Genomic DNA, 113217 nt, shown 5'->3' with positions numbered 1-113217 from the left:
CGCGGCTCGCCGCGCCGCCGGTCGACGGGGCGGCCAACGCCGCGCTGGTCGCGATGATCGCGAAGACTCTTCGGCTCAGGAAGGCGGACGTCGCGATTGCGAGCGGAGAGACGAGCCGCATGAAGGTTCTGGAGCTGAGCGGCGACGTCGCCGCGATCAAGACCCGCCTTGAGGAGCTCGCCGCGACCTGAGCGGGCTCCGCTCAGCCGTAGCGGTGCAGCGTCGCCCCGTGCGCCTTCAGCCAGGTTTCGGCGCGTTCGAAATCCGGCACGAGCCGGGCGACGTTCGCCCAGTAGCGCGGTCCGTGGTTCATCTCGCGGCGATGGGCGACCTCGTGGGCTGCGAGATAGTCGAGCACATGCGGCGGCGCGAGGATGAGGCGCCAGGAGAAGGCGAGGTCGCCGGAGGCCGAGCAGGATCCCCAGCGGCTCGTCGTGTCCTTCATCGTGATTCGGCCGATCGCTACGCCGAGCGTGGCGGCGTGCCGGGCTGCGGCCGCGACGAACTCCTTGCGCGCTTCGCGCTTCAAATAGTCGGCGACGCGCCGCGCCGCGTGCGCCGGTCCGCCATGGACGACGAGCAACGGACCGTCGCCGCGGAGGCCCGGCTCGATGCGAACGGCGCCGCGAAGACCGTCCTGCAGCACGATCCTGTGCCCGACGCCGCGGATCGGAATGGTCTCGCCGGGTGCGAAGGGGATCTGTTCCGGCAGCCGCGCGAGCCGCTGCTCGATCCATCCGACGTGCCGTTCGATGAAATCGCGCGCGCCGGAGATCGATGCGCCGTCGGGCAGCGTCAGCGTCACGTCGCGGGTGGCGGCGCGGACCCGCAGCGTCATCCGGCGGGCCTGGCCGCTGCGGCGCACCGCGATCGGAACCCGGCCGAAGCGCGTCGCCACGAACAGCGCTTCCTGGCGCAGGCGCGCGTCGTGGCGTGTCTGGAAGGTCGGGGCGCGCAGGGCGCGGAACAACGACATCCGGCGGTCATGCTCGTGTGACGGAAGCCCGAATCGGGTCGGTCGACTTTAGCCACGGCGATTCCGACCGGGCTAGCCCCTCATGCCCGGGGCGCGACGCCATCCACGGCTTCCAGCAGACGCAGGATATCTTCTTCGCGTGACAGTCTGTGGTCGCCGTCCTTGATCAGGGTGACGACCACGTCGTCCTCCGCCAGCCGCTCGACCAGCCGCAGCGTGTGAGACCATGGCGCGTCGACGTCCTGCATGCCCTGCAGGATGTGCACCGGCGCGCCGGTGCGGATCGAACCGCCGAGCAGAAGATGGTTGCGGCCCTCCTCGATCAGCCGGCGGGTCACGGGGTAGGGCTCCGGCGCGTAAGCGGTCGGTCGCATCCAGCGCCCGGTCGCCATGATCTCGGCGCGGACGTCGTCGGGGAAACCGGCCCACATCAGCTCCTCGGTGAAGTCGACGGCCGGCGCGATCAGCACCAGGCCCGCCGGCGGCTGCGGCATGGAGCGAGCGGCGAGCAGAGCGATCCAGCCGCCCATCGACGAGCCGACCAGAACCGGCGCTGGGCCCCCGAAGCGCGCGATCGCGGCCAGCGCGTCCTTCAGCCATTCGCCGATCACGCCGTCCTCGAAGCGGCCGCCCGATGCGCCGTGGCCGGAATAGTCGAAGCGCAGGCAGGGCCGGCCCTGGCGCGCGCACCATTCGTCGAGCGCGGTCGCCTTGGTCGCGGTCATCTCCGAGCGGAAGCCCCCCAGCCAGACGACGCAAGGGCCGTCGCCTTCGCGTCGGAGGATCGCGATATCGCGGGCGCCGACCGTGATGGTTTCGGCGATGGGATCTGTCATGCGCGAATTCCGTGGTTTGTCGTGCGGGTCTGCTTGGCACACGCGCTGTCGGGCGTCACTTACAGCCGTTAAGGCGAATGCGCGCTTTGGCGCGCATATCAGCCATCGCGTTCCGAGCTTGAAGCCGCGCGCCGTACGGGTATTGCCTTCTTGCCGCCCGGCGCCGGGGGAGGAGAGTGTCCGATGCGTATTCTGATCCTTGGAGCCGGAGCGATCGGCGGCTATTTCGGAGCGCGTCTCGCCGCGGGCGGCGCGGACGTGACCTTTCTGGTGCGCCCGGCCCGCGCGGAGCGTCTCGCGAAAGACGGACTGCGCGTCGTGAGCCCGGTCGGCGATCTCGCTTTGCCGGTCGCGACCGTCACGAAAGCGACTGACCCGTTCGACGCGGTCCTGCTGTCGTGCAAGGCCTATGATCTGGAGAGCGCGATTGACGCGGTCGCCCCCGCGGTCGGGCCTGCGACTCTCGTAATTCCCCTGCTTAACGGGCTGCGCCATTATGGCGAGCTCGACGCCCGGTTCGGGGCGGAGCGCGTCGCAGGAGGGCTTGTCCAGATGCCCGGCGCGCTGCGGCCAGACGGCTCCATCCTTCACTTCAGCACGCTGCAACGCTTCATCTTCGGTCCGCGCTCGACCTCCCAGACGGCCGCCTGTCAGGCGCTGCTCCCGACGCTCCAGCGAGGCGGGTTCGATCCGATCCTGAGCGAGGACATCACTCAGGCGATGTGGGCCAAGTTCACGTTCATCGCCGCCTTCGCGGGCCTCACCTGTCTCATGCGCGCCCCTGTCGGCGCCATCATGACGGCGGACGACGGACAGGCGATCGCGGAAGGCTTCGTTACGGAATGCGCCGCGGTCGCCTCGGCGGCCGGATACGCTCCGAGCGAAGCGTCGCTGTCGGAGACCCGGGCGACGCTGACGGCGAAGGGGTCGACCGGAACCGCCTCGATGCTGCGCGACCTCGAGAGCGGCGCGCGCACCGAGCACGAGCATATCCTGGGGGACATGCTGGCCCGGGCCAAGGCGGCTGGCGTCCCCGCGCCGCTGCTGACGGTCGCATTGGCGCACATGCAGGCCTCTGAGGCGCGGCGGCTCGCCGGCTGATCGAGCTCAGGCCGTGTTCGGGAGCTAGCCCTTCGGCTCCGGCAGGGGGGCCTGATAGAGATCGTGGCGCATCAGATAGCTTGTGCCGTGCGCCCAGGACTCCGTGGTGTTGCCGCGGATGTCGGCGCTGCCCTTGCGGACGAGCTCGCCGGTTTTCGCGTTCCGGATCTCGCCGTTGATGTTGAGGATCAGGTTCGACACCTTCTGCACGTATCCCATCAGCGAATAGTCCGCGCCGAGCGACTTCGCCATCCGCGCCGGGCAATCGCCACAGGTCCGGAGCGTCTGGGCGTCGATGTCCTTCTGGGCGGGCGTGACGTCGACGAGCTCGATGTCTTTGGCTTTCAGGAACTCACGGACCTGATCGGTGATCTCGACCGTCCGCTTCGCCTCGTCGGGGCGAGCCCCGTTCATCTCGCCTTCCGCGCTGGTGTCGTAGAGTTCGAACGGAAACACCGCGACCTTGATCGGAGCGGCGAGGGCCGCTCCCTGAGCTGTGAGCAAAGCCGCCGCTGCAGCAGCCATCTGTATACGCATCGTTTCCCGCCTATCCGACATCTTGAACGGTCGTTGGAACGACAGTTAGCGCCCTGAGCGCGTTATTAAAGGTCTTCTAAGCCTATTCGGCCGCACGCAGATGTGGCGCATGGACGGCGGGTTGGGGCTCCTCCGCATCGTCGCGAGGTCCGACGAAGCGGCCGAACGCCCAGCCGAAGAAGCGGTGAAGGTCGTCCATGATCGTGAAGACGGCGGGCACGAAGACGAGGCTCAGCACCGTCGAGGCGATCAGGCCGCCGATCACCGCGATCGCCATCGGCGCGCGGAACGATCCGCCCTCGCCGAGCGCGAGCGCGGACGGGACCATGCCGGCGACCATGGCGACGGTCGTCATCACGATCGGACGCGCGCGCTTGCGGCCGGCGTCGATCAGCGCCGTCGTCCTTGGCGCGCCCTTCGCGATCTCCTCGATCGCGAAATCGACCAGCAGGATCGCGTTCTTCGTCACGATGCCCATCAGCATCAGGAAGCCGATGACCACCGGCAGGCTGATCGAGTTGTGCGTGAGCAGCAGGGCGATCAGCGCGCCGCCGATCGACAGCGGCAGCGACACGAGAATCGTGACGGGCTGAACCACGTCGGCGAACAGCAGCACAAGCACCGCGAACACCAGGAGGACGCCCGCGCCCATCGCTGTGGCGAAGCCGGTGAACACCTCCTGCATGATCTCCGCGTCGCCGAACTCCTTCAGGGTGACGCCGGGCGGCAGGTCCTTCGCGGCCGGCAGCGCCCTGACCGCCGCCAGCGCGTCGCCGAGCGCGGCGCCAGAGGCGAGATCGCCCTCAATCGCCACGCGGCGGTCGCGGTCGTAGCGGTCGAGGCTGGTCGGCCCCTGTCCGAAGCTGACGTCTGCGACCGCCGTCAGCGGGACGCTGCCGCCGGCGTCGCGCCGAACGCGCAGGTTCTCGAAGGTCGAGATGTCGGTCCGGGCGCTTTCGTCGAGCTGCACGCGGATCGGCACCTGCCGGTCGCCGGCCGAGAACTTGGCGAGGTTCTGGCTGATGTCGCCGATGGTCGCGATACGCACCGTCTCCGCGATCTGCGCGACGGAGACGCCGAGCTCCGACGCCTCGTCGAGCTTCGGCACGATACGGATCTCGGGCCGGTCGATAGCAGCCGTCGAGACGACGTTGAACAGCTGGCGCACGCCGGCGCGCGCCTCCTTCTCCAGCGCGACCGCCGCGCGCTCCACCGCCTCGCCGTCGGAGCCCGAGACGATCAGCGAGAATTCGCGCTGCCCGTTGTCGTTGGCGAAGTTGAAGCGGATATCCGGAATCTCGGCGAATTCGCGCCGAATCTCTCCTTCGAACGCCTTCTGCGTCAGAGCGCGCTCGGCACGTGGCTTCAGATTGATGACGATGACGCCCTTGCGGACCTCGCCGGCGGCGAAGTTCAAGCCGCCCTGCGCGCCCGAGCCGACGGTCGTATAGACCGAGGCGACTTCCGGCCGGTCCTTCAGCAGCGCGGTGACGCGGCTCGCGACCCCCTCGGATTGCGCGAGCGTCGCTCCCGGCGGCAGCTCGATCTTGAGGATCGAGCGCGAGGTGTCGTTTTCCGGCAGGAATCCGGAAGGCAGCAGGCCGGCGAGCATGATCGAGCCGACGAAGAGCCCGATTCCGGCCGCGACCGTGACGAAGCGCCAGCGCACCGACGCGGCCAGCAGTCGCGTGTAGCCCCTCATGATCCAGCCGTCCTCCTCCTCGCGCGCGCCATGGTCGCGCAGGAAGAAGGCCGCAAGCAGCGGCGTGATAAGGCGGGCGACCAGCAGCGAGAAGCCGACCGCGACCGCGACAGTGATGCCGAACTGCTTGAAATACTGCCCCGCGACGCCGCCCATGAAGCTGACCGGCAGGAACACCGCGATGATCGTGGCGGTGGTCGCGACCACGGCGAGGCCGATTTCATCGGCCGCCTCGATCGCCGCGCGGTAGGGCGATTTCCCCATCCGCATATGACGGACGATGTTCTCGATCTCGACGATGGCGTCGTCGACGAGAATGCCGGTGACGAGCGTGATCGCGAGCAGGCTGACCGCGTTCAGCGAGAAGCCCATCATCTCCATCGCCCAGAAGGTGGGCAGGATCGAGAGCGGGATCGCGAGCGTCGAGATCACCGTCGCGCGGAAGTCGCGCAGGAAGATGAACACCACGACGACCGCGAGGATCGCTCCTTCGATCAGCGTGTGCATCGCCGAGCGGTAGTCCGCCTCGGTGTAGCGGACGGTCGTGTCGATCGGCGTGATCGTGACCTCCGGGTGGTCGGCGGCGAGCTGGGCGATCTTCGCCTTCGCCGCCTCCGCCACCACCACGTCCGAAAAACCCTTCGCGCGGTAGACGCCGAAGGCGACGATCGGCTTGTCGTCGAGCCGGGCCGCGATGCGCGGCTCCGCCGAGCCGTCGCTCACCGAGCCCAGCTCCGCCAGACGGACGTCACGTCCGCCGGGCAGGATGATCCTAGCGTTTGCGAGCTGCTTGACGGTCAGGGCGCCGGCGAGGGTTCGCACAGACTGCTCCTGGGAGCCGACCTCGCCGCGCCCGCCGGCCAGATCGACATTGGTCGCGCGCAGCTGGGCGTTGACGTCGGCCGCGGTGACGCCGAGCGCCTGCAGCCGCGACGGGTCGAGCGCGATCCGGATCTCGCGGTCGACGCCGCCCTCGCGCTTGACCTGGGCGACCCCGCGCACCGCCTGGAGCGCGCGCACGATGCGGTCGTCAACGAACCAGGACAGCTCCTCCGGCGTCATCGACGGCGCCGAGGCCGCATAGGTCGTGATCGCCATGCCCTCGACGTCGATCCGCTGGATCAGCGGCTCCTCGATCGACTGCGGCAGCTCGGTGCGGATCTTCGTCACCGCGTCGCGCACGTCGTTCACGGCGCGGTCGACCTGGGTCTCCAGCTGGAATTCGATCATCGTCACCGACACGCCGTCGCTGATCGAGGACGTGATGTGCTTCACCCCCGCAATGCCGGCGACGGAGTTCTCGACGCGTTTGGTCACCTGCAGCTCGAGTTCGCTCGGCGCCGCGCCCGACTGGTTGATCGTGACCGAGACCAGCGGCAGGTCGATGTTCGGCATCCGCGTGATCGGCAACGACGCGAACGAGAACAGGCCGAGCGCGAGCAGCACGGCGAACAGCACCAGCGACGGAATCGGCTTGCGGATGGCCCAGGCGGAGACGTTGAGCCTCATCGCGTCAGCTCCCGGCCGTCCGCGGCGTCGGCGCTGCGGTCGGGAGCGGCGACCGCCGTTATCTTGTCTCCCTCCCGCAGGAAGCCGCCGGCCCGCGCGACGACGGCGTCGCCCGCTTTCAGCCCGCTCGTGATCTCGACGCCGTCGGCGTCCTGAAGCCCGGTCGTGACCGCGCGCTCCGACACCGTGCCGTCGGTCGCCACCTGCACATGCGGGCCGCCGGCGCCGAACAGCACTGCGGACTGCGGAACCACCACGCCCTCGCGCCGCGCGGTCTCTATCAGCCCCCGGGCGAACAGGCCCGGCCTCAGCCCGCGATCTGCGGGCAGGGCGATCTTCACCTTTCCGAGCCGGGTCGCCGGGTCCACGATCGGCGCCACCAGCCGAACGCGGCCTTCGACGGCTTGGTCGAGTCCTGCCACTTCGACGCGCGCTGTCTGGCCGACCTCGACCGAGTGCAGCCGCGTCTCCGTCGCTTCCGCCTCGAGTTCGACCTCGCCGTCCCGCACCAGCCGGAACAGCGGCTCGCCCGCCATGCCGACGATCTGGCCGACGCGGGCCGTCCGGCTCGCGACGATCCCCGCCGCAGGCGCCCTGACCTCGGCGCGGGCGAGCCGAAGCTCGATCTCGCGCCGCTGCGCCTGCGCCAGCGTCTTGTCGGACTGGGCGACCTTCAGGTTCTGGTTCTGGGCTCGCACCCGCGCCTCAGCGACCCGGACCGCCGTCTGGCGCGTCTGCAGCACCTCGCCGGTGACGTTGCCGGTCTTGACCAGCGTCTCGGCGCGCTTGAGCGCGGCGTCGGCGTCGACCTGGCTCGCCTCGGCTTCCGCGATCGCGGCGCCGACCTGGGCGATGGCGGCCTCGGATCGCGCGATCGAGGAGTCGTTCTGGACGAGCTGGGTGTCGAGCATGTCGCGGTCGAGCCGCGCCAGCACCTGGCCCTTCTCGACGCGGTCGCCGATGTCGACGAGGTACTCGTCCAGCCTCAGTCCGTCGATCTGCGCGCCGACGAGGATCTCGTCGCGCGCCACCAGCGTGCCGGTGACCACCAGGGTCTGTGCGATCTCGCGGCGCTTCGCGGTCGCCACCGTGATCGAGGGCGGCTTCGGCGCCGGCGGGGCGGCGGAGGTCTCCGCGCGCGCGGCGTCATAGGCCCCGAGCCGGAGCGCGATCTCATCGCGAAAGGCGTAGCCGCCCACGGCCGCGAGCAGCGCGACGGCGGACGCCCACCGCAGGGCGGTCTTCAAGACGAGGCTCCCGGCGCAAGGAAGCGACGGACGGAGCGCTCATACATCGGCATGAGCCCTTCGATCTCGGCCGCGGGCTCGAGCAGGATCCGCATCAGCACGCCGTCGGTCAGCGCCATCAGGAAGCGCACCGCCTCGCGCGCGTCGAGCGAGGCGTCGATCTGGCCGAGCGCCATGCCGCGCTCGATGACCCGCACGACGATCTCTCCGACCTCGTCGTCGCAACGGCCGAAGATCTCGGCCACCGCCGGGTTGCGCACCGCCTCGGCGTAGAGCTCGGGAAACAGCGGCAGGCTGTCGGGCCTGAGGTTGCCGACGAGGAACGCGCGGGCGGATTCGATCAGCGCGCCGACCACGTCGTCCGCCTCGAGCAGGGGGCTGAGCAATTGCGGGATATCCGCGCGGTCACGCTCGACGATCGCCTCGATGATGGCGTCCTTGGACGGAAAGTAGCGGTAGAGCGCGCCCGGGCTCATGCCGGCCTCGGCGCACACCGCCTGCATCCCGGTGGCGTGAAAGCCGCCGCGGGCGAAGCAGACGATCGCAGCGTCGAGGATGCGCCGGCGCTGCTCCTCATGGCGCTGCGCCCGCGGGTCGCGGAGAGGACTGAGGTCGTTCATGAGCCGCGGACCCGCCTGAAAAAGAGAGCGAACGTTCGTTCGCAAACTAGTTCCGCTTTCGTCGCGGCGCAAGCGTCTCCCGGAAAGCCGCAGGACCGACGGTCACTCTTGCCCGATCGTGGCGCGGGCGCGCTTGCGCCCGCGGGGGGCTTATGGCAGAGGTTCCGCGCGCCTGACCGGCTCCGCTTCGCGGCCGGCTCGAAGCCCCCGGCGCTGCGGTAGCTCAGTGGTAGAGCACTCCATTGGTAATGGAGAGGTCGACAGTTCAATCCTGTCTCGCAGCACCAGTTCCTGGCCTGGCCATTTAAACGCAGCCTGTAGCGCCGCCCGCCCGATCTCGCGACCGGGCGCGCCGCGCCTGTTTCAGACCCGTCCCGTCGCCGCGTTCGTGGACAGCGGTCTGCGGACCCGCGCAGCCCGGCGCGCTATGGCGACGAAGGCGACGCCGGTCAGCAAGGCGATCGCCGACAGGTAATAGCCGACCGAGGCCAACCCGTAGGTCTTGGCGAGATAGGTCGCGACGTATGGCGCGGGCGAGGCGCCAAGGATGCCCGCGAGCGTGAAGGCGAGCGAGGAGCCGGTGTAGCGCACGGCAGTCGGGAACAGCTCGGCCATCGCTGCGCTCAACGGGCCATAGGTGAAGCCCATCAGCGCAAGCCCGATCGAGAGGAACAGCGTGACGTCGCCGACCCCGCCCGAGCCGAACAGCGGCTCGAACAGGAAGCCGAACAGGAAGATCGCGACGGTGGCCGCGATCAGCGTGCGCTCGCGCCCCCAGGCGTCGGCGAGACGTGCGGCGACCGGGATCGTCAGGCCGAAGAACAGCACCCCGATCATCTGCAGCGGCAGGAATTCGCTGCGGGTGTAGCCGAGCGCAGCCGTCCCCCAGCTCAGCGCGAACACCGTCATCAGGTAGAAGATCACGAATGTCGCGGTCGCCGCGATGGTGGCGAGCATCAGCGTCGCGAGGTGTTCGGAAAACACCGAGATCATCGGCACGCGCACCCGCTCGTGGCGCTCGAGCGCTTGTCGGAACGCCGGCGTCTCGGTGATCTTCAGCCGGACATAGAGCCCCATGATGACGAGCACGGCGCTCGCGACGAAGGGGATGCGCCAGCCGAACGAGAAGAACTGCTCGTCGGTCAGCAACCAGTCGAGAGCCAGGAAGCTGCCGGTCGAGCACAGGAAGCCGATCGGCGCCCCGAGCTGCGGGAACATGCCGTACCAGGCCTCCTTGCCCTTTGGCGCGTTCTCGGTCGCGAGCAGAACCGCGCCGCCCCATTCGCCGCCGAGGCCGAGCCCCTGGCCCAGACGAAACAGCGCGAGGAGCAGCGGAGCCGCGACCCCGATCGATGCGTATGAGGGCAGCAGCCCGATCGCGACCGTCGAGAGCCCCATCGTCATCAGCGCCGCGACCAGCGTCGCCTTGCGGCCCACGCGGTCTCCGAAATGCCCGAAGATCGCCGCGCCCACGGGCCGTGCGAAGAACGCGATCGCGAAGGTGGCGAAGGACTGCAGCGTGGCGGCCGCGGGGTCGCTGCCGGGGAAGAACAGTTTTGGAAACACCAGCACGGCGGCGGTCGCGTAGATGTAGAAGTCGAAGAACTCGATCGTGGTGCCGATCAGGCTCGCGAACAGCACGCGGGCGGGAGAGTTCGCAGGCGGGTGGGACGGGGACAAGGCGATGACTTCCGGGGCGGCGGATTGGGAGACCGCCCATAGCGCCGCTGCGTCCGCGGCACAATCGCGGGGAGCGCTAGACGTTCGGCGGTCGTGGGGTTCCGGCGCCGGCTCACCCCTCGCTTGCGGTGAGAGGCCGACATCGCGAGGCGATGGCGGATGAGGGGCCCTTCGCCAATCCTTCCCCTTCGCCTTCAGAAAATCCGGGCGAGCTTCAGGACCACGAAGGTGCCGGCGCCGATGACGGCCATCAACGCCATCGTCCAGAGGAAGCCTCCGTCGTGACCCACCCCCGGCAGCCCCCCGACATTCATGCCGAACACGCCCGTGACCAGGGTCATCGGCAGGAAGATCGCGGTGAAGATCGACAGCACGTATAGGTTGCGGTTGGTGATCTCGGCGAGCGCGGCGGCGCGCTCGTCCTGCAGCTGACGGGCGCGCTCCTGGGCGAGATCGAGATCGTGCCCGACGCCGTCGAGCCGGGAGACCGCGTCGCGCAACGCCGCGCTGTCCTCGGCGCCGGCCCATCCCGGAGGCCGGGCCGCGAGCGCGCCGAGCGCAAGCCGCTGGGGCCCGAGATGACGGCGTAGCCGCGCGAGCCTGCGCCTGACGCGGCCGAGGTCGGCGGCGCCTTCCGCCGCATCGTCGAGGATCGCGGCCTCCACGGCGTCGAGATCCACCGTCGCTTCGTGAATCAGTCCCACGAAGGCGTCGGAGAGGTGATGCAGCAGCGTGGCGATCAACGGCAACGGCCGGCGCTCGCAGCCCTCGCGCTCGAAACTCCGACGGAGCCGGTCGACCGCCTGCAGCGGATGCCGGCGCGCGGTCACGACGCGGCGCTCGTCGAAATACAGCCGCAGCGCGCCCACGGTGGACGGATCGTCCTCAAAATCGTGATGGAGGTCGGAGACGACTCCGAGAACGGCGTCCCCGACGATCCGCAGCGTCAGGTGGGTCTCGGTCCCGAGCAGCAGCTTGCGCGCCTCGGAGGGCAGGTCGGGCTGTCCTGCGAGCCAGCGCTGCACGCGCACGTCGGAGACGTCGAGGTGAAGCCAGACCAGCCCGCCCGCGGTCGTCGGCGCCAAGGCTTGGTCGACGTCCTCCCAGCGCAGACGCCTCGTGTCGCCGGACGCGTCGCAACGGAAGCCGCAGATCAGCCGCGGCTCCTCCAGGGTGTCCACACGTCTTCCGACGGAGGGCGCGTGTTCAGAACGCGTGGCGCAGGATCCAGAACAGGGCGCCCGCCAGCGCGATCGACGCGGGGAGGGTGAGGATCCACGCCATCGCGAGGTTGCGGATCGTCGCGATCTGGAGCCCGGACCGGTTGGCGGCCATCGTGCCGGCGACGCCGGACGACAGCACATGCGTGGTGCTCACCGGCAGGCCGTAGATGTCCGCGGCCCCGATCGTCGCCATCGCGACGAGCTCGGCGGAGGCGCCCTGCGCATAGGTTAGGTGGGTCTTGCCGATCTTTTCGCCGACCGTGACGACGATGCGCTTCCAGCCGACCATGGTGCCGAGGCCGAGCGCGATCGCCACCGCCACCTTCACCCAGGTCGGGATGAACTTGGTGGCGTCGTCGAGCGAGCGCCTGAAGGCGGCGAGATCCCTGGCCTCGTCCGCCGTCAAGGCCGGCTGTCCGCTTTTCTGCATGATCCGGAGCGCCTCGGAGGCGAGGTACATGTCGTTGCGGACGTTGCCGACCTTCTCGGGCGGCACGTCGGCGATCTTGCCGTAGCCCGCGACGTCCCGCGCGGTGAGGTCGATCAGGCTCTGAAGCGCGGGCACGGTTTCGGCGGTCATGGTCCGGGCGCCGACGAAGGTGGTGACGGCCTGGCGCGGGTCGCCGGCATAGGCGGGCGCGCCGGCGGCGTGGGCTGCGAGCACGGCCTCGGCCCTGTCGGCGTTGATCTGATAGGCCTGCATCTGGGCGGGCTCGACCGCGCGGTTCAGCGCGTAGGCGGTCGGCACCGTGCCGATCAGGATCAGCATGATCAGGCCCATGCCCTTCTGGCCGTCGTTCGAGCCGTGCGCGAAGCTCACGCCTGTGCAGGTCAGGATGAGCAGGCCGCGGATCCAGAGCGGCGGAGGGTTGGCGCCCTTGGGCTCGGCGTAGAGGTCCGGGCGCTTGACCAGGACCTTCATCGCGATGAGCAGGAGCGCGGCCGCGCCGAAGCCGATCAGCGGCGAGAACAGCAGCGCCTTGCCGATGCCGAGCGCCTGGCTCCAATCGACGCCGGACACGCCGCTCGGATCTGTGGCCATCAGCTGGTTCATCAGGCCGACGCCGATGATCGAGCCGATCAGCGTGTGGGAGGACGAGGACGGCAGCCCGAAATACCAGGTGCCGAGGTTCCAGATGATCGCGGCGATCAGCAGCGCGAACACCATTGCGAAGCCGGCGTCGGTGCCGACCTTCAGGATCAGCTCCACCGGCAGCAGCGACACGATGCCGAATGCGACGGCGCCGGACGAGGTGAGAACGCCGAGGAAGTTCCAGAGGCCCGACCAGACCACGGCCTGGTTCGGCTTCAGCGAGTGCGTGTAGATCACGGTCGCGACGGCGTTCGCGGTGTCGTGAAAGCCGTTGACGAACTCGAAGCCGAGCGCGATCAGCAGCGCGAGGCCGAGCAGGGCGTAGGCGAGATAGCCGGAGGGCGGCACGGACTCGAGGTCGCGTAAAAGGCTGATCCCGGCGTAGCCGACGCCGATGAGCAGGATCGCCGTGAAGAGGCCGCCCGCGAACAGCCGGGCCCCGCCTCGTGGTTTGTCTGAATCCGCGAGGGCGGGATGCGGAGCGACTTGCAACATGTGAGTTCCCCGAACGCGTCCGGGCCGAGCTGCGCCGGACGCTGAGCGCGCCCGAACTTCGGGCCGCTCGATCCCCTGGGCCGCGGGGAAGCTAGCGGGGCCGCACGACAGTTGAGTGACTGTTGACGTCCGCGTGATCGGGACGTCAGCGCACGGTCACGTCGATCTGTCCCACTCCCTCGATGCGCCCGCGCAGGACGTCGCCGCGGACGACGGAGCCGACGCCCGACGGTGTGCCCGAGAAGATCAGGTCGCCCGGCGCGAGCTCGAACAGACGGGAGAGGCACGAGATCATCTCCGGGACGGTCCAGATCAACTGGTCGAGGTCGCCGGTCTGGCGGCGCGTCCCGTTGACGTCGAGGGTGACTGCGCCCTTCGCCGGGTGGCCGATCTCGGCGGCGGGGGCGATCGGACCGCAGGGGGCGGCGTGGTCGAACGCCTTGCCGATCTCCCAGGGCCGGGCGAGCCTCTTCGCCTCCGCCTGCAGGTCGCGACGTGTGAAGTCGATTCCGACGGCGTAGCCGAACACCAGATCGAGCGCGTCCGCCTCCGCGACGTCGCGACCGCCGCCGCCGAGAGCCACCACCATCTCGATCTCGTGGTGCACGTCCGAGGTCGCCGGCGGATAGGGAAATACGCCGCCGTCCGCCAGCAGCGCGTCCGGCGTCTTCATGAAAAAGAACGGCGGCTCCCGGTCAGGATCGTGACCCATCTCGACGGCGTGGGCGGCGTAGTTGCGTCCGACGCAATAGACCCTGCGCGCCGGAAACAGCGCCGACGTCCCGCGCACGGCGACGGCGGGCTGCGGGGCGGGGTCAAAGACGAAGGCGGGCATCAGCGGTCTTCTCCGATTTGTGGCGCGGCGAAGAATGCAGCGCGGGACGGCCGAGGCAAGCGAAGCCGCACGTGGCGCTGGACCGGGGGCGGGGCCGCGCCCTAGAACAAGTGCTCCCGCGTCGCCAGCGTATTGACGGTGTCATGGAATTTTCCGGCTCTCACCGCATTTCCGCGCCGCGCGCAGCCGTTTGGGCGGCGCTCGACGATCCCGAACTGATGAAGGCGTGCATTCCCGGATGCACCCGTCTGGAGCGCGCGGGCGACGGCGCCTTCGACGGCTCGGCCGACGCCAAGATCGGGCCTGTCCGCGCAGCCTTCACCGGTTCCGTCACCCGCACCGAAGCCGCCGCGCCCGAGCGCTTCACGCTGCTCGCCGATGGCGACGCCGGGCCTTCCGGCTCGGGTCAGGGCCGCGCGGACGTCACCCTCGCCGAGGACGGCGACGGCACGGTGGTCTCCTACGACGCGCAGGTCGAGGTCGCCGGCAAGATCGGCCAGCTTGGTTCGCGCCTGGTGACGGGCTTCGCGCGCAAGAACGCCGAGAGTTTTTTCGAGGCGCTCGCGACGCGGCTTTCAGCCGGCTACGCCGCCGCGCCGGTGATAGAGGCGCCCGCCGCCGAGACTCCGGAGCCGGCGCCGTTGGCCCAGCCGCCGCTCGCTGAGGCGCCGCCGCTGGTGCATGAGGAGCCGGCCGATGGTCAGACCGCGACGGTCGACGCGCCGCCGCTCGCTTTCGGTTCGGCCCCGATCGCGCCGACCGCCGTCCCCGCCGTGCCGGACCCCGTGGCGATCGCGGCTGAAGAGACGGCGTCCCCCGGCTCGTCGAGCGCGAGCGCCGTGACGCGCATCATGCTGGTCGCGGCGATCGTCGTCGTGGTCGGCTGCCTTGTTTACTACATCCTCTGGCAGCAGACGCCGGTCTGACCTTCAGCCGCGGATGAAGGCCAGCAGGTCGGCGTTGAACGCGTCGGTCTGGACTTGGGCCAACCCGTGCGAGCCGCCCGGATAGACCTTGAGCGTTGCCCCCGGAACGAGCTTCGCCGACTTCAGGCCCGACGCGCCGATCGGAACGATCTGATCGTCGTCGCCGTGCGCGATCAGCGTCGGCACGTCGAACTTCTTCAGATCCTCCGTGAAGTCGGTCTCCGAGAACTGCGCTATGCAGTCATAGGCCGGCTTGACGCCCGCCATCATGCCCTGCAGCCAGAACGACTGCCGCAGGCCTTCGGAGACCTTCGCGCCCTCGCGGTTGAAGCCGTAGAACGGCATGGTGAGGTCAAGGAAGAACTGCGAGCGGTCGGCCAGCGTCGAGGCGCGGATGCCGTCGAACACCTCCTTGGGAAGTCCGTCCGGATTGGCTTCCGTCTTCAGCATCTGCGGCGGCACGGCGCCGAGCAGCACCGCCTTCGCGACGCGGCTCGTTCCGTGCCGGCCGATGTAGCGGGCGACCTCGCCGCCGCCCGTCGAGTGGCCGACCATCACGATGTCCCTGAGATCGAGCGTCTCGAACAGCTCGGCGAGATCGTCGGCGTACTGGTCCATCGTGTTGCCGGACCATGTCTGGCCGGAGCGGCCGTGGCCGCGCCGGTCATGAGCGATGACGCGGTAGCCGTTGGCGCCGAGGAACATCATCTGCTGGTCCCAGGCGTCGGCCGAAAGCGGCCACCCATGAGAGAACGCCACCGGCTGCCCCGAACCCCAGTCCTTGTAGAAGATGCTTGTGCCGTCCTTCGTCGTGATCGTGCTCATCGCGTCGCATCCCGTTTCCGCCGCGCGGCCCTTCCGCATCGGTGCAATCCGAGCGTCCTACACGCCGGACCTCGACGCCACCTGAAAGATAGGGGATCGACCTTGCGTCAGCGCAAGCTACGCGGAGAGTTTTGATCCCACATAGGCGCGCCAGCCGCCAAAGCCTGTGATGTCCTCGGTTCCGCGCACGCCTTCCGGCTCCGCCAGGAAGCCTTTCGGCGTCGTGCCGTCGGCGAGCAGCAAGGTCCCGAATCCGAGCGGCGCGCCGACGCCGAGCGCGAAGTCGCCGAACGCCGCCCTAGGCAGCGCCCAGACCTCGGTCGCGATCGCCGCGCCGTCGCCGTCGGGGACGCGGATCAGGCCCGGCCGCTCGATCTTTCCCGGCACGGCGTAGAGCCGGTAGCAGGGCTTCGTGTCGACCGCGCGAAGGAAGCGGCCGCCGCGCGACGTGACCTCGTGGTTGAGCGCCATGCCCGAGAGATGGGCGCCCACCACGACGAGCTCCATGTCGTCCGGTCCGATCGCGGCGGCGCGTTTCGGACGCTTCGGCGGGAGGCGGCCGATCGAGCCGACGGGCACGCCGCCGGCCTCATGCAGCGCCTCGCCGATCGCCGCGACCAGCGCGTCGGCTCCGGCGCGCCCGATCAGCGTCACGCCGGCGGGCTTGGCGTCGGCGCGGGGCCGGCCGGGCGTCGCGATGGCGCAGAAGTCGAGCAGGTTCACGAAGTTGGTGTAGGCGCCGAGCTCGCTGTTGAGCGCGATCGGATCGGCGAGGACGTCCGCGACAGTGTGCGGCCGGGGATAGGTCGGCACGATCATGGCGTCGAAGCGGGTCCAGAGCCCACCGAGCTCCCGGCGGAGTTCGGTCAGCCGGTAAAGGACGTGGAAGGCGTTCGCCGCGTCGAAGCGCTTGCCGCTTTCGGTGATCGCTCGGGTGACGGGGTGCAGCGCCTTCGGAGAGGCGTCGAAGAACGCGCGGATCGCATCGTAACGCGAGGCGACGATCGCATCCTCGTACAGCATGCGGGCGACGGCGAAGTAGGGCTCGAGATCGAACGGCGTCAGTTCGGCGCCAAGCGCCTTCAGGTCCTCGAGCGTGGCGTCGAAGGCCGCAGCCGCTTCGGCCGAGCCGCCGAACCGCCGGCTCGCCGCGTCGGGAACCGCGATCCGTAGCTTCGGCGGCAGCGCGCCGAGCGGCGGAATGGCGACGTCCCGCGAGAATGCATCGACCGCGTCGTAGCCGCCGATCGCGGAATAGGCGGTGTAGGCGTCGTCGACGGTCTGCGCGAAGACCGTCACGACGTCGGCCATGCGCACCGCGGGAACGACCCCGCGCGAGGGCGTCGCTCCGACTGTGGGCTTGAGGCCGACGATGTTGTTGAGGCCCGCCGGCACGCGGCCGGAGCCCGCCGTGTCGGTGCCGAGCGCGAAGCTGACCAGCCCTCGCGCCACCGCGACCGCCGATCCCGAGCTCGATCCGCCGGGCACGAGTTCGGGATCGACTGCGTTCTTCGGGGCCGGATATGGGGTGCGCACGCCGACGAGGCCGGTGGCGAACTGATCGAGATTGGTCTTTCCCACCACGATCGCGCCCGCGGCCTTCGCACGCTCCACCGTCACGGCGTCGGCGCGGGCCGTGTAGGCGAAGTCCGGGCAGGCGCAGGTCGTCGGCAATCCCGCGACGTCGATGTTGTCCTTCACTGCGAAGGGGACGCCCCAAAGCGCGCGGCCGTCGGGCCTGGCGCCGAGCGCCCGGGCCGCGGCGCGCGCCTGCTCGCGGTCAGCGAGCGTGATGAAGACGCCGGGATCGTCGAGCGCCGCGATGCGGTCGAAGACCTCGTCCACCACCGCGACGGGGTCGAGGCCGTCTGCATAGGCGGCGCGGAGCGCGGCGAGGTCGAGCGGAAGATCGGCGAGTTTCGTCGGCATGCGGGCTCCTGTCGCGAGTTCGGCGGCCGGGAACGCGTCTACGCCTGTTCATCCCCCGCGACCGCCGCGGCGACAGATTGCATGGCGAGCGGCAGGTCCGCATGCGCAAATCGTCATCATCGAGCGCGGGCGACGGCCGATGCGTCCGATCAAACGCCGAGGTGTGCGAGCGCGCGGCTTCTGGCGGTTTCGTCGACGCCGCCCTCGTCGTCGATCTCTCCGAGCTTCAACACCGCCCAGCGGTCGGCGACGCGCAGGGCGAAGTCGAGATTCTGTTCGACGATCAGCATGCTGGCCCCGCTGGCGGCCCGCTCGTGGGCGAGCGCCGTCGCGATCCGGTCCACCACGGAGGGCTGAAGGCCCTCGGAAATCTCGTCGATCAGCAGCAGCCGCGGCTTCAGCATCAGGGCGCGCGCCAGGATCAGCATTTTCTGCTCGCCGCCCGAGAGTGTTCCGGCGTGCTGCGAGAGCCGGTCGGCGAGGAAGGGGAAATGTCCGAAGACGCGCTCCAGCGCCTCCGGCAATCGCTTGTCGCTCGAAAGCGCGAGCCGCAGGTTGTCGCGGATCGAGAGGTCCTGGAAAAGCGCCAGCTCCTGCGGCGCATAGCCGACGCCGAGCGCGACCAGCTTCGCCGGCGACAGGCCCGCGACCGAGGCGCCGTCGACCGCGATGGCGCCGCCGCTCAGAGGCGTCATGCCCAGGATCGTCTTCAGCAGGGTCGTCTTGCCCATGCCGTTCTTGCCGAGCAGCGCGACGATCTCGCCGGGCGCGACACGAAGCGACACGCCCTTCACGACCGACACGGCGCCGTAGCCGCTGGTGACGCCCTCGAGAACGAGGTCGCCGCCGGCCGGCGCCTCGACCTTTCGCGCCGCGTCAGCCATGAGCGCCCCCCGAATAGATGGTCCGGACCAGTTCGGAGTTGACGACCTCGTCCACGGTGCCGTCGAGCGCCAGGCGTCCCTGGTGCAGCACCACGATGCGCGAGGAGATCTGCCGCACGAAGTCGAGGTCGTGCTCCACCAGCACCGCCGCGACCCCATCGCCGGTCAGCGTTCTGAGGACCGCGCCGATCGTGGTGCGCTCCGCCTTGGTCAGGCCTGCGGTCGGCTCGTCGAGCAGGATGAGGCGCGGTTCGAGCGCGACCACCATGGCGAGTTCAAGCGCCTGCTTCTGGCCGTGCGAGAGCAGGCGGGTCGGCTCGGCCAGCAGGCGGTCGAGGCCCGTCATGCGCAGCACGTCGAGGGCGGCCTGCGGCAGGCTCAGCGTTTCGGCGCGGCCGATGGGGCTGAGCCGGTCGTGCGGGGCGCGGGCGAGGAGCAGGCAGTCCGCGACGGTGAGGCTCTCGAACACGCTTGCGACTTGGAACTTGCGGCCGACGCCGAGCGCCACGATGCGGTTCGGCGTCAGCCCCGCCGTCGAGGCGCCGCCGATCGAGACGGCGCCGCTGAACGGCTCCGTCCCGTCGCTCAGGCAGCGCATCAGCGTGGTCTTGCCGGCGCCGTTGGGGCCGACGAGGCTGACCAGTTCGCCGGCCCGGATCTCGATGTCGATGTTCTCGAGCACGGTCAGGCTGCCATACGACTTCGCGAGGTTCTCGATTTTCAGCAGCGGGGCGCCGGAGACAGCCGCGTTCGGCCGCGGCGAGCTCGCGACGAGCCGCGGCGCGACGGCCTGGCGGCGCCCGAACGGCAGCCTCGCCCACACGCGGCGCACGAGCTCGGCGAGCCCGCCGGGCAGCAGGATGATGACCGCGACGAAGGCCGTCCCCAGCAGGAGCTGCCACAGGAACGGCAGGTCGCCCGAGAGGTTGGCGGCGAGGTAGTCGATCGCGATCGTCCCGAGGACGGGCCCGAGCAGCGTGCCGCGGCCGCCGAGCGCCACCCAGATCACGAGCTCGGTGCCGAACAGGAAGCCGGCGTTCTCCGGCGCGACCACCGAGGACGCGTTGGCGAAGACGAAGCCGGCGAGGCCCGCGACGCCGGCGAGGACTGTGGTCAGCGCGATCTGAAGCCGCTTGGGGCTCAGGCCGAGATAGGCGCAGCGCGCATCGTTGTCGCGCACGGCGACCAGCGCCCGCTCGGCGTCGGAGCGTACGAACACCCAGGCGGCGAGCGTCACGGCGACGAGAACGAGCGCCGCGAGCCGAAAGAAGCCTTCGAGCTCCAGCGGCAGCACGTCGAAGCCGACGAGGCCGCTGCTGGAGCCTGTCCACTCGCCGCCGGAGTAGATCAGCTGCGTCACCACGATCGGGGTGACCAGCGAGATCACCGAGGCGTAGAGCGCCGTCGAGCGGTGGTAGAACGAGAGCCACCCGACCGCGAGGCCGAGCGCCATCGGCGCCGCGACGGAGAGCGCGAGAGCGACCGCCATCCACTCCGGGGTCGCCCCGAGATAGGTCAGCGCCATCGCGGTCGCATAGGCGCCGACGCCGAAGAAGGCGGCTTGTCCGAAGGTGAGGACGCCGGCGAAACCCCACAACAGGTCCACCGTCACGGCCAGAACCGCATAGATCATCGAGCGGGTCAGCACATTGACGGCGAAGGTGTCGAGCACGGCCGGCGCGACCCACAGCGCGACCGCGGCGAGGCCTGCGACCACGAAGGGCGCGGATCGCGACAAGCGCGCGCGGCTGCGCGCGGGCCGCGCGGCGAGCCCGAGGGCGGGAGCGTCGTCAGGCACGGGAGAAGCCTTTCGGGCTGACGCGCAGCACCAGCGCCGCAAGTACGGCGATCGCGATGCTGCCCAGGATCGGGCTGACGAACGTGCTCACCAACACCTGCGCCGCGCCGAAGACGAGGCAGGCGACGCCGAGCGCCAGGAAGGAGGCGTCGGCCACCATCACCAGCATGAAGGCGCCAATCAGCCAGCCGACGCCCATGTTCGGATCGACGCTGGTGAGCGGCGTGAGCAGGACGCCCGCCAGCGCCGCGAGCCCCGCGCCCATCATGAAGGTGAAGAGCCGCACGCGCGCTGTGTCGATGCCGAGGCCGCGCGCCAGCGTCTCGTTCATGATCACGGCGCGCGCCGACAGGCCGAGGCGCGTTCCCCCGATGGTGAGCGCGAAGGCGACGCCGATCACGATGGCCGCTCCCAGCGTCGCCAGCCGGTAGGCGGAGTAATCCGCGCCGAAGATCTCGACGGTGCCGGAGACGAGGTTCGGGGTCATCTGCACGTCACGGCCGAAGCCGAGCGTGATGAGCTGACCGATCACGATGCCCAGCCCCCAGGTGGCGAGGATCGCGTCCAGCGGCCGGCGGTAGAGCGGGCGGATGATGAAAAGCTCCGTCAGTCCTCCGAGCGCGCCGCCGACCACGAAGGCGAGCGGCAGAGCGGCCCAGGGGTTGAGGCCGAGCTTGGCGGCGACCACGGCGCAATAGGCCCCGATCGTGAGCCATGCGCCGTGGGCGAAATTGATGATCTTCAGAACGCCGAAGACCGCCAGCAGCCCGATCGAGACCACGAACAGGATCGCGGCGGTGGTCAGTATGTCGAGGACGAGCAGCATCGTCGGCCTTTTCGTAAGGCTCCTCCGTCGCTTCCGGGCGACGGAGGAGCGATCAGCGGCGCCGCGAGGTCAGTTCAGCTTCGGGCACTGCTCGCCCGGATCGACGTTCTTGAACGAGCTCACGACCTTCACCGAGCCGTCGCCCTGCACCTGCCCCAGATACATGGTCAGGGGCGCATGGTGTTGCTTCGACATGCTGATCGTGCCGCGGGGGCCGGTGAAGCTCACCGTCGGCAGCGCCTCCAGCACCTTCGCCGTCTCCGTGCCTCCCGCCTTCTCGACGGCCGCCTTGTAGAGATACACCGCCTCGTACTGCGGCACCGAAAGGTCGTTCGGCGTCTTCAGTCCGGAACCGAACTTCTTCTCCATGGCGGCGAGGAAGGTCTTGTTCTCGGGGCTGTCGATGCCGGTGACGTAGGACGCCGAGATGTAGATCCCCTCCGCGTCCGTCCCCATGCTCTTGGCGGTGCCTTCGTCGACGGCGAGGTTGGCGTAGGGCAGCGAAACGCCCGCTCCGCGCAGTTGCTTGGTCAGCGTCACGTTCGGCGCGCCGCCGGCCGTGGAGGTGATCAGCGCGTCGGGCTTGGCGTCCTTCAGCTTGGAGATGATCGCGGTCCAGTCGCTGCCGTCCATGGGAAGGTACTCCTCGCCCACGACCTTGCCGCCGATCTTCTCGATGTAGCTCTTGGTGAAGGCCAGCATGCCGCGGCCGAAGGCGTAGTCGCTGCCGATCAGGAAGTAGGTTTTGGCGCCCTTCTCCTTGGCGAAGGCGTCGACGATCGGCGGCACCTGCTGTTCGGGCACCCAGGCGTTGACGAACATGTTCTTGTTGCAGGATTTGCCCTCGTAGAACGAGGTGTAGATGTAGGGGACCTTCCCCTTCGTGACGGCGGGCAGGCCGGCGTTGCGGGCGGCGCTGGTCTCCATCGAGATCAGCACGTCGACCTTCTTCTGGTAGATCAGCGAGTCGAAAGCCTTCTGCGCGCCGGCTGCGCCGGAGGCGTCGTCGGCGACTTCGAGCGCCAGCTTGCGGCCGAGCACGCCGCCGGCGGCGTTGATCTCCTCGACCGCGAGTTCCGCCGACTGCACGACGGAGGGCGCGACGACGCTGTTCGCGCCGGAGAGGCCGACCGGCACGCCGATGACGATCGGTTTGTCGGCGGCGAAGGCGGGCGTCGCCGCGAGCGCGAGGACGGCTGCGACGCCGGCGAAGTGACGCTTGAGCATGGGATTTCGGCTCCTCGGAGAAGACGTTGTGCGGGGAACGGGCGGCGTCAGCCGTAGACGTCGGTGCGCCGGTCGCGCAGGACGGAGTTGAACTCGTTGAGATCCTTGGCGGAGGCGTCGTCGAGATTGACGGTCGCGGTAAGCGTCTCCGGCTGGTCGCGGCTCGCGGGGCCGGCGATCGTCCAGCCCTTGGGGCCGATGATCAGGCTCTGGCCCTCGAAGGGCTGGCCGCGCTCGACGCCGACGCGGTCGGCGCAGGCGATGAAGATCCCGTTGGAGTGCGCCGCCGCGCGGTGCAGCGTGTTGGCCATCGCCGCCTCGCCCTCGGGCTGGTTCGGCATCGGCACCCAGTTCGTCGGGATGCAGACGATCTCGGCGCCGGCGAGCGCGAGCTGGCGAAACGTCTCCGGGAACCAGCCGTCGTAGCAGATGGCGACGCCGATCCTGCCGATCGCGGTCTCAAACACCGGAAAGCCGAGATCGCCCTTCTGGAAGAACACGTTCTCCCGGTGCCAGAGGTGCGACTTGCGGTAGACGCCGATGAACCCGTCCGGGCCGACGATCATCGCGGAGTTGTAGAGGGCGTCCCCGTCGCGCTCGGCGAAGCCCGCCACGATATGCACGTCGAGCTCCTGGGCAAGCGCGCCCCAGGCGAGCGCCGTCGGTCCGCTCTTGGCGGGCTCGGCCAGCGCCGTCGCCTCCTCCATGCTTTCGAAGACGTAGCCGGTGTTGGCGAGCTCGGGCAGGACGATCAGCCGGCTGCCCGACGCCGCCGCGGCGCGGATGAGCGCGGACGACCGCGCGACGTTGTCCGCGACCGCGCCCATCTGCGGCTCGAACTGGATGCAGGACACCTGTAACGGCGGACGAGCGGGACCGTTCGTCTGGATCATGGACGCTCCAAAACGCAAAAAGCCCCTGGACGCGGAAGTTATCCGCAGACCAGAGGCTCCAAAGCCGAGATGTGATGCAGCAATCCTGCTGCGGGGCAAACCTGCCCGACGCCGCTACGATAGCCCCGAACATTCAGGCGGCAAGTCGATAAATGCAGCACCGCCTGCCGCGATTTTAGGACCTCTCGGCCAACGAGATGTGCAGGCCGAGCCCGCTGATGGCTTCGTGCGCGGCCACCACGCTCTCGGCCACGCTCGTCATCGGCACGCGCGCCGCGGTGGCGCGGTCGCGCAAGAGCTTGTAGGCGGCGTCCTCGTCGATCCGATCGAGTTCGGTCAGCAACCGGACCGCCTTCTCGACTGTGCGGCGGCCCTTCATGGTCTCTTCGAGCTTGGTGATCTTGGCCGTCAGCCGCCCCTCATAGCCGCGCCGGTAGCGGGCGAGCGCGAACTGGGTCAGCACGCCCCGCGGCCTGAGCGGCTTGCTCAGCACGCCGTGGGCGTTGAAGTCGACGATGGCCTTCAGCGAGGTCGGGCTCTCATAGGCCACGATCGCGATCACCGCCGGCTCGGTCTCCTCGATCGACGGCAGCAGATGGATCACCTCGGCGTCGTCGAGCTGGATGAACAGCGTGTCGATGTCCGGCGGCAGCGCAGCAGGGGGCGGCCAGGCGACCGAGACCTCGCAGCCGAGGCGGCGCAACTGGTCGACGAGCGAGGCGCCTTCCTCGTCGCGCGGGTGGACGACGAGCGCGCGGGCGCGCCGCAGTTCGTCCAGGATCCGGCGGGCTGGCGCCGTCATGGGGCGACGCCCTCTTCGAGCCAGTTGGTCTCGAATCGCGACGACGCGAGATAGGGGTCCGGCCTCACCGGCCGGCGGGAGCGCCAGGCGACGTCGAACTGCCCGTCCGCACGCGCGACGCCGATCCCGGGGGTCAGCCAGACATGCCTGGTGTCGCCGTCGAAGGCGATCTCGCCCTCCGGCGCCAGGAAGCGCTGGCGCATCGCGGCGGCGCTCAGCCGCTCCGCGTCGAGCGTGCCGGCCGCCGCGAGCGCGCGGGCGAAGAGATGGACCTGCGCGTAGGCCGTCTCGGACCACATGCTCGTCGGCCGCTCGGCGCCGAAGCGGGCCTTGAAGGCCGAGACGAAACGCCGGTTCTCGTCGCCGTCGAGCCGCTCGAAATAATGGGCGGCGAGAAGGTGGCCGGAACAGCGCTCGGGCCCGATCGCCCGGATCTGGCCCTCCGACATGGTGAGGCTCGCGATCGGCCGGCGGGCGCGGTCGATCCCGGCGTCCGCATAGGCGCGGTAGAGCCGCTCCGCTCCGCGGCCGACGACGGTCGAGAACACCGCGTCCGGCTCCGCGCGCTGGATCGCTGCGACCATCTCGTTGTGGGCGTCCTCGTTCGCGTCGAGCGGGGCGTAGAGCTCTCCGACGATGACGCCGCCTTTGGCCTCGATCAGGTCCCGCATCACGCGGTTCGACTCGCGCGGGTAGATGTAGTCCGAGCCGACGATGAAAATCCGCCGCCCGTATTCTCCCAGCAGGAAGTCGGCGAGCGCGAAGACGTTCTGGTTGAGGGTGGACGCCGTGTAGAGGACGTTCTCGGAATACTCGAAGCCCTCGTAGATCGAGGGGTACCAGAGCAGGCCGTTGTGGCGCTCGATGGTCGACAGCACCGACTTGCGGCTGGCCGACAGCGAGCAGCCGAAGATCACCTCGACGCCGTCCTCGGCGAGCAGCCTTCTGGCGAAGGCGCGGTAGCCCTCGTTATCGCCCGCAGGATCGTAGCAGACGGGCTCGATCTGGCGCCCGAGCACGCCGCCCGCGGCGTTGACCTCCTCGATGGCGAGCGCCGTCCCGAGAAAATGCTCGGTCTCGGTGACGCCGCTGACGCCGCTGCGCGAGAACAGCACGCCAATGCGCCAGGTCGCGCCGTCCTTGGCCGCCATCCGTCACCTCACCGATCGATCCGGCGGACCTTAGAGGGGGCGGCCGTCCACTTCCACGGCCAGATGAGCGCACGCCGCCGAACGCCGGTCACGCCTGGAGCCTAAGGACGCGTCGGTCGGCAGGATCCGATCAGTCGGACGGTCGCAAAACGGCCGACGCTCAGTCCGCGGCCTTCCCTGAGCCTGACGTCGCCGCCTGCCGGTCGCCGCGCCTCAGGCGCGAGGACCGCGACGTCCGCACGACGCGGCGACTGTTCGGCGAGACGTTTCTTCAATTCGGCGTTTTCGCGGCGGAGCGCCTTGAGCTGCCTGACGCCCGCCGGAGTGAGGCCGTCGAATTTCCGTCGCCATCGGTAGAAGGTGCGGACGGAGACGTGCGCGCCGGCGCAGACCGCCTCCATGGAAGCCCCTTGCGACACCTCGTGCAGCAGTCCGGCGATCTCTTCGTCGGTCAAGCGGGACGCGGCCATCGAGCGATCCTCGCGTCATTTGGCCCACCATGTGGGCGTGCACATTCTTGGGGCAGAATGATCTCCCGCTCGCGGCCATGCAAGCTGTCGATGGCGGCGCCGCCGCCTAGCCTGCGCCGAAAGACGCCGATGGCGCGGTGCGGCCCCGCGCTGTCAATTTTGACAATGGCCGGATCAGTCCGCCCGAATGCCTAATCGGAGCGCGCGGGGCGCTCTTATTTGATCTTGCCCCACCTGCGTTCGGACCGTCTGCTCGAGCTGGCGAAATCTTCCGAAAGCGCTTGGCGATGAGCCCCTTCGACCGCAGAACATTCATCAAGACGACCGGCGCGCTCGCGGCGGGCGCGATCCTGCCGCTGGCGGCGCCGCCGCTGATCCAGTCCGCGCGGGCGGCCGGAACGGTCAAGCTCGGCTGCCTGTTCTCGTCCTCCGGCACGATGGCCAATCTCGAGGGCCGGCTGAACTACGTCGCCAAGATGGCGGCCGACGAGATCAACGCCGCCGGCGGCGTCAACGGCTCGACGATCGAGGTCGTCACCTCCGATCCAGCCTCCGACTGGCCGCTCTACGCGCAGGTCGGCCGCCAGATGCTCGCCGAGACCAAGGTCGCCGCGCTGTTCGGCTGCTGGACCTCGGTCTCGCGCAAATCCGTGCTGCCGGTCGTCGAGCAGAACGACGGGCTGCTGTTTTACCCGCTCCATTTCGAGGGCGACGAGAACTCCAAGAACGTCGTCTACGTGAACTCGCCACCGGCGAGCTCGGTGCTGCCCGCGGTCGACTACCTGATGAGCCCGGACGGCGTCGAGGCCAAGCGCTTCTTCATGATCGGCTCGGACTACGTCTGGCCGCGCACCATCAACAAGCAGCTCAAGGGCTACTGGAAGTCCAAGGGCATCGAGGAGAGCGCCTGGAAGGAGGAGTATGTGCCGTTCTCCTTCTCGAACTTCCAGACGCTGGTGAACCAGGTCCGCTCCTTCGCCGACGCGCCCGGCGGCAAGCTCGTCGTGGTGCTGACGGTGGTCGGCTCGTCGATCCCGGACTTCATGCGGGAGTTTGCGAACCAGGGCATCTCGTCCTCGGACGTGCCGGTGCTCGGCCTCGACATGGTGGAGGCCGACCTCGAGGGCCTCGACACCCAGAAGCTCGTCGGCCACCTGAACTGCTGGGCCTATCTCCAGCAGGCCAAGGGCGAGGCCAACCAGACGTTCCTGAAATCCTGGGCCGACTATGTCGGCAAGGCCAAAGCCCCGTTCCGACCAGATGTCGCGATCGACCCGATGGTCTCCACCTATGACGCCGTGCACCTCTGGGCCATGGCGGCGAAGAAGGCCGGCTCGTTCGCGACGCCGGAGGTGCGCAAGGCGTTCGACGGCCTGAGCTTCGACTGCCCGTCGGGCTACAAGATCGCGATGACGGCCGAGAACAACTACGTCTCGCGCGGCGTGTTCATCGGCTCGGTCAACGAGAAGCAGGGCTTCGACGTGCTCTGGCAGTCCAAGGACGCCCCGAAGCCGGTTCCGATGAGCCAGTACGGCTGAGACCGCCTCTCGTGCAGTGGCGTGGGGCTGTCGCGGGCCTGTTCGCGCTTCTCGCGGCCTGCGGTCCGGCGGCGGCGTTCGACCGCGCCGCGATCGCAGGGTGGTCCTGCGCGGGCGCCTCGGGCATGACGGAGGCCGCCAACGCGCTGATCTTCGGCGTGGCGTCCGCGTCGAAGGAGGACGCGGCGTGGGCTGCGGCGCTCGCGGGCGCCGCGCTCGACAGGACGCTGAAATGCGGCGGCGCCGCTCCGGCGATCGAGACGCCGCAAGGCCCCGTCGACGCCGTCACGCTGCAGCCTGGCGCGGCCGGCGACGGATCCGCGCCGCTGCTCAGCCTGAAGAACCGGCCGCTGTTCGAGACGGCGCGCGCGGCGGCCACTCTGTTCGTCGGCGCGACGCCGGGCGAGCGCAGCGCCGCGCTCGGCGCGCTCGAACGGCGCGCCGCGTCGCTGCCGACCGACATCTTCGAGCGCGCCGCGGACGCGGAGACCGACGCCGGGCTGAAGGAGCGCATCCTCGGCGCAGGTCAGGCGGCGCTGCTCAACTCTCCGGATATGACGAAGCGCGTCGCCGCGATCGAGCGCATCGCCGCGACGCCAGACCGCCGCGCGCTCACGCGGATCGCAGCGCTCAAGGCCGACCCCGCTTACGGCAAGGACCCGGCCTTCAAGGCCGCGGTCGACGCCGGCGTCGGTTCGATCGAGCGCTGGCTTGCGGTCTCCAACGCCTTGAACGCGCTCTACAACGGGCTGTCCTTCGCCTCGATTCTGTTCATGGCCTCGGCGGGGCTCGCGATCATCTTCGGCCTGATGGGCGTCATCAATCTCGCCCAGGGCGAGTTCATCATGCTCGGCGCCTACGTCACCTATGCGGTGCAGGAGGCGATGCGGGCGATCGCGCCGGGCGCGCTCGACTGGTACCTGATCGTCGCGATCCCGGTGGTGTTCGCCGTCACGGCCGGGATCGGCGTCGCGCTCGAGGCGACGCTGGTGCGGCGGCTCTACACCCGCCCGCTGATGACGCTGCTCGCGACATGGGCGGTCAGCCTGCTGATCGTCAACCTGGTCCGCGTCGCGGTCGGCACGCAGAACCTCCAGTTCGTCACGCCGTCCTACATCACCGGCGGCCGGCTCGTGATGGGGGACTTCATCGTCACCTGGAACCGGCTGTTCGCGATCGTCTTCGCGGCCGTCACGCTCGGTCTCACCTGGTTCGTGCTGAAACGCACGCCGCTCGGCCTCAACATCCGCGCCGTCACGCAGAACCGCGCGATGGCGGGTTGCGTCGGCATAGCGACGCGCCGGGTCGACATGATGGCCTTCGGCCTCGGGTCGGGGCTCGCCGGCCTCGCGGGGCTGGCGCTCTGCCCGATCTACAGCGTGAACCCCCAGATGGGATCTAACTTCATCGTCGACAGCTTCATGGTGGTCGTGCTGGGCGGCGTCGGCACGCTCGCAGGCGCCGTGATCGCCTCGCTCGGCGTCGGCCAGATCAACGTGCTGATTGAGCCGCTCTACGGCGCGGTCGCCGCCAAGGTGATCGTCCTGCTGATGATCATCGTCTTCCTGCAGTTTCGACCCGAAGGGCTCTACGCCGTGAAGGGCCGACGCAAATGACGGCGGCGATCGGCCCCAAGCGCAGCCTGATCGCCCGCGCGACGGACGACCGGATCGTGGCGGGCGTCGCGCTCGCGCTCGCGGCGACGGCCGCCGCGCTGCTCGCCGGCGGCCTCTCCGGCTACCGGGTCAACACCATCGGCCAGTTCGCCTGCTTCGCCTTGCTCGCGCTCGCGCTCGACCTGATCTGGGGCTACGCCGGCATTCTCAGCCTCGGGCACGGCCTGTTCTTCGCCATCGGCGGCTACGTCGTCGGCATGCATCTGCTGGAGCAGTCCGTGGCCGTGACCGGGATCACCCCGGACATCGTGCAGTTCATGGGCTGGACGGCGCTGCCGGGCTGGTGGGCCCCGCTCGAGAGCTTCCCCGTCGCGCTGGCGGCGGCGCTGGCGTCAAGCTTCGCGGTCGCCTTCGCGTTCGGCTGGGCCTCGTTCCGTTCGCGGGTCTCGGGCGTCTATTTCGCGATCATCACGCAGGCGCTCGTCTATGTCGCCATGCTGCTGATGTTCCGCAACGACACCGGCTTCGGCGGCAACAACGGCATGACGGGCTTCCAGGTCGTGTTCGGCCTCCCGATCCAGGATCCGGCGGTCACGAAGGGCCTCGCGCTCGCCTCGGTGCTCGCGCTGCTGGCGGCGCTGGTCGGCTGCCGGCTGCTGATGATCGGCCGGTTCGGACGCCTGCTGGTCGCGACCCGGGACGACGAGGTGCGGCTCCGCTCGCTCGGCTACGAGACCCTGCGGCTGAAGCTCGCGGTGTGGTGCCTCTCGGCCGTGCTCGCGGCGCTCGCCGGGCTGCTCTACGTGCCGCAGGTCGGCATCATCAATCCGCGGCTGCTGTCGCCGGAGCTGTCGATCGAGATCGCGGTGTGGTGCGCGATCGGCGGCCGCGGGCGGCTCGCGGGGGCGATCATCGGCGCCGTGCTGGTCAACGCGATCAAGTTCGCCCTGTCGGCGAGCCTGCCGGAGCTCTGGCCCTTCGTGCTGTCCGGCCTCGTCATCGTCGTCGCCCTGATCTTTCCGAACGGCCTGCTCGACCTCGGCCGATGGCGGCCGACCCTCTGGTCGCGCGCCGACGCGCTGCAGCCGACGGACGCCACGCCATGACGGTCGCGGTGCTGGTCGAAGGGCTGACCGTCGAATTCGGAAGTTTCCGCGCGATCGACGACCTGTCGCTCGCCGTCGACTACGGCGAGGTCCGCGCGGTGATCGGCCCGAACGGCGCCGGCAAGACCACGCTGCTCGACGTGATCTCGGGCGTCAGCCGCGCGAAGTCCGGACGCGTCCTGTTCGACGAGAAAATCGATCTGACCCGCGCCAGCGAGGCTGCGATCGCGCGCTCGGGCGTGCGTCGCAAGTTCCAGAAGCCGAGCGTCTTCGAGGCGCTTTCGGTGCGCGACAACGTCGAGATCGGGCTCGGCGGCGCCAGGGGGGCGGACGCCGGCGACCGCGTCGCCGCCATGCTGGAGACGGTCGGCCTCGCGGACGACGCGGACCGGCTCGCGGGCGACCTCGCCCACGGCCAGAAGCAGTGGCTCGAGATCGCCATGGTGGTCGTTTCCGAGCCGAAGGTGCTGATGCTCGACGAGCCGGTCGCCGGCCTCACCGACGAGGAGACCGAGCGGACCTCGGCGCTCGTCCGGCGGCTGCGCACGCCCGGGCGCGCGATCGTGGTCGTCGAGCACGACATGAACTTCGTCGAGACCATCGCCGACCGCGTCACGGTGCTGCACGAGGGCCGCACGCTGTTCGAGGGCTCGATGGCGCGCGCCCGCGCCGACGCCCGTGTCGTCGACGTCTATCTCGGGCGCTGACGCGAATGAGGCTCACGGTCCGCGACCTCGACCAGCACTACGGCGGCTCGCAGGCGCTGCGGAAGGTCTCGTTCGAGGTCGCGCAAGGCGAGTGCCTCGCCGTGCTCGGCCGCAACGGCGCGGGGAAATCGACGCTGCTGAAGTGCCTGGCCGGCGTGCTCCCCGTCACGCGCGGCGCGATCGAGTTCGATGGCGTGGACATGGCCCGGGCGCCGAGCCACCGCCGCTCGCGCGCCGGCTTCGCATATGTGCCGCAAGGGCGGGAGATCTTCGCAGAGCTGACGGTGCGGGAGAACCTGCTCGCCGCCGCCCGCCCGCACGGCGAGGCGAGCGACGAGACCTTCGCCGAGGTCTACGGCCTCTTCCCCGTGCTGCGGGAGATGGCCGGGCGGCGCGGCGGCTCGCTTTCCGGCGGCCAGCAGCAGCAGCTCGCGCTCGCCCGCGCGCTGGTGACGAAACCCTCGCTGCTCGTGCTCGACGAGCCGACGGAGGGCGTCCAGCCCTCGATCGTCCAACTGATCGAGACCGTGCTGCAAAGCCTGAAGGGCAGGCTCTCGATCGTCCTGGTCGAGCAGTACCTCGACTTCGCGACCGCGGTCGCCGACCGCTTCGTCGTGCTGTCGCGCGGCCAGGTCGTCGACCGCGGCGAGCGCGCCGAGATGAGCCGCGAGCGGCTCTCCAAATTCATGTCGATCTGATCAACCCAAGGAAGCGAGGCGCCGCTATGGCCCGTCACCACACGATTTCGTCCGCCCCGGAGAACATGGTCTGGGGCTATCTCGACTCGGCGCTGGATCCGGTCGTCCGGATCGCTTCGGGCGACACCGTCACGCTCACCTCCTTCCCCGCGGGCGGCAAGGAGTGCCTGCCGCCCGACGCCTCGAAGGCGCCGGCCGACTACATGGCGGCGCTCGACACGCTGCAGCAGGGCGGCGGGCCGCACTTCATCACCGGCCCGGTCTACGTCGAGGGGGCCGAGCCCGGCGACACGCTGCAGGTCGACATCCTGGAAGCCAAGCCCACCATGGACTGGGGCTTCGTGGCGATCCTGCCGCTGCTCGGGACGCTGCCGGACGAGTTCACCGACTACGAGACCATCCACCCCGCGATCGACGCCGCGAGGAACGTCTGCACGCTGCCCTGGGGCGTCGAGATCGAGCTCGACCCGTTCTTCGGCATCATGGGCGTCGCGCCCCCGCCCGCCTGGGGCCGCTGCGCCTCGCCGGTGCCGCGCGCCTTCGGCGGCAACATGGACAATAAGGAGCTCAAGCCCGGCGCGACGCTCTACCTGCCGGTCTTCAACAAGGGCGCGCTGTTCTTCGCCGGCGACGGCCACGGCGTCCAGGGCGACGGCGAGGTCTGCATCACCGCGCTCGAGATGGGCATCGAGGGCACGTTCCGGCTGACCGTCCGCAAGGACATGGCGATCGAGTTCCCGTTCGCCGAGAGCGAGACGCATCTGATGTCGATCGGGCTCGACGAGGATCTCGACGACGCCGCCAAGCAGGCGGTGCGCGAGATGGTGCGGCACGTCTGCCTGCGCTCGAACCTGACGCGCAACGAGGCCTACATGCTCTGCTCGCTCGCCGGAAACCTGCGCGTGACGCAGCTCGTCGACGGCAACAAGGGCATCCACATGATGCTGCCGAAATCGGCTATTTGATCAGCGCTCCCGAACCGCCTCCGATCGCGCCGCTCGCCGCAAACCGGACGCTCACGGTGTTGAACCGTGCGCTGGACCACTTATGGCGAGCGGCAAAGGTGGGTCGGACACTGCGTGGCGGCGGCCTGAAGGGAGACCGCCTATGTCGAAGATCGACAACCTCCGCCGTCGCGCCGGTATCCGCATCGTTCCGACTGCGGCGCCGGACACGTCCTATTTGCGCTCCGTAGATTTGAATTCATATAAACTACTGATGTTGCGAGGTTTTCTTAGGTTGGATATGTAGCCCTCAACTGAGGGCGGGGTTCATGAACGTTTCGTTTCGGGGCGGGACGCACGGCTCCGCCGACATCGATGCGCTGTTTCGCGTCTACAGCGACGACCTCAGGCGTTACGCTTATCGACGACTGCGCGACCGGGAGGCTGCGGCCGATCTGACGCAGGAGGCGTTCCTGCGGTACGTCGCGAGCCGTCAGGCCGAGCGCTCCGACGCGCACGCGTCGCAGTTCTTCCTGTGGCGGATCGCGGGCAATCTGATCGTCGATCTGGTGCGCCGGGAGCGTCGGCAGGGGCGGAGCGTGCCGCTGGAGCAGGCGGCGCTGCTCGCGGACGCCGCGCCGCTCGCCGATCGCAGCCTCATCGCCCGGCAGGATTTCGCGACGTTCAAGGCCGCGCTCGACGAACTCCCGCCCAAGACGCGCGCTGCGCTGCTGCTGAACCGCATCGAGGGCCTCACCCACGCGGAAATCGCAGCGCGCCTGGCAATCTCGCCCAGCATGGTCAGCAAGCACATCATGAAGGCGCTCAGGGTCTGCCTGCGGAAGCTTGAAGCCGCGGACGCCTGACCTCCTGTCGGGTTTCGTTTTCCGGACGTCTTTGAGATGGGAAGGACGCGCCGGGAGAGCGTGCACGCGATGACGGACAACCGCGAAGATGAACTGGACCCGCTGACTGAAGCGGCGCTGGAGCGCATCGTCCATTTGCATTCCGGGTCCGCCGTCGCGGAGGACTGGGAGGCCTATCAGGACTGGAGGGCGTCTTCGGTCGAACACCGGACGGCCGCCGAGCGGGCCGAAAGATTGTGGGCGCGTCTCGGCCCTGCCTTGAAGCCGCCGGGGCGCGGCGGCGGAACTGTCGCGATCCTCGCTGCGCTGACGATCGGCCTCGCCGGAGCGTTCGGTGCGGGAGCCTTCGGGCCGCCAAGATCCTATTTTGCGGACCAGCGCACCTCCGTCGGTGAACGGCGGACCGTCGCGCTCGCCGATGGGTCCATCGTGGAGGCGGACGCGTCGACGAGCTTCGACGTCGACTTCGCGCCCGGCGAGCGCAGGCTGAAACTCTACGCCGGGCGGATCCACGTCGCCGTGACGCCGGACGTCGCCCGCCCCTTCATAGTGGAGGCAGGAGACCTCGAGGCGCAGGCGCTCGGCACCGCTTTCGAGGTCGACCAGGCGAAGGACGCGACCGACGTGGTGGTGACGGAGCGCCGCGTTCGAGCGCGCGACGTCCGGACCGGCGCGCAGGTGGAGCTCGGCGCGGGCGAGGAGACGACGCTCCGGAACGGCAGTCTGCAGGCGCCGCGCGCCGTCGATGTCCGCGCCGCCACCGCGTGGCGGCGCGGCATGCTCGTGTTCGACGACCGGCGGCTGGACGAGGTGGCGGAGGAAATCAGCCGCTATGTCGGCGGCCGGATCATCTTTCTCGGGGACGCGGGTTCGCTGAGGCTGACCGGCGCCTTCCCTTCGGGCGACGCCGCCACGGTGCTGGACGCTGTCACGGCCGCGTTGCCCGTTCGCGTGACCCGGCTTCCCTTCCTCACCGTGGTGCGCACGGCCTCGCGATGAGCGGCGACAATTTTTCCGCCGACCAGTGTCGAAGCGGCGACCGCCGTCGTCTTCCCCCATAAGGCCGCCGCATGCGGTCTCGACGAGGACGAGCGGGGGCTTGAGATGACGGGACGGACCGGGGCATGGCGACGGCGGGCGGCGGCCGTCGCGCTGGCGGGAGCGTGCGTGTTTGCGCCCTGCGGCCAAGGGCGGGCGGAGGAGCCGGTTCGCTTCGCCATTGCAGCGGGGCCGCTCGGGGCGGCGCTGACGCAGTGGGCGGAGGCTTCGGGCCGGAAGCTTCTGTCGTCCGGTTCGGCGCTGAGCGGCGTCAACACCCGCGGCGTCGAAGGCGAACTCCCTCCGAGCGAAGCGTTGCGCCGGCTGCTCGAGGAGACGGGCCTGTCGTATGAGCAGATCGACCCCCACGCGGTGACGCTGGTGCAACTGCGCCGGGAGAGCGCGGTTCCAGCTCAAGACGCGACCCAACTCGCTGAGATCTCGGTCGAGGGATCTGGCTCAGGCGGCCAGGCCGCTGGCGGCTACGCCGCGAGCTACAGCCCTGGCGCAACCAAATCCGCCTCGCCGCTGGTTGAGACGCCGCGCATCGTCAACGTCGTCACCCGCAAGCAGATGGAGGATCAGGGCGCGCAGAGCGTCACTCAGGCGTTGCGCTACACGCCGGGCGTCGTCACCCAGTATGGCGACACGGACTCGCGCTATGACTGGCTGACGGTCCGGGGCTTCACGCCGAGGCGGTATCTCGACGGCCTGCGGCTGCCTTTCGGCGCCCGCGGATATTCGCAGGCGCGCATCGAGCCTTACATGCTGGAGAGCGTGGAGGTGCTGAAAGGACCGGCCTCCGGCCTCTACGGCCAGAGCAACCCGGGCGGCCTTCTTGCGATGACCAGCAAGACGCCGACCGAGACGGCGCGCGGCGAGATCGAGATGATGGGCGGCAGCCATGACCGCAAGCAGGCCGCCTTCGACGTCTCGGGCCCGCTCGACGAGGAGGGGCGCTTCCTCTACCGGCTGATCGGCCTCGCGCGCGACGCCAACACCCAGGTCGACCATGTCGAGGACGACAAGCTCTTCATCGCGCCGAGCTTCACCTGGAAGCCGACGGACAGCACCACGCTGACGCTGCTCGGGCACTACCAGAAAATCGACGACAAGGGCGGCGGCGCTCCGCCCGCCCTGCCGGCGATCGGCACGCTTTATTCCTATCCGGGCTACGGCAAGCTTCCGACGAGCACCTTCACCGGGGAGCCCTCCTACGACCGCTTCGTCAACGAGCAGTGGTTCATGGGCTACAAGCTCTCCCACGAACTCAACGAAGCCTGGACGCTGCGTCAGAACCTTCGCTACGGCGAGGTCGACGCCCATACCCGGCGCGTCCAGAGCTACTGCTTCACCGCCGCGAGCTGCGTGCCGACGAACCTGTACCGCTACGCCTGGGCGTTTCCCGAAAAGTCGCAGATGTTCACCGTCGACAACCAGGCGGAGGGCCGCTTCACGACAGGTGAGCTGGAGCACACGCTGCTCGTCGGCGCCGACTTCACCCGCGAGAAGGCCGGCTACCGCGAGTCCGACCTGGCCTATCTGAATATCGGAGACTACGACGCTTTCAATCCCGGTCCCGGCCTTTCGGTGACGGAGCCGCCCGTCAAGATCCGCATCGACGCGGTCCAGCGCCAGCTGGGTCTCTACCTGCAGGACACTATCAAGTGGGGCGGCTGGACGCTCCAGGCCGGCGGCCGGTACGACTGGGCGAAGAACAAGACGTCCAACGAGACGGTTGCGACCCGCGCGACGACGCGCGTCACCAGCGATGACGAGGCCTTCACCGGCAACCTCGGGCTGAGCTACCGCTTCGAAAGCGGCTTCGCGCCCTTCGTCGACTACTCGACGTCGTTCCTGCCGGTGACCGGCGTCAAGGCGAACGGCGATCCGTTCAAACCGTCCGAAGGCGAGCAGATCGAGGCCGGCGTGAAGTATCAGCCGGACGGTTTCGACGGGCTGATCAGCCTCTCGGCGTTCAATCTCAAGCAGAAGAATGCGGTCACCGCCGATCCGACCGGCGCCAGCACCCAGACCGGAGAGATCGAGGTCAAGGGCGTCGAATTCGAGGGCAAGGCCAATCTCGGCCGGGGCTTCGAGGGGATCATCTCCTACGCCTATAACGACGCCGAGATCACCCGCACGACCACCAAGGACCAGTCTGGCAAAAGTCAGGTCGGGCACCGCCCCGCCTTCGTGCCGAAGCATCAGGCGGCCGCCTGGCTGAACTACTCGTTCGGCGCGGGATCCGCGGACGGTCTCAGCCTCGGCGGCGGGGCGCGCTATCTCGGGGCCTCGTTCGGAAACGAGGCCAACGAGTTCAAGACGCCCGGCGTGACGCTGTTCGACGCGTCGATGCGCTACGACTTCGGCAAGAAGGTCGCGCGCCTGCAGGGCGTGTCGCTGCAGGTGAATGCGACCAACCTGCTCGACAAGAAATACGTGTCGACCTGCCTCGCCGCCTACGGCTGCAATTACGGCGACCGCCGCACCGTCTACGCGACGATGAAATATCAGTGGTGAATGACTGGACGCGGCGGTCGCTGCTAAGCGCCGCGCTGGCCTTGGCCGGGACGGCGCGGGCCCAAACCGCGGGACCGCGCGTCGTCGTGCTGGACTGGGCGCTGACGGAACTCGCGCTCCTCGTCGGCGTGACGCCGGCAGCGGTCGCAGAGGCGCCCTACTATCGGACGCGGGTCGCGACGCCCGACCTGCCCGCGGCGGTTGTGGACGTCGGCCTCCGGGCGCAGCCGAACCTCGCGCTCGTCGCCAGCCTCAAGCCGGACCTCATCGTGCGTCTGCGCCATTACGGGCCGCCGCAGTCCCGGCTGGCCGCCATCGCCCCCACTCTCGAGCTCTCGATCTACGAGGCCGACCAACGCCCTTACGAGCGGTCGTGCGAGGCGCTGGCGACGCTGGGCGAGGCCTGCGGCGCGGCGGGCCAGACCGCTTTTGCGCTGGCGCGGATCGACGCCGCGCTCGCCCGCGCCCGCGAGAGGCTTGGCGCGCATGACGGTCGCCCCGTGCTGATCGCCAACTTCGCCGACGACCGGCGGGCGGACGTGTTCGGCCACGGCTCGCTGTTCCAGAACGCGCTCGAACGGATCGGGCTTGCGAACGCCTATGCCGGACCGACCAACATGTGGGGTTTCGCCACGCTCGGGCTGGACCGGCTGGCCCGGTTCGAAGGCGCCCGCCTCGTGGCGCTGTCGCCCGGCCCACCGGCTTCGCTCGCGCGGAGCGCGCTGTGGCGCGCCTTGCCGGCGTTCGAGGACGTCGTCGTCCTGCCGCCCGTCTGGGTCTATGGCGGCCTCGCCAGCATGACGCGTTTCGCGACGCTGCTGTCGGACGCCCTCGCCGGGAGCCACGCGCTGTGACGCTTCGCCCGGTCGCCGCCGCGGCCCTTTTCGCCCTCGCCGCGGCGCTGTTTCTAGCCGGCCTCGCGCGCGCCCTGCCGCCCGGCGAATGGCTCGCGGCGCTGCTGTCGCCTCAGCCGGACGACGTGTCGGCGCTGCTTGTCCACTACACGGTGTTTCCCCGCGCGGCGACGGCGCTCGCCGCAGGCGCGTCGCTCGCGCTGTCCGGCCTCGTCCTTCAGATCGCGCTCGACAACCCGCTCGCGGAGCCTTCGACCACAGGCGTCTCCGCCGGCGCGGTGCTCGCGCTCGCTGTGTTCGGATCGGCGGGGCTGGGCGGGGCGTCGCAGTCGCTCGTCGCTCTCGGCGGCGGCCTGGCGGCGGCCGCCGTGACGCTCGGGCTCGCGCTGCGCGGGGGGCTGAGACCGGCGACGGTCGTGATCGCAGGCCTCGTCCTCGGCTTCGCGGCGAGCGCGGCGACGACGCTGATCGCCCTCTTCAATCACGAGTGGATGCGGGCTCTCTTCCTGTGGAGCTCCGGCTCGCTCCGGCAGAACGACTGGTCCGCGGCCGCGCGCCTCACCCCGCTTCTGGCGCTGGCGTGGATCGCCGCCGGCTGCCTCGCCCGCGCCTTCACGCTCTCCTCGCTCCGCGACGAAGGGGCCGCGGCGTTGGGAGGAAATCCCAGGATCATTCGCCTGACGGCTCTGGCGCTGGCGGCGGGGCTCGCGGCGCTCACCACGGCGGAGGTCGGAGCGATCGCCTTCATCGGCCTCGCCGCGCCGCATTTTGCGCGCGCGACCGGCGCCCGCACCATGGCGGATCGGCTGCTCTGGACTCCGATCTTCGGCGCCGGGCTGCTGTGGCTGACCGACGAGGCCGTGAAGCTGATCCCGCTCGACCTGCCGACAGGCGCCGCGACCGGCCTGCTCGGCGCGCCGCTGCTGATGGCGCTCGCGGCCCGCCTGCGTCTTCCCTCGCTTGCGCCTGTTCCGATCTCCGCGCCGTCGCAACGCTTGCGGCCGGCCTGGGGCCTGTTGCTCTTCGGCTGCATCGTCGCGCTCGCCGCCGCGCTCTTTCTCGATCGCGCCGCGGATGGCTGGAGCCTGGCGGCGCCGGCGCAGGCGCTCGACTGGCGCGTCCCGCGGACAATCGCCGCCTTCGGCGCGGGAGCGGCGATCGCGGTCGCGGGCGCGCTGCTCCAGCGCATGACGGGAAACGTGATGGCGAGCCCCGACATGATCGGGGTGAGCGCCGGCGCCGCTCTTGGGTTCCTCGTTCTGCTTTATGCCGCGCCCGCCGCCGGCCCCGCGGCTCAGCTCGCGGCGGGCGCCCTCGGCGCCGGCCTCGCGGCTCTTTGGGCTCTGAAGGGCCTGAAGCGGGGCGGCGCGCCCGAACAGCCGCTGCTGCTTGGCGTCGGCCTCGCCGCAGCCTTCACGGGCGTGGTCTCGTTCCTGCTGGCCAGCGGAGATCCGCGCATGGCCCTCGCCGTCGTCTGGCTCAGCGGCTCCACCTATCTGGTGGACGGCCAACGGGCGCTCGTCATCCTGGCCGTCGCGGCCGGCGGGCTTTCGGCTGCGCTGACGCTCGCGCGGCCACTCGCGCTTCTGCCGCTTGGGCCTGCGGCGCGCTCATCGGGCTTGCGCATCCGTCAGGCGCAGGCGCTGACGATCGCGCTCGCCAGCGTCCTGACCGCGGCCGCGACGCTTGTCATCGGACCGTTGAGCTTCGTAGGCCTTGTCGCGCCCCACGCTGCGCGAGGCCTGGGATGCCGCTCGCCTTTGAGCCTGCTCGCCGGATCGGCGCTCGTCGGCGGCGCGCTTCTCGCCGTCGCGGACTGGATCGGACGCGTTGCGCTGTTCCCTTATGAAATTCCCGCGGGAATCGTCGCCATGCTTCTCGGCGGCGCGGCGGCGCTCGTCGCTCTGATGAAGTCGCCATAGCCCTCGCCGGGGCGGCGCGTGACCGCATCAACACCCGCGATGACGGCCTCGCTGAAACCCTCGGCGCGCAACTGCTCCAGCGTCCACGGCTGCCCTCCACGACATCGTGCAGGACGCGCACGATGCATGCCTCGCCTTCAGAGAATTGCGACTGGTTGTCCGCGCCAGCCAAGCCGCATCTGCTCACAGATGCGAAGGCCTGCGCGCCGAGCTGTCGCCGCTGGGGGGAAAGCCGGCGCCGCGCGCCGCGAACGCGACGGCGAGGCAAGCCAGCAGGAGCGCGCACAGGCTCCATGGCAGAGACCGCGGTCCGGTCTGGTCGAGCAGATAGCCGCCTACGATCCCGCCGCCCGCAATGGCGAAGTTCCATACGGTCACGATCATGGATTGGGCGACGTCGGCGGCGGGGCCGGCGGCCCTGGCCGAAGCGGACTGGAACAGCGTCGCCGCCCCGCCGAAGGCGAGGCCCCAGGCCGTCACGCCGATGTAGAGGGCCGGCGCGGTCGTCGCGGCCCCGAGCAGAACCGCCGATGCGAGGAATAGCGCTATGCTCCCCAGCACCAGCTGCCGCAGCCGGCGGTCGATCAGCACGCCGGTCGCCCAGATGCCGATCAGGGCGGCCGCGCCGAAGGCCAGCAGCATCCGGTCCACCTGACCGCCGAGGCCGCTCGCCTGGAGATAGGGCGCGATATAGGTGTAGAGGATGTTGTGCGCGAGCACGAAGGTGAGCGTCGCGAACAGGATCGGCCGGACGCCGGGCGTCGTGAACACGCGCGCGAGCGACGGCTGCCTGCCTCCGGTTTCGCCTGCGAAGTCGGGCACCTTCCATAGGGTCCAGCCGATCAGGACGACCGACAGCCCTGTCATGATTCCGAAGCTGATCCGCCATCCCACCGCCGCGCCCAGGAACGCGCCGGCGGGCACGCCGATGGACAGCGCGAGCGGCGTGCCGACCATCGCGACGGCGATGGCGCGGCCGGCGAGATGCGCGGGCGCCATGCGCGTCGCATAGCCGGCGAGCAGCGCCCACAGCAGGCCGGCCGAGACGCCGGCGAGGAAGCGAGCGGCCATGATGACCGCGTAGCTGTCGGACATGGCCGTGATCGTGTTCACGACGGCGAAGCCGCCGATCGCGCTCAGCAGGAGCGGGCGCCGGCGCATCGATCGCGTGGCCGCCGTGAGCGGGATCGCCGCGACCAGAGATCCGATCGCATAGATCGTCACGAGCTGGCCCGCCATGGCCTCGGACACGTGCAGATCGCCGCTGATTTCCCGCAGCAGCCCGGCGGGAAGCGCTTCGGTCAGGATGGTGATGAAGCCGCCCATCGCCAGCGCGAGCAGGCCGGCGAGCGGCAATCGCTCGCGCCTTCCCCTCGCAGCAGGGGTCCGCGGGTCGGCGGAGATCGGGACAGTATGGGGCATGAGCATCCTCGGAACGGCTTCGCCCCGGTCTATCGCGCCCCCGATCATTGATAATCAGGCGCATATTCCCGATAGTCCGGAACAATCTTCCGCAATCGAGGCGATGATGGACAAGCTCGTGGCGTTGCGGGCGTTCGTTCAGGCGGGCGAGACGCGCAGTTTCGTCGCGGCGGGACGCCAGCTTGGCCTTTCGCCCTCGGCCGTCGGCAAGGCCATCGCCCGGCTCGAGGACGAACTCGGCGTCCGGCTGTTCCACCGCAGCACCCGCAGCATGACGCTGACCGAGGAAGGGGCCGCCTATTTCGATCGTTGCCGCCAGGTGCTGGGCGATCTGAAAGACGCGGAGACGGCGCTGCGCGCCGAGCAGGCGCGCCCGGCCGGCGTGCTCAAGGTGAGCCTGCCGCTGGTCGGCATGCTGCTGATCCCCGTGATCGCCAAGTTTATGGCGGCGTATCCCGAGGTGCTTCCCGATCTCGATTTCACCGACCGGATGGTGGACGTGATCGAAGAGGGGTTCGACGTCGTGATCCGCACCGGGGAGCCCGCCGACAGCCGCCTGATGAGCCGGCGCCTAGGCGGCTTCAGCCACAGCATCGTCGCGGCGCCGGCTTATCTGGAGCAGCATGGGCGACCGCGCGCGCCTGCCGATCTCATGCGGCACGCCTGTCTTCACCATCGTTACCCGAGCACGGGCCGGCTCGAGGCATGGCCGCTTCGGCAGGACGGCGAGCGGCTCGACCCTTTGCCCGTTCGCGCGACCGCGAGCACGATCGAGCCGCTTGTGGACCTCGCGGCGCAGGGTTTCGGGATCGCGTGCCTTCCCCGCTTTGCGGTGGAACGGCATCTCGCGGAAGGCGCATTGGAAGAGGTCATGAGCGACGTCATGGTCGCCAGCGGCCAGATGCGCGCGCTGTGGCCGTCGACCAAGCATCTGTCACCCAAGGTGCGCGTGTTCGTGGAGCACATGGCGGCGCATCTTTTCACCGCGGCTAAGGTCTGATCGCCTTGCATAAACGAGGCGGGCCTATCTCGACCGAGGGAACCGTGGCGACGGCGAGCACGAGGAGCCCGGCGAAAACCACCGACATCCACACTCATGTATTGGGCATCTGTGAAACTTCCCGCCAAAGCCCCAAGCTAACGCTTTAAAAAAGCGTGGCGCTCCCAAGGGGACTCGAACCCCTGTTTTCGCCGTGAGAGGGCGACGTCCTAGACCGCTAGACGATGGGAGCCGGCAGCGGAAGGCCGCATGCTATAGCGGCGTTGTCGGCGGGCTTCAAGCCGCCTCGCGACGAAGTTTCGACGGACCGGCCATCGGGCGCGCCGTCTCAGCGCAGCGGCGGGGCGGACGGGCCGCCGGGGGCGACGTCGATGCGCCCGGTCTCGACCAGGCTCGAGGCGTCGATCACGTGGATCGCGGTGCGGCCGTCGGTCTCGACCGTCACCACGATGCGGCCGCCGTCGACGGCGGTCGAGACGACGCGTGCGCCGGGGGCCAGCGACAGCGTGCGCACCGTCGGGCCCATGGCCGAGGGGCTCGACTTGACGAGACGGTAGGCGATCACCGACATCACCGACAGGAAGCCGACGCCCATGGTGAGCGCGCCGATCAGCGTGAGCATCCTGAGGCGCCGGTAGACGCGCTGAATGCGCGGATCGTCGTCGTCCTCGATCTGGTCGAGCGACGGCGTTGTGGAGCCGATCTGCGCCGTCATGTCCCTGCCATCCTCTGAACCCGCGGCCGATACCGGCCGGCTCCGCGTCGTCGCCGCCGGCGCCGACGACGTCGGCGAGCGGCTCGACCGGTTTCTCGCGTCCCGCCTGCCGGAGCTGTCCCGCGCCCGCATCCAGGCGCTGATGCGCCAGGGGGCGGTCCGTTCGGGCGGCCGGACGCTAGAAGACCCCTCCGCCAAGGTCAACGCGGGCGAGATCGTGCTGGAGCTTCCGGAGCCGACGCCGGCCGAGCCGAAGGGCGAGGACATCCCGCTCGTCGTGGTCTACGAGGACGACGACCTCATCGTGGTCGACAAGCCGGCTGGCCTTGTCGTGCACCCGGCGGCCGGCCACGCCGACGGCACGCTCGTGAATGCGTTGATCGCGCATTGCGGGGCGAGCCTGTCGGGCGTCGGCGGCGTCGCTCGGCCCGGCATCGTCCACCGGCTCGACAAGGACACGTCCGGCCTGCTGGTGGTCGCGAAGAACGACGCGGCGCATCGGAGCCTGAGCGCCCAGTTCGCCGACCACGGCCGCACCGGGCCGCTCGTGCGCGCCTATCTCGCCTTCGTCTGGGGCGCGCCCGACCGGCCGCGCGGCACGGTCGACGCCCCGCTCGCGCGCAGCGTCAAGAACCGCGAGAAGATCGCGGTCACCGCGTCCGGACGCGAGGCGATCACCCATTGGGAGACGCTGGAGAGGTTCGACAGCGCGCACGCTTCGTTGCTCGAATGCCGGCTGGAGACCGGGCGCACCCATCAAATCCGCGTGCATCTCGCCCATATCGGCCACCCGCTGATCGGCGACGAGGTCTATGGCGCGAGCCATCGCACCAAGGCGTCACGGCTGGGGGAGGGGGCCGCCGGCGCGCTCGCGGCGCTCGGTCGGCAGGCGCTGCATGCCGCTGAACTCGGCTTCGCCCATCCCCGGACCGCGGAGACGCTGTTGTTCGAAAGCCCGCTGCCGCCCGAGATGGACGATCTGCTGACCGCGTTCCGGGCCAACCCCTGAGAGTGGACGGAACGGGTTCGCCCTCGCGGTAGTTTGATCGCATGAGCGCAAGGCGGGGCTGGGACCGCTCGTGTCAGTCATGCGATAATGCACGGCAGCATGACGTGTAACGAACGGCATGCCTTGTACGAAATGCGTTATAAGTCTGCCCAGGCGATCGGCGGCTCAAACGCGGTCGCAGCCGGGTCCGCCGCGGAAGGCGGGGGCCCTAACACTCTAGGAGGCGCATGTGGCTTCAGCTGCTCTCCCCATCATCGTCAGCGACGGCGGCCTGAGCCGCTACCTCGATGAAATCCGCAAATTTCCGATGCTGGAACCGCAGCAGGAATACATGCTCGCCAAACGCTGGCGCGAGCATGGCGACCGCGACGCGGCGCATCAGCTCGTCACCAGCCATCTCCGCCTCGTCGCGAAGATCGCGATGGGCTACCGCGGCTACGGCCTGCCGATCGGCGAGGTCGTCTCGGAAGGCAATGTCGGCCTGATGCAGGCGGTCAAGCGCTTCGAGCCCGAGAAGGGCTTCCGACTCGCGACCTACGCCATGTGGTGGATCCGGGCCTCGATCCAGGAGTACATCCTGCGGTCCTGGTCGCTCGTGAAGATGGGCACCACCGCGAACCAGAAGAAGCTGTTCTTCAACCTGCGCAAGGCGAAGAGCCAGATCTCCGCGCTGGAGGAGGGCGACCTTCGTCCGGATCAGGTCAAGCAGATCGCGACGCGGCTCGGCGTGACCGAGACCGACGTGGTCGACATGAACCGGCGGCTCGGCGGCGACGCCTCGCTCAACGCGCAGCTGCGTGAAGACGAAGGTTCGTCGGAGTGGCAGGACTGGCTGGTCGACGACAGCGACAGCCAGGAGACCCGGCTCGCCGACACCGAAGAGCTCGACAACCGCCGCTCGGCGCTGTCGGGCGCTCTCACCGTGCTCAACGACCGCGAGCGCCGCATCTTCGAGGCGCGGCGCCTGTCGGACGAGCCGCTCACGCTCGAAGAGCTCTCCGGCGAGTTCGGCGTCAGCCGCGAGCGCGTGCGCCAGATCGAGGTGCGCGCCTTCGAAAAGGTCCAGGCCGCGGTTCGCAAGAACGTCGCCGCGATCGAGGCGCACGCCTGAGCTTCATCTGACAGAGGCCGCGCGGGAAACCGCGCGGCCATTTTCTTTTGCGAGCGGACGATCGGCCGGACCGGCTGACGTTATCAGCAAACGTCTATCGCAACTTGTGGTAGAGCTTTATCTTCCTCTTCGGAGGCTTGTTGGGTATCATGGCACCAGTCGATACGTCGGCCGCGCCTTAATTCTGTTTGGCCAGCGTCGTCGTCGCGCTCTCCCGCAAATTTTCGTCGGCGCCGTATTTGATTGGTTTGCGGTCTTTGCTGTTTCGGTCGCGGGCGTAGGCGCTCACCGCCCTCTTTGGTGGACGGAGTATTCGGCGCTCTCGACTGGGTCGCCGGACGGCGGGCGTGCTGCCGGGCGAGGCTCCCTTTTCGGAAGCCACCGGTCTAGCCAAGGAAACGGCCAATGGCGGCCCCCGGACTTGCGCATGGCGAGGCGACAAACCTCGCTCTAGCGGTCATTTCTTCTTCCAATGTGCCCCTTCTGCTGCTTGACGGCGATCTGAGCGTGGTGGCGGCGAGCGCTTCCTTTTGCGAGACGTTCGACCTGATCGCCGCAGACGTGCCGAACCGTCCGGTCTTTCTGCTCGGAGACGGCGAGTGGGACACGCCCCAGCTGCGGGCGGCGCTCGGCGCCACGGCGGCGGGATTCTCAGAGCTCGAAGGATACGAGATCGCCTTGGTGCGCGCGGGGCGCGAGACCCGTCAGGTCCTGGTGAACGCCCGAAAGCTCGATTACGCCGACGCCGCAAACATCCGGCTGGTGCTTTCGGCGGCCGACGTCACCGACACGCGCGTCGCGGAAAAGATCAAGGACGACCTTTTCCGGGACAAGGACATCCTGCTGCGCGAGCTTCAGCACCGGGTCGCCAACAGCCTGCAGATCATCTCGAGCGTCCTGCTGCAGAGCGCGCGCCGGGTGCAGTCCTCCGAGACGCGGGAACACCTTCACGACGCGCACAACAGGGTGATGTCGATCGCGGCGGTCCAGCACCAGCTTGCGACCTCGCATCTCGGAGCGGTCGAGCTGAGGTCCTATCTCGCCCAGCTCTGCCAAAGCCTCGGGGCGTCGATGATACGGGATCACACGCAGCTCAAGCTGGAGGTGAGCGCCGACGACAGCGCCGTCGACGCGGACATCTCGGTCAGCCTGGGCCTGATCGTCACGGAGCTGGTGATCAACGCGCTGAAACACGCCTTCCCTGGGGGCCGCGTCGGCAGGATTGTCATTGGCTATCAGGCTGAGGCGCCCAACTGGACCTTGTGGGTCAGCGACGACGGCGTCGGGATGCCGGCCCATCCGGAACACGCCAAAGCGGGGCTCGGAACCAGCATCGTCGAAGCGCTCGCGCGCCAGCTGAACGCGCACGTCCACATGACGAGCGGCGGGCCCGGCACGCGCGTCTCGATCGTCTACATGCACAGCGGCGCGCGGTCCCTGTCCGCCCAGCGCGCCGTCTAGCGAAGCGCCCGCCTCGCTTTCGGCCGGTTAGGCCGCGCGCAAGACGATCGTGGAGCCCCAGGGATCGGAGACGCGGAGCGCCCCATCCCGCCGCTCGGCCCGCCGGCCCGCGGCCCGCAGGCGCCGTTCGACCGCGTCGACGTCCATACCCTCCGGCAGAATCGCCTCGAACGAGCGCAGGCCCGCCGAGCCTTCCGGAGCGGGCCCGTGTCCGCGCGACGACCAGATGTTCGCCGCGACGTGATGGTGGTAGCCGCCGGCGCTCATGAACAGCGCGCCGGGATAGGTCGTCGTCAGCTCGAAGCCGAGCGCGTCGATCCAGAAGGCGCGAGCTTGATCGAGATCGCCGGCCTGCAAATGGACGTGACCGATCTTGACGCCGGCCGACGTCGGGGCGTCGAGGTCTTCGTCGGGCGCCAGCAGGGACAGCACGCCTTGCGCGTCGAGTGGCTCGGTCGCCATCTTCAGCCGTCCGGCGTCGTACGGCCACTCGCTGCGGGGCCGGTCGCGGTAGATCTCCAGCCCGTTGCCGTCGGGGTCGTCGAGATAGAGCGCCTCGCTGACGAGATGGTCGGAAGCGCCGATCCGCACGCGGTCGCGCGCGAGCCTCCCGAGCACGACCGCGAGGTCGCGCCGCTCCGGCACCAGGATCGCGACGTGGAACAGGCCCGCCGCATCGCGGGGCTTGGGTCTTGCGCCGGGGACCTCCACCAGCCGGACGATGGGAACGCCGCCGGCCCCGAGCTCGGCCTCGCCTGTTCGTCGGTCCACAGTGCGAAGACCGACGACGTCCTCGTAAAACGCTGCCGACCGCTCGAGGTCGGCGACGGAGAGTTCCGCGACGCCAAGGCGCAGCCCGGCGGGTAATACAGCGCCGGGATCGGACGGGGCGGTCAGGGCGTCTGTCATAGGTGATCGTCGGGTCCGGGTGGGGAGCGTCAGCTGGAATATCGGCGCGGACGCCTTCCGGCGCCATGCCCGCAGCCATGCGCCGGAGCACGCGGGACATGCGCCGCCGCGCCCGACGCCTTGCCTCCGGACGCCCGATCCTTTAGCAAGCCGCGGGAGAACCCTGGCTCTCCCGAGCCGGGGTCTTTTTTTGCTCCGGCCCGTCGCGGAGAGGATTTCGGAATGGCGAACGTCGTCGTTGTCGGCGCCCAGTGGGGCGACGAAGGCAAGGGCAAGATCGTCGACTGGCTGTCCGACAGGGCGGACGTCGTCGTGCGTTTCCAGGGCGGCCACAACGCCGGCCACACGCTGGTCGTCGACGGCGTGACCTACAAGCTCAGCCTGCTGCCGTCCGGCGTCGTCCGGGGCAAGCTCTCGATCATCGGCAATGGCGTCGTGGTCGACCCGCATGCTCTCATCAGCGAGATCGAGCGGTTGAAGGGCCAGGGCGTCGACATCACGCCCGACACGCTGAAGGTCGCCGACAACGCCACGCTCATCCTGTCGCTTCATGGCGAGCTCGACGCGCTGCGCGAGGGGTCGAACGAGGGCACGCGCATCGGCACGACCAAGCGCGGCATCGGCCCGGCCTATGAGGACAAGGTCGGGCGCCGCGCGATCCGCCTGCGCGACCTCGCCAATCTCTCGACGCTGCGTCCGAAGATCGAACGCCTGCTCAGCCACCACAACGCGCTCCGCCGGGGCTTCGGCCTGCCGGAATTCACGGTCGACGCGATCTACGACGAGCTCGCCTCCGCAGCCCCCAAGGTGCTGCCCTATCTCGACGCCACCTGGGAGATTCTCGACGAGCGCCGGCGCGCCGGCGACCGCATCCTGTTCGAGGGCGCGCAAGGCGCGCTGCTCGACGTCGATCACGGCACCTATCCGTTCGTCACCTCGTCCAACACCGTGGCGGGGCAGGCCGCGACCGGCTCGGGGCTCGGCCCCAAGGCCGTCGGCTATGTGCTCGGCATCGCCAAGGCCTACACCACGCGGGTGGGCGAGGGGCCGTTCCCGACCGAATTGACCGACGAGGTCGGCCGCCGGCTCGGCGAGCGCGGCCACGAATTCGGCACCGTCACCGGCCGCCCGCGGCGCTGCGGCTGGCTCGACGCCGTCGCGCTTCGGCAGACCGCGCGCACGTCGGGCATCGACGGCATCGCGCTCACCAAGCTCGACGTGCTCGACGGGCTCCCCGAGATCAGGGTCTGCGTCGGCTACGAGCTCGACGGCAAGCGCATCAGCCGGCTGCCGGCGAGCCAGGGCGCGCAGGCGCGGATCGAGCCGATCTACGAGACGGTCGAGGGGTGGTCGGGAACCACCGCGGGCGCGCGCTCGTGGGCGCAGCTTCCGGCGCAGGCGATCAAGTTCGTCCGGCGCATCGAAGAACTGATCGAATGCCCAATTGCTCTGGTCTCGACCTCGCCGGAACGGGCCGACACGATCCTCGTCGCAGACCCGTTCGAAGACTGAAAAAAGCTTTCGCCCGCGTGTCTTTGGCGCCCTCGACGCGGAAGGGCCCCTGACGTATGTCGACAACATGGCCGATTACTTCCCAGTCCTGTCGCGCGCGGTAGCGGGTCTCGAGAGCAACACCGGCGAGGCGCGCCGCGCAGTCTACGAACGGGCGCGCGCCGCCATCGTGCGGCAGCTGCGCGCGATCGACCCGCCGCTGTCGGAAGAGGACATCTCGCGCGAGCGCCTTCAGCTCGAGGAGGCGATCCGCAAGGTCGAGGCCGGGGCGGGAGTCCCTGCCCAGGCCGCCGCTGCTGCGCCCGGCCCGGCGCCCGCAATGCCGAAGGCGGAGGCCCCGCCGCCGCCGGCCCGCAAGAAGGAGGCCGCCCCGCCTCCGCCCAATCCGGCCGCGCAGCAGCCGGCCCCCAAGGCTCCGCCTCCGCCCGCGCCGAAGACCGCCGCGCCTCAGCCAAGACCCTCGAAGCGCCCCGACGGCCGTCCGATCATCCCGGCCTCAGGCGGAGCGTCGCGCGCAGCGCCACGCAAGCGCTCCAGCCCGCTCGTCGCGGTCGGCGCGCTCGCGCTGATCGCCTTGGTCGTGGGCGGCGTCTTCGCCTACCGCTATTCCGCCTCGACCTCATCGAGGGACGTCGCGGAAGTCTCGCCGTCCACGACGCCACCCGGGACTGCGCCTTCGGCGAGCGGCAAGAGCGAGGACAGGCCGCCGCAATATTCGCCGCCGGCCGCCGAACAGCCGCAGCAGTCCGCTTCGCCCGAGCAGCAGGCATCGCGGGAGCAACCCCCGGCGGCAGAGCCTGCGCCCGCCCCCACGGCCGAGCCCGCCGCGCCGCCCGCGGCTGTCACGGAGACGGCGCCGGCGTCGCCGCCTCCGTCGCAGACCGGGCCGCTCGTCGCACAGCGAGCGACGCTTTATGAAGAGGGGCCGAACCAGCAGTCCGGCGAGGCCCTGACCGGCACGGTGGTCTGGCGCACGGAATCCGTCAGCGTCGGCCAGAGCCAGCCGCTCGAGACCGCGATCCGTGGCGACATCGACATTCCGGGCCGCAAACTGAAGGCGACGATCGTGATCCGGCGCAACGCCGACGCGACGCTCCCGGCGAGCCACACGATCGAGATCCAGTTCAACCTGCCGCCCGATTTCCCCAACGCCGGAGTGGCCAACGTGCCGGGCGTGGTGATGAAGGCGGACGAATCCGCCCGCGGCGCGACGGTCGCCGGTTTGTCTGTCAAGGTGACGAACGGGTTTTTCCTGATCGGGCTGTCGAATCTGGAGACAGAGCGCACGGTCAACGAGCAGCTGTTGCGCGACCGCAGCTGGATCGACATCCCGATCCTCTATGACAACGGCCGCCGCGCGGTGCTGACGCTCGAAAAGGGCACGCCGGGCGTGCAGGCGTTCAACGACGCGCTGGATTCATGGCGCGGGATGCCGGCGGCGGCGCAGGCTCAGCCGGCGCAATAAGCAGGGCTCGCCTCACGCGGCTGCGTTATCTAAAGCGAATTTAGAAGCGGCGAACGCGTAGAGCGCGCTTCGACGGCCTGGCTGAACGCACATCCTCATCAGCATAGGATGTGCGGCATTTTCAGCGCTGCTTGACGACAGCCATGGCGTTCGCCTTCTACGCTGAGGCTATCTCCGAGGCCGCCCAGGCCGTCTCGGAGCACACGCCTTCGTGTCCAGAGGCTAAACCCTCAGGCGACCACCTCGGCGGCGCCCATCGGGTAGCGCTCGATCAGGGCGCGGCGGAGCTTCTCCAGGGCGCGGTTCTCGATCTGGCGGACGCGCTCCTTCGAGATGCCGAGACGCTCGCCTAAGGCCTCCAGCGTCACGGTGGTCTCCGCGAGGCGGCGGGCGCGGACGATCTTCAGCTCCCGCTCGTTCAGCACGTCCAGCGCGGAGCGAAGCCAGATCACGCGGCGTTCGGTGTCGATGCTCTCGCCGACGGTCTCGTCGGGCAGCGGCGCGGTGTCGACCAGGAAGTCCATCCGCTCGGAAGAGGAGTTCGGGTCGCTGTCGAGAATCGGCGCATTGAGCGAGGTGTCGGGGCCCGAGAGGCGGGAATCCATCAGCGCGACGTCGGCCTGGGATACGCCGACCGCCTCGGCGATTTTCTTGTGCAGCACGCCGGGAGCCATCGCTTCGCCGTTCTTGGCCAGCCTTGCGCGCAGCCGGCGAAGGTTGAAGAACAGCGCCTTCTGAGCCGAGCTGGTGCCGCCGCGCACGATCGACCAGTTGCGCAGGATGTGGTCCTGAATGGCGGCGCGGATCCACCAGGTGGCGTAGGTGGAGAACCGGACTTCACGCTCCGGCTCGAAGCGGGCGGCGGCCTCGAGCAGGCCGACATGGCCCTCCTGGATCAGATCCGGCATCGGCAGCCCATAGTGCCTGAATCGGGCCGCGATCGCGATGACGAGGCGCATATGGGCCGCGGCAAGTCGGTGCAGCGCGTTCTCGTCGCCTTCGTCCTTCCAGAGCACCGCAAGATCGTGCTCCTCGCCTCTTTCGAGGAAGGGCGCCTCCATGGCGGCGCGAACGAAACGACGGCGGACTCCGGCCATTTGGGACATTGCGACACTCCCGATGCTCGCCGCCTGTAAGGGCTGGCTTTCGGAGGTGAACGCCCGAGATCAGGAAAAGGACGTCCCGGAAATGGGATTCATGATCACGCTTTCGTGATCATGGCCGCAGACCCCTTGTCGAGCACGCAGTTGCGCCAAGCGCGTGAGTCAAGGTCCTCAAACGAAAAAGGCCCGGCGCAAGCGCCGGGCCTTGGAAATCGATCTCGGAGGAGGCTTAAGCCGCCTCTTCCTGGGGCTCGGCCTCGTTCGCCGCCTCCACTTCGTCCGCGCGGCCGCGGCGCGGACCCTTGGCGAGCTGGCCTTCGATCACCTTCTGCGCCTCGATGTCCGAAAGCTTCTGGACGGCCGCCACTTCGCGCATCATGCGGTCGAGGGCGGATTCATAGAGCTGCCGCTCGCTGTAGGACTGCTCGGGCTGGGTATCGGCGCGGAACAGGTCGCGCACCACCTCTGCGATCGCGATCAGATCGCCGGAGTTGATCTTCGCCTCATATTCCTGCGCGCGGCGGCTCCACATCGTCTTCTTGACGCGCGCGCGGCCGGTCAGGGTCTCAAGTCCCTTGGCGACGAGAGCGTCGTCCGAAAGCTTGCGCATTCCGGCGGAGGCGACCTTCGCGACGGGCACCCGAAGCGTCATCTTGTCCTTCTCGAAGCTGATCACGAACAGCTCGAGCGTGTGGCCGGCGATGGACTGCTCCTCGATCGCGACGATCTGGCCGACGCCGTGGGACGGATAGACGACGTGCTCGAGCGTCTTGAAACCGTGACGATTCTGCGAGGTCTTCTTGGTGGTCATGCCGTTCCGCACTCCATGCCGCGCCAGCGCCGCAGGCGCCGGACAAGAACTCGGCTGGCGACCGCCAGACCGAACGCTTCGGCGCGTCCGCCCGCTAGACCGGACGGGACGTCGCCGATGTCAGAAGAAGCGAGCGCATGCCCAAAGACGTCGTGAGACGTCGGGACAGCCGTTTCATGCCTGATTGCCGAAAAACGCCTGGGGGCTTGGGGCGAGCGGGCGCGTCTTCTTGACCGTTTGTGAGTGGTATCACGAACGGACGTAAAAATCAATGAGATAGACGCAAGCGCGCCACACGCCGGACGAATTCACGCTTCGCCCGGCCGGCGGATCAGTCGCCCTCGCCGGGCTCCGGAGAGAAGTATTTCTCCAGCTTGCCCTCGACGCCGTCGAACTCCTTGGCGTCGGCCGGCGGTTCGCGACGGATCGTAATGTTGGGCCAGCTCTTGGCGTAATCGCCGTTGAGCTTCACCCAGGATTCCAGCCCGGATTCAGTGTCCGGCTTGATCGCCTCGGCCGGGCATTCCGGCTCGCAGACGCCGCAGTCGATGCATTCGTCGGGATGGATGACGAGCATGTTCTCGCCCTCGTAGAAGCAATCCACGGGGCAGACCTCGACGCAGTCCATGTACTTGCACTTGATGCAGTTGTCGGTGACCACGTAGGTCATCGTCGTCTCCTTGCGCGAAGGCGTGACGTAGCGAAGCTGCAGGGGCCGCGCAAGGGCGGGGGCCGAGATCTGCCCTCGTCCGCAGGTTGGATCAGCCGTCGACGCCGATGTCCTCGAACAGCGCGCTGGCCTCCGTCGCAGGGCCGCGCCGCTCGCCGAACGCCGTCACGCGCAGCACGCGGACGCTCCTTTCGAGCGCGATCGTCAGAACGTCGCCGACGCGGACCGGCTGATGCGCGGTCGCCGAGCGCCGGCCGTTGACGCGGACATGGCCGGACCGGGCGAGCTTGGCGCCGAGGCTGCGCGTCTTCACCACGCGGGCGCGCCACAGCCATGTGTCGAGCCGGGTGGAGGCCGGGCGCGCGTCGAGCGTGCCCGGCATCGAGGCTCAGGCCTCGTCTTTGGCGTCCGGGCCCTTGGCCCCTTGCGCCGGACGACGTCCGGCCTGCTCGAGCTGAGCCTTCAGCGCCGCGAGCTTCGCGAAGGGCGAGTCCGGATCGGGCGCGCGGTCGGCTCGTTTCGGCGCGGGGGTCGAGGCGAACTCCGCGGTCTGCGGGCCGCGCCGGTCGCCGCCGGGCCGGTCTGGCCGTCCGCCGCGCTCGGGTCGTCCGCCACCGCCGCTGCGGGGCGGCCGTCCCTGTCCGCCGGGACGTCCTTCGCCGCCCGGGCGGCGATCCTCGCGCGCGGGCGCGCCGCCTGCGGGCCGATAGCGCTCGCGGCGCTGCTCGGCCGAGCGCGGCGCGGCCTGGGCGTCTGCGGCGCCGGGAGCCGAAGCCGCGCCCCGATCGCGCGGCGGGCCGCGACGCTCGCGATTGTTGCGCTGCGGCTTGTCGCGACGGGCGAAGCCGCCCGGACGCCAGACCTCGATCATCTCGGGCTCGGTCGCGACCGGCTCGATCGCAGGCGCCTCCGGAGCGACGTCGGCTGCGGTCTCCGCGGCCGCTTCCGACTCGACCTCTGCGCTCTCCGCCGACAGCTCCTGCTCGACCGGCTCGTCGGACTCCTCGAGCGATTCCGTCGCCTCGGACGGGATCTCGTCGGATCCTACGGCGTCGAACAGCGGGGCGTCCTGCTCGCCGGCGTCGAACACCGGAGCATCGGCCGCCGTCTCGGCTTCGTCGTCGGAGGCGGCCTCGCCCTCGATCCCGGCGTCCTCGTCGGACGACTCCTCGATCGCCACGCTCTCCGCCGCGATGGGAGCGGCGTCTTCGACGGAAAGGTCCGGCTCGGAGACGTCAGGCGCTGCGGTCTCCACCGTCTCGGCGACGTCGGCGGCGTCCGCCGTGGGCTCGGCCGCGGGCTCCGCGCTCGCCGCGATCTCGGGCGGGGAGGCGACGACCGCCGGCTTCGGCTTGCGCTCCATGCGGTAGCCGAGCGAGCGCAGGATCTCGGCGAAGTCTTCGCCCGAGCAGCCGGCGAGCGAGGTCATCGCGACGGTCACGGTGAAGCCGTTGCCGTCTGCCGCCCCGGCCGGCGGCGTTCCGGTTCCGGGCTTCCAGGCGATCGCGGGACGGATCAGGTCGGCGAGCCGCTCGAGAATGTCGACGCGGATGGCCCGCGCCCCGCACACCCGGTAGCCGAGCGCGCGATAGAGGCCCTTGTCGATCGTGGCGTCCACCGGAATCGAGGTGCGGCCGGCGGAGGCGAGATGCGCCACGTCGTCGACCTTGGCGTCGCTGTCCGATCCGTGCGCCAGCGCCCAGAGCTGGGCCGCGAGCGCGCGCGGGGCCGGTTTCATCAGCAGCGGCATGTAGATGTGATGCGCGCCGAAACGCACGCCGTGGCGCCGCAGCGCCGCCCGCGCCGTCTGGTCTAGGCCCTTCACCTCCTCGGCCACCTTGGCGCGGTCGAGCACGCCGAGCTCCTCGACGAGCTGGTAGGCGACGCCGCGGCCCACTCCGGTGACGTCCTCGGCGCCCTCGATCGCCGCGAGCGGCCCGAGCAGCTTCTGGACGTAGGCGCGGATCCACTGGTCGAGCCGCTTGTCGACCTGCTCGCGCGCGGGCCCGGTCAGCTGCTCGTCGGCCAACACCCGCACCCGGGGCTGAAGCGCCTTTTCGCCCTTCACGAGCTTGGCGACGGGTTCTCCCTGCCAGCGGACGGCGCCGTCGGCGGCCAGCACGATGTCGGCGTCGCTTGCGTTCGCGAAGCGGGTCGCCCGCGCCTCGATCTCGCCGGCGAGCGCCTTGACGGCCGCGGCGCGCAGCGCTTTGCCCTCGACGCCGTCCGCGACGGAATCGGGCGCGAACTGGAAGCCCGCGAGCCGCCCGACATGGTGGCCCTCGACCATCACGTCGCCGTCCTTGTTGATCTCGGCCTCGAGCATGTCCTTTTCCCTAAGGCGGCGCATGAGCACGCTAGTGCGACGGTCGACGAAACGCTGCGCCAGTCGTTCGTGTAGCGCGTCGGAGAGCTTGTCCTCGACGGCGCGGGTGACGCCCTGCCAGTGTTCCGGGTCTGCGAGCCAGTCGGCTCGGTTGGCGACGAACGTCCAGGTGCGGATATGCGCAATCCGCGCGGACAGCGTGTCGATGTCCCCATCGGCGCGATCCGTCAAGGCGACATGCCGCGCAAACCAGTCGGTCGGCGCCTTTCCTGGCCCGCTGAGGAAGCCGAAAAGCTCCTCCAGGAGCTCCGTATGCTGCGCCGGCGCGATCTTGCGGTAATCCGGCACCTGGCAGACGTCCCACAGCAACTGGACCTGTTTCGGCCCCCGCGCCGCGTCCCTGACGGCGGGATTGCGCGACAGGCTGATGAGCGCGCGGACGTCGTCGGCGTCGGGCGCGCGGGTGAGCCCGGCCTCGGCCGGCGGGCGCGAAAGGCTGTCGATCAGCGCGCCGGGGTCGTGGAAGTCGAGCCGGCTGTTCCGCCACTGCGCGACCCGGACGCTTGCGAAGCTGTGGCTTTCGATGGCGTGCGCGAGCTCGGGCTCAAAGGGCTCGCAGCGGCCGGTGGTGCCGAAGGTGCCGTCCTTCAGGTGCCGCCCGGCGCGGCCTGCGATCTGCGCCATCTCGGCCGGGTTGAGGCGCCGGTGCTGATGGCCGTCGAACTTGCGGTCGCCGGCGAAGGCGACGTGGTCGAGGTCGAGGTTGAGCCCCATGCCGATCGCGTCGGTCGCGACGAGATAGTCGACGTCGCCGGCCTGGTACATCGCGACCTGGGCGTTGCGCGTGCGGGGCGAGAGCTTGCCGAGCACCACCGCTGCGCCGCCCATCTGGCGGCGGATGAGCTCGGCGATCGCATAGACCTCCTCGGCCGAGAAGGCGACGATCGCGCTGCGGCGCGGCAACCGCGTGATCTTCTTCTCGCCGGCGAAGGTCAGCTGCGACAGCCGCGGCCGGCTGATGACGTTCGCGCCCGGCAGCAGCTTCTCGACCAGCGGCCGCATGGTGGCGGCGCCGAGAATCAGCGTCTCGTAACGCCCGCGCAGGTTCAGCATCCGGTCGGTGAAGACGTGGCCGCGGTCGAAATCGGCGCAGAGCTGGATCTCGTCGATGGCGACGAAATCGACGTCGAGATCGCGCGGCATCGCCTCGACGGTCGCGACCCAGTAGCGCGCGCCCTGCGGCTTGATCTTCTCTTCGCCCGTGACGAGCGCGACCTTGTCGACGCCGACCTTCTCGACGAGGCGCTGATAGACCTCGCGCGCCAGGAGACGCAGCGGCAGGCCGATGAGGCCCGAGCCGTGCGCCGCCATGCGCTCGATCGCAAGGTGGGTCTTGCCGGTGTTGGTCGGCCCCAGAACGGCGGTCACGCCCCGTCCGCGGGCGGGGGCGAGGATGTCGGAGGCGGGCGCCGGCGCGAGCTCGGCCAGATCGGTCATTCAGCAGTCCTTAACCCGTCGTCCCGGCGGGCGCGGCTGTCGCGCGTCCCGCAAAACACGAACGGGAGCGGAACGAAGCGGGGGCGAATCGGCGATCCCCATCCGATTCCTGATTCGTTCCAAGGAGTTGGCGCAAGAGAGCCGATCAGAGATCGACGCCCTTGCCGGCCTGTTTGTCGCCTGCGCCTACGACGAAGGAGGTGGCGGAGATCACCGCGGTGCCGATCGGAGTCCTGACCGAGATCTTCCACGGCAGCAGCGCCCGGGTGCCGGAGACGGGCGCGAGCCACACCTCCATATCCTTGTTGTTCTCCATGAAGACGACCTGCTCGCGGCCTGGCTTGTGGCCGGCGATCGCCTTGTAGGAGGCCTTGCAGACGACCAGCTTGCCGTCATACGAGCCCTTCACGGACGGGTCGGCGGTCGCGGTCTCCATCCGGTCGTAGCGCAGCGTGACGTCGAAGCGCTGGCGGCCGTCGAACACCGGCAGCGTCCGGTCGCAGGACGACTTGTCGAGCGGGTCGGCGGTTCCGGCCACCGGCATCATCAGCGCGCTCAGGGGATCGACCACGCCGCGCTTGTCGGCCTCGGTCACGGGCACCGTGTCCTTGGTCTTCGGCGGCGGCTCGACGGAGATCTGGCGGATCGCGCCGCCGGCGAGCGCGAAGCGGATGATCTGGCCCTTGTCGCTCGACTTGGTGTTCAGCGCATAGGCGCTGGGCGAGACGGACGTGTCGCCATAGGCCCCGCGCGAGGTCGCCGCGCCCCTGCCGCCGGTGAAGAACTTCACGAGCCCCGTCATCCGGACGCTCATGTTCATGTCGTAGGAGGCCTTGTCGATGCCGGCCTGCATCGTCGCGGTGCCGATGTCGAAGCCCGCGAGCGTCAGGGCGTATCGGGCGCGCACGCGCGTTTCGGCCGCCGCAGGCCCGGTCGCGGCCAGCAAGGGGGCGGCGGCGAGCGAGGAGACGAGGGAGGCCGCTATGGCCGCCTTGGACCAGAGCCTGGCGTTGGAGATCGTGGAGAGCATGGCGTTTGGTTCTCGTTCGGGCCGCGCGCTATGCACGGGATCGCATCGGCGCACAGCCGTCGCCCGACTGGCGCGACGCGCATCCCGAAACTAGCGCGGATTCGGTTTTTTGTGAGGCTCGCCAGCAAGCATGCGGCCGTTCGGCTCGCTTTGCGCTCCCGCGCCGGCGTCGGAGGCTCCGATCCTTGACGCCCCAGCGGCCCGCGTCTATAGGAGCGCCTCGCTTATACAGGCTCGCGGGCCGCACGGACGTCGCTGTCCGGGGCGTCTGCACGCGGGCCTTTTCGATCGTTTCAGGAGCTGTGCCCATGTCGCGGCGTTGCGAATTGACCGGCAAGGCCGTGCTGAGCGGGCACAAGGTCAGCCATTCTAACCACAAGACCAAGCGCGTGTTCCGTCCGAACCTCGTGCAGGTCTCGTTGATTTCCGAGGCGCTCGGCCGTTCTGTGCGGCTCAGGGTTTCGGCTCATGCGCTGCGTTCGGTCGAGCATCGCGGCGGCCTCGACGCCTTCCTCGCCAAGGCTCCCGAGCTCGAGCTCAGCCAGGGCGCGCGCGAGCTGAAGCGCAAGATCGCCAAGGCCGCGGTGGACGCCCCGGTCGAACAGGCCGCCTCCTGAGGCCGGCTCCGGCGCGCGCGGATAGCGCGCGGGCTTCGATCCCTCTGTCGCTGCTGTTCCTGCCCGTCGTCGCGATGACGGTCGTCGTCGCGGCGTCGAACGTGCTTGTCGGCCATCCGGTCGAAGCCTTCGGGCTTCAGGACAAGCTGACCTGGGGCGCGTTCGCCTATCCCTTCGCCTTTCTCGTCACCGATCTGACGAACCGCCGCTATGGCGCGACGTCGGCGCGCCGGGTGGTGTTCGTCGGCTTCGCCCTCGCCGTGGCGCTGTCGATCTGGCTTGCGACGCCGCGCATCGCGCTGGCTTCGGGAGCGGCCTTCCTTCTCGGCCAGCTGCTCGACGTCTCGGTGTTCGCGCGGCTTCGGCGGATGAGCTGGTGGCGCGCGCCGCTGGTCGCGAGCCTCGCGGGGTCGGCGATCGACACCGCGCTGTTCTTCACGCTCGCCTTCGCCAACGATCCAGCGATGTCGGACGCGGTCTCGCTGGTCGGCTCTCAGCTCGCGGTTCCGCTGTGGGTGAACCTCGCTTCTTTCGACTTCATGGTGAAGGCGATCGCTGCGCTCGTGCTGCTCGCGCCTTACGGCGCGCTCATGAGCGTCGCGCTGCCGTTGGAGCGGGCCGCCCGGGCCCGCTAGCGAATTCGCCAAGGCGGCCTCGACGTTGCGTCCTCCGCGGGGGCCAGAATCATCCTTCTAAAGTCGGCGTCGAAAGCTATGGTCGTTCCGGTCCATTCTGCGTGGCGTCCCAAATCAGCGCTGCGATGAGCGAACGCCACGTGCGAGCGTGTTGCAGTGCAATATAGTCCAAGTCTAAAGCGATAGAAAGTCTCTATCGTTTGATATACAACAGGATAGTAATCTCTTCTGAAGAGGGACTTATGGTTTCCCTGAAGGAAGAGGCAAGCAGAACACTAAAAAACTGCTGTGCCTGGCGTGACTGCCTGTCGCATAGTCAAAACTGAACCTCAGTTTATTTTCTGCCGCCAAGAAGGCGCTACGGAGGAAATCATGGCGAGACGCCCAGGTCGCAATTTTCTGTTCGTTCCCGGCCCGACGAACCTGCCCGACAGGGTGCTTCGGTCGATGGCCGTGTCGATGGAGGACCATCGCTCGCCGGCGTTCCCCCAGCTGACGCTGCCGCTGTTCGAGGGCATGAAGAAGGTCTTCAAGACCAAGGACGGCACCGTGTTCATCTTCCCGTCGTCCGGCACCGGCGGCTGGGAGGCGGCGCTCACCAACACGCTCGCTCCCGGCGACAAGGTGCTCACCGCGCGCTTCGGCCAGTTTTCGCATCTCTGGACCGACATGGCGCAGCGTCTCGGCCTGGACGTCGAGATCCAGGAAGAGGAGTGGGGCACGGGCGCCCACGAGGAGAAGATCGAGGAGGCTCTCCGCGCCGACAAGGCGCATGAGATCAAGGCCGTCATGGTGGTCCACAACGAGACCGCGACCGGCGTGACCTCCAACATCGGCGCGATCCGCAAGGCGATCGACGCCGCCGGCCACCCGGCGCTGCTGTTCGTGGACTCGGTCTCCGGTCTCGGCTCGATCGACTTCAGGTTCGACGAATGGGGCGTCGACTGCGCCGTTTCCGGCTCGCAGAAGGGTCTGATGCTGCCGGCCGGCCTCGGCTTCGTCTGCGTCAGCCCGAAGGCGCTGAACGTCCGCAAGAACGCCAAGCTCAACAAGGTCTATTTCGACTTCGACGATCACCTGAAGCAGAATCCGGCGGGCTACTTCCCGTACACCCCGGCGCTGCCGCTGCTCTACGGCCTCAAGGAGGCGCTCGCCTGTCTCGAGGACGAGGGCTTCGATAACGTGCTGCGCCGTCATCACGTGCTCGCCGAAGGCACGCGCGCCGCGGTCAAGGCCTGGGGCCTCAAGCTCTGCGCCAAGAGCCCGCGCTGGCACTCCGACACGGTGAGCGCGATCCTGGCGCCGGAAGGCGTCGACGCCGCCAAGATCATCTCGACCGCCTACAACCGCTACAACCTCGCGCTCGGCGCCGGGCTGTCGAAGGTCGCGGGCAAGGTGTTCCGCATCGGCCACCTCGGCGACCTCAACGAGCTGATGCTGCTCGGCGCGATCGCGGGCACGGAGATGGCTCTGCTCGACAACGGCGTGAAGATCGAGGCCGGCTCCGGCGTCGCGGCTGCGGCGCAGTACTTCCGCCAGAACCCGATCGAGGCCCAGGCGGCGACCCCGAAGGCGGCCTGACGCGGATCTGAACGGGCCGGGCGAGAGATCGCCCGGCTCTTCTCACGCGCCATATGCCGTATTCGCCTTGAGCCGGAGGGTCGCTCCCGTCGGCGTCAACAATGGGGATCGCCCGTGCACAAGATCGTCTTTCTCGACCGCGAAAGCCTCGACGCGAAGGTTCGCGCGCCGAACTTCCCGCACGAATACGAGGAATATGACAGCACCTGGACGCCGGACGAGATCGTCGAACGGCTGAAGGACGCGGACATCGCGCTCATCAACAAGGTGCCGATGCGCGCCGACGTGCTGAAGCGGCTGCCGAACCTGAAGCTCATCGCGGTCGCGGCGACCGGCACCGACGTCGTCGACAAGGCGCAGGCCAAAGAGCAGGGCGTCACGGTCTCGAACATCCGGGGCTATGCGTTCAACACGGTGCCCGAGCACGTCATCGGCCTGCTGTTCGCGCTCCGCCGCTCGATCGTGCCTTACGCAAATTCCGTGAAGCGCGGCGATTGGAACAAGTCGGCGCAGTTCTGCTACTTCGACTATCCGATCTACGACATCGCCGGCTCGACGCTCGGCATCGTCGGCTATGGCGCGCTCGGCAAGTCGATCGGCAAGCGCGCGGAAGCGCTCGGCATGAAGATCCTGCCCTACGACGTCTTTCCGCAGGACGGCCTGGTCGACTTCGAGACCGTGCTGACCCAGTCGGACGCCATCACGATCCACGTGCCGCTCACCCCCGACACCAAGAACATGTTCGGGGCTGAGCAGTTCAAGAAGATGAAGAACCACGCGCTCCTCATCAACACGGCGCGCGGCGGCCTGGTCGACGAGGCGGCGCTGCTCGAGGCGCTGAAGTCCGGCGAGATCGGCGGAGCCGGGTTCGATGTGGTGGCGCAGGAGCCTCCGAAGGACGGCAACATCCTGTGCGACGCCGATCTTCCGAACCTGATCGTCACGCCGCACGTCGCGTGGTCGAGCAAGGAGGCGATGCAGATCCTCGCCGACCAGCTCATCGACAACGTCGAGAACTTCGTCGCGGGCAAGCCGTCCAACGTGGTGTGAGCCCCGTGCGCGCCGCGGCGGAGACAGCTCACGTCATGCCCGGCCTAAGCCGGGCGTCCACGGCTTAGGCCTTCAGCCGAAGCGGCGCGAAGGCCCAGTCGTGGATGCCCGCGAGGGCGGCCATGACGTCCGGAAGGCGCTGCAGGCGAACAGAAAACAGCCCGTAACCGGGCGACAGGGAAACAGATGACCAAGAAGCTCTTGTTCCAATTCGACACCGATCCGACCCCGAGCGTGTTCGACGTGGTCGTCGGCTATGACGGCGGCGCCGACCACATCGCGGGCTATGGCGGCGTGACCCCGGACAATGTCGGCGCCTATGTCGACGGCACGATCTACACGCGCGGCGGCTCGGAGAAGAAGTCGACGGCGATCTTCGTCGGCGGCGGCGACATGGCGGCGGGCGAGGCGGTCTACGACGCCGTGCAGAAGCGCTTCTTCGGTCCGTTCCGCGTCTCGACCATGCTGGATTCGAACGGCTCGAACACGACGGCCGCGGCCGGCGTCGCGCTCGCCGTCAAGGCGCTCGGCGGCGACGTCAAGGACAAGAAGGCGGTGATCCTCGCCGGCACCGGCCCGGTCGGCATGCGCTCCGCGGCCATGCTGGCCAAGGAAGGCGCGACGGTCGCCATCACCGGCCGCGACCTGGGCAAGACCCAGAAGGCCGCGGACGCGATCGAGAAGCGCTTCGGGGTCAAGGTCGAGGCGATCGAGGCCAAGGACGAGGCCGCCCGCAAGGCCGCCGTCTCCGGTGCCAACCTCGTCTTCTCCGCGGGCGCGATCGGCTTCGAGCTGCTGTCGGAAGCGAACTGGTCGTCGGAGGCCTCGATCGAGATCGTGGTCGACTACAACGCCCAGCCCCCGCTCGGCATCGGCGGCATCGACGCCATGGACAAGGCCAAGGAGCGACACGGCAAGCTCGCGCTCGGCGCGCTCGGCCTGGGCGGGCTGAAGCTCAAGCTTCACCGCACGCTGATCGGCAAGCTGTTCGAGGCGGCCGACCAGTCCTTCGACGCCGACGAGATCTACGCGCTCGCGAAGGAAATGGCGTGATGGCGGAGAGCCAGGCGCTCGGCGCCTTCCTCGACGATCTCGCGAGCGAGCGTTCGACGCCGGGCGGCGGCGGCGCCGCCGCGATCTCCGGCGCGATGGGCGCGGCGCTGGTCTCGATGGTCTGCAACCTGACGATCGGCAAGCCGAAATACGCCGAGGTCGAGACCGAGATCAGGGACGTGCTGGCGAAGTCCGAAAAGCTTCGGGCGGAGCTCACCAAGGCGATCGGCGACGACGTCGCGGCGTTCGACGCGGTGATGGGGGCCTATGGCCTGCCGAAGGGCGAGACCGACGAGGCGAAGGCCGAACGCACGGCCAAGATCCAGGCCGCGCTGAAGATCGCGACCGACGTGCCGCTTGAATGCGCCAGGCTCTGCGCGGAGGTGGTCAAGCTCGCCGAGATTACGGCCGACAAGGGCAACCTGAACGTGGTGAGCGACGCCGGCGTCGCCGTGCAGTCGGCTTACGCCGGTCTGTTGAGCGCCGCCCTCAACGTCCGCGTCAACGCCAAGTCGATCAAGGATCGCGACTTCGCGGAAGGCCGGCTGGCGACGCTCGAAAGCCTGCTTGAGGAAGCCGGCGCCACGACCGAGAAGACCTACGATGTCGTCAAGGACAAGCTGGGCTGAGAGCCCCGGATCAAGCCCTTCACGAGTAGAACGTCACTCCGGCCGAAGCGCCGGAGTCCAGACCCATAGCCTTGAGTTTGGTCCGTCGCCGTCCGTGCGTCCGGATCCCGGGCCAAGCCCGGGATAACGGCGGCGTAAGCGCGCCGCGTCAGTCGCTTACATGATGGCTCGAGCACAAGTTTTACGAAAGTCGTAGGTGACGCAGCTGCTCGATTTTGAAAGAATAGCTTACACAGGTAAATCCAAAAATAAGAAAAACTGAATAGCGAGGAGGGCCATATGGACGTTCACGAGTACCAGGCGAAAGAACTGCTCGCGGGGTTCGGCGTCGCGGTCCCCAAAGGCGCCGTCGCCTTCAGCCCCGACCAGGCGGTCTACGCCGCGACCGAGCTCGGCGGCTCGCATTGGGCGGTGAAAGCGCAGATCCACGCCGGCGCCCGCGGCAAGGCCGGCGGCGTAAAGCTGTGCCGGACCTATAACGAGGTCCGCGACGCCGCCAAGGGCATGCTCGGCAAGCGTATGGTCACGGCGCAGACCGGCCCCGAGGGCAAGCCTGTCCAGCGCGTCTATGTCGAGGTCGCCGACCCCTTCGAGCGCGAGCTCTATCTCGGCTACGTGCTCGACCGGAAGGCGGAGCGCGTGCGCGTCATCGCCTCGACCGAAGGCGGCATGGAGATCGAGGAGATCGCCGAGAAGAACCCGGAGAAGCTCATCCAGGTCGTGGTCGAGCCCGCGGTCGGCCTGCAGCAGTTCGAGGCGCGCGAGATCGCCTTCCGCCTCGGCCTCAACATCCGGCAGGTCTCGGCCGCCGTGAAGCTCATCATGAGCGCCTACCGCGCCTTCCGCGACACCGACGGCACGATGCTGGAGATCAACCCGCTCGTCGTGACCAAGGACGACCGGGTGCTGGCGCTCGACGCCAAGATGTCGTTCGACGACAACGCGCTGTTCCGCCGCCACGCCGTCGCCGACATGCACGATCCCTCTCAGGGCGATCCGCGCGAGGCGCAGGCCGCGGAGCACAACCTCAACTACATCGGCCTTGAGGGCGAGATCGGCTGCATCGTCAACGGCGCCGGCCTCGCCATGGCGACGATGGACATGATCAAGCACGCCGGCGGCGCGCCTGCGAACTTCCTCGACGTCGGCGGCGGCGCTTCGCCCGACCGCGTCGCGACCGCCTTCCGCCTCGTCCTGTCGGACAGCAACGTGAAGGCGATCCTCGTCAACATCTTCGCCGGCATCAACCGCTGCGACTGGGTCGCCCAGGGCGTGATCCAGGCCGCCAAGGAGGTGAAGATCGAGGTGCCGCTGATCGTGAGGCTGGCGGGCACCAACGTCGAGGCGGGCAAGAAGATCCTGGAGGATTCGGGCCTCGACCTGATCGCCGCGGACACGCTGGCCGAAGCCGCCAAGAAGGCCGTCGACGCCTGCGAAACCTACAAGTCAGCGGCCTGAAGCGAGAGGGAGGAGCACATCAATGAGCATCCTGATCGACGAAAAGACCCCGATTATCGTCCAGGGCATAACCGGCGACAAAGGCACGTTCCACGCCAAGGAGATGCTGGAATACGGCTCGAACGTCGTCGGCGGCGTGACGCCCGGCAAGGGCGGCATGACCCATCTCGGCCTGCCCGTATTCAACACCGTGAAGGACGCCGTCGCCCAGACCGGCGCGACCACCTCGATCACCTTCGTGGCCCCGCCCTTCGCGGCCGACGCGATCATGGAGGCGGCCGACGCCGGGCTGAAACTCGTCTGTTCGATCACCGATGGCATCCCCGCGCAGGACATGATGCGGGTGAAGCGCTACCTGTTCCGCTACCCCAAGGAGAAGCGGACCATGGTGGTGGGGCCGAACTGCGCCGGCATCATCTCGCCGGGCAAGGCGATGCTCGGCATCATGCCGGGCCACATCTACCTCAAGGGCAAGGTCGGCGTGATCTCGCGCTCCGGAACGTTGGGCTATGAGGCGGCGAGCCAGATGAAGGCGCTCGGCATCGGCATCTCGACCTCGGTCGGCATCGGCGGCGACCCGATCAACGGCTCGTCCTTCCTCGACCACCTCGCGCTGTTCGAGCAGGACCCGGAGACCGAGGCCGTGCTGATGATCGGCGAGATCGGCGGTCCGCAGGAGGCGGAAGCCTCCGCCTGGATCAAGGAGAACTTCTCCAAGCCCGTGATCGGCTTCGTCGCGGGGCTGACGGCGCCGAAGGGCCGCCGCATGGGCCATGCCGGCGCGATCATCTCGGCGGCCGGCGACAGCGCGGCCGAGAAGGCCGAGATCATGAGATCCTACGGTCTGACCGTCGCGCCGGACCCCGGCTCGTTCGGCCAGACCGTCGCCGAAGTGCTTGGCAAGGCGAAGAAGGCTGCCTGAGGCGGCCCTCTTCTTGCTTTATTCCAGGGACGCGGAGGCTCAGCCGCCGCGTCCCTGTCATGCCGTTTTCGCGCCGGGCGTCCCCGACAAGCGCCCGATCGAGTGGAGCCTCGCGATGACCCCAATCCCCCATGCAGCTCCGAGCGAGACCGACGCCATTTTTGCGCCCCCCGTCATCACCGGCACGTCCGGAAGCGAAGCCACCGACATCCTGTTCCACTCGCTGATCGACGTCTGCAGGCGTCACCAGCCCGAGCTCGAGGCCGTGCTGCGCGGCGAGGCCAACATCTCGGAGCTCACGCCCGAGCTGATGGCGCGCGCGCTGCAGGTGCAGGGCATCTGGTTCCAGCTGCTGTCGATCGCCGAAGAAAACACGGCGATGCGCCGGCGTCGCCACGTCGAGCGCACCCGCGGCCGCTCCGAGGTCAAGGGCACCTTCTCCAACGTGCTGGCGGAGGCCTCCGCCGCCGGCATCCCAGCGAACGAGATGCACAACCTGCTGAAGGAAATCCGCATCCGGCCGACGCTCACCGCGCATCCGACGGAGGCAAAGCGCGTCACGGTGCTGGAGAAGTTCCGCCGCATCTACCTCATCCTGCGCGAGCTCGAGCTGCCGCGCTGGACCGAGCGCGAGCGCAACGCGCTGATGGCCGACCTGCGCGACCAGATCGAGCTGGTCTGGATGACGGGCGAGCTGCAGCTCGAGAAGACGACGGTGGTGCGCGAGGTCTCCTGGGGCCTGCACTTCTTCGACGAGTCGCTGTTCGAGACGCTGCCCGAGGTGCTCTATTCGCTCGAGGAGTCGCTCGCCGAATATTACCCGGACGAGCGCTTCGAGATCCCGCCCTTCTTCCAGTTCGGCTCCTGGATCGGCGGCGACCGCGACGGCAACCCCTTCGTCACCTCCGCGGTCACCCGGACCACGCTGAAGCGCAACGCCCGCGCCAGCATGCGGCGCTACCGGACCCGGCTGAACGATCTCGGCCGCAGGCTGTCGCTCAGCGAGCGCGCGCTGACGACCTCCGACGGCTTCAAGGCTGAGCTCGCCGAGCGTCTGGCTGCGAGCGGCGACGGCACGGCGATCGCCGGCCGCAATCCCGGCGAGCCCTACCGCCAGTTCCTGACCTGCGTGCTCCGCAAGCTCGACGCCACGATCGAGCGGAACAAGGAGGAGCCGGTCATCCTGCCCGGCCCCTATTACACCAACGCCGACGACCTGATCGACGACCTCAAGGCGCTGGAGCGCGGGCTCGACGGCGCCGGCTGCCGCTCGCTTGCGGTCAACATGGTGCGGCCGGTCCGGCGGATGGTCGAGATTTTCCGGTTCTCCACCGTGCGTCTCGACATTCGCGAGAACTCGACGCGCACCACCAACACGCTGCGCGAAATCTGGGGCGTACTGAACGAATCTGAGCCCGACGAGGCGCCGGCCGCCGACAGCCGCGAATGGCGCGACTGGCTGTCCGCCGAGCTCGCCAATCCCCGCAACCCGACCCGACAGCTCAAGGGCCTGTCGGAGGACGCGCAGGAGACGCTCGCGACCTTCGCGCTCGTCTCCGAGATGCGCTCGCAGCTCGACCGCGAGGCCTTCGGCTGCTTCATCCTGTCGATGACGCGCTCGGTCGCCGACATCCTCGGGGCCTATCTGCTCGCCAAGGAGGCCGGCTGCTTCCTCGACGGCGCCGGCGTCGAGATCTGCCAGCTGCCGATCGTGCCGCTGTTCGAGACCATCGAGGACCTGCGCGAGGCCCCCGCCATCATGCGCGAACTGCTGGCGATCCCGGTCGTCCGCCGTTCCACCCGCTGGCAGGGCGAGGTGCAGGAGGTGATGATCGGCTACTCGGACTCGAACAAGGACGGCGGCTACTTCGCCTCGAACTGGGAGCTCTACAAGGCGCAGGCCAAGCTCACCGAAGTCGGCCGCCAGGCCGGCGTGCCGATCGCCTTCTTCCACGGCCGCGGCGGCTCGGTGTCGCGCGGCGGCGCGCCGACGGCGCGGGCGATCGCGGCCCAGCCGCCGGGCTCGATCCGCGGGCGCTACCGCACCACCGACCAGGGCGAGGTGGTGTCGTTCAAATACTCCAACCGCGGCACCGCGGCCTACCAGATGGAGCTGACCGCCTCGTCCGTGTTCGAGCATGCGCTGATGTCGGAGCGCGAGGTCGTCCGCGGCCAGAAGACCGAGTTCGACGACGCGCTCGAGGCGCTGTCCGGCGCGTCTCGCGCGACCTATAGCCAGCTGATCGGGCACGAGCACCTCGTGACCTACTTCCAGCACGCCAGCCCGCTGGAGGAGCTCGCGCTCCTCAACATCGGCTCGCGCCCGGCGCGCCGCTTCGGGGCGCGTTCGCTGTCGGATCTGCGCGCCATTCCCTGGGTGTTCGCATGGGCGCAGAACCGGCACATCATCACCGGCTGGTACGGCATCGGCTCGGCGCTGAAGAACTTCATCGACGTCCGCGGCGAGGTCGGCGAGGCGCTGCTGCGCCGCATGTTCGAGGAATCCAAGGTGCTGCGCCTCGTGCTCGACGAGGTCGAGAAGACGCTGCAGATGGTCGATCTCTCGATCGCGCGGGAATACTCGACGCTCTGCCCGGACAAGGCGGCGGTCGAGGCGATCTTCCCGATGATCGAGGCCGAGTACGCGCTGACCTGCGAGATGGCGCTCAGGGTCAGCCGCGGCAAGGAGATCGCCGAGCGTTACCCCGCCTTCCGCGAGCGCCTCGCGCAGCGCCTGCCGGTCATCAACCAGGTGAGCCGCGAGCAGGTCGAGCTGCTCCGCCGGTTCCGCGCCGAGACCGACACGGCGAAGCGCGAAGAGGACATCAAGCCGCCGCTGCTGCTCTCGATCAATTGCATCGCGAACGGCTTCGGCGCGACGGGGTGAACGGACGAGGCCTCACCACGAGCGCCGTCATGCCCGGCGAAGCCGGGCATGACGCTATGGAGGCGGGACGTTCGCCGATCGCTTCGGACGATTATACCAACTGCGGCGCAGACGCGCAGTAGACCAAATGACGCCAGTTTCGGGCGTCTCATAGGTCTGATGGCGAATAGGCAAATGAACCGGACGACCGCAGAAAGTCCGGGCGTGGCCGGGATGAGACGGTTTCAAGATTTGAGGAGGACGTCATGAGCTTCACACTGATCCAGCAGGCGACGCCGCGGTTGCACCGCTCGGAACTCGCCGTGCCAGGCTCCAACCCGACCTTCATGGAGAAGTCGGCGCAGTCGAAGGCCGACGTGATCTTTCTCGACCTCGAGGACGCGGTCGCTCCCGACGACAAGGAGCAGGCGCGCAAGAACATCATCCAGGCCCTGAACGAGATCGACTGGGGCAAGAAGACGATGATGATCCGCATCAACGGCCTCGACACCCACTACATGTATCGCGACGTCGTCGACATCGTGGAGGCCTGCCCGCGCCTCGACATGATCCTGATCCCGAAGGTCGGCGTGGCGGCCGACGTCTACGCGATCGACGTGCTGGTCACCCAGATCGAGCAGGCTAAGAAGCGCGAGAAGAAGCTCGGCTTCGAGGTGCTGATCGAGACCGCGCTCGGCATGGCGAACGTCGAGGCGATCGCGACCTCCTCCAAGCGCCTCGAGGCCATGTCGTTCGGCGTCGCGGATTACGCGGCTTCGATGCGCGCCCGCTCGACCGTCATCGGCGGGGTGAACCCGGACTACAGCGTGCTGACCGACAAGGACGAGGCCGGCGATCGGGAGACGCACTGGCAGGACCCGTGGCTCTACGCCCAGGCCCGCATGATCGTCGCCTGCCGCGCCTACGGCCTCAGGCCGATCGACGGCCCGTTCGGCGACTTCTCCGACCCGGACGGCTACATCTCCGCCGCCAAGCGTTGCGCTGTGCTGGGCTACGAGGGCAAGTGGGCGATCCATCCGAGCCAGATCGATCTCGCCAACGAGGTCTTCACGCCGTCGGAAGCGGAAGTCACCAAGGCGCGCCGCATTCTGGTCGCCATGGAGGAGGCCGCCAAGGCCGGCAGGGGCGCCGTGGCGCTCGACGGCCGCCTGATCGACATCGCCTCGATCCGCATGGCGGAGGCCCTGATCGAGAAGGCCGACGCGATGAAGCAGGCCGCGTAAGGCTCCAGAGTCTTCGCGAACGCGCCGAATGGCCGGACCTGTGTCCGGCCATTTTGCGTTTGCGCTCCATGAGCAACGCGCGCCGGAGGTCGCCCGTGGACAGCATCGACCCGTCGAAGGCCTACCGCCTGCTCGAAGCCGGCCCGATCGTGCTGGTGACGACATCGCATGAGGGCCGGTCGAACGTGATGACCATGGGGTTCCACATGGTGGTGAGCCACGATCCGCCGCGGATCGGCTGCGTCATCGGTCCGTGGGACCACAGCTACAAGGCGCTGCGCGCGACCGGTGAATGCGTCATCGCCGTGCCGACCGTCGACCTCGCGGGCAAGGTGGTCGACATCGGCAATTGCTCGGGCGACGAGGTCGACAAGTTCGCCCGGTTCAAGCTCAGTCCGAGGCCGGCGCAGAAGGTGTCGGCCCCGCTGATCGCCGAATGCCTCGCCAACATCGAGTGCCGGGTGGCCGACGACGCGCTCGTCGCGCGCTACGGCCTGTTCATTCTGGAGGCGGTCGCGATCTCTTACGACCGCGACCGCAAGGAGCGCCGCACGCTGCACCATAACGGCGACGGCACCTTCTGCGCGGACGGGCGCCTGATCGACCTCCGCGAGCGGATGACGCTCTGGAAGCAGTTCCAGGTCGATCTCTAACCCGGCCGCGTCACGCCGAGCCGGCCCGGATCTGCACCACCGAATGCCTGCGGCCGTAGCCGAAGTAGATCGCGAAGCCGATCGCCATCCAGATGATCAGGCGCAGCCAGGTGTCGAGCGGCAGGCCGGCCATCAGCGTAAGGCAGAACAGGACGCCGAGGATCGGCACCACGGGCACGGCGGGCACTTTGAACGGACGGTGCGCGCGCGCCTCGCTGCGGCGGAGATAGATCACCGCGCCGCAGACCAGGATGAATGCGAACAGCGTCCCGATGCTCACCATTTCGCCCAGAATGCTGATCGGCAGCACGCCCGCGATCAGCGCGACGATCGAGCCGATCAGGATCTGGCTGACGTAGGGCGTGCCGTAGTCCTTGTGGATCTTCGAGAACACCGGCGGCAGCAGGCCGTCCTTCGCCATCGTGAAGAAGATCCGGCTCTGCCCGTAGAGTAGCACCAGCATCACGGTGGTGAGCCCCGAGAGCGCGCCGAGCTTGATGACGGTCGCGAACCAGCCGAGCCCGATGGCGTCGACGCCCTTGGCGATGGGATCGGCGACGTTGAGGTCGCCGTAAGGCACGATGCCGGTCAGCACCGCGGCGACGAGGATGTAGAGGATGGTGCAGATCACCAGCGAGCCGAGGATGCCGATCGGCATGTCGCGCTGCGGCTTCACCGCCTCCTGCGCGGTGGTGGAGACCGCGTCGAAGCCGATATAGGCGTAGAACACCACGGCCGCCCCGCGCAGCACGCCGCTCCAGCCGAACTCGCCGAACTCGCCTTTGTTCTCGGGGATGAACGGCTTCCAGTGCGAGGTGTCGACGTAGAACGCGCCGATCAGGATGAAGGCGAGCACCACAGCGAGCTTCACCGCCACCATGATGTTGTTCATGCGCGCGGACTCCCTGGTCCCGCGCGCGAGCAGGAAGGTGATGACCAGCACGATCAGGGCCGCCGGCGCGTTGAATATTCCGGTCGCCGCCCCGCCATCCGCGAGCTTCACCGCCGTCCCGGTCGCGTTGGTGAATTGCGGAGGCAAGTGCAGACCGACGTCGCCGAGCAGGCTGACGGCATAGCCGGACCAGCCGACCGAAACGGTCGCCGCGCCCATCGCGTATTCCAGCACCAGGTCCCAGCCGATCACCCAGGCGAAGAATTCGCCGAGCGTGGCGTAAGTGTAGGTGTAGCTCGATCCCGAGACCGGGATCAGCGCCGCCAGCTCCGCGTAGCAGAGGCCGACGAAGGCGCAGGCGACGCCGCCGAGCACGAACGACAGCACGATTGCCGGTCCCGCATATTTCGCCGCCGCCGTGCCCGTCAGAACGAAGATGCCGGCGCCGATGATGGCGCCGATCCCCATCGCGACGATGCTGACGGCGCTCAGCGACTTGGTGAGCTTGTGCTCGCCCTCGTCTTCCGAGGCGATCTCGTCCAGGCTTTTGCGGAGCATGAGAGCTGTCATCGTCGGCCTTTCGAGTTGGTGGGCGGCGTATGGTTGTCCTTCGGCATAGGCAAGCGTCGAGCCACGGGCGCAGCGTCCGGTCGCAGCGACGGGTTGAAGTCGCTGTTCTCAGGCCCGGCTCACCAAGGTTCTTGTTCGACGAGCCCGGACGGCAAGCCCACTGGCGCACGCCGGCGTGATCATTCGCTTATCCCATGCTCAGGTCGCCGCTTTCCGCGCCACCGCCGGCTTAGCGCGGGTTGTAACCTTCCCAGAGCGATGAAGATGCGGAATCCGATATCGGCTGCCTGCCGTTGATCGACAGATGAAAGAAGATGATTCTAGAAATAAACGGGATTCACACGAAAAATCGCGGTGGAGTTATGGTATTTATTTGTGATATAAATAATCAATCGATTACATTATCCGCGGCGGCGGATGTAAGCATATTATCCAAGTATCCATCGTTCGTTCCAAGTTCTAATATCTTTGCTCCAAAATTCCATTTTCCCGCCCGCGCCGCTTGTGAACGTGGCGCGCGCGAAGTGTCGAGGCGGCCGGCGAGTGACGCCGCTTTTGCGTAGCCGATAACCCGGCGCCGCGGCCTCAGGTCGTCCCGCCAGACGTCAGGAGAAATGCGCATGGCCACGCATATCGGAGGCGCAGGCGCCGACAACTACAACGCCACCACGCTTGGCGAGCAGGACGTCTCGAACAATTACTCGGGAGGCGCCGGAAACGACACGCTGACCGGCGGCAATCTCGCCGACACGCTCAATGGCGGCGACGACAACGACTTCCTGACCGGCAACGACGGCGCCGATTACATCTCCGATTACGGCGGCTCCAACTATATCAGCGCTGGAACGGGCGACGACACGGTTTTCGAGGGCGGGACCAGCTCGACGGTCTATGGCGGCGCCGGCGACGATTCGATCTATGCGAGCGGCGGCCCCGCCTATGTGGGCGGCGAGGCAGGCGACGACTACATCTCGGTGACCGGCGGAGGCTCCGTTTCCGCCGGCGTCGGCGACGACCTCGTATCGGTCTACGATGGAACCTACTCCGTCGTCCTCGATAGCGGCGACGACTACCTGAGCTTCTCGAGCGGCTGGTTCACCATTCGCGGCGGGCAGGGCGACGACGTCATCCAGGGCTCGTTCGACCAGGAGGTCGGCGGCCAGGCCTCGGCCGTGAGCGAGACCCCCCATACCGCGACCATCTACGGCGACGCCGGCGACGACCTGCTCTACGCCTCCGAGGGCGCCGACACCTTCGACGGCGGCGCCGGCGAGGACGAGGTCAGCTACACCTATATGACCGCCGCCGTTCAGGTGAACCTCGCGCTCAACGTGCTGACGGGCGCGGCGGCCGGCGACAGCATGAGCCGCGTCGAGGACGTCACGGGCTCTGACTTCGCCGACGCGCTGACCGGCGACGGCCGCATCAACTATCTCGACGGCGGAGACGGCGTCGACACCATCAATGGCGGCGTCGGCGGCGACGTGCTGCTCGGCGGCGGCGACGGCGACCTGCTCGACTACGCCGGATCGAGCGCGGGCGTGTCGGTCAACCTTCTGACGGGCGCGGTCGCCGGCGGCGACGCCGAGGGGGACAGCTTCTCGGGCTTCGCCAACCTCGCCGGCTCGTCCTTCAACGACGCCCTGACGGGCGACGGCGCCTCGAACCTGCTCTACGGCCGCGGCGGGAACGACACGCTCGACGGCGGCGGCGGGGCGGACACGATGTATGGCGCCGCCGGGGACGACGTCTTTTATGTCGCGACCGCAGGCGACCTGGCGGCCGAGAGCAATGGCGAGGGCACGGACATCGTCTACAGCTCGATCAGCTATTCGCTCGCGGGCCAGTATGTCGAGAAGCTGACCCTCACGGGCTCCGCCAACATCGCCGGAACCGGCAACAGCCTCGCCAACACCCTCACCGGCAACGCCGGGAACAACGACCTCAACGGTTCGAGCGGCGCGGACACCATGGCGGGCGGCGGCGGAAACGACAGCTACACGGTCGACAACGCCGGCGACAAGGTGGTGGAGGCTGACGGCGCGGGCGTCGACACCGTCGACAGCTCGGTCACCTTCTCGCTCGCCAGTCAGTTCATCGAGAAGCTGAACCTCACCGGCTCCGCCGCGATCAACGGATCGGGCAATTCGCTCGACAACACGATCGTCGGCAATTCCGGCGCGAACGCGCTCGACGGGTCGACCGGCGCGGACACCATGACCGGCGGCTCGGGCGCCGACTTCTTCGTGTTCGCCACGGCGCTGGGATCAACCAACATCGACCACGTCACCGACTTCGCGGCCGGCACCGACAAGGTCCGGCTTGACGACGCCGTGTTCGCGGCGCTCTCGCCGGGCGCGCTTCCGGCGTCGGCGTTCAAGGACATCACCTCGACGACGGCCGATTCCAGCGACCGTATCCTCTACAATCACACCACCGGCGCGCTGTTCTACGACGTCGACGGGTCGGGGGCGACGGCGGCGAAGCAGTTCGCCGTGATCGACAATCACCCGACGCTGACGGCCACGGATTTCGCGGTGGTCTAGCCGGGAGAGAAGCGAAGCGAGCGCCGGCGCCGGAACGGCGACGCCGTCTCGGGCGCGCGGATCGCTCAGGTCTTTCGGAGACGCCCTGAAGGCGGCCGACGATCCGGGAGACAGCCGTCTCGCCGTCCGCATGCCCGTCAGCCCGGCCGCCTGTCGGCCGGGCCGCGGCTGCCACGCTTATGGAAGCCGGGCCCGCCTCCAGGCGTCAAGCGAAGGCGCGTCTCCGCGGCGGCTTCGCCGGGCGGACGCGCTTCCGCGGTCCGCCTTTCAGACGAGGAATCAGGCGACGCCGACGCCGGCGAGATAGCCCTCGAGGGTTTCCACCGACGGCGCTCGGGCCGCCGGCGCCTTGCGGCACACCAGCACCGGGATCGAGGAGTGCGTCAGCACCTTGGTCGTGACGGAGCCGAGCAGGATCGCCGACAGGCCCTTGCGGCCATGGCTCGCCATCGCGATCAGGTCGCATACGCGCTCGTGCGCAACGTCGATGATTTCGAGATAGGGCTCCGCGCCCCATCGGCGCACGGACTCGAAGGGAACGCCGGCCTCGAGCGCGGCCGCCCCGACCTTGTCCAGGATCCTGTCGGCGTGCGCGTCTGCGTGGCGCTCATAGTCGGACCGGGCGTCCTCCACCTGCGCGGCCGACAGCGCCAGCATGTGGAACGGCTTGTTGACCGTCAGGAAGACCACGGAGGCGCCGATCCGGGCCGCGAGCTTCAGCGCCTCGGCGACCGCTTCCTGCGCCAGATCGCTGCCGTCGGTCGGGATCAGGATTCGGCTGTAGGGGGCGGGCTGCGGCGCGGCGGCGAGGTTCTCCTCGACGGCGACGATGGAGATGGCTGCGGACGACATGGACGTCTCTCCTCTTCCAGTGTTCGGGAAGACGGTCTCACGGACCGGACGCGCGCTCCTTGATCTGCCTCAAGCAAAGGGCGGCGAACCCGAACGCCGAATGCGGAGAGCCGGTCCAGACCCGCGGGCGCCGACGCGGCGATCTGGTCGTGCTCGAAGCCGGCGCCGGGACTTGATCTGGATCAACGCATGACGGCCGGGCTGCAGCCACGATCAGCGGATGATCCCGCTGACGCTGACCGACTTTGTGAGCCGCCAGGTTCCGCGATACACCTCGTATCCGACCGCGCCCCATTTCAGGGACGACGTCGACGGCGGGGTCTATGCGTCCTGGCTGGAGGGGCAGGCGTCGTCGCCGGCGCCCGTCTCGCTCTATCTGCACGTGCCGTTCTGCCGGTCGATCTGCCATTATTGCGGCTGCACGACCCGCGCGACGCGCCGCGACGAGCCGCTCCTGGACTACGCCGTCCGCCTGCGGAAGGAGCTGGCGCTCGTCTCGGACAGGATCGGCCGCCGGCAGATCTCCCACATCCACTGGGGCGGCGGGACGCCCAGTCTGCTTCTCGGCGACGCCTTCGCCGACATCGTCGCGGACATCCGCCGCCGCTGGGACGTGGCGCCCGCCGCCGAGCACGCGATCGAACTGGATCCCCGCTTCGTCGACTCTTCGGCCGTGGCCCGGCTCTCCGCCGCCGGGGTGAACCGGGCGAGCCTCGGCGTCCAGGATTTCGACCAGGCCGTGCAGACCGCGATAGGGCGGCTGCAATCGATCAGAACGGTCGCGTCCGCGGTCTCGCTGCTCCGGCGCGGAGGCGTGTCGAACCTGAATTTCGACCTGATTTACGGGCTCCCCCGCCAGACGCAGGCTTCAATCCGGAACACCGTGCGCGAGGCCGTCGATCTCGCGCCCGACCGCATCGCGCTGTTCGGCTACGCCCATGTTCCGGACGCGCGCCCGAACCAGCGTCTGATCGATCCGTCGACCCTGCCGGACGCCGCGCTGAGACTTGCGCTCGCCCAGACGGCGCGCGAGGTGCTCGACGAGGCGGGCTATGTCGCCGTCGGCATCGACCACTTTGCGCGACCGGGCGACGCGATGGCGGGCGCGGCGTCCTCGCGGTCGCTGCGCCGGAATTTCCAGGGGTACACGACGGACGGCGCCGAGACGCTCATCGGCGTCGGCGCTTCGTCGATCAGCCGGCTGCCGCAGGGCTACGCCCAGAACGCGTCCGACGTCGGCGGCTGGGCGAGAGCGATCGACGAGGGCCGGCTCCCGACGGCGCGGGGCCGGGCGCTTGGCGCGGACGACCGGCTGCGCGCCGACGTCATCGAGCAGATCATGTGCTTCTTCGAAGTCGACCTCGACGCGGTCGCGCGTCGCCACGGCGTGAAGGCGAGCGTCTTCGCCCTCGACCTCGAGGCGCTCGAGCCGCTGCGGCGCTCGGACTTCCTGCGCTACTACGGCGACCGCCTGGTGATCGTCAGGGACGGGCCCGCGCTCGCGCGCGTCGTGGCGAGCGCCTTCGACTCCTATCTCGGGGTCGGAACGCGCCATTCGATGGCCGCGTAGCGCGCGCTTGATCTGGCCCGGCGCCGCCGCCGCGACCGACGGAAAAAGCTTGCGGGACACGTCGAGCAACGACGGCCATCAGGGAGAAGATGCGATGCCGGACCTTCTGACGAGTGAGGAGCTTGAGGCGAAGCTCCGTGAGGTCGGAGCCGAACGCTACCACCACCGCCATCCCTTTCAGATCCGGCTTCAGTCCGGACAGTGCTCGCGCGGCGAGGTCGAGGCGTGGGCGCTGAACCGCTATCTCTACCAGGCCTGCATCCCCCGGAAGGACGCCGCGATCCTTTCGCGCATGGACGACGTCGCGCTCCGGCGGGAGTGGCGCCAGCGCATCGTCGATCACGACGGCGATCACGACGGCGACGGCGGGATCGCGCGCTGGCTGAAGCTCACCGACGATCTCGGGCTCGATCGCGAGGCGGTCATGTCCGGGCGGCTCGCTCTGCCCGCGACCAAATTCGCCGTCACAGCCTACCTGACGTTCGTCCGTGAGCAGTCGCTGCTCGCGGCCGTGGCCTCGTCGCTGACGGAGCTGTTCTCTCCGAGCGTCATCCAGGTCCGCACCGCGGGCATGCTCGCGCACTACGACTACGTCACCCCGGCGACGCTTGCTTATTTCACCAGGCGTCCGATCCAGGCGAAGCGGGACAGCGACTGCGCGCTCGCCTTCGTCAAGGCGCATGCGCGGACGCCGGAGCAGCAGCAGGACGTGGTGGCCGCGCTCGAGTTCAAATGCGCCATGCTCTGGTCGATGCTCGACGCGCTCGAACACGCCTATGTCTACGCGAAGCCGGCCCCCGGGGCGTTCGAGCCGGCGGATCTTGGCGAACGTCTCGCCGCCGCCTGATTGAGCCGGCGAACATACCGTCGGCTTGATCTTGCGCAACAAAAGCCGCGCGGCGCCTGCTACGTCTCTGTCTTCGGCGTTCGCGACCGACGTCGGCGGCGGAACCCTCCGTGCGCCGGCGTCGATGATCGGGACGCATCGGATGCGAGGCTCTGAAGATGAATGACTGCGCAGAACTGTGCTCCGGTCCGCTCTCCGTGGCCGAACTCAACCTGATCGACCGCTACTGGCGCGCGGCGAACTATCTTTCGGTCGGGCAGATCTACCTGCTCGACAATCCGCTGCTGCGCGCCCCGCTCCAGCCGGAGCACGTCAAGCCGCGGCTGCTCGGCCACTGGGGCACCACGCCGGGGCTGAACTTCGTCTACGCCCATCTGAACCGTGTGATCCGCGCGCGCGACCTCGACGTGCTCTATGTCTGCGGTCCCGGCCATGGCGGTCCGGGCATGGTGGCGAACACCTATCTCGAGGGCTCCTACAGCGAGATCTATCCGGACATCGGCCAGAACGCCGACGGGATCCGCAAGCTGTTCCGGCAGTTCTCGTTCCCCGGAGGCATTCCCAGCCACGCGGCGCCTGAGACGCCCGGCTCGATTCATGAGGGCGGCGAGCTTGGCTATGCCCTCGTCCACGCTTTCGGCGCCGCTTTCGACAACCCCGATCTCATCGTCGCCTGCGTCGTCGGCGACGGCGAGGCGGAGACCGGGCCGCTCGCCGCCTCGTGGCACTCCAGCAAGTTCCTGAACCCCGTCACCGACGGCGCGGTGCTGCCGATCCTGCATCTCAACGGCTACAAGATCGCCAACCCGACCCTGCTCGCCCGCATGGACGAGGACGAGCTTCGCAGTCTGTTCGTCGGCTACGGCTACGAGCCTTTCTTCGTCGAAGGCGACGAGCCGGAGGCGATGCACCAGCTCATGGCCCGCGAGCTCGACGCCGTCGTCGACCGGATCCGCGCGATCCAGAGCGAGGCGCGCAACGCCGGCTCGTCCGCCCGGCGGCCGCGCTGGCCGATGATCATCCTGCGCAGCCCCAAGGGCTGGACCGGCCCCAAGGAGGTCGACGGCAAGAAGGTCGAGGGATTCTGGCGCTCCCACCAGGTCCCGATCGCCGACGCCCATGGCGACCCGGCGCATCTCAAGCTGCTCGAGGCGTGGATGAGGGGCTACGAGCCCGAGACGCTGTTCGACGCCGACGGACGCCTGCGGCCGGAGCTGCAGGCCCTCGCTCCTTCCGGGGAACGCCGCATGGGCGCCAATCCGCATGCGAATGGCGGGCTCCTGAAGCGCGAGCTGAAGATGCCGGACTACCGGAGCCACGCGGTCGCGGTGGACGCGCCGGGGGCTTCCGTCGCCGAGGCGACGCGGGTGATGGGACGGTTCCTGAGAGACGTCATGGAGCTCAACGCCGAGGGGCGGAACTTCCGCATCGTCGGCCCCGACGAGACCGCCTCCAACCGCCTCGATGCGGTGCTCGATGTCACCGAGCGGGCCTGGATGGAGAAGATCGAGCCCTACGACGTCCACCTCGGTCAGGATGGCCGGGTCATGGAGGTTCTGAGCGAGCACCTCTGCCAGGGCTGGCTGGAGGGCTACCTGCTCACGGGCCGGCACGGGCTGTTCTCGTGCTACGAGGCCTTCATCCACATCGTGGATTCGATGGTGAACCAGCACGCCAAATGGCTGAAGGTCTCGCGAGACCTGCCCTGGCGGCGGCCGGTGGCCTCGCTCAATTACCTGCTGACCTCCCATGTCTGGCAGCAGGACCACAACGGCTTCAGCCATCAGGATCCGGGCTTCGTCGATCTCGTCGCGAACAAGAAGGCCGACATCGGCCGGATCTACTTCCCGCCGGACGCAAACTGCCTGCTCTGGGTGACGGACCATTGCCTGCGGACCTACGACCGCATCAACGTCATCGTCGCCGGCAAGGCGCCCGCGCCGCAATGGCTCGCCGTCGACGAGGCCGCCCTGCATTGCGCGAGCGGCGCCGGCATCTGGCAATGGGCCGGCAGCGAGGCGGAGGGCCTCGAGCCCGACGTCGTCATGGCCTGCTGCGGCGACGTGCCGACGATCGAGACGCTGGCCGCCACAGCGCTTCTCCGCGAGGCGCTGCCCGAGCTGCGGATCCGCGTGATCAACGTGGTCGACCTGATGACGCTTCAGGGCAAGGACCAGCATCCTCATGGGTTCGACGACGCCGTGTTCGACGGGCTGTTCACGCGCGACAAGCCGGTGATCTTCGCCTATCACGGCTACCCCCACCTCATTCACCGCCTGACCTACAACCGCGCCAATCACGGCCGGATGCACGTCCGCGGCTACATGGAGGAGGGCACCACGACGACCGCCTTCGACATGCTGGTCATGAACGAGCTCGACCGGTTCCACCTCGCGATCGAGGTCATCGAGCGCGTGCCCGGTCTGGCGGTGGCGGCGGCCGGCGTCGCGCAGCGCTTCCGCGACCGGCTGACGGCTCATGCCGCCTATATCCGCGAGCATGGCGAGGACATGCCGGAAATCAGGGAGTGGACCTGGCCGGGCAGGAAGACCGCCGGCTGACGAACTCCGGCTCAGCCGTCGGCCCTGATCCCCGCGGCGATGGCGGCCGCGTCGCCCGTGGCGTCGACGCGTCGCCAGTCCACCGTCCCGGCGCCGCGTTCGAGTTGGCGGTCGAGCACCGCGACGTCGGCGTCCGAGACGTCGCCCCGCCGGCGCAGGACGCGCTCGCGGAGCCGCCGCTCATCGACGTCCAGCCATACCCCCTGGAACGCTGCGGCGGCCTCGCCCGCCGCAGCCTCGATCTGGAGGCGCTCGGCCTCCGACGAGAAGGTCGCCTCCGCGACGACGCCGTGACCCGTCTTCAGAACCGCCTGCGCCCTGACGGCGATGCGGTCGTAGACCTCGGCGGTGACCTCCGCCCAATACGCCTCGGCGGGCAGCGCGGTCTCGGGAGACTGGCCGAACATCGCCTTGCGGATACGGTCGCTCGCGAGAATGCGCGCCCCCGGCGGCGGGCCGACGTCATGCGCCAGCGCCGCCGCGACGGTCGACTTGCCCGAGCCTGAGAATCCGCCGATCGCGACGAGCTTGGGCGGCTGCGGCTCCAGCAGCCTGCGCGCGAGCGCGAGGTAGTTCCGCGCCGTCCCGAGCTTCGCGGCGTCGGACCCCGCCTGCAACGCCGCGACATGCGCCCGGACGGCTGCGCGCACCGACATGAAGAGCGGCAGCGCGCCAAGCCCGTCCTCGTCGTCGATGCGGTCGAGGTAGCGGTTCAACGCCAGATTGGCGAGCGCCCGAAGATCGAGCCGCCACAGGTCCATCAGCAGGAAGGCGAGATCGTAGAGCCTGTCGGTGGTGGCGAGTTCGTCGTCGAACTCCAGGCAGTCGAACAGCGTCGGCTCGCCGTCCCACAGGCAGATGTTCGCGAGATGGAGGTCGCCATGTCCGCGCACGACGGCGCCGGCCCGGGCCCGCGCGTCGAGCAGCGCGGCGTGGCGATCGAGCGCGCGCCCGGCGGCGGCGCAGTAATCCTTCACCGCTCGGGGCTCGAACGCGCTCGCCTCGCGCAGGGAGCGTTCGTTCCCCGCCATCACCGCCGCCAATCGCGCGGCGCCCGAACCGGCGCGGTCGACAGGCGCGGTCTCGTGAAGGGCCGCGACGGCGCCCGCCAGCCGCGTCACGAGCCTCGGGGTCAGCTCGCCGCGCCCGGCCATGCGGTCGAGCAATGCGTCGCTCGGAAACCGCGCCATTTCGACGACGGCGTCGACGAGCTCGCCGGCGCCGTCGAGCTCCAGGCCGTCGCTTGTGCGCGTCACCCGCCGGACCGCCCGATAGAGCGTGGGCGCGGTGCGGCGGTTGAGGTCGAGCTCCCGCTCGCAGTCGCGAAGCCTGGTCTCGCTCAGGGTGAAGTCGACATAGGGCAGCGTCACCGCGCGCTTCAGCTTCCACACCGTGTCCCGCCCCAGCAGGATGACGGAGATATGCGTGCGGCTCACCTCGACCTCCGGGCCGAGCCGGGCCTTCAGGAACTCGACAGTCGCCTGCTGGGCGTCCTCGGGGGTGGTCATTTCTAAGCTTTCGCCGCGCATCGCCGCAGGCGCAACCCGGCGGCGCGGCCTGTGTTCGGTCGGCGTCGATGGAGGCTTCGGCGGCATGGCGTGAGCCGATCAAACGAGCCTGTCGTGGCGAAAGGGAATTCTCTAGGCGCTTGCGGTGAATTGATTGTTGATCTGGGTCAAGGCGTTAGTCCTCGGAATCTTCGAGTGTCTGGCCGCGCCGAGACAATGGCGCCCGGATTTCTCAGGGGACTTCGATGACAGTGTTGAAAACGGCGGCCGCGGCTCTGCTGGCGGCCGCGGCATGGACGGGGGCGGCGTCCGCGGCGGACATCGCGACGGATGCGCCGGCGGTGGCGACGGCGCCGGAGTGGAACCCCTGGATGGTGCGCGTGCGCGCGATCGGCGTGCTTCCCAACTCCTCGGCTAAGTTCAATGTCTCCGGCAGCGCGCATGTGTCTGACCGCGTCGTCCCCGAGCTCGACATCAGCTACTTCTTCACGCCGAACGTCGCGGTCGAGACGATCTGCTGCTTCTCCAAGCATACGATCAAGGGTCGCAAGGCGCTGGCCGGCGTCGACGTCGGAGACACGTGGGTGCTGCCCGCGACCGTGATCGCCCAGTATCACTTCACGAATTTCGGCGCGTTCAAACCCTATGTGGGCGTCGGCCTCAACTACTCGATCTATTTCCGCGAGGACGCCGCCGGCGGCGCGGTGTCGAAGCTCAGGCTGAAGAATTCCGTCGGTCCGGCGGCCCAGGTCGGCTTCGATTACATGATCGACGAGCACTGGGGCGTGAACGTCGATCTGAAGTACGTCCACATGAAGCCGAAGATCGAGCTGACGGCAGGCGGCGCCGACGTGTCGGGCCACGCCAAGATCAATCCGTGGATCGTCGGCGCGGGCGTGACCTACAAGTTCTGACGCGGACCAGACGGCGCCGGTCCGGTCAGCTGGCGCCGATCTGCTCCAGCCGGGACGGGTTCATGATCCTCAGCCCGTCGGGCACGACGAGCAGAACCTTTTCGCGCGCGAGCTTCGAGACGATCCGGCTGACCGTCTCGAGCGTGAGGCCGAGATGGTCGGCGAGGTCCTGACGGGTCATCGGCAGCGGGATGGTGACCGCGCTCGCGCCGAGCCGGTGAAGGCGCTCCCGCATCGTGAGCAGGAAGGAGGAGACCTTCTCCTCCGCGGAGCGCCGTCCGAGCAGCACCATGTGGTCCTGCGCGACCGTCAGTTCATGGGTCGCGGCCTCGTGAAGCCGCCTCAGCAGATGCGGCTTGCGGTCGACGAATGCGACGAAGTCGCTGCGGTCGAACCGGCAGGCCGAGACCGCGTCGATCGCGTCGGCCGAGAAGCCGTACCGCTCGCTGAGCGAAAGTCCGACGAAATCGCCGGGCAGGAGAAAGCCGACGATCTGCCTCCGGCCGTCCGGCAGAAGCTTGTAGAGCCGCAGCGTCCCGCTCGTGATGTTGAAGACGAAGTCCGCCCGGTCGCCCTGGAGGAACAGGGTCTCCTTCGCCGCGAAATGGGCCTTCTCCGACATGGTGTTGAGCGCATCGAGCTCGTCGGTCGCAAGCGACCCGCAGACGCTGAACGCGCGCACGCCGCATCCCTCGCAGGCGGACGTTCCATCGCGCCTGCAGCGCGGGCGGTCGAAGGCTCCCGCCTGGATCTCGGTGACGGCGGCCGCCGGCTGGGCGTCTGAGGTCTGCGACATGGATCCAGGCTCCCGAACGTCGCCGCCCCGGGACGAGCGAGCGGCTCCATCCTAGAGCAAAGTCGCGGAAGGCGCTTGATCTGCATCAACGCCCCGATCGCTTTCGCCGCAGAGGGTGGTCCGCTGGTGTCGGGGCGATGGTGACGCGCATGTTCTCAAGCGAACTTTTCTATGCCCGGACGTTGAGCGCGACGGCGGCGATCTCCGATCCCGACGCGACGCGTCGCGCCTTCGCGCTGGTCAGTCTGTCGCATCCTCGCCTGAGTTACGAAGGCTGGGTGCGGTTCCTGCGGCGCGCGACGCGGACGAAGAGCGGAAAGGCCGGCGTCATCTTCATCGAAGATCCGCGCGGCTACCCCCATGCGCTGTTCCGCTACGCCGTCGAGGCGAAGCCTTCGCTGGCGGCGGCGGAAGACGGATCGGTCCGCGTGCTCCGCCTCTCCGACCTCGTGGTGGCGGACATCGCGGGGTCATGCCTGCTGCCGTCGATCGCGGCCCAGGGCGAGCGCCTCGCGCGCGCCCTCGACTGCCAGACCATCCTCATCGAGCTGCCCGGGCGCCTGCGGGATCGGGCGGACGGACTGGCGGGCTATGAGCCGGTCGCCGGAGGCGTGATCTCGAAGTCGCTGGCGCCCCGCAGCCCGTGGAACGCAGCGGAAATCGACACGGGCGCGCTTGCGCGCGGCCGACTTGCGTAAAGGGGCGTCAGCTTCAGCCGCGGCGGCGCGATCTGATCGATCGCTTTGACATAGATCACGGCGCGTCGCGCCGGGCCGACGCAAAACGACGCCATGTGGTCCCACCCGATCGCCCGCCCGGCCCTGATCGCCGTCATCGTCAAGCTCGTCGTCGTCATTGGCGCCGGCTGGCTCGTGTTCGGCCCGCAACGCCAGCGGATCGATCCGGCGCGCGCCGAGGCGCGGCTGCTCACCGACTCCCCCGCTCCCGCCAGTTCAGGTCCTACGCAATGACGCTCGCCGCCCTCGACCTGGTCACCCTGTCGCGCCTGCAGTTCGGGCTGACGGCGATGTATCACTTCCTGTTCGTGCCGCTGACGCTCGGCCTCGCGGTCCTGCTCGCGATCATGGAGACGGTCTACGTCATGACCGGCCGCGAGATCTGGCGGCGCATGACGAAGTTCTGGGGCGCGCTGTTCGGCATCAACTTCGCCATGGGCGTCGCGACCGGCGTCACCATGGAGTTCCAGTTCGGCACCAACTGGGCCTACTACAGCCATTACGTCGGCGACGTGTTCGGCGCGCCGCTCGCGATCGAGGGCCTGATGGCCTTCTTCCTGGAGGCGACCTTCATCGGCCTGTTCTTCTTCGGCTGGGAGCGGCTGTCGAGGATCGGGCATCTCGTCGTGACCTGGCTGCTCGCGCTCGCGACCAACCTCTCCGCGCTCTGGATCCTGATCGCCAACGGCTGGATGCAGAACCCGGTCGGCGCGACGTTCAACCCTGACACGATGCGGATGGAGGTGAGCGATTTCTCGGCGCTCATCTTCAATCCCGTCGCCCAGGCCAAGTTCGTCCACACGGTCAGCGCCGGCTACGTCACCGGCTCCATCTTCGTGCTCGCGATCAGCGCCTTCTACCTGCTGCGCGGACGGCATCGCGACCTCGCCGTTCGCTCGGCGACCGTCGCTGCGAGCTTCGGTCTGGCGGCGGCGCTCTCGGTCGTCGTCCTCGGCGACGAGAGCGGCTACACGACGGGCGAAAACCAGAAGATGAAGCTCGCCGCCATCGAGGCGATGTGGAAGACGGAGCCTGCGCCTGCGTCCTTCACGCTCTTCGGCCTGCCCGACGCCGAGGCCCGAGAGACCCGTTACGAGGTCAAGGTTCCCTGGATGCTCGGCCTGATCGCGACCCGCTCGATCAGCAAGGAGGTTCCGGGCATCGAGGATCTGGTGAAGGACGTCGAGCTCCGGATCCGCTTCGGCCTGATGGCCTATGAGGCGCTGGAGAAGATCAAGGCCGACCGGACCGATCCGATCGCTCGGGCGAAGCTTGAGGCGACGTCGGGCGAGCTCGGCTACGCGCTGTTGCTCAAGAAGATCCGGCCCGACGTCCTCAACGCGACCGACGAGCAGATCACGCAGGCGGCGTGGAGCACCGTGCCGCCGGTTTCGCCGCTGTTCTGGAGCTTCCGGATCATGGTGGGGCTCGGCTTCTTCTTCATCGCCCTGTTCGCGACCGCCTTCTTCCTCGCGAGCGTCAACCGGATCGAGTCGTCCCGCGGCTTTCTTTGGATCGCGCTTCTCGCTCTTCCGACGCCGTGGATCGCCGCCGAGCTCGGCTGGTACGTGGCCGAAGTCGGACGCCAGCCCTGGGTGATCGAGGGCGTGCTGCCGACTTTCCTCGCGGTTTCGAGCGTCTCGGCCGGCAACGTGCTGCTGACCCTGGTCGGCTTCGTCGTCTTCTACTCCGCGCTCGCCGTGGTCGATCTGGTGCTGATGGTGAAGACGATCCGCATGGGCCCGGACGGGCTGCTCGGTCCGGCGCTCGCGCCGACCGGCGCCCCGCCGCTGCGGCCCGCCCCGATCGCCGCTTAGGACCATCCAGGACAAAACCGATGATCTTCGATTATGAACTCCTGCGCGTGATCTGGTGGATCCTGCTCGGCGCTCTCCTGATCGGCTTCGCCGTGATGGACGGCTTCGACCTCGGGGTGGCGACCCTGCTGCCCTTCGTCGCCCGCACCGACGCCGAGCGCCGGGTTGCGATCAACACGATCGGCCCGGTCTGGGAAGGCAACCAGGTCTGGCTCGTGCTCGGCGCCGGCGCGATCTTCGCGGCGTGGCCGGCGCTCTACGCGGTCGCGTTCTCGGGCTTCTATCTCGCCATGTTCATCGTGCTCTGCGCGCTGATCCTCAGGCCGGTCTCCATCAAGTTCCGGTCGAAGCTTCACGGACGGAGCTGGCGATCGTTCTGGGACTGGGCGCTGTTCGCCGGCGGCTTCGTCCCGGCGCTCATCTTCGGCGTGGCGGTCGGAAACGCCCTGCAGGGCGTGCCGTACCGTTTCGACGGCGAGTTGCGCATGACCTATGAAGGCGGCCTCTTCGGTCTCCTCAATCCGTTCGCGCTGCTCTGCGGTCTCGTCAGCGTCGCGATGCTCGCGATGCACGGCGGCTGCTATCTCGCGGTGAAGGCGGACGAGCCGGTGGCCTCGCGCGCGACGTTTGCGGCGCGCATCGCGGCGCTGCTCCTGATCGCGCTGTTCGTCGTCGGCGGCGTCTCTATGGCGATCGGGATCGACAGCTACCGCATCGTCAGCGCGATCGACGCTTCCGCGCCCTCGAACCCGCTGCTTAAGCAGGTCGAGGTGGTGACCGGCGGCGTGTTTTCGAACTACGCGCAGCATCTCTGGATGCTCGCGGCGCCCGCGCTCGGTTTCGCAGGGGCGGCGGCCGCCGCCGTTCTGCTCGGCCGCGCGCGTCCCGGCTCCGCCCTCGTCGCGAGCGGGCTCTCGGTCGCAGGCGTGGTCGCGACCGCGGGCGTCAGCCTGTTTCCGTTCCTGCTGCCGTCGTCGATCGCCCCGAGCCAGAGCCTGACCGTCTGGGACGCGTCGTCGAGCGAGACGACGCTCAAGATCATGCTGGCCGCCGTCGTGATCTTCCTGCCGCTCATCCTCGCCTACACCGCCTGGGTCTATCGCGTGCTTCGCGGCCGCGTGACCTTCGCGGCGCTCCGCGAGGACGTCAGCTCCTACTGAGAGGAAACCGCCATGTGGTACTTCGCCTGGATTCTCGGACTTGGTCTGGCGAGCTCTTTCGCCGTGCTCAACGCGATGTGGTTCGAGCTGCGCGCCGACGCGACGCCCGCACGGTAAAACGAAGCGCCGCCGACCGGTTTTCCGATCGGGGCGCTTGCAGCACAGGCCGAAGCCGCGCGGCGCGGCAGAAGCTCAATGCGACATGAACAGGCAGGCCCGGCTGCTCTCGAGCAGATCGCGGGTCGCGCCGCCGAAGAACCATTCGCGGGTGCGGCTATGGCCGTAGGCGCCGGAGACGATCAGGTCCGAGCCGATCTCCGCCGCGAAGTCGAGAATTCCGTCGGCGATCGAGGACATTTCGCCGGTCTGGACCGACGGCCGGCTTTGGACGCCGTGCCTGTTCAGCCAGTTCGACACGTCTTCCGCGCTCTCGTCGCGCAGCGAGCCGGAGGCGGTGACCACGACGACCTCGCTGGCGCGCTTCAGGATCGGCAGCGCGTCATGCACGGCGCGCCGGGCCTCGCGCGTGTCTTTCCACGCCACGACGACCTTCCGGGCGGAGAGGCGATCCGTCTCGGGCGGGACGATCAGCACCGGCCGGCCGCATTCCATCGCGACCAGACCGGGCCTGACCCCGAGCAGGGGGTCGCCCTGGTCATAGCTTGCGCTCCTGCCCACCACGACGAGGTCGGCGGCGCGCGCCTGCTCGATCAGGAAGTGGTCCGGCTGGGCGAGGGCGGATCGCCATTCGGCGTCGTTCCGCGCGCCGACGACGACGTCGAAGGTGCGCTTCGCCGCGGCGATGTCTCCGCTGACGCGCCGCCGCTCTTCGTCGGCCACGTCGCCGGCGACATTGGGCAGGCCCTCGGCGTAGACGGGCGACAGCCCCTGTTCGGCCGCGACGCCGATGAAGCGGGCGTCGAACGCGTCTGCAAGCGCGATCGCGAGGCGACCGCGGGCCTCGGCCCACGGACCGAGATCGAAATGCGTCATGACGCAGGCGAACCCTGCGTCGGAGGCCATGGGTCTGCTCATCATCCGTCTCCTTGCTCGGGACAGCCATGTTGAGCGCCGAGCGGGCGGCCACCTTGATCTCGGTCAAACAGCGCGGACGGCTCCGCGCGGTCCCCTGGAGACCAATGGCGCAGACGAGCCGGAAAGACGGACCGCGATGCTGGCGTCCCGGAAGGGATTCGAACCCCTGACCTACGGTTTAGGAAACCGTTGCTCTATCCTGCTGAGCTACCGGGACGCGCGGGGAGCAGAAGGAGCCGCAAAAGCGGCGTCGCGCAAGCCGAAAAAGCGATTCCGCGCAACCTCCCCCGCCCGTGGCTCGGGCGGCCGCTGCTACTGCCTCGCAGGTGCGAAGATAGCGGTTGCCCCGGAGGGCCGCGCTCGTTAGTCGCTCGCCCATCGAAGGCGGCGGGATCGGGGGCGCGGCATGGACGAAGGCGCACGACTCGCGCTCGCAAGCATCGCAGTCGGCCTGCTGGTGCTCGGCCTGAAGATCATGGCCTACGTGATGACGGGCTCGGTCGCGCTGTATTCGGACGCGGCCGAGAGCATCGTCAACGTCGCCGCCGCGGTCGGCGTGTTCCTGGCCGTGCGGCTCGCGGCCGCCCCGCCGGACCGCAACCATCCTTACGGCCACCACAAGGCGGAGTATGTCTCGGCGGTCGTCGAGGGCGTGCTGATCGTGATCGCGGCGGCGGCGATCCTGAACGAGGCCTGGACCGTCTTCCGCGCGCCGCGCGAGATCAGCCTGACGCCGGTCGGCGTCGGGGCGAACGTCGCGGCGAGCGTGATCAACGCGGTCTGGGGCCTTCTGCTGCTGCGGCGCGGCCGAGCGCTGAGGTCGCCGGCGATCGTCGCCGACGGCAAGCACCTCATGACGGACGTCGTGTCGTCGATCGGCGTGCTGGCGGGCCTCGCCGCGGCGCTGGCGTCCGGCGAGACGTGGCTCGACCCGGCGATCGCCTGCGCCGTCGCGCTCAATGTGCTGTGGTCGGGCGCGATGCTGGTGCGCGCGTCGGTCGGCGGCCTGATGGACGAAGCCGCCCCCGCGGAGACCGAGCGCCGCATCCGGGCGGCGATCGCGACCCACGCCGAAGGCGCGATCGAGGCCCACGATCTGCGGACCCGCCACGCCGGCCGGCTCACCTTCGTCGACTTCCATCTTGTGGTGGCCGGCGACATGCGGGTCGCGGAGGCCCACGACATCTGCGACCGCATCGAGCGCGCGCTGCTGGACCAGGACGCCGACATCGTCGTCACCATCCATGTCGAGCCCGAAGACAAGGCCAAGCACGCAGGGATCGTGGTGCTCTGAGCGCAAGCCCGGCGGCGCCTGTCATCCCGCCTGCTTGAGCACGACCTCGTCGGCCTCGGAGCCGGCCTCCTCGCGCTCCAGCGCGACCGTGAAAGTGGCGCCTTCGCCGGCCGCGCTCTCGATCAGCAGGCGCCCGCCGTGGCGTTGCAGGATGTGCTTCACCAGCGCGAGGCCAAGCCCGGTGCCGCCCTTGTCGCGGCTGTCGCTGGTGTCGACCCGGTAGAACCGCTCGGTGAGCCGCGGCACGTGCTCGCTCGCGATGCCCGGCCCGTGGTCGCGCACCACCAGCAAAGCGCCTTCGCGGCCCGGCGCGCCTCTGACGGTCACCTCGACCTTCTTGCCGGACTGGCCGTATTTGATGGCGTTCTCGATCAGGTTCTCCGCCACCCGGATCAGTTCGTCGCGGTCGCCCCGCACCAGGATCGGCTCGTCGCCGATCACCTCCATCTCGACGCCGCGCTCCGCCGCGAGCGGCTGCAGCGCGTCGACCACGCCGCGGGCGAGGCTCGACAGGTCGACAAGCGCGCTCGGGCGCACATGGGCCTTGAGCTCGATGCGCGACAGCGACAGCAGGTCGTCGATCAGCCGCGACATCCGGTTGGCCTGCGTCCGCATGATCGCGAGGAAGCGTTCGCGCGCGTCGACGTCGTTCTTCGCCGGACCCTGCAGCGTCTCGATGAAGCCGAGCAGCGAGGCGAGCGGCGTTCTGAGCTCGTGGCTGGCGTTCGCCACGAAGTCGGCACGCATCCGCTCCGAGCGCCGCTGCTCGGTGAGGTCGCGCAGGGCGACGATGATCGCCAGCGGGCCGTCGGGACCGACGCGCGCGGACGCGACATGCGCCTCGCGCCAGCGCTCGACCGGCACCCGCTCGGTGTAGAGCACCGTCTGCGGCCCGGCGCCGAGCGGGGCCGCGCGCACCGCGTCGAGCAGCTCCGGCGCGCGGACCGCGAAGGAGACGGGATCGCCCGCCCGGATATCGCCGAGCACGGCGTGCGCATGCCCGTTGAAGGCGAGCACCACGCCGCGGCGGTCGAGGATCATGACGGGGTCTGGCAGGCCGGAGAGGATGGCGAGGGTCTGGGGACCGACGACGTCGCGTGCGGTCGCGGCCCCTGCGAAGGACGCAAGCCGCCGCCTGCCGGGCGCAAAGAATGCGGCGAGCGCCACGAACAGCGCGGCGAGCGACGCCTCCCACGGACCGATCCGGCCTTCGAACGCGAAACTGACGAGCACGAGCGCGATCGCGGCCAAAGGCCAGCGCGCGGCCGCCACGCGTTCGAGGCGCCGTTCGGCGACGGCGGCGCGCTCCTCCCTGTCGACGGAATCGCTCATGGTATGGACATGCGCTCGCAAACGACGATGTGGCGGGAGGTCGACACTTCACGCGCCGTCCATGACAGCGCCACGACGCAGATCGAAGGACGGGACATAATGGCTCAGAAAGACGTTCCGGCGAAGCGCCGCCAAGAGAAGAGCGCCGCGGAAGCTTCCCCCGCCAGGGCCGACCCCACCGACGCGGTTGCGCCCGAGGGCATGGCGGACGCGCCGGTCGTGCGCATCGGCGGCGTCGACGTCGATCTCGACGATCGCGAACTGCCCAGGATCATCCGGCACGCGGCGTTCCGCAGCGGCGGCTACCCCTACGGCAAGAAGCTCGCCAACAAGGAAGGCGAGCGCATGCTGGCGCCGCTCCAGATCGAGCTGCTCAAGCTGCAGACCTGGGCGAAGAAGCAGGGCGAGCGCATCGTCATCGTGTTCGAGGGCCGCGACGGCGCCGGCAAGGGCGGCACCATCGACCGCATCACCCAGCACCTCAATCCGCGCAGCGTCCGCGTCGAGGCGCTGTCGAAGCCCTCATCGACCGAGATCGGGCAGTGGTACTTCCAGCGCTACGTCAGCTTGCTGCCCTCGGCCGGCGAGATCGTGCTGTTCGACCGCTCCTGGTACAACCGGGCCGGCGTCGAGCCGGTGATGGGATTTTCGACCCCGGCTGAGACCGCGCGCTTCCTCGACGAGGCGCCGACGCTCGAGAAGCTGCTGGTCGACGACGGGATCAGGCTGTTCAAGTTCTGGCTGACGATCGGCCGCGAGATGCAGATCACCCGGCTGCACGCCCGCCGGCATGATCCGCTGAAGCGCTGGAAGCTCTCGCCGATCGATTATGCGGGGCTGAACCTCTGGGACGCCTACACCGACGCCGCGGAGCGCATGCTGCGGGCGACCCACACGGAGGCGGCGCCCTGGACGGTGGTGAAGGCCAACGACAAGCAACGCCTGCGGCTCGCCTGCATCCGCCACGTCCTCCTGAACGTCCCCTACAAGGGCCGCGATCTCGCGGTCGTCGGCGGCAATGACGGGCGCATCGTCATGGACGCCGCGGCGTTCCTCGCCGAAGGCGGGGAGAGCTAGAGCGCCGCTGAAGGCGGATGGCTCGCCCCAAGCCCCGATCACCCCAGCTTGCGAGCGCTCCGGCGGAAGGCGCCGGCGGCGAGCGCCGACCAGTCCTTGGCGCCGTCGCCGGCCGCGATCGCCTCGATGAAGGCGTCCCTCAGCACGGAGGCGATCGGCAGCGGCGTGCTCTGCGCCTCCCCGGCGGCGAGCGCCAGGCGCACGTCCTTCAGGCCGAGCGGCAGCTTGAATCCCGCCGGCTCGAACCTGGCGTCTGCGATCAGCGCGGAATAGGTCTTGTAGGCCGGCGCCGCGAACAGGGTGCCCGTCATCACCTCGTAGAGCGCCGCGGGCTCGACGCCATAGGCGTCGGCCAGCGCGCCCGCCTCGCCCAGCGTCTCGATCATGCTGGCGAGCGAGAAATTCACCGCGAGCTTCACGACGTTGGCCCGGCTCGCCTTGTCGCCGAACGGCCAGACCTGCTTGGCGAACAGCTCGATCAGCGGCGTGACCTTGGCGACGGCCGCCGGATCGCCGGCGCAGAGCACGTTGAGCTGGCCGGCGGCGGCGACGTCCGGACGCCCGAGCACCGGGGCTGCGACGTAGGCGAGGCCCTTTTCGGCGTGCAGCGCCTCCATCCGGTCGGCGAAGGCGACGGAGACCGTGGACAGGTTGACGTGGACCACGCCCTTTCGCGCCGCGTCGAGCGCGCCGGAGGCGACGACGACCTCCTCGATCGTTTCGTCCTGCGCCAGCATCGAAAACACGATCTCGGCGTCGAAGGCGCCGCCCGGCGTGTCGGCGCGGCGCGCGCCCTCGGCGACCAGGGTCTCGACCGCCTGGGGCGAGCGGTTCCAGACCACGACGTCGTGGCCGCCCTTCAGCAGGTTGCGCGCAACCCCCGCGCCCATGGCGCCGAGGCCGATGATCCCGATCTGCATGCTTCAAGCCTTCCCTTGGTCTGGAGACTGCGGTCCGTCCCCCAACGCAGCGGCTCGGTGTCCCGGCCTTCCGGACCCGGCCGCCGTCCTTACTCGTCGATGACCTTGACCCGCGAACCGGGCGGCAGCGGCTCGCCGGGCCCTAGGCCGTTCAGCACGGAGAAGCGATCGACCGCGCGGTCGGACAGCGCCATGCGGTTGGCGAAAGTCGCCTCGGTGTCGCCGGGCTTGATCCTCACCACGTCGAGCTTCAGCGGCCGGGCGGCGTCGATCTCCTCCTGCGAGAGGCGGCGGAAGCTCATGATCGAGTCGCGGAATCCCTGGTCGATCTGGGGCGTGATCTCTCGGGTCGCAAAGATCAGGCGGTAGACGTCGGAGCCGTAATGGATCGCGGCGAAGCGGAAGGTCCACTCCTTGCCCTTCGCGACCAGCGTCACCGTCTCCATGCCGTTGACGTCGAGCGTCTCGACGGGTCCCGGCTCGGCGCCGTCGATCCAGTTTTCCTTGATGTAGCCTTCGAGGGTCTGGCCGGGGCTGAGCTTGGCCGCGTCCATGCGCAGCGCCCGTCCGTCGGAGGCGACGCCGAGCAGCGCGTCGGCGCCGTTCTCGAACACGAAGCCGTCCGGCGCGACGAAGCTGAAGCCGAGGCGCGGATGCAGGAAGCGCCGCCCCCGCGCGAAGCCCTGGCTCGGATCGTCGCCGTAGACCATGCCGTTGATGGCGTCGAGATAGGCGTCGCGGCCGCGCTCGCCGACGCCGGGAGCGCCGATCTGCCGGGCGCTCGCGACCGCAAGCTGCACGCGTTCGGGCGTCGAGGGGTGCGTCGCCATGAAGTCGAGGCCGGGCTGCGCCGGCTTCTGGCCGAGAGCGGCGCTCCTCAGTTCGGACTGCCGGCCCATCGACAGCAGGAAGCGCGAGGCGCCGTAGGGGTCGAAGCCGGCGCGCGCGATGGTCTGCACGCCGATCCGGTCGGCCTCGAGTTCCTGGGCGCGCGAGAAGCTGGCGAGCGACAGCTTTCCGCGGGCGAGCGCCACCGCCCCGCCCTGGCTGTCCTGCAGCACGTCGGAGACGATGCGGCTGACGAGCACCGCCTTGCGCTCCTCGTCGGCGCGCTGCAGGGCGTGGCGGGCGGAGACGTGCGCCATCTCATGCGCGATCACGGCCGCAAGCTCCGAGCTGTCGTTGGCGACCGCGAGCAGCCCGCGCGTGACGTAGAGGCTCCCGTTCGGCAGCGCGAAAGCGTTGACGAGCGGCGAGTTGAGCATGACCACCTTGTAGCGGAGGTCCGGCCGCTCGGACGCGGAGGCCAGCCGGTCGGCGATGCCGTTGAGGAAGGCCGTCAGATCGGGCTTGACGTAGATTCCGCCATAGGCGGCGGCGATCCGGGTCTGCTCCTCGCTCACCGCGGACGGCGGCGGGGGCGCGACCTTGGGGGCTTCCGCCGGAGCCAGCGGCGCCGTGGCGGGCTTGTCGGCGTTCAGGCTGCCGCAGCCCGCAAGCAGCGCGGCGGACAGCACGAGCGCGAGCGCCCGCCGGGCGATCGGGAAGGCGCTCATCTCGCGCCTCCCGGCGCGTCGATGCGGTCGATCTGGCCGGGCTCGGTCACCGTGATGGTCGGCCCGCGCCGCAGCTCCACGACGCCGCGCACCCTGAGCCGCGCGCCCGCCTTCACATTCAACGCATCGAGCCCGCCGAGCCTGCGCAGCGCCGCCTCCGACAGGGTCGCCGAGAGCGCATCGCGCCAACGGGCCCCGAAATTCACATAGAATCGTCCGGCCGCCTGCCTGACGCTCGCCACGCGGCCTTCCGCCACGACGAAACGCCCCGCCGCCGAAGACAGGCTCGCGCCGTCCTCCGCGTTGCGGACCTCGTAATACGGTTCCGACCACAAACCAAGGCGGCGGGCGATCGCCTGGCCCTCCGCCTCGCGCAGCGTTGCGCCGCAGTCACGCTCTTCTCCCGTCGTCCTCAACCAGCCCTGCGCGAGAAGCGCGACGGCCATGCCCGCATGGTCTGGCCCCTCGATCGGCGCGAGGAAGCCGACGAGCCGGCCATAGCGGTCGGTCGGGCGGCTCGCGAGGCGAAGCTCGAGCACCTGACCGCCGGCGGCGCTCTCCAGCGCTTCGCGGGAGGCGGCGTCGAGCGGCCATTCCTCGGGTTTGCGCCCGAGCGGCGTCTTGGGGGCGGACACGCCCGCAAGCCGCACCTCGCGGCCGTCGTCGAGCAGCACGGTGTCGCCGTCGATCGCCCGCTCGACCGCCACCGTCTCGGGCATGACCGCGAGCGCGCAAGGGGCGGCCGTCGCCCGGCCTGCGACGAGCGCGATCGCGACGGACAGCAGAAGGGCGGCGTGCGGAACCACGAAAGACCCTCGCGCCGACATGGTGGACGCCGGGTTAAGCGCGGCTGCGGCCGCGAAACAGGGAGAAGCGGCGGGAGCTTGGGCCCGCGCGCCGCGGATCTCTGCGGACGAGCGGTCCACCGACGCTGCATTTTCAGGGGTTTGCGGCGTCATGCGTCTGTCATGGCGACGTCATAGAAGAGCGGGGTGGGACGGGTAGACCATTCCCACCCTCGATCGCGCAGGACAAACCCACGCGGCCGTCGGACAAAGTCCTTTACGACGAACGCAAGGAAGCAGCCCGTGAAGCTCAACCGCATTCTCGCCATGGCGGCCGCAGCCGCGCTGATGGCGACGCCCGCGCTCGCGGCCGACATCTCCGGCGCCGGCGCGACCTTCCCGTACCCGATCTACGCCAAGTGGGCGGACTCCTATAAGAAGGAGACGGGCAACGGCCTGAACTACCAGTCCATCGGCTCAGGCGGCGGCATCAAGCAGATCCAGGCCAAGACCGTCACCTTCGGCGCGACCGACGCCCCGCTCAAGGGCGAGCAGCTGGAGAAGGACGGCCTGGTCCAGTTCCCGATGGTGATGGGCGGCATCGTCCCGGTCATCAACGTCGACGGCGTCGCCCCCGGCGAACTCACCCTCGACGGCCCGACGCTCGCCAAGATCTTTCTCGGCTCGATCACCAGCTGGGACGACGAGGCGATCAAGAAGCTGAACCCCTCCGCGAAGCTGCCTTCGAGCGCGATCGCCATCGTGCACCGCTCCGACGGCTCGGGCACGACCTTCAACTTCACCAACTACCTGTCGAAGGTCTCGCCGGACTGGAAGGACAAGGTCGGCTCCGCGACCGCGGTCGAATGGCCGACCGGCCTCGGCGGCAAGGGCAACGAGGGCGTCGCCAACTACGTCGCCCAGACCAAGGGCTCGATCGGCTACGTCGAATACGCCTACGCCAAGCAGAACAAGCTCTCCTACACGAAGATGATCAACAAGGACGGCAAGCCGGTCGCCCCTGTGACCCAGTCGTTCCAGGCTGCGGCGGCGAACGCCGACTGGTCCGGAACCCCGGGCTTCGGCGTGATCCTGACCGACGAGCCCGGCGCCGAAAGCTGGCCGATCACGGCGGCGACGTTCATCCTGATCCACAAGCAGCCGCAGGACCCGGTCGCCGCGACCGAGGCGCTGAAGTTCTTCGCCTGGGCCTACAAGTCCGGCGCCAAGACGGCCGAGGCGCTCGACTACATCCCGATGCCGGAGAAGGTCGTCGCCGAGATCCAGAGCGTGTGGGCCAAGGACATCAAGGGCCCAGACGGCAAGGCGCTCTATTCCACCACGAACTGAGCCGGCGACGTTCCCAGCCGACTCACGAAGGCGGAGGCGCGCGACCCGCGGCGCCTCCGCCGAACTCTCCGTCCCCTGCGCCGGCCACCGGCCTTCCGCCGCACCGAGACCTGTCCCGCATGACCGATGCGCCATTTGAAACAGCCGCCTCCTTCGCCGGGCTGGACGCCGCCCGCGCCGGGCGTCTCCGGTCGTTCCGCATCCGCGACGGCCTGTTCAGAAACCTGACCCTCGCCTCGGCGCTGCTGGTGCTCGCCATCCTCGGCGGCGTGATCCTCGCGCTGATCATCGGCTCCTCGCTCGCCTTCGAGACCTTCGGCTTCGGCTTCTTCGTCACCGAGAGCTGGAACCCGGTGACCGAGAAGTTCGGCGCGCTCTCGCCGATCTACGGCACGCTGGTGACGTCGCTGATCGCCATGCTGATCGCGGTTCCCGTCGGCCTCGGCATCGCGATCTTCCTGACCGAGCTCTGCCCGCCGGTTTTCCGCCGCCCGATCGGCGTCGCCATCGAGCTGCTCGCCGGCATCCCCTCGATCATCTACGGCATCTGGGGCCTGTTCGTGTTCGCGCCCATGCTGCAGAGCACGGTGCAGCCCTTCCTGATCGGGACGTTCGGCCATGTCCCGGTGCTCTCGACCCTGTTCGCCGGGCCGCCCTACGGCATCGGGATCCTGACCGCCGGCCTGATCCTCGCGATCATGGTCCTGCCCTTCGTCACCTCGATCTCCCGCGACGTGTTCGAGACGGTGCCGGTGGTGCTGAAGGAGGCGGCCTACGGCGTCGGATGCACCCGCTGGGAGGTCGTGCGCCGCATCGTCATCCCATACACCCGCGTCGGCGTGGTCGGCGGCGTGATGCTGGGGCTCGGCCGCGCGCTCGGCGAGACCATGGCGGTGACCTTCGTGATCGGCAACGCCCACCGGATATCGGGCTCCGTGCTGGCGCCCGGGACGACGATCTCGGCCTCGATCGCCAACGAATTCACCGAAGCCGTCGGCGACCTCTACACTTCGTCGCTGATCGCGCTCGGCCTCATCCTGTTCATCATCACCTTCTTCGTGCTCGCGATCGCCCGGCTCATGCTGATGCGGCTCGAGAGCCGGGCCGGAGCCTGACGCCGATGTCGCTCATGGAGCCGCACGCCCACTCCGCCGACCATCCGCTCTACCGGCGCCGGCGCCGCAAGAGCGCGATCATGATGACGCTGTCGCTCGCGGCCGCGCTGTTCGGCATCGCCTGGCTGGTCGCGATCCTCGCCACCCTGCTGTTCAAGGGCGTCGGCGGCCTGTCGCTGGCCGCCTTCACCGAGAACACGCCGCCGCCCGGCTCCGAGGGCGGTCTGCTCAACGCCATCGTCGGCAGCCTGATCATGACGGCGATCGGCGTCGCGATCGGCACGCCGGTCGGCATTCTCGCCGGCACCTACATGGCCGAATACGGCAAGCACAACAGGCTCTCGACAGTCGTGCGCTTCATCAACGACATCCTGCTGAGCGCGCCGTCGATCGTCGTCGGCCTGTTCGTCTACGAGGTGGTCGTGGTCAAGATGGGCCACTTCTCCGGCATCGCCGGCGCGCTTGCGCTCGCCATCATCGTGGTGCCGGTGGTCGTGCGCACCACCGAGGACATGCTGAATCTGGTGCCGCATCAGCTGCGCGAGGCGGCCTCCGCGCTCGGCCTGCCGCGCTCCACGGTCATCCAGCGCATCGCCTACAAGGCGGCCCAGGCCGGCATCATCACCGGCGTGCTGCTCGCCATCGCCCGCGTCAGCGGAGAGACCGCGCCGCTGCTGTTCACGGCTCTGAACAACCAGTTCTGGAGCTCGAACCTGAACGCGCCGATGGCGAGCCTGCCCGTCGTGATCTTCCAGTTCGCGCTCAGCCCCTACACCGACTGGCAACAGCTCGCCTGGACCGGCGCGCTCATCGTAACGTTCGCGGTCCTTGCGCTCAGCATCGCGGCCCGCATCCTCGCAGCCCGGAGCGGAAAATGACGAGTACCGACATGGCCCGAACGTCCGCCGTCCCCCAGTCCCCGTCCGCGCCGGCCCGCCCGGCTTCTTCCGCCAACGCCTTTGTCGGCGCTGGGAACAAGGAGAAGATCTCGGTCCGCGGCCTCAAGTTCTATTACGGAGACTCGCTCGCGCTGAAGGGCGTCGACCTGCCGATCTACGAGCGCAAGGTCACCGCCTTCATCGGCCCCTCCGGCTGCGGCAAGTCCACGCTGCTCAGGGTGCTGAACCGGATGTACGACCTCTATCCGAAGCAGCGCGCCGAAGGTCAGGCGCTGCTCGACGGCGTCGACATCCTGTCGCCGAAGCTCGACCTGAACCTGCTGCGCTCGCGCGTCGGCATGGTGTTCCAGAAGCCGACGCCGTTCCCGATGTCGATCTACGACAACATCGCCTTCGGCGTCCGGCTCTACGAGACCATCTCGAAGTCGGAGCTCGACGGCCGGGTCGAGGCGGCGCTGCGCCGCGCCGCGCTGTGGAACGAGGTCAAGGACAAGCTCGACGCCAGCGGCCTCAGCCTCTCCGGCGGCCAGCAGCAGCGCCTGTGCATCGCCCGTTCGATCGCGGTGCGCCCGGAAGTGATCCTGCTCGACGAACCCTGCTCGGCGCTCGACCCGATCTCGACCGCCAAGATCGAGGAGCTGATCGATGAACTGAAGGCCGACTACACGATCGCGATCGTCACCCACAACATGCAGCAGGCCTCGCGCACCTCCGAATACACCGCGTTCATGTATCTCGGAGAGCTGATCGAATTCGGCGAAACGCAACAGATCTTCATGAGTCCTCATGACAGGCGAACGCAAGATTACATCACGGGCCGCTTCGGCTGAGCTGTTGAAGCGCACCGGCTTCAACATGACTGATGAGAGCGACAAGGCCATGACCGACCATATCGTGAGCGCGTTCGACGCGGATCTGAAGCAGCTCGGCGACAAGCTCGCCGAGATGGGCGGGCTCTGCGAGAAGCTCGTCGCGGAGTCGGTCGACGCGCTGCTCCGCCGCGACACGGCGCTCGCGCGCCGCGTGATCGACTGGGACCGTTCGATCGACCGGCTCCAGCAGGAGATCGAGGAGCGCGCGGTCAACACCATCGCCCGCCGCGCGCCGGTCGCGGTCGACCTGCGCGAGGTGGTCGCGGCGCTGCGCATCGCAAACGACCTCGAGCGCATCGGCGATCTCGCGAAGAACATCGCCAAGCGCGTCGTCGCGCTCGAGGGCCAGTTCCAGCCGCCGAAGCTCGCCGGCGGCGTCGCCCACATCTCGGACCTGACGCTCGGCCAGCTCAAGGACGTGCTCGACGCCTACACCCGCCGCGACGAGGAGCGGGCGATGGAGGTGTGGAACCGCGACGGCGAGATCGACGCGCTCTACAACTCGCTGTTCCGCGAGCTGCTCACCTACATGATGGAGGATCCGCGCAACATCGGGTTCTGCGCGCATCTCCTGTTCTGCGCCAAGAACATCGAGCGCATCGGCGACCACGCGACCAACGTCGCCGAGACCGTCTACTACCTCGTCCACGGCGTGCCGCTGACGGAAGAGCGGCCGAAAGCCGATCTGACCAGCACCACGACGCTCAACTTCTGATCCGGGAGGACGCCGTGATGAAGCCGCGCGTGATGATCGTCGAGGACGAGGAGCCGCTGATCATGCTGCTCCGCTACAACCTCGAGGCGGAAGGCTATGACGTCGACTCCGTCGCCCGCGGCGACGAGGCCGAGATCCGCCTCCAGGAGGGCGCGCCCGACCTCATATTGCTCGACTGGATGCTGCCGGGCGTCTCCGGCATCGAGCTCTGCCGGCGCCTCCGGGCGCGCCCCGAGACCGAGCTGCTGCCGATCATCATGCTCACCGCCCGCGGCGAGGAGGGCGAACGCATCCGCGGCCTCGCGACCGGCGCTGACGATTATGTCGTGAAGCCGTTCTCGGTGCCGGAGCTTCTGGCGCGGGTCCGCGCGCTGCTGAGGCGCGCCAAGCCCGAGCATATCTCGAAGACGCTGAAGGCCGGGGACATCGAGCTCGACCGCGAGAACCGCCGCGTCCGCCGCCACGCCCGCGAGGTGCATCTCGGCCCGACCGAGTTCCGCCTGCTCGAATTCCTGATGCAGTCGGCGGGGCGCGTGTTCTCCCGCGAGCAGCTGCTCGACGGCGTCTGGGGCCGCGACGTCTATGTCGACGAGCGCACCGTCGACGTCCATGTCGGCCGCCTCCGCAAGGCGATCAACCGCGGCCGCAAGCCCGACCCGATCCGCACTGTTCGCGGAGCCGGCTATTCATTCGACGAAAATTTCACCCGCGCCAGCTGATCGGTCCACTCTTGTCCGGACAAAGAAAAAGGCCGCGGTCCAGCCGCGGCCTTTTTGTCGTCGGGAGCGAAGGCGTCAGTGCGTGAACGCCTGCGGGCGGCGATCGCGACGGCGATCGTGAGCCGGCTGGTAAGCGATCGCGGCGTGGTGGCCGCAATAGGCGTCGCCGGGCGAGCAACGGCCGCCGCAGAAGCGGAAATCGGTCTGGCTGGGATCGCCGAGGGGCCAGCGGCACATGTTCTCGCGCAGCTCCATGATCGTGACCCGCTCGCAGACCAGCTGAGAGGTCTCGACCAGCCCGATCGGCACGATGCGCGGGGCGGGCGTCGGGCGCGGCGCGGAGACCGCGGGGGCCAGCGCCACGTTGCCGTGGACCGCATAGGACGGCTCGCGCGGCGCGGAGGTCGCCTGCCGGCGCGGGGCGCTGGCTGCGGGCTTCGCCCGCAGTCTGGCGACGCCGGTCGGGGCGGCCTTGGCGCGGCCCGAGAGGCCGAGGCGATGGACCTTGCCGATCACCGCGTTGCGGGTGACGCCGCCAAGCTCGGCTGCGATCTGGCTCGCGCTCAGGCCGTCGGCCCAGCGCTTCTTCAGAAGCTCGACGCGCTCATCGGTCCACTGCATCGGATCCTCCAGTTCCCGCTTCCCGGAATCCCTCCGCGCCCGCCGTCACGCGCTGGTCGCGCGCTCGGGCGGCGTCGCCGCCGGAATCCGCTGAAAACGAATGAGCACGAGCTGTCGTGCTTAACGGTTTTTAAAGTACGATATGCAGCGACTCACCGTAAAGAGTCCCGAATGCAACAGTGGGGTTTTCAACAGGCCGATCTCCGGGTGTTTTCCACAGGGCCGTCCACACTGTCCGAATTGCCAGAAAACCTCAGGAAAGAGCCGCTTGGCCGATTGACACGAGGGCTCCGGTTCATATTATCCCCCGCGCAAGGGAGCCGCTCGGCTGAGCGGCTCTTTTCTTTTTTTCAAGCCCTGCGGCTCCGACCGGCGTGACGGCGCGGCGCCGGTGGCGCCGAAGGGTTCGGCCTCGTGACCGACGCATCCGCTCTGATGCCTGTTTTCGCCCGCTCTCCGCTCGCTTTCGAGCGTGGCGAGGGCTGCTGGCTGATCACCGCCGAAGGCGACCGCTACCTCGATTTCGCGGCCGGCATCGCCGTGAACTCACTGGGCCACGGCCATCCGCATCTGGTCGAGGCGCTGAAAACCCAGGCCGAGAAGCTCTGGCACGTCTCCAACCTCTATTCGATCCCGGAAGGCGAGCGGCTGGCGAAGCGCCTCGCCGACAACAGCTTCGCCGACGTGGTGTTCTTCGCCAATTCCGGCGCGGAGGCGCTCGAGGCCTCGATCAAGCTCGCGCGCAAGCACTTCCATCATAAGGGCGAAGGCGAGCGCTACCGGCTGATCACCTTCGAGGGTGCGTTCCACGGCCGCACGCTCGCGACCATCGCGGCCGGCGGCCAGCAGAAATATCTCGAGGGCTTCGGACCCAAGGTCGAGGGCTTCGATCAGGTTCCGTTCGGCGATCTCGCGGCGGTGGAGGCCGCGATCGGCCCGGAGACCGCGGGCGTTCTCGTGGAGCCTCTGCAGGGCGAAGGCGGCGTCCGCGTGCTGCCGCCCTCGACGCTGCGGGCCTTGCGCGAGATCTGCGACCGAGAGGGACTGCTGCTCGTGGTCGACGAGGTGCAGTGCGGCGTCGGACGCACCGGCAAGCTGTTCGCCTATGAGCATGCCGGAATCCTGCCGGACGTCATGGCGATCGCCAAAGGCATCGGCGGCGGCTTCCCGATGGGCGCATGCCTGGCGACCCGCGAGGCGGCGGACGGCATGACCGCCGGCGTCCACGGCTCGACCTTCGGCGGCAATCCGCTGGCCATGGCGGTCGGCAACGCCGTGCTCGACGTTGTGCTGGCGCCCGGCTTCCTCGAGCATGTCCAGCAGATGGGCCTGCTGTTCCGCCAGCGGCTGGCGGAGGTGATCGACGCGCATCCGTCGTCCGTCGCGGAGGTTCGGGGCGAGGGGCTGCTGCTCGGCCTGCGCTGCGTCGCGCCGAATGGCGACGTCGTCGTGGCGCTTCGGGGCGAGGGGCTGCTCACCGTCGGCGCCGGGGAAAATGTGGTCCGGCTCTTGCCTCCGTTGATTGCGACCGAGGTCGAGATCGGCGAGGCGGTCGCGCGGATCGACCGCGGCCTCAGCGCATTGGAAGGGCGCATGATCGGCGCCCGGGGAGCCGCGGAATGACCGCGAACGGCATCAGGCATTTCCTTGATCTGTCCGACTTCAGCGGCGCGACTCTGCGCGATATCGTCGACGCCGGCGCCGCCATGAAGGCGCGCCGCCGCACGCCGGCCGACGCCGGCGACAAGCCGCTCGCCGGCAAGTTCGTCGCCATGGTGTTCGAGCAGCCGTCGCTCCGCACGCGCATGTCGTTCGACGTCGGCATCCGCGAGCTCGGCGGCGAGCCGGTGATGGTGACGGGCAAGGAGATCGAGCTCGGCGAGCGCGAGGCGATCGCCGACACCGCGCGCGTGCTGTCGCGCTTCGTCGACGCCATCATGATCCGCATGCTGAAGCACGACGCGCTGCTGGAGCTCGCCAAATACGCGACCGTCCCCGTGATCAACGGGCTGACGAAGAAGTCCCACCCTTGCCAGGTGATGGCCGACCTCCTCACCTTCGAGGAGCACAAGGGCCCGATCCGCGGCCGCACCGTCGCCTGGACGGGGGACTCGAACAACGTGCTGGCCTCCTGGATCGAGGCCGCCGCGCGCTTCGACTTCCGCCTGCGCGTCGCGACGCCGCCGGAGCTCGCGCCGGGCGCGGCGATCGTCGACTGGGCGAAGCGCGAAGGCGCGGACGTCTCCCTCGGCCATGACGCGGAGGAGGCGGTTTCGGGCGCCGACGCCGTCGTGACCGACAGCTGGGTCTCGATGGGCGACGGCGACGGCGAACGCCGCCACAACCTGCTGAAACCCTTCCAGGTCGACGAGCGGCTGATGGGATTGGCCGCCCCCGACGCGATCTTCATGCACTGCCTTCCCGCCCACCGCGGCGAGGAGGTGACGGACGCCGTCATCGACGGCCCGCAGTCGGTCGTGTTCGACGAGGCCGAGAACCGCCTCCACGCCCAGAAGGGCGTTCTGGCGTGGTGCTTCGGAGCCGTATCGGCGTAAGCTGTCGGGCGCACCGGATCGACTGGAGATTTCACGCCAATGTCGGATTTCGCCCAGAAGTGGGGTCAGTCCATCGCTCTGCCGTACGCGCAGCGCTGGAGGACGGTCGCGATACGCGGGGCGTTGGCGGTGGCGTTCGGCCTCGTCGCCCTGTTCGCGCCGGGCCCGACCCTGCTGTCCTTCGTCCTGCTGTTTGCGATCTACGCCGTGGCGGACGGGGCCGCTGAGCTCTATCTCGCCGCCCGGGGCGCCGGCGACGGGATCGGCTGGCGGCGCTGGGCTCCTCTGGTTCTGGGCGGCGTGGCGAGCCTCGCCGCCGCGGCCGTGGCTCTGCTGTGGCCCGACATCACGGTGCTGGTCTTCATCCTGCTGATGGCCTTCTGGTCCTTCGTCTCGGGGGTGATGATGGTCGCCGCCGCGGTGTTCTTCGGGGCGGCGCCCGGCCGCCTGTGGCTTGCGCTCGCGGGCGTGGCGTCGATCGTTTTCGGCGCGGCGCTCGCCGTCGCGCCGCTCGTCGGCGCGCTGGTGCTGACCTGGTGGCTCGGCGCCTATGCGCTCGCCTTCGGCGTGGCCCTGCTCATCATGGCCTACCGGCTGCGCGCCCACGACCGATCGCCGCCGGCCATCGGGAGCGCATGAGCCGCCCGACGCCGTGACCTTCCGCTTGCGGCCTGCGATCGCTAAGTATCGGCGATCATGACAGACCAATCCCAGACAAGCCTCCGCCAGGACGGCGACGACCGCATCCTGCCGTTCCAGATCGAGGCGCTCGACGTGCGCGGCCGCGTTGTCCGGCTCGGCCCGTCGATCGACCGCGTGATCGAGCGCCACGCCTATCCGCCCGCCGTCTCCAAGGTGCTGGGCGAGGCGGTGGCGCTCACCGTGCTGCTCGGCTCCTCGCTCAAGATCGACGGCCGCTTCCAGCTGCAGACGCGCACCGACGGGCCGATCGGCATGCTGGTCGTCGACTTCGAGGCGCCGGACAAGATCCGCGCCTGCGCGCGCTTCGACGAGAGCAGGCTTTACGACGTCCGCGGCACCGGCGCGCTGCTCGGCGCCGGCCACATGGCGCTGACCATCGACCAGGGGCCGGACCTGTCGTCGCGCTACCAGGGCGTCGTCGCGCTGGAGGGCGGCTCGCTCGAAGACGCCGCCCACGCCTATTTCCGCCAGTCCGAGCAGATCCCGACCCGCGTCCGTCTCGCCGTCGCGGAGACGCTCGCTCCCGGCGCCAGCCATTCCTGGCGTGCGGGCGGCATGCTCGTGCAGTTCCTGCCCGACGCGCCCGATCGCATGCGGATGCCCGATCTCGCGCCCGGCGACGCGCCGGAAGGCGTCGAGTCCGGCGACGAGCCGGAGGACGACGACGCCTGGATCGAGGCGCAGTCGCTCGTCGGCACAGTGGAGGACCACGAGCTGATCGACCCGACGCTGGAGCCCGAACGGCTGCTGATCCGCCTGTTCAACGAGCGCGACATCCGCGTGTTCGAAAGCCGCGGCGTGCGGGAGGCCTGCCGGTGCTCGCGCGAGCGCGTGCTCGGCATGCTCAAGAGCTTCACGCCGGAGGAGCGCCTCGACATGCGCGCCGACGACGGCTCGATCGAGGTGACCTGCGACTTCTGCTCGACCCGATACGCCTTCACCGCCGAGGAGGCGGTGGCGCTGGGCGATCCGGAAGACGGTGGGTGACAAGCCCCGCGACCGTGCAACCGCTTGACGCCGACCGGAACGCCACGCTTATGATTCTCGCATGAAGGCGTCGGAGAGTTCTCAGAGTCGCGATGGGGGATCGTGGACGGCCACCACGCGGGCCATCCGCGTGACCGTGGCGCCGCGCTTCCTGCCCGACGAGTCCGCGCCCGACGAGGACCGTTTCGTGTTCGCCTACACGGTCGAGATCGTGAACGAGGGCGAGGAGACGGTGCGCCTGATCGCGCGGCACTGGCGCATCACCGACGGCCGCGGCCGCACCGAGGAGGTGCGGGGACCGGGCGTCGTCGGCGAGCAGCCGACGCTCGAGCCCGGCCAGTCCTTCACCTACACCTCCGGCGCGCCGCTGCCGACGCCGTCCGGCATCATGGTCGGCGACTACCATATGCTGACCGACGCCGGTCAGCCCTTCGTGGTCGCGATCCCCGCCTTCGCGCTCGAAAGCCCCCACACGGTCCGCACGCTGCACTGAGCGTTCTGATCCCTTCCCTTGCAAGGGAAGGGATCAGGGCCGCCGTCACAGCCGCTCGCCCTGGGGCGGGTCTTCCTTCTGCATCTCGTCGGCGAAGCGCTTCAGGCGCCTGAGCGCGCGTTCGATGAAGCTGGTGACGCGGTCGAACTGCTCGTCGCTCGGCAGGTCGAGCTTCGGATCCTTTGCCTGCGGCCCGTCGCCCGGCGGCAGCGGCGGCGCGGGCGGCAGGCCGGACGGCGACTGCCTGACCTGCGCCTCGAGCGCCGCGACCCGGGCTTCGAGGCGCGCGATCTCGGACGCGTCCGGCGGCGTCCCGGCTTCCGAAACGGGTTTGCAGGCGTAACCGTCGCCCGAGGCCGCGCAGAACGAGGTCGCGCCGGTTTCCCGATCGAGCCTCAGGAAGCCGCCCTCGGCCGGCTGGATCTGGAACCGGTCGCCGCCGGGCGGCGGCGCCGCCCACGCCGGCGGCAGCGTCAAGGTCGCCGCGAGCGCGGCGACGGCGAAGGGAAGCGCGCGCATGGGCCGTCTCCTCAAATGGCGTCCCGCCGATCATCCGCCTGAAGCATGGCGCCGGGGAGGCGCCTTGTCCCGTCGCCTCAGGGGCGCAGCGGCGGCGCGAAGCGGTCCTCACCGCCGGCGCCGAGCCGGGCCGGAAAGGTGACGATCAGGTTGGCGCGCAGGCTCGGCCCGAACTCCTTCCGGAGGTCATAGACCACGCCGCGGTCGGCGAACCGGCCGTCGCGCATCAGGTCGATCGCCTCGAGCGCAGCGTCTGGCGGCTGACCGCCGAGCGCCCGGAGCATGCGGCGCAGCAGGTCCTTCGCGATCTCCCTGGTGACCGGCGCGGTGGAGGCGTCGAGCAGGTTGAGCTTGATGCGCAGGAGCGAGACCCGGTCGTCGTCGTCTCCGCGCGCCGTGACGAACAGGCTGGAGACCGTCGCCTCGTCGCCGTCGACCGGCTTCAGGATGTCGGCCACGCAGGTCCATCCGCGGTCGGGCGGCTCGTTCGGTTGGAAGACCGGGTTGTGCAACCCCATCCCCTCCAGCGCCTTGCAGAACGCCGTGGGCTTGGCCAGCGGCAGCGTGACGAAGGCCGAGGGCGCGTCGGGCGCAGGCTGGAGCGGATCGACGGAGACCAGCGGCCGCAGCCGTTCGGGCTCTTCGGGGGCGGGCGGCGGCGCGCTCGGCGGAGGGGCTGCGCCGGGGGCCGGGCGCGCCGGCGTCAGTTCCAGGACGACGACGGCCGCGATGGCGGCAGCCGCCAACAGCGCCGCCGCGGCGAGGAGCAACGCTATGAGGCGACTGGCGTGCATCGGCGTCCCGCGCGCGGCTCCGCTGTGGCGCGGCGCTGCTGAGCCGGCTTTAGCGGTCGATGCGGCCCGACCGCAAGCCTGCCCTCACGCCGCCTCGGCCGCGGCGGCGGCCGTGGGGCTGGCGAAGCGGCCGTAGAACGTCTCATCGCTCTCCGCGAGGTCGGTCAGCAGGGCGTTCGGACGGAAGCGAAGCCCGTGTTTCGCCTCGAGCGACCGGGCGAGAGCCAAGAAGGCCGCGGCGCCCATGCCGTCGATGAAGGAGAGCGGGCCGCCCGTGAAGGGCGCGAAGCCGAAGCCGAGGATCGCGCCGACGTCGGCCTCGCGCACGTCGGTGATGACGCCTTCCTCGACCGTCCGTGACGCCTCCAGCGCCTGCGTCACCAGCAGGCGGTTGCGCAGCTCGGTCAGGTCAATGGTCTCGGGGTCGAGCTTGATCTCCTGCAGCGCGGAAAGCCCCGGCCACAGCCGCTTCTTGCCCCCTTCGGGATAGTCGTAAAAACCCTTGCCGTTCTTGCGGCCGAGCCTGCCTTCGGTCTCGACCAGCGCAGTCAGCAGCTTTTCCTGCGCCGGGGGGATGGCTATGGGACCGAACTGCTTCTTGGTCGCGCGCAGGATCTTGAGGCCGAGGTCGAGGGCCACCTCGTCGTTGAGGGAGAGCGGCCCGACCGGCATGCCCGCCTGCTTTGCGACGTTCTCGATCATCGCCGCCGGCACCCCTTCGGTCAGCAACAGGTGGCCTTCGAGCAGATAGGCGATGACGCAGCGATTGGCGAAGAAGCCGCGCCTGTCCCTGACCACGATCGGCGTCTTCCGGATCATGCGGACGTAGTCGAGCGCTGTCGCCAGCGCGACGTCGCCGGTCTTGTCGCCCACGATGACCTCGACCAGCTGCATCTTCTCCACCGGCGAGAAGAAGTGGATGCCGACGAAGTTCTCCGGCCGCTTCGAAGCCTTGGCGAGGCCGGAGATCGGCAGCGTCGAGGTGTTGGAGGCGAAGATCGCGTCCTCGCCGAGCGCGTCCTCGACGCTGGCGATCACTTCGGCCTTGACCTTGGGGTCCTCGAACACCGCCTCGATCACGAGCTGGCACTCGCCGAGCGCCGCATAGTCCGGCGTCGCCGTGATGCGCCCGACCAGCGCGTCGCGCTCCGCGCCGGAAGCTCTGCCCTTCACGACCTGATCGGAGATCAGCTTGCGGGCGAATTCCTTGCCCTTGTCGGCGGTTTCCTGATCGCGGTCGACCAGCACGACGTCCAGCCCCGCCTGCGCGGAGACGTAAGCGACGCCCGCTCCCATGAAGCCCGCGCCGACCACCCCGACCTTGGCGAGCCTGATCTCCGGGACGCCCTTCGGCCGCCGCGCGCCCTTGTTCAGCTCCTGCATCGAGACGAACAGGGTGCGGATCATCGCCGCCGCTTCAGGGCTACGCAGCACCTTGGCGAAATGCCTGCTCTCGACGGTGAGCGCGAGATCCATCGGCAGCTGAAGCCCGTCGAACGCCGCCTGCAGCATGCCGCGGATCGCGGGATAATTGTCCTGCGTCTCCCGGCGATAGATCGCGTTTGCCGCCGGAAACGTCATGAATCCGGCCTTCGACCACACCGGGCCGCCGGGCAGCTTGAATCCTTTCTCGTCCCACGGCTTCACCGCCTTCGGCGCGGTCTTCAGCCAGGCGCGGGCGCGCTCGACGATCTCAGCCTGCGGCGCGACCTCGTCGACGAGGCGCATGGCGCGGGCCTTGTCGGGGCGGATCTGCTCGCCCTTCATCAGCATCTGCAACGCGTCCTGCGGCGGCATGATGCGCGAGATGCGGGTGGTGCCGCCGGCGCCCGGGAACAGCCCGACCTTCACCTCCGGCAGCCCGACGCGGGTCGACGGATCGTTCGAGGCGACCCGGTAATGGCAGGCGAGAGCGAGCTCGAACGCCCCGCCGAGGCATACGCCGTGTATCACCACGGCCCAAGGCTTTCCGCAGGTCTCGATGCGCCGGTAGAGCTGGCTGAGCCGCCGGCTCTCGTCGAACACAGCCTTCGCCGCCGCCTTCTCGCCGTCCTCGGCCTTCTTTGTCGCGTAGAGCCGCGCGATGCCTTCCAGCATCGTGAGGTCCGCGCCGCCGGAAAACGCCTTCTTGGCGGAGGAGACGATCACGCCCTTCACCGCCTCATCGGCGATCACGCGGTCTGCCACCCGCCCCAGCTCGTCGATCGCCTCGGCGGTCAGCACGTTCATCGAGCGGCCGGGCATGTCCCAGACGACCGAGAGGATTCCGTCGGCGTCGAGCTCGGTGCGGAAGCTGGCTTCGGTCATGAAGGTCTATCCTTTATCTTTCGATCGGTAGCTTGCACGGGAATATGTCCGATGTGATACGCGCATTTGTAATGCGGAGCCGCGATTCACAGCGCTCTTGCTTGTGCGAATGAGAAAGGTCCTTATTGAGCGACTTAAAAAGTGATGGGGGCCTTTATGGCGTCGCTGGTTCCCGAGGTCCTTGATCGTCTGTCTTTGACCCATGATCTTGTGTCCACGATCCGCGCAATTGGGGAGGGCAAGGGGAAGCAGGACTTGTTTCAAGAGCGCGCTCCAGACGTATTGGAAAATTTGAGGCAGGTCGCGATCATTGAAAGCACGGAATCGTCCAACCGTTTGGAAGGCGTGACGGTTCCTCGCACAATGTTGGAGCGGTTGGTTGATGGGGCAGAGCCGAGCGCAGGCAACCGATCTGAGGGAGAGATCGCAGGGTACCGCTATGTACTTGGTCTGATTCATGAGAGGCAAGAATATATAGAGCTAACCCCAAATATTATTCGCCAACTCCATCGCGATCTTTTCCGTTATACCGGAGTTTCTGGAGGGGAATGGAAGAGGGGCGATAATAGCATTACGGAACGGCGCCCTGATGGCACGGTATTCGTGCGGTTCCAGCCCACCCCCGCATGGCAGACGGATGAAGCCATGAGAGAACTCCAATCCAACTATGTTGCTTCTGCCGATACGGACGTAGACCCGCTGATCCTTGTGGCGTTGTATATCCTCGATTTTTTATGTGTGCACCCATTCTCGGATGGTAATGGCCGCATGGTCAGGCTTTTAAGCGTGCTGCTCTTATATCGAGAAGATTATAACGTTGTGCGCTATGTCTCTCTTGAGCGTCTCATTGAGCAGTCAAAAGACAGTTATTATGATACGCTCTATCGCTCTAGTCAGGGCTGGCATTTAAATAAACATGATCCTATGCCTTGGGTGTCGTATTTCCTTGGCGTAGTAAGTGCTGCTTATACGGAATTCGAACGGGGTGTCGGGGACCTGAAGGACGGGAGAGGCATGAAGACCCGCATGGTTCTTCAAGCCGTCGAGGGCATGATCGGGGACTTCTCAATTTCTGAATTGCACATGCGTTGCCCCAGCGTCGGATGGGATATGGTGCGCTATGTCCTTCGGAACGAACGTGAGGCTGGGCGTTTAGAGGTTGTCGGTAAAGGTCGCGGCTCCCGTTGGAGGCGCATTGACGCTATCGGAGAGGATGGCCGATAATGGGGTAATGGGCGGGCGTTCATTACCCCAATTCCAGGTGATTTTACCTCATTAATTGCATCTCACACCCTCTCGATGATCGTCGCGGTTCCCATGCCCGCCCCGATGCACAGCGTCACGAGCGCGGTCTCTTTGCCAGATCGCTCGAGTTCGTCGATCGCGGCGCCGAGGATCATCGCGCCGGTCGCGCCGAGCGGGTGGCCCATGGCGATCGCGCCGCCGTTGACGTTGACGTTGGACATGTCGAGGTCGAAGGCCTGGAGATAGCGCAGCACGACCGCGGCGAAGGCCTCGTTGACCTCGAACAGGTCGATGTCGCCGATCTCCATCCCCGCGCGTTTCAGGACCTTCTTCGTCACGTCGACCGGGCCGGTCAGCATCAGCGCGGGCTCCGACCCGATGTTCGCGAAGGCGCGAATGCGAGCGCGGGGTTTAATGCCCGCCGCGACGCCGGCCTCCTTCGAGCCCACCAGCACCGCGGCCGCGCCGTCGACGATGCCGGACGAATTGCCGGCGTGGTGCACGTGCTCGACCCGCTCGATCTCGGGGTGCGCGTACACGGCGACCGCGTCGAAGCCGCCGAGGTCGCCCATCTCGGCGAACGAGGCCTTGAGGGCGCCGAGCGACTGCATGGACGTCTCGGGCCGCAAGTGCTCGTCGCGGTCGAGCAGCACGATGTCGTTGACGTCGACGACAGGGACGACCGACTCTGCGAAGCGGCCATCGTCCCAGGCGGCGACGGCGCGCTTCTGGCTCTCCACCGCATAGGCGTCGACGTCGTCGCGCGTGAACCCGTATTTGGTCGCGATCAGGTCGGCCGAGACGCCCTGCGGCATGAAGTAGGATTTAATGGCGATCGCCGGGTCCATCGGCCAGGCGCCGCCGGAGGCGCCGAGCCCCACGCGGCTCATGCTCTCGACGCCGCCGCCGACCACGAGGTCGTGCTGCCCCGCCATCACCTGCGCCGCCGCGAAGTTCACCGCGTCGAGCCCGGAAGCGCAGAACCGGTTGATCTGCACGCCCGGAACCTGAATGCCGTAGTCGGCCGCGAGCGCCGCTGCGCGCGCGATGTCGCCGCCTGCCTCGCCGACAGGGTCGACGCAGCCGAGCACGACGTCGTCGATCATCGAGGCGTCGAGATGGTTGCGCTCGGCCAACGCCTTCAGCGCGGTGACGGCGAGCTGAAGCGTCGACACCTCGTGCAGCGCCCCGTCCGGCTTGCCGCGCCCGCGCGGGGTCCGCACCGCGTCAAAGATGAAGGCGTCGGGCATCAGTCGCTTACTCCGCTATGTCCGCGTCATGCCCGGCGAAGCCGGGCGTGACAGCCTCGGCGCGATGCGCGTCGTCCTCAAAACGCCTCCGCCGGCAGCGCCATGATCGTCTCCGACCCCGCGGATATCCGCGCGAGCCGCGTCGCGGTCTCCGGCAGGCAGCACTCCATGAAGAAGCGGCCGGTCATCAGCTTGGCGTCCATGCCGTCCGCGCCTTCGGCTTTCTTCGTGAGCGCGGCCTTGGCGATCAGCGCCCACATGTAGCCCAGCGCCACGAGGCCGAAGAGGTGCATGTAATCCGTCGCGCCGGCCCCGGCGTTGTCGGGCTTCGCCATGGCGTTCGCCATGAACCACATCGTCGCCTTCTGCAGGTCCTCGCGCGCCCGCTTCAGCGGCTCGAGGAACGCCTCGAGGCCCTCCTCGCCGGCGTTCTCGGATAGAAAACCGTCCACCTCCCGGAAGAAGGCCATGATCGCCCGGCCCCCGTCGCGCGGCAGCTTGCGGCCGACGAGATCCATCGCCTGTACGCCGTTCGCGCCCTCGTAGATCATGGCGATCCGGGCGTCGCGGACGAACTGCTCCATGCCGTAATCCGCGACATAGCCATGGCCGCCGAACATCTGCTGCGCCTTCACCGCATTGTCGAAGCCCACGTCAGTGATCACGCCTTTTATGACAGGCGTAAGAAGGCCCATGTGGTCTTCGCCGGCCTGGGCTTCGGCCGCGTCGCTGCTGACGCGGGCGACGTCGCCGCGGATCGCGGTCCACAGGATCAGCGCCCGCGCGGCCTCGTTGAACGCCTTGATCGAGAGCAGCGTGCGCCTGACGTCGGCGTGCGCGATGATCGGGTCGGCGGGCTTCGACGGCTCCTTCGGGCCTGACAGCGCGCGTCCCTGCAGGCGCTCCTTGGCGTAGGCCGCGGCGTTCTGGTAGGCGACCTCGGACTGTGACAGGCCCTGGACGCCGACGCCGAGCCTGGCTTCGTTCATCATCGTGAACATGGCGGGCAGGCCGCGGTTCTCGACGCCCACCAGCCAGCCGGTCGCGCCGTCGTAGTTCATCACGCAGGTCGCGTTGGCGTGGATGCCCATCTTGCGCTCGATCGCGCCGCAGGAGACGGCGTTGCGCTCCCCGAGCGAGCCGTCCTCATTGACGAGGA

At 68.8% G+C, this 113217-nt stretch carries 99 protein-coding genes and 3 tRNA genes (2 of these 102 cut by a window edge); 56 read left to right on the top strand and 46 right to left on the bottom strand.

Annotated features, from left to right (window positions below; genetic code table 11):
• A protein-coding gene (locus PKE75_RS11225) for a DUF167 domain-containing protein (protein WP_271168813.1) crosses the window boundary here: on the top strand, positions 1 to 191 show its 3' portion. 148 nt of this gene lie to the left of the window's left edge; the window shows 191 of its 339 coding nt (coding positions 149-339); the start codon falls outside the window, past its left edge; it ends in the stop codon at positions 189 to 191.
• A gap of 11 nt (positions 192 to 202) precedes the next feature.
• On the opposite strand, the gene PKE75_RS11220 is transcribed toward PKE75_RS11225, so the two are convergent.
• On the bottom strand, positions 203 to 976 hold the full coding sequence (locus tag PKE75_RS11220) for a M48 family metallopeptidase (protein ID WP_271168812.1): 774 nt from the start codon (positions 974 to 976) through the stop codon (positions 203 to 205).
• Between the two features lie 80 nt (positions 977 to 1056).
• Positions 1057 to 1812, bottom strand: coding sequence for an alpha/beta hydrolase (locus tag PKE75_RS11215; RefSeq protein ID WP_271168811.1), 756 nt, complete (start codon positions 1810 to 1812; stop codon positions 1057 to 1059).
• 183 nt (positions 1813 to 1995) lie between these two features.
• Between PKE75_RS11215 and panE the strand changes: the two genes are divergently transcribed.
• The gene (panE, locus tag PKE75_RS11210) at positions 1996 to 2913 is read left to right on the top strand and encodes a 2-dehydropantoate 2-reductase (protein WP_271168810.1); all 918 of its coding nucleotides are present in this window, start codon (positions 1996 to 1998) and stop codon (positions 2911 to 2913) included.
• A gap of 24 nt (positions 2914 to 2937) precedes the next feature.
• Here panE and PKE75_RS11205 read toward each other — a convergent pair whose 3' ends face one another.
• The 4 genes from PKE75_RS11205 to PKE75_RS11190 form a co-directional block, all read right to left on the bottom strand.
• A complete protein-coding gene (locus PKE75_RS11205; protein ID WP_271168809.1) occupies positions 2938 to 3438 on the bottom strand; it encodes a DUF3280 domain-containing protein in 501 nt (166 codons plus the stop codon).
• A gap of 94 nt (positions 3439 to 3532) precedes the next feature.
• Complete coding sequence (locus PKE75_RS11200) at positions 3533 to 6661, bottom strand: efflux RND transporter permease subunit (protein ID WP_271168808.1); 3129 nt, start codon at positions 6659 to 6661, stop codon at positions 3533 to 3535.
• A complete protein-coding gene (locus PKE75_RS11195) occupies positions 6658 to 7908 on the bottom strand; it encodes an efflux RND transporter periplasmic adaptor subunit (protein ID WP_271168807.1) in 1251 nt (416 codons plus the stop codon). The genes PKE75_RS11200 and PKE75_RS11195 overlap by 4 nt, the downstream gene beginning before the upstream one ends.
• Positions 7905 to 8528 (bottom strand): TetR/AcrR family transcriptional regulator, encoded by a 624-nt coding sequence (locus PKE75_RS11190; protein WP_271168806.1) that lies wholly within the window; start codon positions 8526 to 8528, stop codon positions 7905 to 7907. Before PKE75_RS11190 ends, PKE75_RS11195 begins: the two co-directional genes overlap by 4 nt.
• A gap of 212 nt (positions 8529 to 8740) precedes the next feature.
• Here PKE75_RS11190 and PKE75_RS11185 point away from each other — a divergent pair.
• Positions 8741 to 8815: transfer RNA gene (locus PKE75_RS11185), tRNA-Thr, on the top strand.
• 76 nt (positions 8816 to 8891) lie between these two features.
• Here the strand turns inward: PKE75_RS11185 and PKE75_RS11180 are convergent.
• The 4 genes from PKE75_RS11180 to PKE75_RS11165 form a co-directional block, all read right to left on the bottom strand.
• Positions 8892 to 10214 (bottom strand): MFS transporter, encoded by a 1323-nt coding sequence (locus tag PKE75_RS11180; RefSeq protein ID WP_271169181.1) that lies wholly within the window; start codon positions 10212 to 10214, stop codon positions 8892 to 8894.
• A 188-nt stretch (positions 10215 to 10402) separates the two neighbouring features.
• On the bottom strand, positions 10403 to 11389 hold the full coding sequence (locus PKE75_RS11175; RefSeq protein ID WP_271168805.1) for a CorA family divalent cation transporter: 987 nt from the start codon (positions 11387 to 11389) through the stop codon (positions 10403 to 10405).
• Between the two features lie 25 nt (positions 11390 to 11414).
• Positions 11415 to 13019, bottom strand: a complete 1605-nt coding sequence (locus tag PKE75_RS11170) for an inorganic phosphate transporter (RefSeq protein ID WP_271168804.1) — start codon at positions 13017 to 13019, stop codon at positions 11415 to 11417.
• 145 nt (positions 13020 to 13164) lie between these two features.
• Positions 13165 to 13854, bottom strand: coding sequence for a fumarylacetoacetate hydrolase family protein (locus PKE75_RS11165; RefSeq protein ID WP_271168803.1), 690 nt, complete (start codon positions 13852 to 13854; stop codon positions 13165 to 13167).
• Positions 13855 to 13997: 143 nt separating this feature from the next.
• Here PKE75_RS11165 and PKE75_RS11160 point away from each other — a divergent pair, with 143 nt between their 5' ends.
• A complete protein-coding gene (locus PKE75_RS11160; protein ID WP_271168802.1) occupies positions 13998 to 14780 on the top strand; it encodes an SRPBCC family protein in 783 nt (260 codons plus the stop codon).
• A gap of 3 nt (positions 14781 to 14783) precedes the next feature.
• Here the strand turns inward: PKE75_RS11160 and PKE75_RS11155 are convergent, their stop codons facing one another.
• From PKE75_RS11155 to PKE75_RS11110, 10 genes are all read right to left on the bottom strand, one after another.
• On the bottom strand, positions 14784 to 15605 hold the full coding sequence (locus PKE75_RS11155) for an alpha/beta fold hydrolase (RefSeq protein ID WP_271168801.1): 822 nt from the start codon (positions 15603 to 15605) through the stop codon (positions 14784 to 14786).
• 117 nt (positions 15606 to 15722) lie between these two features.
• Entirely contained in the window at positions 15723 to 17534 is a 1812-nt protein-coding gene (gene atzF, locus PKE75_RS11150; RefSeq protein WP_271168800.1) for an allophanate hydrolase, read from the bottom strand.
• A gap of 149 nt (positions 17535 to 17683) precedes the next feature.
• Positions 17684 to 18418 carry an ABC transporter ATP-binding protein gene (locus PKE75_RS11145; protein ID WP_271168799.1) on the bottom strand — a complete coding sequence of 245 codons (735 nt, stop codon included), beginning with the start codon at positions 18416 to 18418 and terminating at the stop codon, positions 17684 to 17686.
• On the bottom strand, positions 18411 to 20216 hold the full coding sequence (locus tag PKE75_RS11140; protein WP_428979133.1) for an ABC transporter permease subunit: 1806 nt from the start codon (positions 20214 to 20216) through the stop codon (positions 18411 to 18413). The genes PKE75_RS11145 and PKE75_RS11140 overlap by 8 nt, the downstream gene beginning before the upstream one ends.
• On the bottom strand, positions 20209 to 21042 hold the full coding sequence (locus PKE75_RS11135) for a branched-chain amino acid ABC transporter permease (RefSeq protein ID WP_271168798.1): 834 nt from the start codon (positions 21040 to 21042) through the stop codon (positions 20209 to 20211). Before PKE75_RS11135 ends, PKE75_RS11140 begins: the two co-directional genes overlap by 8 nt.
• A 69-nt stretch (positions 21043 to 21111) precedes the next feature.
• Positions 21112 to 22269 carry a substrate-binding protein gene (locus PKE75_RS11130; protein ID WP_271168797.1) on the bottom strand — a complete coding sequence of 386 codons (1158 nt, stop codon included), beginning with the start codon at positions 22267 to 22269 and terminating at the stop codon, positions 21112 to 21114.
• Between the two features lie 47 nt (positions 22270 to 22316).
• The gene (locus tag PKE75_RS11125; RefSeq protein WP_271168796.1) at positions 22317 to 23162 is read right to left on the bottom strand and encodes a nitrilase family protein; all 846 of its coding nucleotides are present in this window, start codon (positions 23160 to 23162) and stop codon (positions 22317 to 22319) included.
• A 175-nt stretch (positions 23163 to 23337) separates the two neighbouring features.
• Entirely contained in the window at positions 23338 to 23964 is a 627-nt protein-coding gene (locus tag PKE75_RS11120) for an ANTAR domain-containing response regulator (protein ID WP_271168795.1), read from the bottom strand.
• Complete coding sequence (locus PKE75_RS11115) at positions 23961 to 25115, bottom strand: transporter substrate-binding domain-containing protein (protein WP_271168794.1); 1155 nt, start codon at positions 25113 to 25115, stop codon at positions 23961 to 23963. The genes PKE75_RS11120 and PKE75_RS11115 overlap by 4 nt, the downstream gene beginning before the upstream one ends.
• A 101-nt stretch (positions 25116 to 25216) precedes the next feature.
• The gene (locus PKE75_RS11110; RefSeq protein WP_271168793.1) at positions 25217 to 25585 is read right to left on the bottom strand and encodes a transposase; all 369 of its coding nucleotides are present in this window, start codon (positions 25583 to 25585) and stop codon (positions 25217 to 25219) included.
• Positions 25586 to 25872: 287 nt separating this feature from the next.
• On the opposite strand from PKE75_RS11110, the gene PKE75_RS11105 reads away from it, so the two are divergent.
• The 11 genes from PKE75_RS11105 to PKE75_RS11055 all read left to right on the top strand — a co-directional run bounded on the left by PKE75_RS11105 (position 25873) and on the right by PKE75_RS11055 (position 39397).
• Positions 25873 to 27123, top strand: a complete 1251-nt coding sequence (locus PKE75_RS11105; RefSeq protein ID WP_271168792.1) for a substrate-binding domain-containing protein — start codon at positions 25873 to 25875, stop codon at positions 27121 to 27123.
• 11 nt (positions 27124 to 27134) lie between these two features.
• On the top strand, positions 27135 to 28739 hold the full coding sequence (gene urtB / locus PKE75_RS11100) for an urea ABC transporter permease subunit UrtB (RefSeq protein WP_271168791.1): 1605 nt from the start codon (positions 27135 to 27137) through the stop codon (positions 28737 to 28739).
• A complete protein-coding gene (gene urtC / locus PKE75_RS11095) occupies positions 28736 to 29845 on the top strand; it encodes an urea ABC transporter permease subunit UrtC (protein WP_271168790.1) in 1110 nt (369 codons plus the stop codon). Before urtB ends, urtC begins: the two co-directional genes overlap by 4 nt.
• On the top strand, positions 29842 to 30552 hold the full coding sequence (locus PKE75_RS11090; protein ID WP_271168789.1) for an ABC transporter ATP-binding protein: 711 nt from the start codon (positions 29842 to 29844) through the stop codon (positions 30550 to 30552). Before urtC ends, PKE75_RS11090 begins: the two co-directional genes overlap by 4 nt.
• 5 nt (positions 30553 to 30557) lie before the next feature.
• A complete protein-coding gene (gene urtE, locus PKE75_RS11085) occupies positions 30558 to 31250 on the top strand; it encodes an urea ABC transporter ATP-binding subunit UrtE (RefSeq protein WP_271168788.1) in 693 nt (230 codons plus the stop codon).
• A 26-nt stretch (positions 31251 to 31276) separates the two neighbouring features.
• Positions 31277 to 32215 carry an acetamidase/formamidase family protein gene (locus PKE75_RS11080; protein ID WP_271168787.1) on the top strand — a complete coding sequence of 313 codons (939 nt, stop codon included), beginning with the start codon at positions 31277 to 31279 and terminating at the stop codon, positions 32213 to 32215.
• A 308-nt stretch (positions 32216 to 32523) separates the two neighbouring features.
• The gene (locus PKE75_RS11075) at positions 32524 to 33060 is read left to right on the top strand and encodes an RNA polymerase sigma factor (protein ID WP_271168786.1); all 537 of its coding nucleotides are present in this window, start codon (positions 32524 to 32526) and stop codon (positions 33058 to 33060) included.
• Positions 33061 to 33129: 69 nt separating this feature from the next.
• The gene (locus PKE75_RS11070) at positions 33130 to 34059 is read left to right on the top strand and encodes a FecR family protein (RefSeq protein ID WP_271168785.1); all 930 of its coding nucleotides are present in this window, start codon (positions 33130 to 33132) and stop codon (positions 34057 to 34059) included.
• A 105-nt stretch (positions 34060 to 34164) separates the two neighbouring features.
• Positions 34165 to 36621, top strand: coding sequence for a TonB-dependent siderophore receptor (locus PKE75_RS11065; RefSeq protein WP_271168784.1), 2457 nt, complete (start codon positions 34165 to 34167; stop codon positions 36619 to 36621).
• Entirely contained in the window at positions 36618 to 37475 is an 858-nt protein-coding gene (locus tag PKE75_RS11060) for an ABC transporter substrate-binding protein (RefSeq protein ID WP_271168783.1), read from the top strand. Before PKE75_RS11065 ends, PKE75_RS11060 begins: the two co-directional genes overlap by 4 nt.
• The gene (locus tag PKE75_RS11055) at positions 37472 to 39397 is read left to right on the top strand and encodes an iron ABC transporter permease (RefSeq protein ID WP_271168782.1); all 1926 of its coding nucleotides are present in this window, start codon (positions 37472 to 37474) and stop codon (positions 39395 to 39397) included. Before PKE75_RS11060 ends, PKE75_RS11055 begins: the two co-directional genes overlap by 4 nt.
• A 183-nt stretch (positions 39398 to 39580) precedes the next feature.
• On the opposite strand, the gene PKE75_RS11050 is transcribed toward PKE75_RS11055, so the two are convergent.
• Complete coding sequence (locus tag PKE75_RS11050; protein ID WP_271168781.1) at positions 39581 to 40819, bottom strand: MFS transporter; 1239 nt, start codon at positions 40817 to 40819, stop codon at positions 39581 to 39583.
• Between the two features lie 106 nt (positions 40820 to 40925).
• Here PKE75_RS11050 and PKE75_RS11045 point away from each other — a divergent pair, with 106 nt between their 5' ends.
• Positions 40926 to 41819, top strand: coding sequence for a LysR family transcriptional regulator (locus tag PKE75_RS11045; protein ID WP_271169179.1), 894 nt, complete (start codon positions 40926 to 40928; stop codon positions 41817 to 41819).
• Positions 41820 to 41975: 156 nt separating this feature from the next.
• On the opposite strand, the gene PKE75_RS11040 is transcribed toward PKE75_RS11045, so the two are convergent.
• Positions 41976 to 42051, bottom strand: a tRNA-Glu gene (locus PKE75_RS11040).
• 96 nt (positions 42052 to 42147) lie between these two features.
• Entirely contained in the window at positions 42148 to 42534 is a 387-nt protein-coding gene (locus PKE75_RS11035) for a hypothetical protein (protein ID WP_271168780.1), read from the bottom strand.
• On the opposite strand from PKE75_RS11035, the gene PKE75_RS11030 reads away from it, so the two are divergent.
• The 3 genes from PKE75_RS11030 to PKE75_RS11020 all read left to right on the top strand — a co-directional run bounded on the left by PKE75_RS11030 (position 42533) and on the right by PKE75_RS11020 (position 46115).
• Positions 42533 to 43543: an RluA family pseudouridine synthase gene (locus PKE75_RS11030; RefSeq protein WP_271168779.1), complete on the top strand. Its 1011-nt coding sequence runs from the start codon at positions 42533 to 42535 to the stop codon at positions 43541 to 43543. The two genes, PKE75_RS11035 and PKE75_RS11030, sit on opposite strands and share 2 nt — an antisense overlap.
• A gap of 229 nt (positions 43544 to 43772) precedes the next feature.
• The gene (gene rpoH, locus PKE75_RS11025) at positions 43773 to 44654 is read left to right on the top strand and encodes an RNA polymerase sigma factor RpoH (protein ID WP_271168778.1); all 882 of its coding nucleotides are present in this window, start codon (positions 43773 to 43775) and stop codon (positions 44652 to 44654) included.
• A gap of 405 nt (positions 44655 to 45059) precedes the next feature.
• Positions 45060 to 46115, top strand: coding sequence for a sensor histidine kinase (locus tag PKE75_RS11020; protein WP_271168777.1), 1056 nt, complete (start codon positions 45060 to 45062; stop codon positions 46113 to 46115).
• A 27-nt stretch (positions 46116 to 46142) separates the two neighbouring features.
• Here PKE75_RS11020 and PKE75_RS11015 read toward each other — a convergent pair whose 3' ends face one another.
• On the bottom strand, positions 46143 to 47024 hold the full coding sequence (locus PKE75_RS11015) for a VOC family protein (protein WP_271168776.1): 882 nt from the start codon (positions 47022 to 47024) through the stop codon (positions 46143 to 46145).
• Between the two features lie 222 nt (positions 47025 to 47246).
• Between PKE75_RS11015 and PKE75_RS11010 the strand changes: the two genes are divergently transcribed.
• Together PKE75_RS11010 and PKE75_RS11005 are read left to right on the top strand one after the other, a co-directional pair.
• The gene (locus PKE75_RS11010) at positions 47247 to 48536 is read left to right on the top strand and encodes an adenylosuccinate synthase (protein WP_271168775.1); all 1290 of its coding nucleotides are present in this window, start codon (positions 47247 to 47249) and stop codon (positions 48534 to 48536) included.
• Between the two features lie 67 nt (positions 48537 to 48603).
• The gene (locus tag PKE75_RS11005) at positions 48604 to 50001 is read left to right on the top strand and encodes a hypothetical protein (RefSeq protein ID WP_271168774.1); all 1398 of its coding nucleotides are present in this window, start codon (positions 48604 to 48606) and stop codon (positions 49999 to 50001) included.
• A 230-nt stretch (positions 50002 to 50231) separates the two neighbouring features.
• Here PKE75_RS11005 and PKE75_RS11000 read toward each other — a convergent pair whose 3' ends face one another.
• The 6 genes from PKE75_RS11000 to PKE75_RS10975 form a co-directional block, all read right to left on the bottom strand.
• On the bottom strand, positions 50232 to 51107 hold the full coding sequence (locus PKE75_RS11000; RefSeq protein ID WP_271168773.1) for an RNA polymerase factor sigma-32: 876 nt from the start codon (positions 51105 to 51107) through the stop codon (positions 50232 to 50234).
• Between the two features lie 226 nt (positions 51108 to 51333).
• Positions 51334 to 51915 carry a CarD family transcriptional regulator gene (locus PKE75_RS10995; protein ID WP_271168772.1) on the bottom strand — a complete coding sequence of 194 codons (582 nt, stop codon included), beginning with the start codon at positions 51913 to 51915 and terminating at the stop codon, positions 51334 to 51336.
• A gap of 331 nt (positions 51916 to 52246) precedes the next feature.
• On the bottom strand, positions 52247 to 52585 hold the full coding sequence (fdxA, locus tag PKE75_RS10990) for a ferredoxin FdxA (protein WP_271168771.1): 339 nt from the start codon (positions 52583 to 52585) through the stop codon (positions 52247 to 52249).
• A 91-nt stretch (positions 52586 to 52676) separates the two neighbouring features.
• On the bottom strand, positions 52677 to 52967 hold the full coding sequence (locus tag PKE75_RS10985; RefSeq protein WP_271168770.1) for an RNA-binding S4 domain-containing protein: 291 nt from the start codon (positions 52965 to 52967) through the stop codon (positions 52677 to 52679).
• A gap of 6 nt (positions 52968 to 52973) precedes the next feature.
• On the bottom strand, positions 52974 to 56408 hold the full coding sequence (locus tag PKE75_RS10980) for a helicase-related protein (protein WP_271168769.1): 3435 nt from the start codon (positions 56406 to 56408) through the stop codon (positions 52974 to 52976).
• A gap of 145 nt (positions 56409 to 56553) precedes the next feature.
• Entirely contained in the window at positions 56554 to 57438 is an 885-nt protein-coding gene (locus PKE75_RS10975) for a DUF3108 domain-containing protein (protein WP_271168768.1), read from the bottom strand.
• 308 nt (positions 57439 to 57746) lie between these two features.
• Between PKE75_RS10975 and rpmB the strand changes: the two genes are divergently transcribed.
• From rpmB to PKE75_RS10920, 11 genes are all read left to right on the top strand, one after another.
• On the top strand, positions 57747 to 58055 hold the full coding sequence (gene rpmB, locus PKE75_RS10970; RefSeq protein ID WP_271168767.1) for a 50S ribosomal protein L28: 309 nt from the start codon (positions 57747 to 57749) through the stop codon (positions 58053 to 58055).
• Between the two features lie 74 nt (positions 58056 to 58129).
• The gene (locus tag PKE75_RS10965; protein WP_271168766.1) at positions 58130 to 58690 is read left to right on the top strand and encodes a queuosine precursor transporter; all 561 of its coding nucleotides are present in this window, start codon (positions 58130 to 58132) and stop codon (positions 58688 to 58690) included.
• 372 nt (positions 58691 to 59062) lie between these two features.
• On the top strand, positions 59063 to 60271 hold the full coding sequence (locus PKE75_RS10960) for an aminotransferase class V-fold PLP-dependent enzyme (RefSeq protein WP_271168765.1): 1209 nt from the start codon (positions 59063 to 59065) through the stop codon (positions 60269 to 60271).
• A gap of 114 nt (positions 60272 to 60385) precedes the next feature.
• Complete coding sequence (locus PKE75_RS10955; protein ID WP_271168764.1) at positions 60386 to 61321, top strand: D-2-hydroxyacid dehydrogenase; 936 nt, start codon at positions 60386 to 60388, stop codon at positions 61319 to 61321.
• Positions 61322 to 61507: 186 nt separating this feature from the next.
• A complete protein-coding gene (locus PKE75_RS10950; protein ID WP_271168763.1) occupies positions 61508 to 62374 on the top strand; it encodes an NADP-dependent methylenetetrahydromethanopterin/methylenetetrahydrofolate dehydrogenase in 867 nt (288 codons plus the stop codon).
• Positions 62374 to 63003 carry a methenyltetrahydrofolate cyclohydrolase gene (gene fchA, locus PKE75_RS10945; protein WP_271168762.1) on the top strand — a complete coding sequence of 210 codons (630 nt, stop codon included), beginning with the start codon at positions 62374 to 62376 and terminating at the stop codon, positions 63001 to 63003. Before PKE75_RS10950 ends, fchA begins: the two co-directional genes overlap by 1 nt.
• A 279-nt stretch (positions 63004 to 63282) precedes the next feature.
• On the top strand, positions 63283 to 64461 hold the full coding sequence (locus tag PKE75_RS10940; protein WP_271168761.1) for a malate--CoA ligase subunit beta: 1179 nt from the start codon (positions 63283 to 63285) through the stop codon (positions 64459 to 64461).
• A gap of 22 nt (positions 64462 to 64483) precedes the next feature.
• Entirely contained in the window at positions 64484 to 65383 is a 900-nt protein-coding gene (gene sucD / locus PKE75_RS10935; RefSeq protein ID WP_271168760.1) for a succinate--CoA ligase subunit alpha, read from the top strand.
• A gap of 115 nt (positions 65384 to 65498) precedes the next feature.
• A complete protein-coding gene (locus tag PKE75_RS10930; RefSeq protein WP_271168759.1) occupies positions 65499 to 68270 on the top strand; it encodes a phosphoenolpyruvate carboxylase in 2772 nt (923 codons plus the stop codon).
• A gap of 245 nt (positions 68271 to 68515) precedes the next feature.
• Positions 68516 to 69493, top strand: a complete 978-nt coding sequence (locus PKE75_RS10925; protein WP_271168758.1) for an HpcH/HpaI aldolase/citrate lyase family protein — start codon at positions 68516 to 68518, stop codon at positions 69491 to 69493.
• A 95-nt stretch (positions 69494 to 69588) separates the two neighbouring features.
• Positions 69589 to 70146: a flavin reductase family protein gene (locus PKE75_RS10920; protein WP_271168757.1), complete on the top strand. Its 558-nt coding sequence runs from the start codon at positions 69589 to 69591 to the stop codon at positions 70144 to 70146.
• Between the two features lie 10 nt (positions 70147 to 70156).
• On the opposite strand, the gene PKE75_RS10915 is transcribed toward PKE75_RS10920, so the two are convergent.
• Positions 70157 to 71608: an amino acid permease gene (locus tag PKE75_RS10915; RefSeq protein WP_271168756.1), complete on the bottom strand. Its 1452-nt coding sequence runs from the start codon at positions 71606 to 71608 to the stop codon at positions 70157 to 70159.
• A 620-nt stretch (positions 71609 to 72228) separates the two neighbouring features.
• Here PKE75_RS10915 and PKE75_RS10910 point away from each other — a divergent pair.
• On the top strand, positions 72229 to 74154 hold the full coding sequence (locus PKE75_RS10910; protein ID WP_271168755.1) for a beta strand repeat-containing protein: 1926 nt from the start codon (positions 72229 to 72231) through the stop codon (positions 74152 to 74154).
• A 279-nt stretch (positions 74155 to 74433) separates the two neighbouring features.
• Here PKE75_RS10910 and PKE75_RS10905 read toward each other — a convergent pair whose 3' ends face one another.
• On the bottom strand, positions 74434 to 75006 hold the full coding sequence (locus tag PKE75_RS10905) for a universal stress protein (protein WP_271168754.1): 573 nt from the start codon (positions 75004 to 75006) through the stop codon (positions 74434 to 74436).
• A gap of 220 nt (positions 75007 to 75226) precedes the next feature.
• Here PKE75_RS10905 and hemN point away from each other — a divergent pair, with 220 nt between their 5' ends.
• From hemN to PKE75_RS10890, 3 genes are all read left to right on the top strand, one after another.
• Positions 75227 to 76576: an oxygen-independent coproporphyrinogen III oxidase gene (gene hemN, locus PKE75_RS10900; protein ID WP_271168753.1), complete on the top strand. Its 1350-nt coding sequence runs from the start codon at positions 75227 to 75229 to the stop codon at positions 76574 to 76576.
• 94 nt (positions 76577 to 76670) lie between these two features.
• Positions 76671 to 77423: a pyrroloquinoline-quinone synthase PqqC gene (pqqC, locus tag PKE75_RS10895; RefSeq protein ID WP_271168752.1), complete on the top strand. Its 753-nt coding sequence runs from the start codon at positions 76671 to 76673 to the stop codon at positions 77421 to 77423.
• 158 nt (positions 77424 to 77581) lie between these two features.
• Positions 77582 to 79984, top strand: coding sequence for a phosphoketolase family protein (locus PKE75_RS10890; RefSeq protein WP_271168751.1), 2403 nt, complete (start codon positions 77582 to 77584; stop codon positions 79982 to 79984).
• An 11-nt stretch (positions 79985 to 79995) separates the two neighbouring features.
• Here PKE75_RS10890 and PKE75_RS10885 read toward each other — a convergent pair whose 3' ends face one another.
• Entirely contained in the window at positions 79996 to 81492 is a 1497-nt protein-coding gene (locus PKE75_RS10885; protein ID WP_271168750.1) for a bifunctional aminoglycoside phosphotransferase/ATP-binding protein, read from the bottom strand.
• A gap of 245 nt (positions 81493 to 81737) precedes the next feature.
• On the opposite strand from PKE75_RS10885, the gene PKE75_RS10880 reads away from it, so the two are divergent.
• Complete coding sequence (locus PKE75_RS10880; protein WP_271168749.1) at positions 81738 to 82406, top strand: OmpW/AlkL family protein; 669 nt, start codon at positions 81738 to 81740, stop codon at positions 82404 to 82406.
• Between the two features lie 25 nt (positions 82407 to 82431).
• Here PKE75_RS10880 and PKE75_RS10875 read toward each other — a convergent pair whose 3' ends face one another.
• On the bottom strand, positions 82432 to 83202 hold the full coding sequence (locus PKE75_RS10875; protein WP_271168748.1) for a Crp/Fnr family transcriptional regulator: 771 nt from the start codon (positions 83200 to 83202) through the stop codon (positions 82432 to 82434).
• A gap of 149 nt (positions 83203 to 83351) precedes the next feature.
• On the opposite strand from PKE75_RS10875, the gene PKE75_RS10870 reads away from it, so the two are divergent.
• The 5 genes from PKE75_RS10870 (at position 83352) to cydX (ending at position 87033) form a co-directional block, all read left to right on the top strand.
• Positions 83352 to 83900, top strand: a complete 549-nt coding sequence (locus PKE75_RS10870; RefSeq protein WP_271168747.1) for a hypothetical protein — start codon at positions 83352 to 83354, stop codon at positions 83898 to 83900.
• A gap of 93 nt (positions 83901 to 83993) precedes the next feature.
• Entirely contained in the window at positions 83994 to 84173 is a 180-nt protein-coding gene (locus PKE75_RS10865; protein ID WP_271168746.1) for a hypothetical protein, read from the top strand.
• On the top strand, positions 84170 to 85756 hold the full coding sequence (locus PKE75_RS10860) for a cytochrome ubiquinol oxidase subunit I (RefSeq protein ID WP_271168745.1): 1587 nt from the start codon (positions 84170 to 84172) through the stop codon (positions 85754 to 85756). Before PKE75_RS10865 ends, PKE75_RS10860 begins: the two co-directional genes overlap by 4 nt.
• Positions 85757 to 85776: 20 nt before the next feature.
• Entirely contained in the window at positions 85777 to 86916 is a 1140-nt protein-coding gene (cydB, locus tag PKE75_RS10855; RefSeq protein WP_271168744.1) for a cytochrome d ubiquinol oxidase subunit II, read from the top strand.
• A 12-nt stretch (positions 86917 to 86928) separates the two neighbouring features.
• Complete coding sequence (gene cydX, locus PKE75_RS10850; RefSeq protein ID WP_271168743.1) at positions 86929 to 87033, top strand: cytochrome bd-I oxidase subunit CydX; 105 nt, start codon at positions 86929 to 86931, stop codon at positions 87031 to 87033.
• A gap of 75 nt (positions 87034 to 87108) precedes the next feature.
• Here the strand turns inward: cydX and PKE75_RS10845 are convergent, their stop codons facing one another.
• Positions 87109 to 87951: a universal stress protein gene (locus PKE75_RS10845; protein WP_271168742.1), complete on the bottom strand. Its 843-nt coding sequence runs from the start codon at positions 87949 to 87951 to the stop codon at positions 87109 to 87111.
• Between the two features lie 140 nt (positions 87952 to 88091).
• Positions 88092 to 88168: transfer RNA gene (locus tag PKE75_RS10840), tRNA-Arg, on the bottom strand.
• A gap of 189 nt (positions 88169 to 88357) precedes the next feature.
• Between PKE75_RS10840 and PKE75_RS10835 the strand changes: the two genes are divergently transcribed.
• Positions 88358 to 89245 carry a cation diffusion facilitator family transporter gene (locus PKE75_RS10835; protein WP_271168741.1) on the top strand — a complete coding sequence of 296 codons (888 nt, stop codon included), beginning with the start codon at positions 88358 to 88360 and terminating at the stop codon, positions 89243 to 89245.
• Between the two features lie 21 nt (positions 89246 to 89266).
• Here the strand turns inward: PKE75_RS10835 and PKE75_RS10830 are convergent, their stop codons facing one another.
• On the bottom strand, positions 89267 to 90577 hold the full coding sequence (locus PKE75_RS10830) for an ATP-binding protein (RefSeq protein WP_271168740.1): 1311 nt from the start codon (positions 90575 to 90577) through the stop codon (positions 89267 to 89269).
• Between the two features lie 99 nt (positions 90578 to 90676).
• Here PKE75_RS10830 and ppk2 point away from each other — a divergent pair, with 99 nt between their 5' ends.
• Complete coding sequence (gene ppk2 / locus PKE75_RS10825; RefSeq protein WP_271168739.1) at positions 90677 to 91654, top strand: polyphosphate kinase 2; 978 nt, start codon at positions 90677 to 90679, stop codon at positions 91652 to 91654.
• Between the two features lie 38 nt (positions 91655 to 91692).
• Here the strand turns inward: ppk2 and PKE75_RS10820 are convergent, their stop codons facing one another.
• From PKE75_RS10820 to PKE75_RS10810, 3 genes are all read right to left on the bottom strand, one after another.
• Complete coding sequence (locus PKE75_RS10820; RefSeq protein ID WP_271168738.1) at positions 91693 to 92574, bottom strand: NAD(P)-dependent oxidoreductase; 882 nt, start codon at positions 92572 to 92574, stop codon at positions 91693 to 91695.
• A gap of 89 nt (positions 92575 to 92663) precedes the next feature.
• Positions 92664 to 94130 carry a M48 family metalloprotease gene (locus tag PKE75_RS10815; RefSeq protein WP_271168737.1) on the bottom strand — a complete coding sequence of 489 codons (1467 nt, stop codon included), beginning with the start codon at positions 94128 to 94130 and terminating at the stop codon, positions 92664 to 92666.
• Positions 94127 to 94957 (bottom strand): thermonuclease family protein, encoded by an 831-nt coding sequence (locus PKE75_RS10810; protein WP_271168736.1) that lies wholly within the window; start codon positions 94955 to 94957, stop codon positions 94127 to 94129. The genes PKE75_RS10815 and PKE75_RS10810 overlap by 4 nt, the downstream gene beginning before the upstream one ends.
• Before the next feature lie 261 nt (positions 94958 to 95218).
• Here PKE75_RS10810 and pstS point away from each other — a divergent pair, with 261 nt between their 5' ends.
• The 6 genes from pstS to phoB all read left to right on the top strand — a co-directional run bounded on the left by pstS (position 95219) and on the right by phoB (position 100585).
• Positions 95219 to 96265: a phosphate ABC transporter substrate-binding protein PstS gene (pstS, locus tag PKE75_RS10805; protein ID WP_428979132.1), complete on the top strand. Its 1047-nt coding sequence runs from the start codon at positions 95219 to 95221 to the stop codon at positions 96263 to 96265.
• Between the two features lie 119 nt (positions 96266 to 96384).
• Positions 96385 to 97380, top strand: a complete 996-nt coding sequence (pstC, locus tag PKE75_RS10800; protein WP_271168735.1) for a phosphate ABC transporter permease subunit PstC — start codon at positions 96385 to 96387, stop codon at positions 97378 to 97380.
• Between the two features lie 5 nt (positions 97381 to 97385).
• Positions 97386 to 98258 carry a phosphate ABC transporter permease PstA gene (gene pstA, locus PKE75_RS10795; RefSeq protein ID WP_271168734.1) on the top strand — a complete coding sequence of 291 codons (873 nt, stop codon included), beginning with the start codon at positions 97386 to 97388 and terminating at the stop codon, positions 98256 to 98258.
• Positions 98255 to 99109, top strand: a complete 855-nt coding sequence (pstB, locus tag PKE75_RS10790; protein WP_271168733.1) for a phosphate ABC transporter ATP-binding protein PstB — start codon at positions 98255 to 98257, stop codon at positions 99107 to 99109. The genes pstA and pstB overlap by 4 nt, the downstream gene beginning before the upstream one ends.
• Before the next feature lie 49 nt (positions 99110 to 99158).
• Positions 99159 to 99866 (top strand): phosphate signaling complex protein PhoU, encoded by a 708-nt coding sequence (phoU, locus tag PKE75_RS10785; RefSeq protein ID WP_271168732.1) that lies wholly within the window; start codon positions 99159 to 99161, stop codon positions 99864 to 99866.
• 17 nt (positions 99867 to 99883) lie between these two features.
• Complete coding sequence (gene phoB, locus PKE75_RS10780; RefSeq protein ID WP_271169177.1) at positions 99884 to 100585, top strand: phosphate regulon transcriptional regulator PhoB; 702 nt, start codon at positions 99884 to 99886, stop codon at positions 100583 to 100585.
• A 75-nt stretch (positions 100586 to 100660) separates the two neighbouring features.
• On the opposite strand, the gene PKE75_RS10775 is transcribed toward phoB, so the two are convergent.
• Positions 100661 to 101206, bottom strand: coding sequence for a GcrA family cell cycle regulator (locus PKE75_RS10775; protein WP_271168731.1), 546 nt, complete (start codon positions 101204 to 101206; stop codon positions 100661 to 100663).
• Positions 101207 to 101641: 435 nt separating this feature from the next.
• Here PKE75_RS10775 and PKE75_RS10770 point away from each other — a divergent pair, with 435 nt between their 5' ends.
• From PKE75_RS10770 to apaG, 5 genes are all read left to right on the top strand, one after another.
• Positions 101642 to 102829, top strand: coding sequence for an aspartate aminotransferase family protein (locus PKE75_RS10770; RefSeq protein ID WP_271169176.1), 1188 nt, complete (start codon positions 101642 to 101644; stop codon positions 102827 to 102829).
• On the top strand, positions 102826 to 103761 hold the full coding sequence (gene argF / locus PKE75_RS10765) for an ornithine carbamoyltransferase (RefSeq protein WP_271168730.1): 936 nt from the start codon (positions 102826 to 102828) through the stop codon (positions 103759 to 103761). Before PKE75_RS10770 ends, argF begins: the two co-directional genes overlap by 4 nt.
• A 39-nt stretch (positions 103762 to 103800) precedes the next feature.
• A complete protein-coding gene (locus PKE75_RS10760; protein ID WP_271168729.1) occupies positions 103801 to 104400 on the top strand; it encodes an HdeD family acid-resistance protein in 600 nt (199 codons plus the stop codon).
• 57 nt (positions 104401 to 104457) lie between these two features.
• Positions 104458 to 105450: an Hsp33 family molecular chaperone gene (locus PKE75_RS10755; RefSeq protein WP_271168728.1), complete on the top strand. Its 993-nt coding sequence runs from the start codon at positions 104458 to 104460 to the stop codon at positions 105448 to 105450.
• 61 nt (positions 105451 to 105511) lie between these two features.
• On the top strand, positions 105512 to 105943 hold the full coding sequence (apaG, locus tag PKE75_RS10750) for a Co2+/Mg2+ efflux protein ApaG (protein ID WP_271168727.1): 432 nt from the start codon (positions 105512 to 105514) through the stop codon (positions 105941 to 105943).
• 45 nt (positions 105944 to 105988) lie between these two features.
• Here the strand turns inward: apaG and PKE75_RS10745 are convergent, their stop codons facing one another.
• From PKE75_RS10745 to PKE75_RS10735, 3 genes are all read right to left on the bottom strand, one after another.
• Positions 105989 to 106462, bottom strand: coding sequence for a hypothetical protein (locus PKE75_RS10745; protein ID WP_271168726.1), 474 nt, complete (start codon positions 106460 to 106462; stop codon positions 105989 to 105991).
• A 77-nt stretch (positions 106463 to 106539) separates the two neighbouring features.
• The gene (locus PKE75_RS10740; protein ID WP_271168725.1) at positions 106540 to 107256 is read right to left on the bottom strand and encodes a DUF6030 family protein; all 717 of its coding nucleotides are present in this window, start codon (positions 107254 to 107256) and stop codon (positions 106540 to 106542) included.
• 84 nt (positions 107257 to 107340) lie between these two features.
• On the bottom strand, positions 107341 to 109563 hold the full coding sequence (locus PKE75_RS10735) for a 3-hydroxyacyl-CoA dehydrogenase NAD-binding domain-containing protein (RefSeq protein ID WP_271168724.1): 2223 nt from the start codon (positions 109561 to 109563) through the stop codon (positions 107341 to 107343).
• A 156-nt stretch (positions 109564 to 109719) separates the two neighbouring features.
• On the opposite strand from PKE75_RS10735, the gene PKE75_RS10730 reads away from it, so the two are divergent.
• Positions 109720 to 110787 (top strand): Fic family protein, encoded by a 1068-nt coding sequence (locus tag PKE75_RS10730; RefSeq protein WP_271168723.1) that lies wholly within the window; start codon positions 109720 to 109722, stop codon positions 110785 to 110787.
• Positions 110788 to 110849: 62 nt separating this feature from the next.
• Here PKE75_RS10730 and PKE75_RS10725 read toward each other — a convergent pair whose 3' ends face one another.
• Positions 110850 to 112058: an acetyl-CoA C-acetyltransferase gene (locus tag PKE75_RS10725; protein ID WP_271168722.1), complete on the bottom strand. Its 1209-nt coding sequence runs from the start codon at positions 112056 to 112058 to the stop codon at positions 110850 to 110852.
• 77 nt (positions 112059 to 112135) lie between these two features.
• Positions 112136 to 113217 carry the 3' portion of an acyl-CoA dehydrogenase C-terminal domain-containing protein gene (locus PKE75_RS10720; RefSeq protein WP_271168721.1) on the bottom strand. 703 nt of this gene lie beyond the right edge of the window, so 1082 of the gene's 1785 nt are visible here — the last part of the coding sequence; the start codon falls outside the window, past its right edge; it ends in the stop codon at positions 112136 to 112138.

This window comes from Hansschlegelia plantiphila (assembly GCF_027922265.1).
In the GTDB taxonomy this organism is placed as follows: Bacteria; Pseudomonadota; Alphaproteobacteria; order Rhizobiales; family Methylopilaceae; genus Methylopila; species Methylopila plantiphila.
This window is presented reverse-complemented; position numbering and strand designations above follow the sequence as displayed.

Bases quoted from the DNA above. Each gene is read 5' to 3' on its own strand.
- PKE75_RS11220 (WP_271168812.1), bottom strand. From the start codon at position 976: ATGTCGTTGTTCCGCGCCCTGCGCGCCCCGACCTTCCAGACACGCCAC.
- PKE75_RS11215 (WP_271168811.1), bottom strand. From the start codon at position 1,812: ATGACAGATCCCATCGCCGAAACCATCACGGTCGGCGCCCGCGATATC.
- panE (WP_271168810.1), top strand. From the start codon at position 1,996: ATGCGTATTCTGATCCTTGGAGCCGGAGCGATCGGCGGCTATTTCGGA.
- PKE75_RS11205 (WP_271168809.1), bottom strand. From the start codon at position 3,438: ATGGCTGCTGCAGCGGCGGCTTTGCTCACAGCTCAGGGAGCGGCCCTC.
- PKE75_RS11200 (WP_271168808.1), bottom strand. From the start codon at position 6,661: ATGAGGCTCAACGTCTCCGCCTGGGCCATCCGCAAGCCGATTCCGTCG.
- PKE75_RS11190 (WP_271168806.1), bottom strand. From the start codon at position 8,528: ATGAACGACCTCAGTCCTCTCCGCGACCCGCGGGCGCAGCGCCATGAG.
- PKE75_RS11170 (WP_271168804.1), bottom strand. From the start codon at position 13,019: ATGTTGCAAGTCGCTCCGCATCCCGCCCTCGCGGATTCAGACAAACCA.
- PKE75_RS11165 (WP_271168803.1), bottom strand. From the start codon at position 13,854: ATGCCCGCCTTCGTCTTTGACCCCGCCCCGCAGCCCGCCGTCGCCGTG.
- PKE75_RS11160 (WP_271168802.1), top strand. From the start codon at position 13,998: ATGGAATTTTCCGGCTCTCACCGCATTTCCGCGCCGCGCGCAGCCGTT.
- PKE75_RS11155 (WP_271168801.1), bottom strand. From the start codon at position 15,605: ATGAGCACGATCACGACGAAGGACGGCACAAGCATCTTCTACAAGGAC.
- atzF (WP_271168800.1), bottom strand. From the start codon at position 17,534: ATGCCGACGAAACTCGCCGATCTTCCGCTCGACCTCGCCGCGCTCCGC.
- PKE75_RS11145 (WP_271168799.1), bottom strand. From the start codon at position 18,418: ATGGCTGACGCGGCGCGAAAGGTCGAGGCGCCGGCCGGCGGCGACCTC.
- PKE75_RS11135 (WP_271168798.1), bottom strand. From the start codon at position 21,042: ATGCTGCTCGTCCTCGACATACTGACCACCGCCGCGATCCTGTTCGTG.
- PKE75_RS11130 (WP_271168797.1), bottom strand. From the start codon at position 22,269: ATGCTCAAGCGTCACTTCGCCGGCGTCGCAGCCGTCCTCGCGCTCGCG.
- PKE75_RS11125 (WP_271168796.1), bottom strand. From the start codon at position 23,162: ATGATCCAGACGAACGGTCCCGCTCGTCCGCCGTTACAGGTGTCCTGC.
- PKE75_RS11120 (WP_271168795.1), bottom strand. From the start codon at position 23,964: ATGACGGCGCCAGCCCGCCGGATCCTGGACGAACTGCGGCGCGCCCGC.
- PKE75_RS11115 (WP_271168794.1), bottom strand. From the start codon at position 25,115: ATGGCGGCCAAGGACGGCGCGACCTGGCGCATTGGCGTGCTGTTCTCG.
- PKE75_RS11110 (WP_271168793.1), bottom strand. From the start codon at position 25,585: ATGGCCGCGTCCCGCTTGACCGACGAAGAGATCGCCGGACTGCTGCAC.
- PKE75_RS11105 (WP_271168792.1), top strand. From the start codon at position 25,873: ATGAGCCCCTTCGACCGCAGAACATTCATCAAGACGACCGGCGCGCTC.
- urtC (WP_271168790.1), top strand. From the start codon at position 28,736: ATGACGGCGGCGATCGGCCCCAAGCGCAGCCTGATCGCCCGCGCGACG.
- PKE75_RS11090 (WP_271168789.1), top strand. From the start codon at position 29,842: ATGACGGTCGCGGTGCTGGTCGAAGGGCTGACCGTCGAATTCGGAAGT.
- urtE (WP_271168788.1), top strand. From the start codon at position 30,558: ATGAGGCTCACGGTCCGCGACCTCGACCAGCACTACGGCGGCTCGCAG.
- PKE75_RS11080 (WP_271168787.1), top strand. From the start codon at position 31,277: ATGGCCCGTCACCACACGATTTCGTCCGCCCCGGAGAACATGGTCTGG.
- PKE75_RS11075 (WP_271168786.1), top strand. From the start codon at position 32,524: ATGAACGTTTCGTTTCGGGGCGGGACGCACGGCTCCGCCGACATCGAT.
- PKE75_RS11070 (WP_271168785.1), top strand. From the start codon at position 33,130: ATGACGGACAACCGCGAAGATGAACTGGACCCGCTGACTGAAGCGGCG.
- PKE75_RS11065 (WP_271168784.1), top strand. From the start codon at position 34,165: ATGACGGGACGGACCGGGGCATGGCGACGGCGGGCGGCGGCCGTCGCG.
- PKE75_RS11050 (WP_271168781.1), bottom strand. From the start codon at position 40,819: ATGCCCCATACTGTCCCGATCTCCGCCGACCCGCGGACCCCTGCTGCG.
- PKE75_RS11045 (WP_271169179.1), top strand. From the start codon at position 40,926: ATGGACAAGCTCGTGGCGTTGCGGGCGTTCGTTCAGGCGGGCGAGACG.
- PKE75_RS11030 (WP_271168779.1), top strand. From the start codon at position 42,533: ATGTCCCTGCCATCCTCTGAACCCGCGGCCGATACCGGCCGGCTCCGC.
- PKE75_RS11035 (WP_271168780.1), bottom strand. From the start codon at position 42,534: ATGACGGCGCAGATCGGCTCCACAACGCCGTCGCTCGACCAGATCGAG.
- PKE75_RS11020 (WP_271168777.1), top strand. From the start codon at position 45,060: ATGGCGGCCCCCGGACTTGCGCATGGCGAGGCGACAAACCTCGCTCTA.
- PKE75_RS11015 (WP_271168776.1), bottom strand. From the start codon at position 47,024: ATGACAGACGCCCTGACCGCCCCGTCCGATCCCGGCGCTGTATTACCC.
- PKE75_RS11010 (WP_271168775.1), top strand. From the start codon at position 47,247: ATGGCGAACGTCGTCGTTGTCGGCGCCCAGTGGGGCGACGAAGGCAAG.
- PKE75_RS11005 (WP_271168774.1), top strand. From the start codon at position 48,604: ATGGCCGATTACTTCCCAGTCCTGTCGCGCGCGGTAGCGGGTCTCGAG.
- PKE75_RS11000 (WP_271168773.1), bottom strand. From the start codon at position 51,107: ATGTCCCAAATGGCCGGAGTCCGCCGTCGTTTCGTTCGCGCCGCCATG.
- PKE75_RS10995 (WP_271168772.1), bottom strand. From the start codon at position 51,915: ATGACCACCAAGAAGACCTCGCAGAATCGTCACGGTTTCAAGACGCTC.
- fdxA (WP_271168771.1), bottom strand. From the start codon at position 52,585: ATGACCTACGTGGTCACCGACAACTGCATCAAGTGCAAGTACATGGAC.
- PKE75_RS10985 (WP_271168770.1), bottom strand. From the start codon at position 52,967: ATGCCGGGCACGCTCGACGCGCGCCCGGCCTCCACCCGGCTCGACACA.
- PKE75_RS10980 (WP_271168769.1), bottom strand. From the start codon at position 56,408: ATGACCGATCTGGCCGAGCTCGCGCCGGCGCCCGCCTCCGACATCCTC.
- PKE75_RS10975 (WP_271168768.1), bottom strand. From the start codon at position 57,438: ATGCTCTCCACGATCTCCAACGCCAGGCTCTGGTCCAAGGCGGCCATA.
- rpmB (WP_271168767.1), top strand. From the start codon at position 57,747: ATGTCGCGGCGTTGCGAATTGACCGGCAAGGCCGTGCTGAGCGGGCAC.
- PKE75_RS10965 (WP_271168766.1), top strand. From the start codon at position 58,130: ATGACGGTCGTCGTCGCGGCGTCGAACGTGCTTGTCGGCCATCCGGTC.
- PKE75_RS10960 (WP_271168765.1), top strand. From the start codon at position 59,063: ATGGCGAGACGCCCAGGTCGCAATTTTCTGTTCGTTCCCGGCCCGACG.
- PKE75_RS10950 (WP_271168763.1), top strand. From the start codon at position 61,508: ATGACCAAGAAGCTCTTGTTCCAATTCGACACCGATCCGACCCCGAGC.
- fchA (WP_271168762.1), top strand. From the start codon at position 62,374: ATGGCGGAGAGCCAGGCGCTCGGCGCCTTCCTCGACGATCTCGCGAGC.
- PKE75_RS10940 (WP_271168761.1), top strand. From the start codon at position 63,283: ATGGACGTTCACGAGTACCAGGCGAAAGAACTGCTCGCGGGGTTCGGC.
- sucD (WP_271168760.1), top strand. From the start codon at position 64,484: ATGAGCATCCTGATCGACGAAAAGACCCCGATTATCGTCCAGGGCATA.
- PKE75_RS10930 (WP_271168759.1), top strand. From the start codon at position 65,499: ATGACCCCAATCCCCCATGCAGCTCCGAGCGAGACCGACGCCATTTTT.
- PKE75_RS10925 (WP_271168758.1), top strand. From the start codon at position 68,516: ATGAGCTTCACACTGATCCAGCAGGCGACGCCGCGGTTGCACCGCTCG.
- PKE75_RS10915 (WP_271168756.1), bottom strand. From the start codon at position 71,608: ATGACAGCTCTCATGCTCCGCAAAAGCCTGGACGAGATCGCCTCGGAA.
- PKE75_RS10910 (WP_271168755.1), top strand. From the start codon at position 72,229: ATGGCCACGCATATCGGAGGCGCAGGCGCCGACAACTACAACGCCACC.
- PKE75_RS10905 (WP_271168754.1), bottom strand. From the start codon at position 75,006: ATGTCGTCCGCAGCCATCTCCATCGTCGCCGTCGAGGAGAACCTCGCC.
- hemN (WP_271168753.1), top strand. From the start codon at position 75,227: ATGATCCCGCTGACGCTGACCGACTTTGTGAGCCGCCAGGTTCCGCGA.
- pqqC (WP_271168752.1), top strand. From the start codon at position 76,671: ATGCCGGACCTTCTGACGAGTGAGGAGCTTGAGGCGAAGCTCCGTGAG.
- PKE75_RS10890 (WP_271168751.1), top strand. From the start codon at position 77,582: ATGAATGACTGCGCAGAACTGTGCTCCGGTCCGCTCTCCGTGGCCGAA.
- PKE75_RS10885 (WP_271168750.1), bottom strand. From the start codon at position 81,492: ATGACCACCCCCGAGGACGCCCAGCAGGCGACTGTCGAGTTCCTGAAG.
- PKE75_RS10880 (WP_271168749.1), top strand. From the start codon at position 81,738: ATGACAGTGTTGAAAACGGCGGCCGCGGCTCTGCTGGCGGCCGCGGCA.
- PKE75_RS10875 (WP_271168748.1), bottom strand. From the start codon at position 83,202: ATGTCGCAGACCTCAGACGCCCAGCCGGCGGCCGCCGTCACCGAGATC.
- PKE75_RS10870 (WP_271168747.1), top strand. From the start codon at position 83,352: ATGTTCTCAAGCGAACTTTTCTATGCCCGGACGTTGAGCGCGACGGCG.
- PKE75_RS10865 (WP_271168746.1), top strand. From the start codon at position 83,994: ATGTGGTCCCACCCGATCGCCCGCCCGGCCCTGATCGCCGTCATCGTC.
- PKE75_RS10860 (WP_271168745.1), top strand. From the start codon at position 84,170: ATGACGCTCGCCGCCCTCGACCTGGTCACCCTGTCGCGCCTGCAGTTC.
- cydB (WP_271168744.1), top strand. From the start codon at position 85,777: ATGATCTTCGATTATGAACTCCTGCGCGTGATCTGGTGGATCCTGCTC.
- cydX (WP_271168743.1), top strand. From the start codon at position 86,929: ATGTGGTACTTCGCCTGGATTCTCGGACTTGGTCTGGCGAGCTCTTTC.
- PKE75_RS10845 (WP_271168742.1), bottom strand. From the start codon at position 87,951: ATGAGCAGACCCATGGCCTCCGACGCAGGGTTCGCCTGCGTCATGACG.
- PKE75_RS10835 (WP_271168741.1), top strand. From the start codon at position 88,358: ATGGACGAAGGCGCACGACTCGCGCTCGCAAGCATCGCAGTCGGCCTG.
- PKE75_RS10830 (WP_271168740.1), bottom strand. From the start codon at position 90,577: ATGAGCGATTCCGTCGACAGGGAGGAGCGCGCCGCCGTCGCCGAACGG.
- ppk2 (WP_271168739.1), top strand. From the start codon at position 90,677: ATGGCTCAGAAAGACGTTCCGGCGAAGCGCCGCCAAGAGAAGAGCGCC.
- PKE75_RS10820 (WP_271168738.1), bottom strand. From the start codon at position 92,574: ATGCAGATCGGGATCATCGGCCTCGGCGCCATGGGCGCGGGGGTTGCG.
- PKE75_RS10815 (WP_271168737.1), bottom strand. From the start codon at position 94,130: ATGAGCGCCTTCCCGATCGCCCGGCGGGCGCTCGCGCTCGTGCTGTCC.
- PKE75_RS10810 (WP_271168736.1), bottom strand. From the start codon at position 94,957: ATGTCGGCGCGAGGGTCTTTCGTGGTTCCGCACGCCGCCCTTCTGCTG.
- pstC (WP_271168735.1), top strand. From the start codon at position 96,385: ATGACCGATGCGCCATTTGAAACAGCCGCCTCCTTCGCCGGGCTGGAC.
- pstA (WP_271168734.1), top strand. From the start codon at position 97,386: ATGTCGCTCATGGAGCCGCACGCCCACTCCGCCGACCATCCGCTCTAC.
- pstB (WP_271168733.1), top strand. From the start codon at position 98,255: ATGACGAGTACCGACATGGCCCGAACGTCCGCCGTCCCCCAGTCCCCG.
- phoU (WP_271168732.1), top strand. From the start codon at position 99,159: ATGACCGACCATATCGTGAGCGCGTTCGACGCGGATCTGAAGCAGCTC.
- phoB (WP_271169177.1), top strand. From the start codon at position 99,884: ATGAAGCCGCGCGTGATGATCGTCGAGGACGAGGAGCCGCTGATCATG.
- PKE75_RS10775 (WP_271168731.1), bottom strand. From the start codon at position 101,206: ATGCAGTGGACCGATGAGCGCGTCGAGCTTCTGAAGAAGCGCTGGGCC.
- PKE75_RS10770 (WP_271169176.1), top strand. From the start codon at position 101,642: ATGCCTGTTTTCGCCCGCTCTCCGCTCGCTTTCGAGCGTGGCGAGGGC.
- argF (WP_271168730.1), top strand. From the start codon at position 102,826: ATGACCGCGAACGGCATCAGGCATTTCCTTGATCTGTCCGACTTCAGC.
- PKE75_RS10760 (WP_271168729.1), top strand. From the start codon at position 103,801: ATGTCGGATTTCGCCCAGAAGTGGGGTCAGTCCATCGCTCTGCCGTAC.
- PKE75_RS10755 (WP_271168728.1), top strand. From the start codon at position 104,458: ATGACAGACCAATCCCAGACAAGCCTCCGCCAGGACGGCGACGACCGC.
- apaG (WP_271168727.1), top strand. From the start codon at position 105,512: ATGAAGGCGTCGGAGAGTTCTCAGAGTCGCGATGGGGGATCGTGGACG.
- PKE75_RS10745 (WP_271168726.1), bottom strand. From the start codon at position 106,462: ATGCGCGCGCTTCCCTTCGCCGTCGCCGCGCTCGCGGCGACCTTGACG.
- PKE75_RS10740 (WP_271168725.1), bottom strand. From the start codon at position 107,256: ATGCACGCCAGTCGCCTCATAGCGTTGCTCCTCGCCGCGGCGGCGCTG.
- PKE75_RS10735 (WP_271168724.1), bottom strand. From the start codon at position 109,563: ATGACCGAAGCCAGCTTCCGCACCGAGCTCGACGCCGACGGAATCCTC.
- PKE75_RS10730 (WP_271168723.1), top strand. From the start codon at position 109,720: ATGGCGTCGCTGGTTCCCGAGGTCCTTGATCGTCTGTCTTTGACCCAT.
- PKE75_RS10725 (WP_271168722.1), bottom strand. From the start codon at position 112,058: ATGCCCGACGCCTTCATCTTTGACGCGGTGCGGACCCCGCGCGGGCGC.